The 114,969-nt window shown below is 71.5% G+C and carries 106 protein-coding genes (2 of these 106 only partly in view); 54 read left to right on the top strand and 52 right to left on the bottom strand.

From position 1 onward, the window contains the following. Positions 1–263 carry the beginning of a CorA family divalent cation transporter gene (locus ACZ43H_RS11665; protein WP_464590472.1) on the bottom strand. 718 nt of this gene lie to the left of the window's left edge, so the window shows 263 of its 981 coding nt (coding positions 1–263); it begins with the start codon at positions 261–263; its stop codon lies beyond the left edge, outside the window. Positions 264–371: 108 nt separating this feature from the next. Between ACZ43H_RS11665 and ACZ43H_RS11660 the strand changes: the two genes are divergently transcribed. Together ACZ43H_RS11660 and rlmN are read left to right on the top strand one after the other, a co-directional pair. Further along, positions 372–749: a hypothetical protein gene (locus tag ACZ43H_RS11660; protein WP_464590470.1), complete on the top strand. Its 378-nt coding sequence runs from the start codon at positions 372–374 to the stop codon at positions 747–749. A 27-nt stretch (positions 750–776) separates the two neighbouring features. Then, positions 777–1,931, top strand: coding sequence for a dual-specificity RNA methyltransferase RlmN (gene rlmN / locus ACZ43H_RS11655; RefSeq protein ID WP_464590468.1), 1,155 nt, complete (start codon positions 777–779; stop codon positions 1,929–1,931). A 35-nt stretch (positions 1,932–1,966) separates the two neighbouring features. On the opposite strand, the gene ACZ43H_RS11650 is transcribed toward rlmN, so the two are convergent. From ACZ43H_RS11650 to ACZ43H_RS11620, 7 genes are all read right to left on the bottom strand, one after another. Next, positions 1,967–3,589 carry a TIGR03767 family metallophosphoesterase gene (locus ACZ43H_RS11650; protein ID WP_464590466.1) on the bottom strand — a complete coding sequence of 541 codons (1,623 nt, stop codon included), beginning with the start codon at positions 3,587–3,589 and terminating at the stop codon, positions 1,967–1,969. 11 nt (positions 3,590–3,600) lie between these two features. Then, positions 3,601–4,707 (bottom strand): LOG family protein, encoded by a 1,107-nt coding sequence (locus ACZ43H_RS11645; RefSeq protein WP_464590464.1) that lies wholly within the window; start codon positions 4,705–4,707, stop codon positions 3,601–3,603. 26 nt (positions 4,708–4,733) lie between these two features. Further along, the gene (locus ACZ43H_RS11640; RefSeq protein ID WP_464590462.1) at positions 4,734–5,648 is read right to left on the bottom strand and encodes a serine protein kinase RIO; all 915 of its coding nucleotides are present in this window, start codon (positions 5,646–5,648) and stop codon (positions 4,734–4,736) included. Positions 5,649–5,823: 175 nt separating this feature from the next. Then, positions 5,824–7,104, bottom strand: a complete 1,281-nt coding sequence (locus tag ACZ43H_RS11635) for a YeeE/YedE family protein (protein WP_464590460.1) — start codon at positions 7,102–7,104, stop codon at positions 5,824–5,826. Between the two features lie 19 nt (positions 7,105–7,123). Beyond that, on the bottom strand, positions 7,124–8,368 hold the full coding sequence (locus ACZ43H_RS11630; protein WP_464590458.1) for a type 1 periplasmic-binding domain-containing protein: 1,245 nt from the start codon (positions 8,366–8,368) through the stop codon (positions 7,124–7,126). Then, a complete protein-coding gene (locus ACZ43H_RS11625; RefSeq protein WP_464590456.1) occupies positions 8,352–10,328 on the bottom strand; it encodes a hypothetical protein in 1,977 nt (658 codons plus the stop codon). The genes ACZ43H_RS11630 and ACZ43H_RS11625 overlap by 17 nt, the downstream gene beginning before the upstream one ends. Before the next feature lie 125 nt (positions 10,329–10,453). Further along, positions 10,454–11,800, bottom strand: a complete 1,347-nt coding sequence (locus tag ACZ43H_RS11620; protein WP_464590454.1) for a rhodanese-like domain-containing protein — start codon at positions 11,798–11,800, stop codon at positions 10,454–10,456. Between the two features lie 103 nt (positions 11,801–11,903). On the opposite strand from ACZ43H_RS11620, the gene ACZ43H_RS11615 reads away from it, so the two are divergent. Next, on the top strand, positions 11,904–13,340 hold the full coding sequence (locus ACZ43H_RS11615; RefSeq protein ID WP_464590452.1) for a M1 family metallopeptidase: 1,437 nt from the start codon (positions 11,904–11,906) through the stop codon (positions 13,338–13,340). 5 nt (positions 13,341–13,345) lie between these two features. On the opposite strand, the gene ddaH is transcribed toward ACZ43H_RS11615, so the two are convergent. The 3 genes from ddaH to ACZ43H_RS11600 form a co-directional block, all read right to left on the bottom strand. Next, positions 13,346–14,110, bottom strand: coding sequence for a dimethylargininase (ddaH, locus tag ACZ43H_RS11610; protein ID WP_464590450.1), 765 nt, complete (start codon positions 14,108–14,110; stop codon positions 13,346–13,348). A 4-nt stretch (positions 14,111–14,114) separates the two neighbouring features. After that, positions 14,115–15,398 carry an NAD(P)/FAD-dependent oxidoreductase gene (locus ACZ43H_RS11605; RefSeq protein WP_464590448.1) on the bottom strand — a complete coding sequence of 428 codons (1,284 nt, stop codon included), beginning with the start codon at positions 15,396–15,398 and terminating at the stop codon, positions 14,115–14,117. 98 nt (positions 15,399–15,496) lie between these two features. Further along, positions 15,497–15,970: an Lrp/AsnC family transcriptional regulator gene (locus tag ACZ43H_RS11600; RefSeq protein WP_464590446.1), complete on the bottom strand. Its 474-nt coding sequence runs from the start codon at positions 15,968–15,970 to the stop codon at positions 15,497–15,499. Between the two features lie 298 nt (positions 15,971–16,268). Between ACZ43H_RS11600 and ACZ43H_RS11595 the strand changes: the two genes are divergently transcribed. From ACZ43H_RS11595 to ACZ43H_RS11580, 4 genes are read left to right on the top strand one after another with little or no spacing between them, the layout of a single operon-like run. Next, positions 16,269–17,447, top strand: coding sequence for an ABC transporter substrate-binding protein (locus ACZ43H_RS11595; protein ID WP_464590444.1), 1,179 nt, complete (start codon positions 16,269–16,271; stop codon positions 17,445–17,447). Further along, a complete protein-coding gene (locus tag ACZ43H_RS11590) occupies positions 17,440–18,600 on the top strand; it encodes an ABC transporter ATP-binding protein (RefSeq protein WP_464590442.1) in 1,161 nt (386 codons plus the stop codon). Before ACZ43H_RS11595 ends, ACZ43H_RS11590 begins: the two co-directional genes overlap by 8 nt. Positions 18,601–18,603: 3 nt before the next feature. Continuing rightward, complete coding sequence (locus ACZ43H_RS11585; RefSeq protein ID WP_464590440.1) at positions 18,604–19,464, top strand: ABC transporter permease; 861 nt, start codon at positions 18,604–18,606, stop codon at positions 19,462–19,464. After that, entirely contained in the window at positions 19,461–20,309 is an 849-nt protein-coding gene (locus ACZ43H_RS11580; protein ID WP_464590438.1) for an ABC transporter permease, read from the top strand. The genes ACZ43H_RS11585 and ACZ43H_RS11580 overlap by 4 nt, the downstream gene beginning before the upstream one ends. Before the next feature lie 100 nt (positions 20,310–20,409). Here ACZ43H_RS11580 and ACZ43H_RS11575 read toward each other — a convergent pair whose 3' ends face one another. The 3 genes from ACZ43H_RS11575 to ACZ43H_RS11565 all read right to left on the bottom strand — a co-directional run bounded on the left by ACZ43H_RS11575 (position 20,410) and on the right by ACZ43H_RS11565 (position 22,967). After that, positions 20,410–21,018, bottom strand: coding sequence for a hypothetical protein (locus ACZ43H_RS11575; RefSeq protein WP_464590436.1), 609 nt, complete (start codon positions 21,016–21,018; stop codon positions 20,410–20,412). Continuing rightward, a complete protein-coding gene (locus ACZ43H_RS11570; protein ID WP_464590434.1) occupies positions 21,015–21,377 on the bottom strand; it encodes a hypothetical protein in 363 nt (120 codons plus the stop codon). The genes ACZ43H_RS11575 and ACZ43H_RS11570 overlap by 4 nt, the downstream gene beginning before the upstream one ends. Before the next feature lie 207 nt (positions 21,378–21,584). After that, the gene (locus tag ACZ43H_RS11565; protein ID WP_464590432.1) at positions 21,585–22,967 is read right to left on the bottom strand and encodes an aspartate aminotransferase family protein; all 1,383 of its coding nucleotides are present in this window, start codon (positions 22,965–22,967) and stop codon (positions 21,585–21,587) included. Between the two features lie 133 nt (positions 22,968–23,100). Between ACZ43H_RS11565 and ACZ43H_RS11560 the strand changes: the two genes are divergently transcribed. The 9 genes from ACZ43H_RS11560 (at position 23,101) to ACZ43H_RS11520 (ending at position 34,656) form a co-directional block, all read left to right on the top strand. Continuing rightward, positions 23,101–24,756 carry an amidohydrolase gene (locus ACZ43H_RS11560; RefSeq protein WP_464590430.1) on the top strand — a complete coding sequence of 552 codons (1,656 nt, stop codon included), beginning with the start codon at positions 23,101–23,103 and terminating at the stop codon, positions 24,754–24,756. Between the two features lie 110 nt (positions 24,757–24,866). Beyond that, positions 24,867–26,297 carry a gamma-aminobutyraldehyde dehydrogenase gene (locus ACZ43H_RS11555; protein ID WP_464590428.1) on the top strand — a complete coding sequence of 477 codons (1,431 nt, stop codon included), beginning with the start codon at positions 24,867–24,869 and terminating at the stop codon, positions 26,295–26,297. Positions 26,298–26,435: 138 nt separating this feature from the next. Then, on the top strand, positions 26,436–27,644 hold the full coding sequence (locus tag ACZ43H_RS11550) for a saccharopine dehydrogenase family protein (RefSeq protein ID WP_464590426.1): 1,209 nt from the start codon (positions 26,436–26,438) through the stop codon (positions 27,642–27,644). A gap of 107 nt (positions 27,645–27,751) precedes the next feature. Beyond that, positions 27,752–28,825: an ABC transporter ATP-binding protein gene (locus tag ACZ43H_RS11545; RefSeq protein ID WP_464590424.1), complete on the top strand. Its 1,074-nt coding sequence runs from the start codon at positions 27,752–27,754 to the stop codon at positions 28,823–28,825. After that, positions 28,822–30,033, top strand: a complete 1,212-nt coding sequence (locus ACZ43H_RS11540; protein WP_464590422.1) for an ABC transporter substrate-binding protein — start codon at positions 28,822–28,824, stop codon at positions 30,031–30,033. Before ACZ43H_RS11545 ends, ACZ43H_RS11540 begins: the two co-directional genes overlap by 4 nt. 13 nt (positions 30,034–30,046) lie before the next feature. Continuing rightward, on the top strand, positions 30,047–30,925 hold the full coding sequence (locus ACZ43H_RS11535; RefSeq protein ID WP_464590801.1) for an ABC transporter permease: 879 nt from the start codon (positions 30,047–30,049) through the stop codon (positions 30,923–30,925). A 10-nt stretch (positions 30,926–30,935) separates the two neighbouring features. After that, positions 30,936–31,760, top strand: coding sequence for an ABC transporter permease (locus tag ACZ43H_RS11530; RefSeq protein WP_464590420.1), 825 nt, complete (start codon positions 30,936–30,938; stop codon positions 31,758–31,760). 59 nt (positions 31,761–31,819) lie between these two features. Then, on the top strand, positions 31,820–33,235 hold the full coding sequence (locus ACZ43H_RS11525) for a calcium-binding protein (RefSeq protein ID WP_464590418.1): 1,416 nt from the start codon (positions 31,820–31,822) through the stop codon (positions 33,233–33,235). Next, complete coding sequence (locus ACZ43H_RS11520; protein WP_464590416.1) at positions 33,232–34,656, top strand: calcium-binding protein; 1,425 nt, start codon at positions 33,232–33,234, stop codon at positions 34,654–34,656. The genes ACZ43H_RS11525 and ACZ43H_RS11520 overlap by 4 nt, the downstream gene beginning before the upstream one ends. Positions 34,657–34,753: 97 nt before the next feature. Here the strand turns inward: ACZ43H_RS11520 and gabT are convergent, their stop codons facing one another. After that, complete coding sequence (gene gabT, locus ACZ43H_RS11515) at positions 34,754–36,109, bottom strand: 4-aminobutyrate--2-oxoglutarate transaminase (RefSeq protein WP_464590414.1); 1,356 nt, start codon at positions 36,107–36,109, stop codon at positions 34,754–34,756. A gap of 125 nt (positions 36,110–36,234) precedes the next feature. Between gabT and ACZ43H_RS11510 the strand changes: the two genes are divergently transcribed. From ACZ43H_RS11510 to ACZ43H_RS11495, 4 genes are all read left to right on the top strand, one after another. Then, positions 36,235–37,350, top strand: coding sequence for a 1-deoxy-D-xylulose-5-phosphate reductoisomerase (locus ACZ43H_RS11510; protein ID WP_464590412.1), 1,116 nt, complete (start codon positions 36,235–36,237; stop codon positions 37,348–37,350). Beyond that, positions 37,347–38,711 carry a M50 family metallopeptidase gene (locus ACZ43H_RS11505; protein WP_464590410.1) on the top strand — a complete coding sequence of 455 codons (1,365 nt, stop codon included), beginning with the start codon at positions 37,347–37,349 and terminating at the stop codon, positions 38,709–38,711. The genes ACZ43H_RS11510 and ACZ43H_RS11505 overlap by 4 nt, the downstream gene beginning before the upstream one ends. 30 nt (positions 38,712–38,741) lie before the next feature. Continuing rightward, positions 38,742–39,893: a flavodoxin-dependent (E)-4-hydroxy-3-methylbut-2-enyl-diphosphate synthase gene (gene ispG, locus ACZ43H_RS11500; protein ID WP_464590408.1), complete on the top strand. Its 1,152-nt coding sequence runs from the start codon at positions 38,742–38,744 to the stop codon at positions 39,891–39,893. Between the two features lie 91 nt (positions 39,894–39,984). Continuing rightward, positions 39,985–40,881: a universal stress protein gene (locus tag ACZ43H_RS11495; RefSeq protein WP_464590406.1), complete on the top strand. Its 897-nt coding sequence runs from the start codon at positions 39,985–39,987 to the stop codon at positions 40,879–40,881. Here ACZ43H_RS11495 and ACZ43H_RS11490 read toward each other — a convergent pair. Next, on the bottom strand, positions 40,870–42,501 hold the full coding sequence (locus ACZ43H_RS11490) for a sensor histidine kinase (protein WP_464590404.1): 1,632 nt from the start codon (positions 42,499–42,501) through the stop codon (positions 40,870–40,872). The genes ACZ43H_RS11495 and ACZ43H_RS11490 overlap by 12 nt on opposite strands. Before the next feature lie 107 nt (positions 42,502–42,608). On the opposite strand from ACZ43H_RS11490, the gene ACZ43H_RS11485 reads away from it, so the two are divergent. The 4 genes from ACZ43H_RS11485 to ACZ43H_RS11470 all read left to right on the top strand — a co-directional run bounded on the left by ACZ43H_RS11485 (position 42,609) and on the right by ACZ43H_RS11470 (position 47,428). Further along, the gene (locus ACZ43H_RS11485) at positions 42,609–43,889 is read left to right on the top strand and encodes an alkaline phosphatase family protein (protein WP_464590402.1); all 1,281 of its coding nucleotides are present in this window, start codon (positions 42,609–42,611) and stop codon (positions 43,887–43,889) included. Between the two features lie 9 nt (positions 43,890–43,898). Beyond that, on the top strand, positions 43,899–44,744 hold the full coding sequence (locus tag ACZ43H_RS11480) for a GNAT family N-acetyltransferase (RefSeq protein WP_464590400.1): 846 nt from the start codon (positions 43,899–43,901) through the stop codon (positions 44,742–44,744). Positions 44,745–44,934: 190 nt separating this feature from the next. Further along, on the top strand, positions 44,935–46,716 hold the full coding sequence (locus tag ACZ43H_RS11475) for a proline--tRNA ligase (protein ID WP_464590398.1): 1,782 nt from the start codon (positions 44,935–44,937) through the stop codon (positions 46,714–46,716). After that, entirely contained in the window at positions 46,709–47,428 is a 720-nt protein-coding gene (locus ACZ43H_RS11470; protein WP_464590396.1) for an HAD family hydrolase, read from the top strand. Before ACZ43H_RS11475 ends, ACZ43H_RS11470 begins: the two co-directional genes overlap by 8 nt. Positions 47,429–47,586: 158 nt before the next feature. Here the strand turns inward: ACZ43H_RS11470 and ACZ43H_RS11465 are convergent, their stop codons facing one another. Together ACZ43H_RS11465 and ACZ43H_RS11460 are read right to left on the bottom strand one after the other, a co-directional pair. Then, on the bottom strand, positions 47,587–48,021 hold the full coding sequence (locus ACZ43H_RS11465) for a ferritin-like domain-containing protein (protein ID WP_464590394.1): 435 nt from the start codon (positions 48,019–48,021) through the stop codon (positions 47,587–47,589). After that, the gene (locus ACZ43H_RS11460) at positions 48,018–48,587 is read right to left on the bottom strand and encodes a hypothetical protein (RefSeq protein ID WP_464590392.1); all 570 of its coding nucleotides are present in this window, start codon (positions 48,585–48,587) and stop codon (positions 48,018–48,020) included. The genes ACZ43H_RS11465 and ACZ43H_RS11460 overlap by 4 nt, the downstream gene beginning before the upstream one ends. A gap of 110 nt (positions 48,588–48,697) precedes the next feature. Between ACZ43H_RS11460 and rimP the strand changes: the two genes are divergently transcribed. The 8 genes from rimP (at position 48,698) to ACZ43H_RS11420 (ending at position 56,971) form a co-directional block, all read left to right on the top strand. Next, positions 48,698–49,204 carry a ribosome maturation factor RimP gene (gene rimP / locus ACZ43H_RS11455; protein WP_464590390.1) on the top strand — a complete coding sequence of 169 codons (507 nt, stop codon included), beginning with the start codon at positions 48,698–48,700 and terminating at the stop codon, positions 49,202–49,204. Further along, positions 49,204–50,178, top strand: a complete 975-nt coding sequence (gene nusA / locus ACZ43H_RS11450) for a transcription termination factor NusA (RefSeq protein WP_464590388.1) — start codon at positions 49,204–49,206, stop codon at positions 50,176–50,178. Before rimP ends, nusA begins: the two co-directional genes overlap by 1 nt. Before the next feature lie 206 nt (positions 50,179–50,384). Beyond that, positions 50,385–50,597, top strand: a complete 213-nt coding sequence (locus tag ACZ43H_RS11445) for a YlxR family protein (RefSeq protein WP_464590386.1) — start codon at positions 50,385–50,387, stop codon at positions 50,595–50,597. 133 nt (positions 50,598–50,730) lie between these two features. Continuing rightward, positions 50,731–53,580, top strand: a complete 2,850-nt coding sequence (infB, locus tag ACZ43H_RS11440) for a translation initiation factor IF-2 (RefSeq protein ID WP_464590384.1) — start codon at positions 50,731–50,733, stop codon at positions 53,578–53,580. 67 nt (positions 53,581–53,647) lie between these two features. After that, positions 53,648–54,109: a 30S ribosome-binding factor RbfA gene (gene rbfA, locus ACZ43H_RS11435; RefSeq protein ID WP_464590382.1), complete on the top strand. Its 462-nt coding sequence runs from the start codon at positions 53,648–53,650 to the stop codon at positions 54,107–54,109. After that, the gene (gene truB, locus ACZ43H_RS11430) at positions 54,106–55,008 is read left to right on the top strand and encodes a tRNA pseudouridine(55) synthase TruB (RefSeq protein WP_464590380.1); all 903 of its coding nucleotides are present in this window, start codon (positions 54,106–54,108) and stop codon (positions 55,006–55,008) included. The genes rbfA and truB overlap by 4 nt, the downstream gene beginning before the upstream one ends. Before the next feature lie 23 nt (positions 55,009–55,031). Beyond that, positions 55,032–55,973 carry a bifunctional riboflavin kinase/FAD synthetase gene (locus ACZ43H_RS11425; RefSeq protein WP_464590378.1) on the top strand — a complete coding sequence of 314 codons (942 nt, stop codon included), beginning with the start codon at positions 55,032–55,034 and terminating at the stop codon, positions 55,971–55,973. After that, the gene (locus tag ACZ43H_RS11420; protein WP_464590376.1) at positions 55,970–56,971 is read left to right on the top strand and encodes a hypothetical protein; all 1,002 of its coding nucleotides are present in this window, start codon (positions 55,970–55,972) and stop codon (positions 56,969–56,971) included. Before ACZ43H_RS11425 ends, ACZ43H_RS11420 begins: the two co-directional genes overlap by 4 nt. 86 nt (positions 56,972–57,057) lie before the next feature. Here ACZ43H_RS11420 and ACZ43H_RS11415 read toward each other — a convergent pair whose 3' ends face one another. From ACZ43H_RS11415 to ACZ43H_RS11400, 4 genes are read right to left on the bottom strand one after another with little or no spacing between them, the layout of a single operon-like run. Further along, complete coding sequence (locus ACZ43H_RS11415) at positions 57,058–57,315, bottom strand: HPr family phosphocarrier protein (RefSeq protein WP_379183917.1); 258 nt, start codon at positions 57,313–57,315, stop codon at positions 57,058–57,060. Between the two features lie 49 nt (positions 57,316–57,364). Then, complete coding sequence (locus ACZ43H_RS11410) at positions 57,365–59,467, bottom strand: PTS fructose transporter subunit IIABC (protein ID WP_464590374.1); 2,103 nt, start codon at positions 59,465–59,467, stop codon at positions 57,365–57,367. 2 nt (positions 59,468–59,469) lie between these two features. Further along, a complete protein-coding gene (locus ACZ43H_RS11405) occupies positions 59,470–60,429 on the bottom strand; it encodes a 1-phosphofructokinase family hexose kinase (protein ID WP_464590372.1) in 960 nt (319 codons plus the stop codon). Next, entirely contained in the window at positions 60,426–61,199 is a 774-nt protein-coding gene (locus tag ACZ43H_RS11400; protein ID WP_464590370.1) for a DeoR/GlpR family DNA-binding transcription regulator, read from the bottom strand. The genes ACZ43H_RS11405 and ACZ43H_RS11400 overlap by 4 nt, the downstream gene beginning before the upstream one ends. Positions 61,200–61,303: 104 nt before the next feature. On the opposite strand from ACZ43H_RS11400, the gene ptsP reads away from it, so the two are divergent. Next, positions 61,304–63,019 (top strand): phosphoenolpyruvate--protein phosphotransferase, encoded by a 1,716-nt coding sequence (gene ptsP, locus ACZ43H_RS11395; RefSeq protein ID WP_464590368.1) that lies wholly within the window; start codon positions 61,304–61,306, stop codon positions 63,017–63,019. A gap of 43 nt (positions 63,020–63,062) precedes the next feature. Here the strand turns inward: ptsP and ACZ43H_RS11390 are convergent, their stop codons facing one another. The 9 genes from ACZ43H_RS11390 to ACZ43H_RS11350 all read right to left on the bottom strand — a co-directional run bounded on the left by ACZ43H_RS11390 (position 63,063) and on the right by ACZ43H_RS11350 (position 74,785). Then, positions 63,063–63,470 carry a helix-turn-helix domain-containing protein gene (locus ACZ43H_RS11390; protein ID WP_464590366.1) on the bottom strand — a complete coding sequence of 136 codons (408 nt, stop codon included), beginning with the start codon at positions 63,468–63,470 and terminating at the stop codon, positions 63,063–63,065. 62 nt (positions 63,471–63,532) lie between these two features. Then, positions 63,533–64,960 carry a M20/M25/M40 family metallo-hydrolase gene (locus ACZ43H_RS11385; protein WP_464590364.1) on the bottom strand — a complete coding sequence of 476 codons (1,428 nt, stop codon included), beginning with the start codon at positions 64,958–64,960 and terminating at the stop codon, positions 63,533–63,535. Positions 64,961–64,966: 6 nt separating this feature from the next. Further along, on the bottom strand, positions 64,967–66,214 hold the full coding sequence (locus ACZ43H_RS11380) for a hypothetical protein (protein ID WP_464590362.1): 1,248 nt from the start codon (positions 66,212–66,214) through the stop codon (positions 64,967–64,969). Between the two features lies 1 nt (position 66,215). Continuing rightward, positions 66,216–68,408: a hypothetical protein gene (locus ACZ43H_RS11375; RefSeq protein WP_464590360.1), complete on the bottom strand. Its 2,193-nt coding sequence runs from the start codon at positions 68,406–68,408 to the stop codon at positions 66,216–66,218. After that, on the bottom strand, positions 68,405–68,953 hold the full coding sequence (locus ACZ43H_RS11370; RefSeq protein WP_464590358.1) for a hypothetical protein: 549 nt from the start codon (positions 68,951–68,953) through the stop codon (positions 68,405–68,407). The genes ACZ43H_RS11375 and ACZ43H_RS11370 overlap by 4 nt, the downstream gene beginning before the upstream one ends. A gap of 4 nt (positions 68,954–68,957) precedes the next feature. Next, entirely contained in the window at positions 68,958–70,262 is a 1,305-nt protein-coding gene (locus ACZ43H_RS11365) for a hypothetical protein (RefSeq protein ID WP_464590356.1), read from the bottom strand. Next, a complete protein-coding gene (locus tag ACZ43H_RS11360) occupies positions 70,246–71,130 on the bottom strand; it encodes a hypothetical protein (protein ID WP_464590354.1) in 885 nt (294 codons plus the stop codon). The genes ACZ43H_RS11365 and ACZ43H_RS11360 overlap by 17 nt, the downstream gene beginning before the upstream one ends. 39 nt (positions 71,131–71,169) lie before the next feature. Next, a complete protein-coding gene (locus ACZ43H_RS11355) occupies positions 71,170–72,399 on the bottom strand; it encodes a hypothetical protein (protein WP_464590352.1) in 1,230 nt (409 codons plus the stop codon). A 253-nt stretch (positions 72,400–72,652) separates the two neighbouring features. Next, positions 72,653–74,785, bottom strand: a complete 2,133-nt coding sequence (locus ACZ43H_RS11350) for a molybdopterin-dependent oxidoreductase (RefSeq protein WP_464590350.1) — start codon at positions 74,783–74,785, stop codon at positions 72,653–72,655. A gap of 91 nt (positions 74,786–74,876) precedes the next feature. Here ACZ43H_RS11350 and ACZ43H_RS11345 point away from each other — a divergent pair, with 91 nt between their 5' ends. The 4 genes from ACZ43H_RS11345 (at position 74,877) to ACZ43H_RS11330 (ending at position 79,646) form a co-directional block, all read left to right on the top strand. Then, positions 74,877–75,122, top strand: coding sequence for a DUF6458 family protein (locus ACZ43H_RS11345; RefSeq protein ID WP_464590348.1), 246 nt, complete (start codon positions 74,877–74,879; stop codon positions 75,120–75,122). Positions 75,123–75,350: 228 nt separating this feature from the next. Beyond that, on the top strand, positions 75,351–75,626 hold the full coding sequence (gene rpsO, locus ACZ43H_RS11340; protein WP_379183695.1) for a 30S ribosomal protein S15: 276 nt from the start codon (positions 75,351–75,353) through the stop codon (positions 75,624–75,626). A gap of 410 nt (positions 75,627–76,036) precedes the next feature. Then, positions 76,037–78,259, top strand: a complete 2,223-nt coding sequence (locus ACZ43H_RS11335) for a polyribonucleotide nucleotidyltransferase (protein WP_464590800.1) — start codon at positions 76,037–76,039, stop codon at positions 78,257–78,259. A gap of 7 nt (positions 78,260–78,266) precedes the next feature. Continuing rightward, a complete protein-coding gene (locus ACZ43H_RS11330) occupies positions 78,267–79,646 on the top strand; it encodes a M16 family metallopeptidase (protein ID WP_464590346.1) in 1,380 nt (459 codons plus the stop codon). 95 nt (positions 79,647–79,741) lie between these two features. On the opposite strand, the gene ACZ43H_RS11325 is transcribed toward ACZ43H_RS11330, so the two are convergent. The 5 genes from ACZ43H_RS11325 to ACZ43H_RS11305 form a co-directional block, all read right to left on the bottom strand. Continuing rightward, positions 79,742–80,455: a hypothetical protein gene (locus ACZ43H_RS11325; RefSeq protein WP_464590344.1), complete on the bottom strand. Its 714-nt coding sequence runs from the start codon at positions 80,453–80,455 to the stop codon at positions 79,742–79,744. Next, positions 80,452–80,916, bottom strand: a complete 465-nt coding sequence (locus ACZ43H_RS11320; protein WP_464590342.1) for an RNA polymerase sigma factor — start codon at positions 80,914–80,916, stop codon at positions 80,452–80,454. The genes ACZ43H_RS11325 and ACZ43H_RS11320 overlap by 4 nt, the downstream gene beginning before the upstream one ends. 71 nt (positions 80,917–80,987) lie before the next feature. Then, positions 80,988–81,539: a hypothetical protein gene (locus ACZ43H_RS11315; RefSeq protein WP_464590340.1), complete on the bottom strand. Its 552-nt coding sequence runs from the start codon at positions 81,537–81,539 to the stop codon at positions 80,988–80,990. Further along, positions 81,536–82,135 carry a sigma factor-like helix-turn-helix DNA-binding protein gene (locus ACZ43H_RS11310; RefSeq protein ID WP_464590338.1) on the bottom strand — a complete coding sequence of 200 codons (600 nt, stop codon included), beginning with the start codon at positions 82,133–82,135 and terminating at the stop codon, positions 81,536–81,538. The genes ACZ43H_RS11315 and ACZ43H_RS11310 overlap by 4 nt, the downstream gene beginning before the upstream one ends. Positions 82,136–82,215: 80 nt before the next feature. Beyond that, complete coding sequence (locus tag ACZ43H_RS11305; protein WP_464590336.1) at positions 82,216–82,731, bottom strand: class I SAM-dependent methyltransferase; 516 nt, start codon at positions 82,729–82,731, stop codon at positions 82,216–82,218. 93 nt (positions 82,732–82,824) lie between these two features. Here ACZ43H_RS11305 and dapB point away from each other — a divergent pair, with 93 nt between their 5' ends. Beyond that, the gene (gene dapB / locus ACZ43H_RS11300) at positions 82,825–83,571 is read left to right on the top strand and encodes a 4-hydroxy-tetrahydrodipicolinate reductase (RefSeq protein WP_464590798.1); all 747 of its coding nucleotides are present in this window, start codon (positions 82,825–82,827) and stop codon (positions 83,569–83,571) included. A gap of 148 nt (positions 83,572–83,719) precedes the next feature. Further along, a complete protein-coding gene (locus ACZ43H_RS11295; protein ID WP_464590334.1) occupies positions 83,720–85,321 on the top strand; it encodes a M4 family metallopeptidase in 1,602 nt (533 codons plus the stop codon). Between the two features lie 191 nt (positions 85,322–85,512). Here the strand turns inward: ACZ43H_RS11295 and ACZ43H_RS11290 are convergent, their stop codons facing one another. After that, complete coding sequence (locus tag ACZ43H_RS11290) at positions 85,513–86,571, bottom strand: zinc-dependent dehydrogenase (protein WP_464590332.1); 1,059 nt, start codon at positions 86,569–86,571, stop codon at positions 85,513–85,515. A 214-nt stretch (positions 86,572–86,785) separates the two neighbouring features. On the opposite strand from ACZ43H_RS11290, the gene ACZ43H_RS11285 reads away from it, so the two are divergent. Beyond that, complete coding sequence (locus tag ACZ43H_RS11285) at positions 86,786–88,750, top strand: PTS mannitol transporter subunit IICBA (protein WP_464590330.1); 1,965 nt, start codon at positions 86,786–86,788, stop codon at positions 88,748–88,750. Positions 88,751–88,811: 61 nt separating this feature from the next. Here the strand turns inward: ACZ43H_RS11285 and ACZ43H_RS11280 are convergent, their stop codons facing one another. From ACZ43H_RS11280 to ACZ43H_RS11265, 4 genes are all read right to left on the bottom strand, one after another. Next, on the bottom strand, positions 88,812–89,114 hold the full coding sequence (locus ACZ43H_RS11280; RefSeq protein WP_464590328.1) for an AzlD domain-containing protein: 303 nt from the start codon (positions 89,112–89,114) through the stop codon (positions 88,812–88,814). Next, positions 89,111–89,824, bottom strand: coding sequence for an AzlC family ABC transporter permease (locus ACZ43H_RS11275; RefSeq protein ID WP_464590326.1), 714 nt, complete (start codon positions 89,822–89,824; stop codon positions 89,111–89,113). Before ACZ43H_RS11275 ends, ACZ43H_RS11280 begins: the two co-directional genes overlap by 4 nt. Positions 89,825–89,890: 66 nt before the next feature. Then, entirely contained in the window at positions 89,891–90,109 is a 219-nt protein-coding gene (locus ACZ43H_RS11270; protein WP_464590324.1) for a hypothetical protein, read from the bottom strand. Positions 90,110–90,226: 117 nt separating this feature from the next. Beyond that, positions 90,227–90,772 (bottom strand): N-acetyltransferase family protein, encoded by a 546-nt coding sequence (locus ACZ43H_RS11265; RefSeq protein WP_464590322.1) that lies wholly within the window; start codon positions 90,770–90,772, stop codon positions 90,227–90,229. 73 nt (positions 90,773–90,845) lie between these two features. Between ACZ43H_RS11265 and ACZ43H_RS11260 the strand changes: the two genes are divergently transcribed. Next, complete coding sequence (locus ACZ43H_RS11260; RefSeq protein ID WP_464590320.1) at positions 90,846–91,850, top strand: aldo/keto reductase family protein; 1,005 nt, start codon at positions 90,846–90,848, stop codon at positions 91,848–91,850. A gap of 59 nt (positions 91,851–91,909) precedes the next feature. On the opposite strand, the gene ACZ43H_RS11255 is transcribed toward ACZ43H_RS11260, so the two are convergent. Further along, complete coding sequence (locus ACZ43H_RS11255; RefSeq protein WP_464590318.1) at positions 91,910–92,500, bottom strand: DUF3043 domain-containing protein; 591 nt, start codon at positions 92,498–92,500, stop codon at positions 91,910–91,912. A 125-nt stretch (positions 92,501–92,625) separates the two neighbouring features. Between ACZ43H_RS11255 and ACZ43H_RS11250 the strand changes: the two genes are divergently transcribed. From ACZ43H_RS11250 to ACZ43H_RS11230, 5 genes are read left to right on the top strand one after another with little or no spacing between them, the layout of a single operon-like run. After that, the gene (locus ACZ43H_RS11250; protein ID WP_464590316.1) at positions 92,626–93,408 is read left to right on the top strand and encodes a PspA/IM30 family protein; all 783 of its coding nucleotides are present in this window, start codon (positions 92,626–92,628) and stop codon (positions 93,406–93,408) included. Continuing rightward, positions 93,405–93,683 carry a PspA-associated protein PspAA gene (gene pspAA, locus ACZ43H_RS11245; RefSeq protein WP_464590314.1) on the top strand — a complete coding sequence of 93 codons (279 nt, stop codon included), beginning with the start codon at positions 93,405–93,407 and terminating at the stop codon, positions 93,681–93,683. The genes ACZ43H_RS11250 and pspAA overlap by 4 nt, the downstream gene beginning before the upstream one ends. A 36-nt stretch (positions 93,684–93,719) precedes the next feature. Beyond that, positions 93,720–94,640, top strand: a complete 921-nt coding sequence (htpX, locus tag ACZ43H_RS11240) for a zinc metalloprotease HtpX (protein WP_464590312.1) — start codon at positions 93,720–93,722, stop codon at positions 94,638–94,640. 10 nt (positions 94,641–94,650) lie between these two features. Further along, positions 94,651–95,223: a PspA-associated protein PspAB gene (gene pspAB, locus ACZ43H_RS11235; RefSeq protein ID WP_464590311.1), complete on the top strand. Its 573-nt coding sequence runs from the start codon at positions 94,651–94,653 to the stop codon at positions 95,221–95,223. A 58-nt stretch (positions 95,224–95,281) separates the two neighbouring features. Then, entirely contained in the window at positions 95,282–96,454 is a 1,173-nt protein-coding gene (locus ACZ43H_RS11230; protein WP_464590309.1) for a sensor histidine kinase, read from the top strand. A 14-nt stretch (positions 96,455–96,468) separates the two neighbouring features. Here the strand turns inward: ACZ43H_RS11230 and nadA are convergent, their stop codons facing one another. Both nadA and ACZ43H_RS11220 read right to left on the bottom strand, forming a co-directional pair. Further along, positions 96,469–97,653 (bottom strand): quinolinate synthase NadA, encoded by a 1,185-nt coding sequence (nadA, locus tag ACZ43H_RS11225; RefSeq protein ID WP_464590307.1) that lies wholly within the window; start codon positions 97,651–97,653, stop codon positions 96,469–96,471. A gap of 19 nt (positions 97,654–97,672) precedes the next feature. Continuing rightward, complete coding sequence (locus ACZ43H_RS11220; protein WP_464590305.1) at positions 97,673–98,554, bottom strand: GNAT family N-acetyltransferase; 882 nt, start codon at positions 98,552–98,554, stop codon at positions 97,673–97,675. A gap of 35 nt (positions 98,555–98,589) precedes the next feature. Here ACZ43H_RS11220 and ACZ43H_RS11215 point away from each other — a divergent pair, with 35 nt between their 5' ends. Beyond that, positions 98,590–99,687, top strand: coding sequence for a glycerate kinase family protein (locus tag ACZ43H_RS11215; RefSeq protein WP_464590304.1), 1,098 nt, complete (start codon positions 98,590–98,592; stop codon positions 99,685–99,687). A gap of 89 nt (positions 99,688–99,776) precedes the next feature. After that, positions 99,777–100,139, top strand: a complete 363-nt coding sequence (erpA, locus tag ACZ43H_RS11210) for an iron-sulfur cluster insertion protein ErpA (protein WP_180933723.1) — start codon at positions 99,777–99,779, stop codon at positions 100,137–100,139. A 182-nt stretch (positions 100,140–100,321) separates the two neighbouring features. Here the strand turns inward: erpA and ACZ43H_RS11205 are convergent, their stop codons facing one another. Then, complete coding sequence (locus tag ACZ43H_RS11205; RefSeq protein WP_464590302.1) at positions 100,322–100,576, bottom strand: hypothetical protein; 255 nt, start codon at positions 100,574–100,576, stop codon at positions 100,322–100,324. A gap of 64 nt (positions 100,577–100,640) precedes the next feature. Between ACZ43H_RS11205 and ACZ43H_RS11200 the strand changes: the two genes are divergently transcribed. Next, complete coding sequence (locus ACZ43H_RS11200; RefSeq protein ID WP_464590301.1) at positions 100,641–101,633, top strand: carbohydrate kinase family protein; 993 nt, start codon at positions 100,641–100,643, stop codon at positions 101,631–101,633. A 10-nt stretch (positions 101,634–101,643) separates the two neighbouring features. On the opposite strand, the gene ACZ43H_RS11195 is transcribed toward ACZ43H_RS11200, so the two are convergent. Continuing rightward, positions 101,644–101,877 carry a sulfurtransferase TusA family protein gene (locus ACZ43H_RS11195; RefSeq protein WP_464590299.1) on the bottom strand — a complete coding sequence of 78 codons (234 nt, stop codon included), beginning with the start codon at positions 101,875–101,877 and terminating at the stop codon, positions 101,644–101,646. After that, a complete protein-coding gene (locus ACZ43H_RS11190; protein ID WP_464590297.1) occupies positions 101,877–103,031 on the bottom strand; it encodes a cysteine desulfurase family protein in 1,155 nt (384 codons plus the stop codon). The genes ACZ43H_RS11195 and ACZ43H_RS11190 overlap by 1 nt, the downstream gene beginning before the upstream one ends. Before the next feature lie 116 nt (positions 103,032–103,147). On the opposite strand from ACZ43H_RS11190, the gene ctaC reads away from it, so the two are divergent. The 4 genes from ctaC to ACZ43H_RS11170 all read left to right on the top strand — a co-directional run bounded on the left by ctaC (position 103,148) and on the right by ACZ43H_RS11170 (position 107,588). Next, positions 103,148–104,071, top strand: a complete 924-nt coding sequence (ctaC, locus tag ACZ43H_RS11185) for an aa3-type cytochrome oxidase subunit II (protein ID WP_464590295.1) — start codon at positions 103,148–103,150, stop codon at positions 104,069–104,071. Further along, a complete protein-coding gene (ctaD, locus tag ACZ43H_RS11180; protein ID WP_464590293.1) occupies positions 104,068–105,831 on the top strand; it encodes an aa3-type cytochrome oxidase subunit I in 1,764 nt (587 codons plus the stop codon). Before ctaC ends, ctaD begins: the two co-directional genes overlap by 4 nt. Continuing rightward, positions 105,831–106,229 (top strand): cytochrome c oxidase subunit 4, encoded by a 399-nt coding sequence (locus tag ACZ43H_RS11175; protein ID WP_379183750.1) that lies wholly within the window; start codon positions 105,831–105,833, stop codon positions 106,227–106,229. Before ctaD ends, ACZ43H_RS11175 begins: the two co-directional genes overlap by 1 nt. Before the next feature lie 123 nt (positions 106,230–106,352). Continuing rightward, positions 106,353–107,588 (top strand): L,D-transpeptidase, encoded by a 1,236-nt coding sequence (locus ACZ43H_RS11170; RefSeq protein WP_464590290.1) that lies wholly within the window; start codon positions 106,353–106,355, stop codon positions 107,586–107,588. A 928-nt stretch (positions 107,589–108,516) separates the two neighbouring features. Here ACZ43H_RS11170 and istB read toward each other — a convergent pair. After that, positions 108,517–109,302: an IS21-like element helper ATPase IstB gene (istB, locus tag ACZ43H_RS11165; RefSeq protein ID WP_021473521.1), complete on the bottom strand. Its 786-nt coding sequence runs from the start codon at positions 109,300–109,302 to the stop codon at positions 108,517–108,519. Beyond that, positions 109,299–110,834 (bottom strand): IS21 family transposase, encoded by a 1,536-nt coding sequence (istA, locus tag ACZ43H_RS11160; RefSeq protein WP_021473522.1) that lies wholly within the window; start codon positions 110,832–110,834, stop codon positions 109,299–109,301. Before istA ends, istB begins: the two co-directional genes overlap by 4 nt. Positions 110,835–111,102: 268 nt before the next feature. Between istA and ACZ43H_RS11155 the strand changes: the two genes are divergently transcribed. Then, complete coding sequence (locus ACZ43H_RS11155; RefSeq protein WP_464590288.1) at positions 111,103–111,828, top strand: hypothetical protein; 726 nt, start codon at positions 111,103–111,105, stop codon at positions 111,826–111,828. 233 nt (positions 111,829–112,061) lie between these two features. Here ACZ43H_RS11155 and qcrB read toward each other — a convergent pair whose 3' ends face one another. The 3 genes in view from qcrB to qcrC are tightly spaced (each overlapping or abutting the next) and all read right to left on the bottom strand, a layout consistent with a single transcriptional unit that may run on beyond the window. After that, positions 112,062–113,807: a cytochrome bc1 complex cytochrome b subunit gene (gene qcrB, locus ACZ43H_RS11150; RefSeq protein ID WP_464590286.1), complete on the bottom strand. Its 1,746-nt coding sequence runs from the start codon at positions 113,805–113,807 to the stop codon at positions 112,062–112,064. After that, positions 113,804–114,856, bottom strand: a complete 1,053-nt coding sequence (gene qcrA, locus ACZ43H_RS11145) for a cytochrome bc1 complex Rieske iron-sulfur subunit (protein ID WP_464590284.1) — start codon at positions 114,854–114,856, stop codon at positions 113,804–113,806. Before qcrA ends, qcrB begins: the two co-directional genes overlap by 4 nt. Further along, on the bottom strand, positions 114,853–114,969 hold the 3' end of the coding sequence (gene qcrC / locus ACZ43H_RS11140; protein WP_464590282.1) for a cytochrome bc1 complex diheme cytochrome c subunit. 753 nt of this gene lie beyond the right edge of the window; 117 of the gene's 870 nt are visible here — the last part of the coding sequence; its start codon lies off the right edge, out of view; the stop codon is at positions 114,853–114,855. The genes qcrA and qcrC overlap by 4 nt, the downstream gene beginning before the upstream one ends.

The following is a 114,969-nucleotide window of genomic DNA, read 5'->3' as shown; positions in this document are numbered from 1 at the left end:
TGGCCGGCAGCCCCGAGGAACGGTGACTGGGTGGTGACGAACACGTGGTCGTCGTACCCGTGCACCGTCGGGACGTAGTTCCTCTGGCGGCACCCCTCGAGGACCATCGGGTGGCAGCCCAGGCCGCGCAGCAGCGAGTCGGCGTCGTCGTCCCACCGCGGCACGTCGATCCAGAAGAACCCGTCCTCGTGCGCGAAGAGCTCCACGACGTCGTCCGCGTCGCGCGGGTGGGCGCCGCCGGCGTCGAGGAACCACACCTCCATGAGGACAGCGTGACGGTGCGGGCGGGGTGCCACAAGACACAACCGCCGCGAGCCGTCGCACGGCGAGGCCCGCTGACTCCGGGCGCCGGGTCTGCAAGGATCGGTGTGATGACCAGCGAGCAGACCGAGCAGGACGCCGGTCCGGAGCGACAGCCGGACTGGTGGCACCGCGACCACCCGACGTTCACGGCGATCACCGGCTTCTTCACCGGGCTCGCCTACGTGATCGTCGTGCCCGGCCTGTACGCCGCCGTGCTGAGCTGGCTCTTCGACGACACGACCGCCGAGGACCTGTTCCCGTTCGTGCTGATCTCGCTGGCCGTCCCGCTGGGCCTGGTCATCGCGCCGCGCACCCGTCGGTTCGGCCTCTACATGCTGATCGGGGTGGTCGCGACGGCGCTGGTCGTCGTCGGGGTCGCGCTGCTCGTGCTGTGGGTGATGGTCGGGCGTGAGAACGATCTCGGGGTCGCGCTTTCGCAGCCGTAGCCCCCGGGATGCGATGATCGGGGTCTGATGTCCGACTCCGCCACCACGCCCGAGCCCGCCGACGCCACCCGCAGCCTGCCGCTGGTGTTCGACGAGCCGCGAGGACGCCGCAAGCCGCCGCGCCACCTCGCGGACCTGAGCGCCGACGAGCGCAAGCAGCTCCTCGAGGAGCAGGGGCTGCCCGGCTTCCGCGCCAAGCAGCTGAGCACGCACTACTTCGCCCGCCTCGTCGACGACCCGGCGCAGATGACCGACCTGCCCGCCGCCCAGCGCGACGACCTGGTCGCGGCGCTGCTGCCCGAGCTGATGACGCCGCTGCGCACCATGGAGGCCGACAAGGGCACCACGCGCAAGACGTTGTGGAAGCTCTTCGACGGCGCGCTCGTCGAGTCGGTGCTGATGCGCTACCCCGACCGCGCCACCATGTGCGTCTCCAGCCAGGCCGGCTGCGGCATGGCCTGCCCCTTCTGCGCGACCGGCCAGGGCGGCCTGCAGCGCAACATGTCGACCGCCGAGATCGTCGAGCAGGTCGTGGCCGGTGCCCGCGCGCTCGCCCGGGGCGAGGTCCCGGGTGGCCCGGGCCGGGTCTCCAACGTGGTCTTCATGGGCATGGGGGAGCCGCTGGCCAACTACAAGGCGGTCATCGGCGCCGTACGCCGCCTCACCGACCCCACCCCGGCCGGGCTCGGCATGTCGGCGCGCGGCGTGACCGTGTCCACGGTCGGGCTGGTGCCCCGGATCAACCAGCTGGCCGAGGAGGGCATCCCCGTCACGCTGGCCCTGAGCCTGCACGCCCCCGACGACGAGCTGCGCAACGAGCTGGTCCCGATCAACACCCGGTTCTCCGTCGCGGAGACCGTCGAGGCCGCCTGGAACTACGCGCGCACGACCAAGCGCCGCGTCTCGATCGAGTACGCCATGATGCGCGGCATCAACGACCAGGCCTGGCGCGCGGACCTTCTCGGCGACGTCCTGAACTCGTACGGCGACTGGGGCTGGGTGCACGTCAACCTGATCCCGCTGAACCCGACCCCCGGCTCCAAGTGGACGGCGAGCGACCCGGCCGACGAGCGCGAGTTCGTGCGCCGGCTCGAGGCGAAGGGCATCCCGACGACGGTCCGCGACACCCGCGGCCGCGAGATCGACGGGGCCTGCGGGCAGCTGGCGGCCACCGAGTCCTGACCGGGAGCGGTCTCGCGACCGCCCCCGGCCGGACCTCAGCGCAGGAACTTCGGCGCGCGCACCAGCAGCTCGGTGTTGCGGGAGCTGAGCTTCCCGCGCCGGTTGTTGTCTTGCTCCTGCCAGTCGTTGGCGGCGAGCTCACGCGCGAGGGCGGCCAGCTGGAGCGGGTTCTCGAGGTCACCCTGGAACGCCACCGGCGCGCCCTGGTCGATCATCGTGGTGAAGATCGACAGGGTGCCGTCCCTGTTGTCGGCGATCTCGACGAGCCGGGCCTGCTGGGGCCAGTCGACGTGGGAGGCGGTGTTGATCTCCCAGAAGCCACCGCCGCCGCGGCGCTTGTGCGCCCAGATGTGGTTGGTGTGCGTGTGGCCGTTGACCCAGGCGACGACGTTCTCGTGCTCGAGCAGCTCGGCCACGATCCGCTCGCCGAGGATGCGGCGGCCGGGGGCGAGGTCGGTCACGACGCTGTTGGTCATCGTCTCCACCGTGTGGTGGCTCGCGACCACCACGAGTCGCTTGCGGGAGTGCGCCAGCACGTCCTGCAGCCAGCGGAACTGCTCGAGGTCCAGCGAGCCGGTGTCGAAGCCGTTCTGGTTGATGCTGTCCAGCACCACGAAACGGACCACACCCCGGTCGAAGTGGTAGTACGCGGTGCCGTCGGTGCGGTTCTTCGCCTTCAGGCCGTGGCCCACCGGCAGGCCGGTGGTGGTGAAGTGCTCCTCGACCCACTCGGCCCGGGAGAGCAGGCGCCGGTCGGGGTCGGGGGTGACGTCGCGCTTGCCCTCGGCGTCGCCGCCGACCCGGACCTTCTTGCGGGAGCCGGTCGCGATCGACTTGTAGTTGTCGTCCGCGTGCCAGTTGCCCTGCACCAGCCCGTCGTGGTTGCCCATGGTGGTGTACCAGGGGATGGTCAGGCCCTCGGCCTGGAACGGCGCCCGCGCCGCGTCGAGCAGGCCCGGGACGGTGGGGAAGCCGAACTCGGCGCGCGGCCGGTCGTCCTCGAGGCCGTCGGGGGTCCCCTCGGGGTGCCAGTACTCGCGGTCGTAGAACTGCGCGACGCCGTCCATCACGCCCTCGTACCTCGTGAGGTCACCGGAGTCGGCGCGGATCTCCCCACCGTCGAGGACGTCGATGTTCCAGCGCACCTCGTTGTACTGGCTGTTGTCGGAGTTGTCGCCGGTCTGGATCGCGAGCGCCAGCGGCTTGCCGGTGACCGGTCCCCGGGCGATCAGGTTGATGCGGTGCACCATCGCGTTGGCGACGTGTGCGGTGAGGATCTCCTGCGGGCGGTAGGCCGAGCTGCTCGACCCCTCGCCGAACTCGAGGCGCATCGGGGACTGGGAGTCGCAGATGTGCACGTCGCTGAGCTGGGCGAAGGCGAGCAGCGGCTTGCGGCGCTTCCGGCGGCCCTTCTCCGGCTCGATGCCGAGGTTGCTGCGCACGACGTACGGCTCGCCCTGGGCCTTGACGACCGGCCGCCAGCCGTTCGCGTCGGCCGGCCCCTTGGCCAGCACCGTGCGCCGCGTGGTCCCTGCTGCGGTGACGGTCCCGGAGACCGCCTCGGCGGCCAGGCCGGCCGAGGAACCGAGCCCGGTGACGGCGGTGGCGCCGCCGAGGGCGGCGGCGGAGCGGAAGAGGTCGCGGCGAGTGAGGTTCACGAGCCGAAACCCTAGGCTCCGGCGCGGTCCCGCGTGGTCGATTCGATCAGGTTCGCCGCCTCCTCGACCGTGTCCACGAGGTGCACGTGGGACTCCATCACCCGGCCCCGGGCGAGGGCGGCCAGCAGGGGCCAGGCGGGGACGGCCTCGGTCCAGTAGCGACGGCCCACCAGCACCATCGGGGCGATGGAGGACTCGTCGGCGTAGAAGTTCTCGCAGCCGTCCTGGAAGACCTCCTGGACGGTGCCGCCGACGCCGGGCAGGAACACGATCCCGGCGTCGCAGACCTCGACCAGGATCGCCTCGCGGGTGGCGTTGCGGAAGTACTTCGCGATCGCGGTGGCGAAGGTGTTGGGCGGCTCGTGGCCGTAGTGCCACGTCGGGATGCCGAGCGACTCGGTGGTGCCGGGCCAGCGGTCGAGCACCTCGAACGCGGCCGCCGCCCACGCCCCCACCGAGGGCCGGAACCCCGGCACCGTGGCGAGGAGGGCCAGCGCCTGGTCGTGCTCCTCCTCGGACCGGTCCGCGAGCCGGGCCCCGAGGTTGGCGGCCTCCATCGCACCGGGGCCGCCGCCGGTGGTGACGGTGTGGGACCCGGCCAGCAGCCGGCCGAGGCGGGCGGCGTCGGCGTACGCCGGCTCGCCGCGCTGCAGGGCGTGACCGCCCATGACCCCCACCAGGGTGCGCGGCCGGACCCAGTCGACGAGCGCCTGGTCGATCGCATGGTCGTGCAGCGCACGGGCCAGCATCGCCTCCTGGTCCTGCGGGCCGCGCGACCAGGCGTACGCACGGGCGTCGAGGGTCGCGGGGTACTCGGGCGCGTCGTACAGCTCGGGGGCGGTGTACAGCGCCGAGCGGTAGGGGTCGACGGGGACGCCCGGGATGGGTGGGAAGACGGTCCCACCCCGGGCGTCGATCCGCTCGGCGTCGCCCTCGGCGAAGGTGCAGCCGAGGAACGACGCCCCGGCGACGTCGCAGCGGTCGAGCTCCGCGCTCCGCCCGGAGAGGTCGACGCCTTGCACCCACCAGCCGGACATGCTCGTGGCTCCCCGGGCCAGGCGGCGGTCGAGCTCCGCCAGCGACTCGACCTCGACGACGCGGCCCCGGCTGTGTCTCACAGCCGGAAACCTACGCGGTCCGGCCGTCAGAACGCGTGCGCCACCAGCTCCCCGAACAGCGCGTGCTCGTCGACCTCGAGACCCTTCGAGCGGAACCACGCACAGACGTTGGTGCAGTCCCGCAGCAGGAAGTCCATCCCCGCGGCGTTGCCGGCGAGGTCGACGATCTGGGGAAGGTCGATGATGACCAGGCGCTCACCGGCCGCGAGCATGTTGTACGCCGACAGGTCGCCGTGGACGACCCCGTGCTGCACCATCGTGGCCATCGCGTCGCGCAGCTGCTCGAAGTACGACGCGAGCAGCGCGGGCTCCGGCCGGGTCTGCGCCAGCCGGGGTGCGCTGTCCCCGTCGACGGTGATCCACTCCATGAGGATCTCGGTGCCGTCGATCTGCACGGGGTAGGGGACCGGGAGCCCGATCTCCCAGAACCGCTTGAGCGCGTCCCACTCCGAGACCGCCCACTCGCCGGCCGCGACGACCTTGCCCCAGGTGCTCTTGCGCTTGAGGGCGCGCTCGTCGCGGGAGCGCTTGGTGCTGCGGCCCTCGGTGTAGGACGCGGCGCGGTGGAAGTTGCGGTGGTCGGTGCTGCGGTAGCGCTTGGCGGCCATCACCACCCCGCCCCCCGGGTCGGCCGGGTCGGCGCGCTCGACCAGGAAGACGTCGGCCTCCTTGCCGGTCTTGAGGATGCCGAGCTCGGTGTCGATCGCGCCCTGCGAGGTCACGACCCAGTCGGGGCGGGGCTCCGGGCCGCGGGAGAGTGGCTCGACGCTGAGCCACGTGGACCAGCGCTGGGAGGAGTCGTCGATCTCGTCGTACGCGGTGAAGTCGAAGACGAAGGACGGGTCGATCCCGTCGAGCTCGTGCTCGTCGCGCTCCTGCTGCGGGAGGCGGACGAGGTTGTCAGAGAAGTACTGCTGGTGCTGCGTGAAGTCCTGGGACATCGCTGATGGTGCTCCATGAGGTGAGGGAAGAACGGTCTGCGGACAGGCCGGTGACAGTCGTGGTCATGTCACTGCTCCTCTCGGTCATGGGCACGGCTGCGGATGTCGCAGCGCCCGGGTCCGACCATGGTGGAGGCCGGTCCCCGGGCGCTGCAACCGAATTAACGCCGGGCGGTCAGCACACGGAGTCGGTCGGCCTGGGGTTGGTGAGCCCGAACAGCGGCCGCAGCGCCAGCCCCGCGAACGTGCCCACGATCGCCATCACGCCCCACAGCCAGCCGTGCAGGCTGAACGACGCGATGCCGCCGAAGTAGGCGCCGATGTTGCAGCCGAAGGCGATCCGGGCGCCGTACCCCATCAGGATCCCGCCGAGCACCGCGCCCAGCGCGAGCCGGCCCGGGACCCGGCGGTGCACGACGAACGCACCGGCGGCGGCGGAGGCCACGAGGGCCCCGACGATGATGCCGAGGTCCATCACCGACGTCTTCTCGGCCAGGAACCCGGCCTGGTACTTCGCCAGGTTGGCGGGGTCCTGCCAGAACCGCCAGGACAGGACGTCGACGCCGATCGCGTCGAGGATCTTCGAGCCCCACAGGGAGAACGCGAACGTCACGCCCCAGGCGCCTCCGGACACCAGGAGGGTCAGCACGTTGAGCCCCGCGAGCAGCAGCGCCCCGACCCACAGCGGCCACGAGCCGCGCACGACCCGGGCCGCCCCCTGCGCGACCGGGGCCGGCTCGACGGGGGGTACGTCGCGGCGCCGGCCGACCGCGTAGGTGAGCGCGACGACCACGCCCATCACGGCGAGCGAGATGAGCCAGGCGCCCAGGTAGCCCGCCCCGGTGTCCGCGAGCGACACCGGCGCGTGGCTGGGCAGGTCGTTGGTCCACCACGGGAAGTGCAGCGCCCCCACGACCGAGCCGACGATGAAGCCGGTCAGGGTGAGCAGGATCGCGGTCTGGCCGCTGCCGATCGCGAACAGCGTCCCGGAGGCGCAGGAGCCGCCGAGCTGCATGCCGACCCCGAACAGGAACGACCCCACGAAGAGGCCGAACCCGATGGGAGCCAGGCTCGGGGCGGCCGGCACGTCGCCCCACGACGTCTGCGTGGCAAGGATCGGCGCGAACAGCGTGCAGGCCACGGCCAGCATGAGCATGTGCGCGCGCAACGCCTTGCCCTGGCGGACCGCGACCAGCTGCCGCCAGGCGGAGGTGAAGCCGAAGCGGCTGTGGAAGAGCACGAAGCCCAGCGCCAGGCCGATGGCGAACAGCACCGCCGGGACCTGGCCGGAGCGGCTCAGGATGATGCCGCCGAGCACGAGGGCGGCGACCAGACCGGTCACGACGACCCCGGCCTGGGCGGGCGGCGCCTGCTCCGGTGTGTGGACCCGGGCGGGGCTGTCGGCGGCGGTGCCGTCGCGGCGTCGTCTCGCGCCGGTTCTCTCGGTGAGGGACATGCTGGTTCCTTTCTGGACGCTAGCTCGCCGGGGCGAGCGAGCCGACGGGGGTGACGGTGCCGCCCGGGAACCACGCCACGACCGTCTCGTGGTGGTCGTGGTTCCCGGAGGCCGGCATGTAGGCCGCTCGCGAGGCCGCGAACAGCTGCAGGGAGTCGGGGGCGGTGCCCCGCTCGGCACGCCAGGCCAGGTAGCCCGACGCGGTGGGGGACTGGTCGGGGAGGTACCTCGCCAGGGTCTGGCTGTACTCCTGCGCGGCGTCGTCGCGGATGTCGAAGTCGAGCGGGAGGATCGCCCCCGGCGTCGAGTCGACCACGGCGGGCGTGAGCAGCCACGGCGCGAGCCAGGTGCCGTCGGACCGGACGGGCTGCTCGCGCAGCGGCATCGCGGTCACCCGGCGAAGGCTGCGCGAGGCGTCCGACCAGCCGCTCACGACGAGCAGCGCGCTCCGTGTTGCCGGCGTCTCGGCGGGGTCGACGACCCGCACTCCGGCACCGGTCGCCACGCGCCGCACGACGTCGTACGCCGCCCGGCCGCGCGCCGACCCGTCGTGCTGCACGGCCAGCTGCTCCACCCCGCGCGTGGCGAGCGTGTCGACGACGGACCGCAGCGCGGTCTCGTCCGCGGGGGAGAGCGAGCCGGCCGGGCAGCCGACGGGTGCGTCGCCGCCGGCGAGGATCGCGCCGGTGGCCGACGCGAGGCACTCGGGCCCGTCCGGGCCCGTCCAGCCGCCGGTGTCCGGGGTGTCGGACCCGGTGTCCACCGCGAACGGCACCCGGTGCTCGCGCCCGTGCGTGACGAGCACCGTGCCGGTGCCCGCGGGCAGGTCGACGACCGCCCAGAGCCCGTCGGTGCCGGGCCGGGGCCGGGCCCGGACCAGGTCCTCCTCGGAGGTCCCGACCAGGACCGGCAGGGTCTGGTGCCCGTGGCCGCGCCCGACGTGGGTGCTGTCGACGCGGACCAGGTTGCGACCGGGCCGCGCCGGCGCGACGGTCACCGTGAACTCGACGTCGTCGTGGCGCAGCCGCTGGACGCTGGGGACGCCCGGCGTACGGGAACCGCCCAGCACCTGCTGGCCGCCGCTGCGCGCCGACCAGTCCTGCACGAGGGCGTTGCCCTCGCGGGACTCGCCGGAGGTGCCGACGCCGGCGTGCACCGCCCCGCCCACGACCAGCGCCGCTGTGAGCGCCGCCGGCAGCAGCACGGCCGCCCGCGGGCGGGACCAGAGGTCCCGCCCGCGGTTGCCACTACTCGATGTCGTCATCGGCGGTGACGAAGAGCATCGAGTGCGGCTTCGCCGGACCCCAGTCGCCGTGCGGCCACGAGGCGCGGTCGAAGTCGATGCACGCCTCACCCGTGCGCTCGTCGCGGAACTTCTCGTCGAGCGCGAGGGTCTGGTCCGGCTGCACGTCGGCCAGGCAGACCCGGTGGTCGCCGTTGAGGCCGGTGCGGGCGACGAAGTAGTTGGCATAAGCCAGCCGCTTCACGTCCGTGGTCTCGTGGTACTTCCCGTCCTCGCCGAGCTCGAGGTTGTCGAACGAGCCCCAGTGCGGGCCGCCGGGAGCGGGCAGCGTGTCGACGATCGCCGGGCAGTCGGCCTCCGCGCCACCGGCGGTGACCTCGTCCAGCGAGTCGATGTCGCACTGCGGGCTGGTGCCCGAGGCGAGCAGCTCCTGGATGTCCAGCTTGAGGATGTACGGCGGGGAGCCTTTGTCGTCACCGGAGGCCGGCCGGCCCACGATCGCGACGTAGAGGTACTTGTCGTCCAGGCTGGTCTGTGTCCAGCCGGCGTTGCTGCCGCCGCCGTAGTAGGTGCTGGCGGGATCGGTGTACTTGTTCGACGTGGTCAGGTCGAACACCTCGCGCCACTGCGGCTGCTCGGCGGTGATGTCGGGCGTGTAGTAGATCGCACCGCCCTGCATCGTGCTCGCGAAGGCGCCCTTGTGGCCGGGCAGGTTGGTGACGGTGGTCTCCATCGCCGCCCGCGGCTCCTCCTGGTGCGGCACCTTGCCGACGCGCGGCCCGTCCGGCAGGAAGGACACCGCCTTCAGCTTCGGGTGGTCGCGGTCGGAGATGTCCCAGGTGCGCACCGTCGGACGGCGCAGGTACGACGACGGGGCCTGGACCGGGTTGAGGATGATGTTGCGCGGCTCGTTGTAGTCGCTGGTCACCAGGGTGTCGAGGTCCTCGCGAGCCTGCACGCCGTGCGGGTTGGCGCAGGTCGGCTGCGGCAGCGCCGGGATGTTGTCACAGCGCTGCTCGGTCTCGGCGGTCTCCGGGGTTGCCGGGGCCTCCGCCACGGTGCGGCCCTCGCTGTCGAGCCGGACCAGCTCGCCCGGTGAGCCGGCGAAGCCGTTGCCGATCCGGACCGAGCCGTCGCTGTAGGTGCAGGGGCCGGGCACGTCCGGTCCGCCCATGTAGGTGCCGTAGGCGTTGCCGTCCTTGGTCACCCAGTAGGCGTCCGGCACGGATCCGCACAGCGTGTCGGTCGGCAGGTTGACCGCCTTGAGCTCCAGCTTCGGCAGCTGGGAGGTGTCCACGACGTAGGTCACGTCGGTGAACAGCCCGCCGGCGAAGATGTTGTTGCCCTTGTGCCAGATGTACTGCATGTGGTGCGGCTCGTTCTCCACGAGCGGACCCACCGTGGCGGTGTTGACGACCTTGCCGTAGGACGGCGACCCCTTCGTCGCGTCGACGACGGCGAGGAAGTCGGGTCCGACGAGGTCCTTCTGGCCGATCAGGTCGGTCCCGACGGACTTGGGGAGCGTGGTGAGCTCGGCTCCGCTCTTGTCGAGGACGTTGTTGTCGCCGGCCCAGACGACGAGGTACTCGCGGGGGGTGCCGTCGTCCTCGACGCTCCCGCCGGAGTCGCTGCCGCCGAGGCCCAGGTCGATGAGGGCGTCGTCGAGGCCGAGGCCCTGGAGGACGTCGGTCGGCAGCAGCGAGGTGTCGACGTGGTTCTCCAACCAGTAGGCCTTGCCGTCGCGGCCCTGGATGGCCGACTTGTCCTTGACGATGCCGGTTGCGGCGCTGAGCAGTGTCTGGACCAGGGAGCTGGCTCCCGTGTCGGTCGTGACCGGGCCGTCGCTGTCGGCGCCCCCCTCGTGCGCCGCAGCGACGTCCGGCGCCTGGAGCGACCCCGCCAGTCCGAGGACGACGGCGGCGGTGCCGAGGAGACGGCGCCTCCCGCGCGCGGAGCGGGGGCGTGGAGATGGTGTGTGCAAGATGTTTTCCTCCGAGATCGGGGCACCGGGGTGCCCTTGAAAACAAGCAGTACAAACACGATCAACTAACTACAGTTAGAAAGGTGACGGCCCTCTCGTCGTCTTTTTTTCCTCCTCCTGACCTGCTACGCCGCCAGTCCCGGGGTGGTCGGGATGGCGAGCTCGGCGACGCGGTCCCATGCGTCGTCGACATGCACCACCTGGCGACCCATCCGGTGCAGGAGGCTGGCCGCGATCCCCGCCCGGTATCCCGAGCGGCAGTGCACCCAGAGCTCGCCGCTCGGCAGCGTCGCGCCACGCTCCTCCACGTCCTGGACGGGCAGGTGCAGGGCGCCCGGGAGGTGGCCGGCCTCGTACTCGTCGCGCTGTCGGACGTCCACGACCACGCGGGGGCCCGGCGCGGCGCGGAAGCCCGCCCAGTCGGTGCGGCGGTACGACGCGGTGAGCTGGTCGGCCCCGTCCAGGACGTGCGTGTCGACGCCGTCGATGCCGATCGCCGCCAGGTCCCGCAGGGCCGGAGCGAGCAGGGTGGGGGAGTCGGTCAGCAGGACGATGTCGTCCTGCCACGGCACCAGCCAGCCGACGTACGTCGCGAACTGGGTGCCGTACTCCACCGACACGGTGCCCGAGACGTGCCCGTCGGCGTACGCCGCCCGTCCGCGCAGGTCGACCACCCAGCTGCCGCGCAGGATGGCGTCGGTGACGTCGTCGGCCGTCACCGCCCGTGCGGCACGGGGGAGGGCGCGGCCGGCGCCGGCGCGGTTCAGTGGCGCCATGTGCCGGTAGTACGACGGGATCGGACCGAGGCCGGCGACCAGCTGGTCCACGAACTCCTCGCGGTCCAGGACCAGCGCGGGGTTCGTGCCGCGCTCGTCGCCGAGCGTCGCGTCGCCGCCCGTGCGGCACGGCGTGGATCCGGCGCAGAAGCTGCCGAATCCGTGGGTCGGCCGCAGCAGCGTCGCGTCGTCCAGCGCGGCGAGCGTGCGGGCGCTGGCCCACTGCGCCCGCGCCAGGTCGTGGGTCAGCCGCGGGTCGACCAGGTCGGTGCGTCCGACGGTGCCGAGCAGCAGGCTGCCGCCGCTCAGCAGCACGCCGGGCTCGCCGGCCGCGCCGCTGGCCAGGAAGGACTGGTGGTGCCGGGTGTGCCCGGGGGTGTCGATGACGTGGACCTGCAGGCCGCCCACGGCCAGGACGTCGCCACCGCGCACGCCCACCCGCTCGAACTCGACGTGCTCGTCGGCCGAGAGCAGGTAGTCGGCGCCGTGCCGGCGGGCCAGCGCCAGGGCTCCCGAGACGTAGTCGTTGTGCACGTGGGTGTCCGCCACGGCGGCGATCTCCACGCCCACGGTCGCGGCGGCACGCTCGACGACGGCGACGTCCCGGGGCGGGTCGACGACGAGGGCGGAGGATCCGTCGTGGACGAGGTGGCAGCGGTTGCCGAGCTCGGGCACCTCCAGCGTGACCAGATCCATGCTGCGCTCCTTCTGCGGTTCAAAGTCGAGTGAATTACTACAGTTATATATCACTCGGCCGTGTCCTGTCCTCGCAGCGCCGCGACTCGGCTAGGTTCTGGTCGTGAAGCCACCACGCCCGGGCCGTGCGGCCCGGACAGCAGTCCTCGGCCTCGTGGCCGCGCTCGTCGCCCCGGTCCTCGGGTCGCTGCCGGCGCAAGCCGGGACGGCACTGGTCCCGGGCAGCCCCGGGATCGGTGATCCCTACTTCCCGCTCGACGGCAACGGCGGGATCGACGTCCTGCGCTACGAGGTGCACGACTCCTACCGCTTCGCGAGCGGTCGCCTCTCGGGTCGCACGGTGGTCACTCTCCAGGCGACCCGTGACCTGAGCCGCTTCCAGCTCGACTTCCTGCTCCCGGTGCGCGGGGTGCGGGTCGACGGCACACAGGTCGAGTGGTCCCGTCCCGACCGGCACGAGCTGCGCATCGACGCACCGCTGGCCGACGGGTCGACGCACGACGTCGTGGTCCGCTACGCCGGGCGGCCAGCCAGGCGCTCCTGGGAGGGCGAGCACAGCTGGCTCGCCGACGACACCGAGGTCGTGGCGATGAACGAGCCGCACATGGCCGCGTGGTGGTTCCCCGCCAACGACCACCCGCGCGACAAGGCGCTCATGGACATCTCGATCACCGTGTCGCGGGACCGGGACGTGATCGCCAACGGCCGCCGGGTCTCGCGCACGGTCCACGGGCGGCGCGCCACCACCCGCTGGCGCGCTGCCGAGCCGATGGCGCCCTACCTGGCCTTCTTCGCCGCCGGTCACTTCGCGGTCCGCAAGGGGCGCTCCCACGGGCTGCCCTGGCTGGTCGCGGTGTCGAAGGAGGTCCCGAAGCCGACCCGGGCCCGGTCGCTGCGGCTGATGCGGCGCACCCCCGCGCTCGTGCACTGGCTCCGGGGCGAGCTGGGCCGCTACCCGTTCTCGACCACCGGCGGGCTCACGACCAGCCTGAGCCCCGGCTTCGCGCTGGAGAACCAGACCCGTCCCACCTACCCGGTGCTCTCCTCGGGCTCGGTCAGCACCGTCGTCCACGAGCTGGCCCACCAGTGGTTCGGCGACTCGGTCGCGGTCGAGAGCTGGCGCGACATCTGGCTCAACGAGGGGGCAGCCACGTTCATGGAGGCCCGCTACGCCGAGGCCCACGGAGGGGAGCGAGCCCAGCAGTGGCTCGAGGACTCGTACGACTCCCTGGGAGGCCAGTCGTCCTTCTGGTCGCTCGAGGTGGCCGACCCGGGGCCTGACCACCTCTTCGACTGGCCGGTCTACCAGCGCGGCGGCATGGCCCTGCAGGCGCTGCGCCACCGCATCGGAAACGACGACTTCTGGCGCCTGCTGCGGACCTGGCTGCGCGCCGGCTCCGGCGGCAACGGCTCCACCGAGCAGTTCACCGCGCTGGCCGAGCAGGTGAGCGGCGAGGACCTCGACGGCTTCTTCCAGGCCTGGCTGCGCGACTCCGGCCGCCCGGCCCGGACCGCCGCGAACGGCTTCGACGTGCCCTGAGGCCGTCAGCCGCGCAGCCGCACCGACAGGCAGGTGACACAGCCCTCGAGCTTCTCGAACTCGCTGATGTCCACCGCCACCACCCGCAGCCCGCGCGACTCGAAGAGCGTCCGTGAGAGCGGCGCACTGGTTGACATGAGCACCGTGCCGGCGTCGAGGACCACGACGTGGCTGCCGGCCTCCTCGGGCACGGGCAGGAACTCGCTCCACACGCCGGGGTCGTCGACGAGGGGCTCGTGACCGATGACGGTGCCGTCGGGCAGCGCGGTGACCGCAGACTTCAGGTGCAGCACGCGGCTCACCGGCACGCCGACCACCGTCACGCCCAGCGGCTCGAGCAGCGACGCGAGCTGCTCGAGCCCCTCGGCGTTCGTCCGTCCGCCGAGACCGACCCAGACGGTGCCCGCGTGCTTGAGCACGTCTCCGCCGTCGAGCGTGGCGGGGGCCTCGATCCGGGCGATCCGGTAGCCGAGCCGGGTGAGTGTCTCCTCGGTCCCGGCGGTCTCCGGCTTGCGCTCGTCGGCCCCGGGGCGGCTGATGACCGCGAGGTCGCCGTGGACCACGACGGTGTCCTCGACGAACACCGCGTCGGGGCAGTCGTCGGTTGCAGGGACCTCGATGGTCTCCCAGCCCTCGGCGTGCAGCGCCGCGACGTACCCCTCCCACTGCCGGTGTGCCAGCTCGAGGTCGACCGGGGTGCGTTCGATGTGGGTGAGCAGGCCCTCGGCCAGCCGGGGCCCGGGGCGCCGGACCAGCGCGCGTCGCGTCACCGGGTCACCCGCCGACCAGTGGCGCCACGGCCCGGGCGAGCAGGCTGGGCCGTCGGGTCAGCCGCTCCTCGGCATCGGCGAGGGTCATCGCGTGCAGCCCGGCGTTGATGCCGAGCCACCGCCACGGCTCGGTCTCCCACGGGCGCGACCGGTGGTCCACCCACGGCAGCGACGTCAGCTGGGTGTCACGACCCAGGACGAGGTCGCGCAGCGTGCGCCCGGCCAGGTTGGTGGTGCTGACGCCGTCGCCGACGTACCCACCCGCCCAGGCCAGGCCGGTGCTCCGGTCCAGCCCGACCGAGGCGCACCAGTCCCGGGGGATGCCGAGCGCGCCGCCCCACGCGTGCGTCACCCGGGTGCCGGCCAGCACCGGGAGCAGCTCGAGGAGCGCGGCGTAGAGCTTGATGAAGACCTTCTCGTCGCGGTCGTACTCCGGCCGCACGCGCGAGCCGAGGTGGTACGGCGCGCCGCGGCCGCCGAAGACGATGCGGTCGTCGGCGGTGCGCTGGCCGTAGACGATCAGGTGGCGGTGGTCGCTGAAGGTCTCGCGGCGCGCCAGCCCGATCTGGCGCCAGGTGTCGGCCGGCAGCGGCTCGGTCGCGATGACGAGCGAGTAGACCGGCACCACGGCACGGGACTGGCCGGGGAGCGCGGGGGTGTAGCCCTCGGTGGCCCGCACCACGGTCTCGGCCCGGACCACGCCGTGCTCGGTGTGCGCGCGCCCCGGCTCGATCCGGGTCACCCGCGTCCCCTCGAAGATCCGGACGCCGCGACGCTCCGCCGCGCGGGCCAGCCCGCGCACCAGGCGGCCGGGGTGCAGGGCGGCGCAGTCGGGGGTGTACGTCGCCCCGCGGGTCCCCGCGCCGGCGAGCACGGCGGTGGCCTCGCGCCGGTCCAGCAGCCGGAGGTCGTCCTCGCCCCGGCCCCACGAACGGGCGGAGGAGACCTCGGCGCGGGCCCGCTGCCACTGGGCGCGGTTGCGCGCCAGCACGATCGTGCCGCCCTTGGCCAGGTGGGCGTCGAGACCCTCGGCGTCCGCGACCCGGGACACCTCGTCGACCGTGTCGCGCATCGCGCGGTGCTGGGCCAGGGCGCCGGCCCGGTCCGACATCGCGGCCAGCGCCGGGAGCGAGGTCGGGAACAGCGCCGAGCACCAGCCGCCGTTGCGCCCGGAGGCGCCGTACCCCGCAACCTCCGACTCGAGCACTGCGATCCGCAGCGAGGGATCGGCCTCGGCGAGGTAGTAGGCGGTCCACAGCCCGGTGTAGCCGGCGCCGACCACGGCCACGTCGACGTCGAGGTCGCCCGGCAGGGTAGCACGCGGCGTCCACGCGTCGTCGGCGGTCTCGTGCCAGAACGAGAGCCGCGCGGCGTCGGTGGTGGAGGTCAGCGCACACCCCAGGAGTAGGTCTGCTTGCGCAGCCGGAGGTACATGAAGGTCTCGGTCGCGGCCACCCCGTCGATCGCGCGGATCTTGCCGGAGATGAGCTCGAGCAGGTGCTCGTCGCTCTCGCACACGACCTCGACGAGGAGGTCGTAGGCGCCGGCGGTGACGACGACGTAGTCGACCTCGTCGAGCGCCGCGATCCGGTCGCTCACCGGCTCCAGCGGCCCGGTCACCCGCACCCCGACCATGGCCTGGCGGGCGAAGCCGAGCTCGAGCGGGTCGGTGACCGCCACGATCTGCATGACGCCGCTGTCGATGAGCCGCTGCACCCGCTGCCGCACCGCGGCCTCGGACAGCCCGACGACCTTCCCGATAGCGGCGTAGGACCGGCGGCCATCCTGCTGGAGCTGCTCGATGATCGCCTTGGAGACCTCGTCGAGCTGGGTGGCCGGGCGCTCGGGCTTGCGGTTCATGCCCCGAATGCTGGCAGGGGCGGGGCGACGGGTCAAAGAAATCCGGCCTTCCGACGAGGGATTTCGTTGTCTGGGACACCACGATCGACGGGATCGCTCGTGCTCGGGGCGCTCCTGCTCGCCGAGCGCGGCAGCATCGGAGCCTGCGGGCATCACGAGCGGATGAACGGCGTCCCCGAAAACGAGGGATTTCGTTGCGTGAACGTTTCAGATCGACTGGATCGCTTGTCGGAGGGGGGCTGGCGTGGCACGATCCGAGCATCGGGACCGCCTCGAAGGGAGTTCGATGACGCCGGACATGCCGAACAATCGGGGGCTCACCCGACGTGGGCTGCTCCAGGGAGCCGGGGGCGTGGCCTTCGTGGGCGCCAGTCTCGCGGCCCTGAAGCTTCCGTTCTTCGCGACCGAGGGAGCCCAGCAGGACCCGGCGCAGTGCCGCGCCACCGATGTCTCGGCGTCGGAGAAGCAGCTGATCATCTCCAACTGGCCGGCGTACATCGACCCGAAGAAGAAGTCGACCTCGACGCTGCAGGTCTTCCAGGACCGCACCGGCATCACCGTGGACTACACCGACGACGTCAACGACAACGCCGAGTTCTACGCCAAGGTGAAGAACCAGCTCGCCTCGTGCCAGCCGGTGGGGCGCGACATGATCATCCTGACCGACTGGATGGCCGCCCGGATGATCGGCCTCGGCTGGATCCAGCCGCTCGACCCGGCCAAGGTGCCGAACCTGCACAAAAACCTCATCGAGCCGCTGCGGAACCGGCAGTGGGACCCCAAGCTGAAGTACCACGCCCCGTGGCAGAGCGGCCTGACCGGCATCGCCTACAACGCGGCGAAGACCAAGGAGGTCGGCAGCTTCGAGGAGCTGATCACACGGTCGGACCTCAAGGGACGGATCACGCTCCTCAGCGAGATGCGCGACACGATGGGCTTCATGCTCAAGGTGGTGGGCGCCAACCCCAGCAAGTTCACCTCCGCCCAGTGGGGCAACGCGATCGACAAGCTGCAGAGCGTGGTGGACGCCGGACAGGTGCGGGCCTTCACCGGCAACGAGTACATCCAGGACCTCGCGGCCGGCAACATCGTCGCCTGCGAGGCCTGGTCGGGCGACGTGATCCAGGCCCAGTTCGACAATCCCGACATCAAGTTCGTGACGCCCGAGGAAGGCCTGTCGCTCTGGAGCGACAACATGCTGGTGCCCAACCTCGCGCAGCACCAGTCGAACGCCGAGGCGTGGATCAACTACTACTACGAGCCCGAGGTCGCGGCGAAGCTCGCGGCGTGGGTCAACTACATCTGCCCTGTCGAGGGCGCCCAGCAGGAGATGGAGAAGATCGACCCCTCCCTGGTGGACAACCCACTCATCTTCCCCGACTCGAAGACGCTCTCGGTGACCTTCGACTTCATGCCGCTCGACGACCGCCAGACGGTCGAGTACGAAAGGGACTGGTCCGATGTCACAGGTGGCTGAGCAGGACATGACCGCGGCGTCCGGAGGTGAGGACTTCGACGGGCTCCGGTTGCGGCAGGTGACCAAGTCGTTCGGGGCCTTCACCGCCGTGGACGACCTCGACCTCGACATCCCGAGCGGTTCGTTCTTCGCGCTGCTCGGGCCCTCGGGGTGCGGCAAGACCACGACCCTGAGGATGGTGGCCGGGCTGGAGATCCCGACGTCCGGCACCATCACGCTGGGCGGTGACGACATCACGTTCGCCAAGCCCTACCGGCGCCCGGTCAACACCGTGTTCCAGAGCTATGCGCTCTTCCCGCACCTCGACATCTTCGAGAACGTCGCGTTCGGGCTGCGGCGGCGCAAGAAGTCCGATGTCGAGGCGCAGGTGAACCAGATGCTCGAGCTCGTGGAGCTGACCAGCCAGGCGCGCAAGAAGCCGGCCCAGCTCTCCGGCGGCCAGCAGCAGCGCGTCGCGCTGGCCAGGGCGCTGATCAACGAGCCCCAGGTGCTCCTCCTCGACGAGCCGCTCGGCGCCCTCGACCTCAAGCTGCGCCGCTCGATGCAGATCGAGATCAAGCGGATCCAGAACGAGGTCGGCCAGACCTTCGTCCACGTCACCCACGACCAGGAGGAGGCCATGACCATGGCCGACACGGTCGCGGTCATGAACCGCGGGGTGATCGAGCAGATGGGCTCGCCGTCCGACCTCTACGAGAACCCCCGCTCGACGTTCGTGGCCAACTTCCTCGGCCAGTCGAACCTCATCGAGGGTGCGGTGACGCACCGCACCGCCGACCTGGTCACCGTCGACATGCACGGCATCGGGGTGTCGATCCCGGTGGAGCGCGCCCACGCCGACGGTGACAAGGGGTGGATCGGGATCAGGCCGGAGAAGGTGCTGATCGGCGAGCTCGGTGAGGAGCTCGACGCCCCGGGCAACAGCGTCCCGGGCGGCGTGGTGACCGACGTCAGCTTCGTCGGCGTCAGCACCCAGTACCTCGTCCGGATGCCGTGGGGCCAGGAGCTGCAGGTGTTCCAGCAGAACACCGGGCACCGCCGGCTGTTCCGGACGGGGGAGCAGGTGGAGCTCTCCTGGCGTCCGGAGTACGCCTTCCTGCTCGACTACAGCCAGGACGCTGCCGCCGGTGCCCAGCGGAGCAACGAGGACTGAGCGATGAGCGACTTCCAGCGCCGGCGCGGGGCCGTCGGCTACCTCCTGCTCATCCCGGCCGCGCTCTGGCTGGTGCTGTTCTTCGTCGTGCCGTTCTACTCCCTGCTCGCGACCAGCCTCTACGACCCGTCCGGGTCGGACTTCCGCGGCTACGAGATGACCTACGAGTGGAGCAACTACTGGCACGCGCTGCAGGACTACTGGCAGCCGTTGGTCCGGTCGCTGGTCTACGGCGCGGTGGCCACGTTGCTGTGCCTGCTGCTCGGCTACGTCCTCGCCTACGCGATCGCGTTCAAGGCGGGTCGCTGGAAGAACCTCATGCTGGTGCTGGTGATCGCACCGTTCTTCACCAGCTTCCTGGTCCGGACGCTGTCGTGGAAGCTGATCCTGGCCGACGACGGATTCGTCGTGAACGCCCTGCAGGCCGTGCACCTGCTCGGTCCCGACGGGCGCCTGCTCGCCACCCCGGTGGCCGTCATCGCCGGCCTGACCTACAACTTCCTGCCGTTCATGGTGCTCCCGCTCTTCGCGAGCATCGACAAGATCGACCACCGGCTGATCGAGGCGTCCGGCGACCTCTACGCCAACCCGGTGGTGGGCTTCTTCAAGGTGACCTGGCCGCTGTCGCTGCCGGGCGTCGTCTCCGGGACCCTGCTCACGTTCATCCCGGCCGTCGGTGACTTCATCAACGCCCAGCTGCTCGGCAGCCCCAACCAGCGGATGGTCGGCAGCGTGATCCAGAGCCTGTTCACCGATGCGAACGACTATCCGGCCGCGGCCGCGCTCTCGATGATCCTGATGGTGCTGATCGTCGGCATGGTGCTGGTCTACGTCCGCCGGGCGGGAACGGAGGAGCTGCTGTGACCGGACGCTGGATCCGCGACCACCTGGTCCTGATGCTGGGCCTGCTGGTCCTCGCCTACACGTTCATCCCGATCGCGGTCGTGATCCTGATGAGCTTCAACGACCCCCAGAGCCGGCTGATCTACCGTTTCGACGGGTTCACGCTGCACAACTGGCTCAACCCGTGCGAGGACCCGAGCATGTGCCACGCGGTCGGTCGCAGCATCGAGATCGGGCTGGTCGCCACCCTCGTCGCGACGATCCTGGGCACGCTCGCCGCCTTCGCCCTGGTCCGCTACGACTTCGCCGGCCGGTCGTCGTCGAACCTGCTCATCTTCCTGCCGATGGCCTCGCCCGAGATCGTCATGGGCTCCTCGCTCCTGGCGCTGTTCGTCGCGTCGGGCTTCGCCGGCCAGCTCGGGTTCTGGACGATCCTGATCGCCCACATCATGTTCTGCCTGTCGTTCGTGGTGGTCACCGTGCGAGCCCGGCTCGCGGGCCTCGACGACAATCTCGAACAGGCGGCCATGGACCTGTACGCCACCCCGTCCCAGACGTTCTGGCGGGTGACCTTCCCGCTGGTGTTCCCTGGCATCCTCGGCGCAGCGCTGCTGAGCTTCTCGCTCTCGTTCGACGACTTCATCATCACGAACCTCAACGCCGGCAACACCACCACCTTCCCGATGTACGTCTGGGGTGTGGCGCAGCGCGGGGTGCCGATGCAGGTCAACGTCGTGGGCACCGTGATGTTCCTGATCTCGATCGCGATCGTGCTCGCGGGGGAGGCCCGCAACCGGCAACGCCAACGCAGCCTCACCGCCGGCCCCGTCGGGGCAGAGCTGGCGAGCGCCGCGCGCAAGTCCTGACGCAGGCGCGTACGCCGAGTCGGCGCTGCTTGACGCAGCGGGGCACGCCGAGTCGGCGCTGCTTGACGCAGCCGCGTACGCCGAGTCGGCGCTGGTTGACTCACACGATGATCGTGCGGGACCCCAGCGTCCGCTTCGCCTCCTCGTACGCCCGGCGCAGCCGCACGTCGGCATCCTGGTCGTGGCCGTGGACGTTGTCGTTCCGGAAGACCTCGATCAGCCAGTGCCGCTGCTCGGTCAGCCAGTGGCGCCGGCCGGTGTCAGCGGCGACGTCCTCGTCGGAGGAGTGCCACCGCTGGCCGTCGTACTCGGCGGCGAAGAGCAGCTCCTCGAGGCCCATGTCGAGACGGAAGACCTCGCGTCCGTCGACGACCACCGAGATCTGGAGCTGCGGCGTGGGCAACCCGGCGTCGTACCAACGGAGCCGGAGGACGGACTCGCCGTACGACTCGGAGCGCCCGTCGGCGAGCGGTGCCAGCCATCGCAGCTGCCGGACGCCGCGCTGCTTGGCGAACCGCTCGATGGCGGCCAGCAGCTCCTCGTGGGTGAAGACGCCGAGACGGAGCAGTGCGTCCAACGCGGCGAGGGCCTGATCGCGGCGGCGGAGCCGGCCGAGGTCCAGGGCGGTGCGCAGCGGCGTGGTGGTGACGACCCCGCCGACCACCATCAGGTCGTCCTCGATGACGGTGCGCTCGCCGCTGGCCGTCAACCGGTTGCGAAGCCGACCCTCGTCGGCGGGGCGGAAGAAGCTATGACCTTGGGGACGACCAGGTGTGAGTTCGGAGCGAGGGCCATCGTCGCACCATGCAGCCAGGCCGCGGTCTCGTCGCACGCGAAGGTGCCCGGCGGGGCCACCAGCGAGATGACCTGCGCACGCACGTCCTGGATGTCGGGAAGCTGAGCCGGCACGTAGACGCCGACGACCTCGCGTCTCAGTCTGCGCTCGTCCACGAGCTTGCGCAGGCGTCGGTCGGTCAGGCCGACCGCCAGCGCCTGCTGACGGGTGAAGGGGTGGTCGACGGGGAGCGGGAAGTCGTCGTCGAGGGGCGGGGCGTTGTCATGATCCATGCCCAGACGTCTTCCCGTCAGGGCCGCCCGATCTCGGGCGAAATCAGATCTGTGGACAACGCCGACTCGGCGGGTCAAGCAACGCCGACTCGGCGGGTCAAGCAACGCCGACTCGGCGGGTCAATCAGCGCCGACTCGGCGGGTCAAGCAGCGCCGACTCGGCGTCCTTGATGCGTCAAGGAGCGCCGAGTCGGCGTGCGGAGGAGGTCAGAGGAGCGAGTAGGCCTTGTCCAGGACCACGCGCAGGATATGCTCCATCTCGTCGAAGTGCTGCTGGTCGCAGATCAGCGGGGGAGCCAGCTGGACGACCGGGTCGCCGCGGTCGTCGGCCCGGCAGTACAGGCCCTCGTCGAAGAGCGCCTTGGAGAGGAAGCCGCGCAGCAGCTTCTCCGACTCCTCCTCGTTGAAGGTCTCCTTGGTGGCCTTGTCCTTGACCAGCTCGATGCCGTAGAAGTACCCGTCGCCGCGGACGTCACCGACGATCGGCAGGTCCTTGAGCTTCTCGAGCGTGGCCCGGAAGGCCCCCTCGGTGTCGCGCACGTGCTCGTTGACCTTCTCGTTCTCGAAGATGTCGAGGTTGGCCATGGCCACCGCGGTGGAGACCGGGTGTCCGCCGAAGGTGTAGCCGTGGGCGAACGACTCGTGCCCGCGCAGGAACGGCTCCATCAGGCGGTCGCTGGCGATCATCGCGCCGAGCGGCGAGTAGCCCGAGGTCAGGCCCTTGGCGCAGGTGATGATGTCGGGCTGGTAGCCGTAGCGCTCCGCGCCGAACATGTGGCCGAGCCGGCCGAACGCGCAGATCACCTCGTCGGAGACCAGCAGCACGTCGTACTCGTCGCAGATCTCGCGGACCCGCTCGAAGTAGCCGGGCGGCGGCGGGAAGCAGCCGCCGGAGTTCTGCACCGGCTCGAGGAACACCGCGGCCACCGTGTCGGGGCCCTCGAACTCGATCGCCTCGGCGATCCGGTTCGCCGCCCACTGGCCGAACGCGTGCTCGTCGTGGGGCCCGAGGTAGGAGGTCTCGGCGGCCCGGTAGAAGTTGGTGTTCGGCACCCGGAAGGTCGACGGCACGAGGGGCTCGAACGGTGCCTTCATCCCCGGCAGGCCGGTGATCGAGAGCGCGCCCTGCGGGGTGCCGTGGTAGGCGATCGCGCGGCTGATCACCTTGTGCTTGGTGGGCTTGCCGGTCATCTTGAAGAACTGCTTGGCCAGCTTCCAGGCGCTCTCGACCGCCTCGCCTCCACCGGTGGTGAAGAAGACGCGGTTGAGGTCGCCGGGCGCGTAGCCGGCGACCCGCTCGGCGAGCTCGATCGCGGTCGGGTGCGCGTAGGACCACAGCGGCATGAACGCCAGCTCGCGCGCCTGCTTCGAGGCGGCGTCGGCGAGCTCGGTCCGGCCGTGGCCGAGCTGGGAGACGAACAGGCCGGCGAGCCCGTCGAGGTAGCGCTTGCCCTGGGCGTCCCAGATGTAGGCGCCCTCGCCCCGGACGATGACGGGGACGTCCGAGCTCTCATAGGTGGAGTGCCGCGTGAAGTGCATCCACAGGTGGTCCTTGGCAGCCTGCTGCAGATGGTCGTAGTCCGGGTGCATGCCGTCCATCGTCGCCGGTGATCGTGCTTTGAGCAAGTGAATCCGTGGCGAACGGCGACCAGAAGCGCGGAATCCGTCGATCATCCCCCAGATTTCGGGTGACCTGACGACCTTTGGCTGTTTGAATGCGGCCATGGCGACGGTGGTGCTGCGCGGTGGCGCGCTCTTCGACGGGCACCGGTACGCCGGGCCGGGCGCGGTGGTCGTGCGCAACGACCGGATCGTCGACGTGGTCCGGGGGCCGGACCTCGACATCCTGGACCGGCGGCTCGCGCTCGTCGACGACCCGGACGGTCCTGCGCGGCAGGTCGACGTGACCGGTGGCCTGGTCGCCCCGGGGTTCGTCGACGCCCACGTCCACGCGGTCCAGGGCGGGCTGGAGCGGACCCGCTGCGACCTCTCGGGGGCGACGACCCGGGCCGACTACCTCGCCCTGGTCGGGGAGTACGCCGCCGCCCACCCCCAGCTGCCCTGGATCCTCGGGGGCGGCTGGGCGATGTCGGCGTTCCCGGGCGGCACCCCGACCGCGGCCGACCTCGACGCGGTGGTGCCCGACCGACCGGTCTTCCTGCCCAACCGCGACCACCACGGGGCGTGGGTCAACAGTCGCGCCCTCGAGGTCGCCGGGGTCGACGCGACCACCCCCGACCCGCCGGACGGACGCTTCGAGCGGGATGCCGCCGGACGCCCCACGGGCACCCTGCACGAGGGGGCCATGCTCGCGGTGGCCCGTCACCTGCCGGGCACCAGCGAGGAGGAGTACTACGCCGCCCTGCTCGCCGGTCAGGCGCACCTGCACGGCCTCGGCGTCACGGGATGGCAGGACGCGATCGTCGGCGCGTACGCCGGCATGGACGACCCCGGCCCGACGTACCTGCGCGCGGCCCGGGCCGGCGACCTGACGGCGCACGTCGTGGGCGCGCTGTGGTGGGACCGCGACCGCGGCCTCGAGCAGGTGCAGGACCTCGTCGCCCGCCGCGCGGACTACACCCACGGCCGCTTCCGTGCCACCAGCGTCAAGATCATGCAGGACGGTGTCGCGGAGAACGGCACGGCGGCGATGACCACGCCGTACCTCGACCGGTGCGGCCACGCCACCGCCAACGCGGGCCACTCGTTCGTGGACCCCGAGGCGCTGGGGACGTACGTCGTTGCACTGGCCGCCGAGGGGTTCCAGGTGCACGTGCACGCCATCGGCGACCGGGGCGTGCGTGAGGCGCTGGACGCGTTCGAGCGGGCCGGGAACGCCGGCGACCTGCGCCACCACGTCGCCCACCTGCAGGTCGTGCACCCCGCCGACGCACGCCGCTTCGCCGAGCTCGGCGTGGCCGCGAACATGCAGGCGCTGTGGGCCTGCCTCGACGAGCAGATGGTCGACCTCACCCTGCCGTTCCTCGGCCCGGAGCGGGCCCGGTGGCAGTACCCCTTCGGCGACCTGCACCGCGCGGGCGCCCGGCTGGTCGCCGGCAGCGACTGGCCGGTCAGCACCCCCGACCCGCTCGCCGCGATCCACGTCGCGGTCAACCGCACCGCCCACGGCGAGGAGGGGCCGGCCGGCCGCGAGCCCTTCCTGCCCGAGCAGGCGCTCGACCTCGAGACCGCGTTCGCGGCGTACACCTCGGGGTCCGCGTGGGTGGACCACCGCGACGACGCAGGCGTCCTGGCGCCCGGGGCGGTCGCCGACCTCGTGGTCCTCGACCGGGACCCGTTCGCCGGTCCGGCGGACGAGGTCGGAGCGACCCGGGTCCTCTCGACCTGGGTCGATGGAGTGCCGGTCTTCGAAGCCTGACCAGTCCACGAAGACGAAATCCGTCCTGAGAGTGCGGCTGCCCCTACAGATTCCGTTGTCGGGTGGTTAGGCTCACTGCCACCGCTGACAAGACCCGGAGGGCCGGAGACATGGCTGACAAGACGTTCCGCAACGTCATCAACGGAGAGCTCGTCGACAGTGCGTCGGGGGAGACCTACGACGTCATCGACCCGACCACGGGCGAGGTGTACGCCCAGGCCCCGAAGTCGGGCGACGAGGACATCGACCGGGCGTACGCCGCAGCCGACGCCGCCTTCGAGGGCTGGGGCTACGCGACCCCCCAGGAGCGCTCGAACGCGCTGCTCAAGATCGCGACCGCCATCGAGGAGCGCGTCGAGGAGATCAACGCCGTCGAGTGCAAGGACACCGGCAAGCCGGTCCAGCTCACGATGGACGAGGAGATGCCCTACGCCTCGGACCACTTCAAGTTCTTCGCGGGCGCGGCCCGCCTGCTCGAGGGCAAGGCGGCCGGGGAGTACATGGCCGACCACACCTCCTGGGTGCGCCGGGAGCCGATCGGCGTGGTCGGCCAGGTGACGCCGTGGAACTACCCGCTCCTGATGATGATCTGGAAGATCACGCCCGCCCTCGCTGCCGGCAACACCGTGGTCCTCAAGCCGAGCGACACCACCCCCGCGAGCTCGACGCTGCTGGCGGAGATCGCCCAGGAGTTCCTCCCGCCGGGCGTCCTCAACGTGGTCTGCGGCGACCGCGACACCGGCCGCGCGCTGGTCTCCCACAAGACCCCGCAGATGGTCGCGATCACCGGCTCGGTCCGCGCGGGCATGCAGGTCGCCGAGGCGGCGTCGCACGACCTCAAGCGGGTGCACCTCGAGCTCGGCGGCAAGGCGCCGGTCGTGGTCTTCGACGACGCCGACATCGCCGCCGCCGCGGAGGGGATCGCGGGCGCGGGCCTGTTCAATGCCGGCCAGGACTGCACCGCGGCCACCCGGGTCCTCGTGCAGCAGGGCATCCACGACGAGTTCGTCGCCGCCCTGGCTGAGGCGGCCAGGGGCATGCCGACCGGCCTGCCCGACGACGAGTCCACCTACTACGGGCCCCTGAACAACGCCAACCAGCTCGCCCACGTGTCCGGCATGGTCGACCGGCTGCCCGACCACGCCGCCATCCAGACCGGCGGCTCGCGCAAGGGCGAGCGGGGCTACTTCTACGAGCCCACGGTGCTCTCCGGCCTGCAGCAGACCGACGAGCAGATCCAGACCGAGATCTTCGGGCCGGTGATGACCGTCCAGAAGTTCACCGACGAGGCGCAGGCACTGAGCTGGGCGAACGACGTCCAGTACGGCCTGGCCTCCAGCGTCTGGACCCGGGACCACGCCCGGGCGCTCCGGATGTCGCGCCGTCTCGACTTCGGCGCGGTGTGGATCAACACGCACATCCCGTTCGTCTCCGAGATGCCGCACGGCGGGTTCAAGCACTCCGGCTACGGCAAGGACCTCTCCGGTTACGGCTTCGAGGACTACACCCGGATCAAGCACGTCATGTCCTACATCGGCTGAGCGCCGCGACAGCGGCGCGGTGCCTGCGTGTCGGCGCTCGACGGCCCGCTCCGCTCCAAGGCCGCCTTCGCGCCTCCGCCTCGGCATCACACCACTCTCGCGACGCTCAACCCGATGAGACGAAAGGCAACCTGAACCATGAGGATCCTTCTGGTCGGCGCCGGCGGCGTCGGCGCCGCCTTCGCCGCGATCGCGGCGCGCCGCGACTTCTTCGAGGCGATCGTGGTCGCCGACTACGACCCCGCACGCGCCGAGACGGCTGCGGCCCAGGACGACCGGTACGTCGCCGCGCAGGTCGACGCCTCGTCGGCCGACGCGGTCGCCGCCCTGTGTCGCGAGCACGGCATCACCCACGTGATGAACGCCGTCGACCCGGTCTTCAACATGTCGATCTTCAACGGCGCGTTCGCGGCCGGCGCCGACTACCTCGACATGGCGATGTCCTTGTCGAGGCCGCACCCGGAGTCGCCGTACGAGAAGACCGGGGTGAAGCTGGGCGACGAACAGTTCGAGCTCGCCGGCGACTGGGAGTCGGCCGGCCGCCTGGCGCTGGTCGGCATCGGGGTGGAGCCGGGACTGTCCGACGTGTTCGCGCGGTACGCCGCGGACCACCTGTTCAGCGAGATCGACGAGCTCGGCACCCGCGACGGCGCCAACCTCGTGGTCACCGACGACGACGGCAACGAGATCTTCGCGCCGTCCTTCTCGATGTGGACCACGATCGAGGAGTGCCTGAACCCGCCGGTCATCTGGCAGGACGGCGAGTGGCACACGACGCCGCCGTTCTCCGAGCCCGAGGTCTTCGACTTCCCCGAGGGCATCGGGCCGGTCGAGTGCGTCAACGTCGAGCACGAGGAGGTGCTCCTCATGCCGCGCTGGGTGGACTGCAGGCGGGCGACCTTCAAGTACGGCCTCGGCGACGAGTTCATCAACATCCTCAAGGTGCTGCACACGCTCGGCCTCGACGCGACCGAGAAGGTGCGGGTCAAAGGCGTCGAGGTCTCACCGCGCGACGTGGTCGCCGCGGTGCTGCCGGACCCGGCGACGGTCGGGCCCAGGATGAAGGGCAAGACCTGCGCCGGGCTGTGGGTGACCGGGAAGGGCAAGGACGGCGCCGACCGGTCGACGTACCTCTACCACGTGGTCGACAACGAGTGGACCATGCGGGAGTACGGCCACCAGTGCGTGGTCTGGCAGACCGCGATCAACCCCGTGGTGGCGCTGGAGCTGCTCGCGCGCGGGATCTGGAAGGGGGCCGGCGTCCTGGGGCCGGAGGCCTTCGACGCCGTGCCGTTCCTGGACCTGCTGACCGAGTACGGCAGCCCCTGGGGTCAGCAGGAGCTCTGAGCGGCGCCGTGCAAAACATCGTCACGACGGGGTAACAACTGCGAAAACCGTTGTGCTCATGCCGTTTGACGATGGAAGTCGCAAGTTGCGGACGCTACCGTTCATTCATGTCGACGGCGATCACCCTCCGCGGGCTCAGCAAGCACTTCGGTGAGGTGCGCGCGGTGGACGACCTGGACCTCGAGATCGCCGACGGCGAGTTCTTCTCGATGCTCGGCCCGTCCGGATCCGGCAAGACCACCGTGCTGCGGCTGATCGCCGGGTTCGAGCAGCCCACCGGAGGCCGGATCCTGCTCGCGGGCGACGACGTGACCGACCGGCAGCCCTTCGCGCGCGACGTGAACACCGTCTTCCAGGACTACGCGATCTTCCCGCACATGAGCGTGCGGCAGAACGTCGAGTACGGCCTGCGCGTGAAGAAGGTGCCGCGCGGCGAACGGCGTACCCGCGCGGAGGAGGCGCTCGCCACCGTCCGGCTCGAGGGGTACGGCGACCGCCGGCCGCACCAGCTCTCGGGCGGCCAGCGGCAGCGGGTCGCCCTGGCCCGGGCCCTGGTCAACCGGCCCAAGGTGCTGCTGCTCGACGAGCCCCTGGGCGCGCTCGACCTCAAGCTGCGCCGGGAGATGCAGATCGAGCTCAAGGCCATCCAGCGCGAGGTCGGCATCACCTTCGTGTTCGTGACCCACGACCAGGAGGAGGCGCTCACGATGAGCGACCGCATCGCGGTCTTCAACGAGGGGCGCATCGAGCAGCTCGCCACGCCCGTCGAGCTCTACGAGCAGCCGGCGAGCGCGTTCGTGGCCGGCTTCGTCGGCACCTCCAACCTGCTGACCGGCGACGTGGCCCGGCGGCTGGTGGGGAGCGAGGGCACCTTCGTGGTGCGCCCCGAGAAGGTGGCGATGGTGGCCCCCGAGAGCGCCCCGAGACCCGACGCGTCCACGTGCGTGGCGCGCGGCGTGGTCCGCGAGGTCGTCTACCTCGGCGCCAGCACCCACTCGGTGGTCGACCTGGATGCGGGCGTGACCCTCACGGTCTCGCACCAGAACACCGACCGCAGCATCGACGCCGCCCTCGAGCGGCGTGACCGACCGGTCGTGCTCACCTGGCAGCGCGACAACCTGGTGTCCCTGGGCGGGTCCCGTCCCGACCCGGTGGCGTCCCCTGAGGAGGAGACAGCATGAAGAAGATCAGCTCCAGACGGTTCACGGCGCTGGCGGGCGTCGTCCTGCTGGCCGCGGTCTCGGGATGTGGCACCAGCTCCGACACCAGCTCGGACTCGAGCAGCGGGGGCGGCTTCACGCCCCCCGACGTCGCCATGAAGGAGTCCCTCGGCGACATGGAGGGCCAGGTCAACATCCTGGCCTGGCCCGGGTACGCCGAGGACGGCAGCAACGACCCGAAGGTGGACTGGGTCTCCCCGTTCGAGAAGGACACCGGCTGCCAGGCCAACGTGAAGTACTTCGGCACCTCCGACGAGGCCGTCAAGCTGATGGGGACGGGGGAGTACGACGTGGTCTCGGCCTCGGGCGATGCCTCGCTGCGCCTGATCGCCTCGGGGGACGCAGCGCCGGTCAACACCGACCTGCTGCAGAACTACGGCGACATCGAGTCCTTCCTCAAGGACCGCGACTGGAACTCCGTCGACGGCCAGATGTACGGCGTCCCGCACGGCTGGGGCGCGAACCTGCTGATGTACAACACCGAGGACGTGAAGCCGGCGCCCACGAGCTGGAGCGCGGTCTTCGACGATGCCTCGAAGTACGCCGGCAAGGTGACGGCGTACGACTCGCCGATCTACATCGCCGACGCGGCGCTCTACCTCATGAAGCACCAGCCCGAGCTGGGCATCGAGAACCCCTACGCCCTCGACCAGGACCAGCTCCAGGCCGCGGTCGACCTGCTGAAGAAGCAGAAGGAGAACGTCTCGGAGTACTGGTCGGACTACCTGCGCGAGGTGCAGGCCTTCTCGACCGGCAACTCGGTGATCGGCACGACGTGGGAGGTCATCGCCCAGGTCGCCCAGGGGGAGAAGGTCCCGGTCGACGCCGTCCTGCCCGAGGAGGGCTCGACCGGCTGGTCGGACACCTGGATGATCAGCGCCGACTCCAAGAACTCCAACTGCGCCTACGCGTGGATGGACTACATCACCAGCCCGGCGGCCCAGGCCCAGGTGGCGGAGTACTTCGGTGAGGCCCCGGCCAACACCAAGGCCTGCGACCTGACCAGCGACAAGAAGTTCTGCGACGCCTACCACGCCACGGACGCCGACTACTCCGACCAGATCTGGTACTGGACGACGCCGATCTCCGACTGCCTCGACGGCCGCACGAACGTGAAGTGCACCGACTACGGGGACTGGACGCAGGCCTGGACCGAGGTCAAGGGCTGATCCGTTGAGGTTCGTGCACGCGCTGGGGCGCGGGGTCTCGGCGATCCCGCGCCTCGGCCGGCGGCCGGGGTTCCGGGTGGGGCTGCTGCTCACGCCGCCGATGCTGTGGCTCGGAGTCGCCTACCTCGGGGCGCTCGCGGCGTTGTTCATCACCTCGCTGTGGACCCAGAACGACTTCACCGGGCAGATCGAGCGGGTCTGGACGCTCGACAACTTCCGTGACCTGTTCACGATCGAGGTCTACCGCACGATCACGGTCCGGACCCTGCTGATCGCGGCGCTGGTGACCGTCGTGGATGCGGTCCTGGCCTTCCCGATCGCGCTCTACATGGCCAAGGTCGCCTCGCCTCGGGCCCAGCGGCTGCTGGTGATCTCGGTGCTGATGCCGCTGTGGGCGTCGTACCTCGTCAAGGCCTACGCGTGGCGCGGGATGTTCTCGGAGGGTGGGCTGATCTCGTGGCTGGCCGCGCCGTTCGGCCTCGACAGCCCGGGCTACGGGCTGCCGGCGACCACGATCGTGCTGGCCTACCTCTGGCTGCCCTACATGATCCTGCCGGTCTTCGCCGGGCTGGAGCGTCTCCCGGACTCGCTGCTCGAGGCGTCCTCGGACCTGGGGGCGCACTCGTGGACGACGCTGCGGCGGGTGGTGCTGCCGATGGCGTTCCCGGCCGTGGTGGCGGGCTCGATCTTCACCTTCTCGCTGTCCATGGGCGACTACATCGCGGTGCGGATCGTCGGCGGGACCGGGCAGCTGCTCGGCAACGTCGTCTACGACAACGTGGGTGCCGCCAACAACCTGCCGTTCGCGGCCGCCGTGGCCACGGTGCCGGTCGTCGTGATGCTGGTCTACCTCGCCGTCGTACGCCGCACCGGCGCGCTGGAGAACCTGTGAGGACCGCGCGATGAGCAGCTCGATGACCATGTCCCGCGGCCTGCGGGCCACGCTCCTCGGATTCACCGGACTGGTGCTCGTGGTGGTCTACACGCCGCTGGTGCTGGTGATGATCAACTCCTTCAACGCCGACCGCACGTTCACCTGGCCGCCGAAGGACTTCACGCTGCACTGGTGGCACCTCGCGTGGCAGAGCCAGGGAGCGCGGTCGGCGCTGTGGACCAGCGTCGAGGTGGCGCTGGCCGCGACTGCTGTCTCGTTGCTCCTCGGGACGCTCGCCGGCCTGGCCCTGCGGCGCACCCGCTTCTTCGGGCGCAACGTGGTCTCGCTGGTGATCATCCTGCCGATCGCGCTGCCGGGCATCGTCACCGGCATCGCGCTGAACAACATGTTCACGACCGTGCTGGGTGTGAGCCTGAGCCTCTTCACGATCGTGGTCGCCCACGCGACCTTCTGCATCGTGACCGTCTTCAACAACGTCCAGGCCCGGCTGCAGCGTCTCGGGGGCAACCTCGAGCAGGCCTCGATGGACCTGGGGGCGGGCCCGTTCACGACGTTCCGTCTGGTGACCTTCCCGATGCTGCGCTCGGCACTGCTCGCCGGGGCGCTGCTGTCCTTCGGGCTCTCCTTCGACGAGATCGTGGTGACGACCTTCACCGCGAGCAGCACCACCCAGACGCTGCCGATCTGGATCTTCCAGAATCTCTTCCGCCCCAACCAGGCGCCGGTGGTGAACGTGGTCGCGGCAGTCCTCGTGATCCTGTCCGCGATCCCGATCTACCTCGCGCAGCGGCTCTCCGGCAGTCATTCGGAGGGGCTGACCGGCGCCCGCTGAGATAGCCTCGGCCGAGCGCTGCAGCTGACTCGGGCGGGCGGGGAGCACAGGGGGAAGTCTTGCGCGCGAGGAACATCCATCTCGTCGGCTTCGTGGCCGTCGCCGCGGTCGGGCTCATGGGGCCGGCGCCGGTCCAGGCGGCAGACACGCCGACCTGCATGGGCCGGACCGCCACCATCGTCGGGACGCCGTACGGCGACAGGCTCTACGGCACGCCCGGCGACGACGTCGTGTGGCTGGGCGGCACGGCCCTCGAGGGTCGGGGCTACGACCACTACGACCGGTTCGTCGGCGGTGACGGGGACGATCTCGTGTGCCAGGGCGGGCTCGGCCCGGTCTCCATCGACGCCGGGAACGGCGCCGACGAGGTCCACCTCGACGGGGCGCTCCCGGGTGATCAGATCCTCGGTCTCGACGTCAGCGGTGGTCCCGGCTCCGACAGGCTCGTCGCACCGCCGCAGGACACCGCCTTCCTGGGTGGGGACGCCGGTGACGACGTGCTGGTCGGAGGAGGGGGCTCCGACTTCCTGACCGGTGGTGAGGGCGACGACCAGATCCGGGCCGGCGGTGGCGACGACCGGGTCTACGAGGGACCCGGCAGCGACGACGTCGATGCCGGTGCCGGGCACGACCGGCTGGTCTACAGCGAGAACTCCAACGCACAGGCCAGCGAGGAGTTCGACGACTTCGTGCCCGGCCCGGTGACGGTCGACGTCACGGCCGGGACGGTGCTGTCGGGGCCCGACGTGGACACGGTCACGGAGAACGAGTGCTGGGTCGGCACCAGCATGGCCGACACCATGACCGGGTCCGACCGGGCCGACTGCCTCGACGGCGCCTTCGGTGCGGGTGAGGACACGATCGTCGCGGGCGACGGCGCCGACCTGGTGGCGATCGCCGCGGGCAGCGTGGACGCAGGGCCCGGCGACGACGTGGTGACGGCGGAGTACCCGTACGTCGAGCCCTACGACACGAGACAGGACCCGATTCGGACCTCGATCACCGTCGACGCCGGCGAGGGCGCGGACCACGTCTTCGCGAACGGCTACCGGATGACGGCCGACGGCGGCCCGGGGCCGGACCTGCTCGACCTCTCCGAGCTCTCCCGGCACGACGGTCGTCGCGAGGGGTGGCTCATCGATCTCGGCGCCGGCTCGGTGTCCGGCTCACCCCGCACCTTCGAGACCACGGTGGAGCTCACCTCGTTCGAAGGTCTCGTCGGCTCGGACTACGACGACGTGCTCCGCGGCTCGGACGGCCCCGACGACTTCCAGGGAGGCGACGGGGACGACCGGGCCAGGAGCGGCAGGGGACGCGACCTGCTCCAGGGCGGCCCCGGCCGCGACGTCCTCGAGGGCGGGCAGGGCGACGACGTGATCCGCGGCCAGGGCGGCAGACCCGACCTCGCCGACGGTGGCAGGGGACACGACCGGTGCTCTGCCGAGCGCCGCGAGGAATGCGAGGCGGCGGCATGAGCAGGAGCGTGGCGACGGGCGCTCGGACGGTGGCAGCCGGGGCGCTGGTCCTCGGCACGCTCGGTCTCGCCCCGGGTGCGGGCGCCGCCGAGGCACCCACCTGCGAGGGCCGCACGGCCACCATCGTGGGGACCGCGCAGGCGGACCGGCTCTACGGCACCCCCGGGCCCGACGTGGTCTGGCTCGGCGGCACCGAGTCCGGCGCGATCGACGTCTTCGTCGACAACGGCGGCGACGACCTCATCTGCCAGGGTGGCAGGGGCGGAGCGTCGGTCCAGGCCGGCCCGGGCGACGACGTCATCTGGCTTGCGACGAACTGGAGCGTGAGCAGCGATCATTCCCAGGTCGCCTACGGCGGGGACGGCAACGACACCCTCCACGCCGGAGGTGCGGTCGCGGGCTTGTTCGGAGGCCCCGGGAACGACGTGCTCATCGGCACGTCCGAGGTGGCCGACGAGCTGTTCGGCGGGCCCGGCGACGACGAGCTCACCGGCCTGGGCAAGGACGACTGGCTGGACGGCGGGGACGGGGATGACCGGATCGACGCCGGGGGCGGAGCCGACCGGGTCATCGGCACCCCGGGCAGCGACCAGCTCGAGGGAGGGCCGGGGGACGACGAGCTGGCCTACAGCGTCTGGAACCTGCACGACGTGACCCAGATGGACGCGGGCGTCGCGATCGACGTCTCCGCCGGCGAGGTGGTGAGCAACAGCGGCAGCACCCGTGCGAGCGGGATCGAGTGCTGGACCGGCACGCCGTACGCCGACACGATCCAGGGAGGCCCTGCCGCGGACTGCCTCGACGGAGGTGACGGCGACGGCCGCGACACGATCCGCTCCCGCGGCGGTGACGACCGGGTCGCGATCTACTCCGGCCGCGTCGAGGGCGGTACGGGCGACGACACCCTCGAGGCCGCGCAGTCGCGCGAGACCACAGGCCCCAACCCGGACTTCGTGGCGGAGGTCCACGCCGGTCCGGGGGACGACGAGATCAGGCTGGTCAGCCAGACCGCGCACGCCTTCGGCGACGCCGGTGACGACGTCGTCGACTTCGGCTTCTCGTTCGACGCCACTGCCAGTGGCGGCCGCGGGTCCGACACGCTGCGGCTCGACGACCCGGCCGACCTGGACGCGCGCGCCGGCACCACGACGTTCGACTGGTCCGCGTTCACCCACCGGCTGCGCTTCGACGCCTTCGAGGTCTTCGTGGGCTCCCCGGGTGACGACCGGCTGCGCGGGTCCTCCGGCAGCGAGGTCTTCCGCGGCGCGGGCGGCGACGACACGATCCTCGGTCGGGGCGGCGCCGACAGCCTGCTGGGCAAGAAGGGCGACGACGTCCTGCGCGGAGGCGCGGGCAAGGACGTCGCGGACGGCGGGCCCGGTGACGACACCTGCTCGGCCGAGACCGAGACGAGCTGCTGACCGCGGCCTCGTCGACACGACGCCGAGTCGGCGCAGGTTGACGCTTCGGGCGTCAACGAGCGCCGACTCGGCGTGCTCTCGGGGCCTGGTCCTGGGGTCAGGCCGTGGCGGCGAAGGCCTCGCTGACCACGTCGAACGCCTCGTGCAGCAGCGCGTCGGAGATCGCCAGGGGTGGCAGGAACCGGAAGACGTTGCCCCAGGTGCCGCAGGTCAGGGTGACGACGCCCTGGGTGTGGCAGTGCGCCGACACCGCGGCCGTGCGCACGGGATCCGGGAGCAGGGTGCCGGGCTCGCACAGCTCGATCGCCATCATCGCGCCGCGGCCGCGCAGGTCGCCGATGATCGGGTGGGCCTCCTTCAGCGCGGTCAGCCGCTCGTGCATGATCGAGCCGATCTGCCGGGCCCGACCCGCGAGGTCGTGGCTGCGCATCTCCTCGATCGCCCCGAGCGCCGCCGCGCAGGCGACCGGGTTGCCGCCGTACGTCCCGCCGAGCCCGCCGACGTGCACGGAGTCCATCAGGTCGGCCCGGCCGGTCACGCCGGCCAGCGGCAGGCCGCCGGCGATGCCCTTCGCGGTGGTGACCAGGTCGGGGACGACGCCCTCGTCGTCGCAGGCGAACCAGTCGCCGGTGCGGCAGAAGCCGGACTGGATCTCGTCGGCGATGAACACCACGTCGTTGGCGGTGCACCAGGCCGACAGCGCGGGCAGGAAGCCCGCCGCGGGCACCACGAAGCCGCCCTCACCCTGGATCGGCTCGATCACGATGCAGGCCAGGTTGCCGGCCCCGATCTGCTTCTCGATCACGTCGATGGCGCGGGCCGCGGCCTCCTCGCCGGACAGCCCGTCGCGAAACGGGTACGACATGGGAGCGCGGTAGACCTCGCCCGCGAACGGCCCGAACCCGTGCTTGTACGGCATGTTCTTCGCCGTCATCGCCATCGTCAGGTTGGTGCGGCCGTGGTAGGCGTGTTCGAAGACCGCGACGGCGTCACGCCCGGTGGCCACGCGCGCGATCTTCACGGCGTTCTCGACCGCCTCGGCGCCGGAGTTGAACAGCGCGGACTTCTTGGCGTGGTCGCCCGGGGTGAGCTCGGCCAGCTCCGCGCAGACGTCGACGTAGCCGTCGTACGGCGTGACCATGAAGCAGGTGTGGGTGAAGGCCGCCACCTGCTGCTGCACCCGGCTGACGACCTCGGGTGCGGCGTTGCCCACGCTGGTGACCGCGATCCCCGAGCCCAGGTCGATCAGCGAGTTGCCGTCGACGTCGACGAGGACGCCGCCTCCCGCCGCGGTCACGAAGACCGGCAGCGTGGTGCCGACCCCGTCCGCGACGTGGTGCTTCTTGCGGTCCAGCCGCTCCCGCGAGGCGGGGCCGGGGATCTCGGTGACGAGGCGACGCTCCTGGGGGAGGGTGGGCCCACCGGTGCTGGTGACGACGGAGGATTCGGTCATGTGCAGAGCCTAGGTGCTGCGGTTCCGGTTGTGCAGGGGCCGGACGGCGACGATTCCCGGCATGCGGCTGCGGTGTCGCGCCCCGGCCGGACGGGGACCGTGGCGGATGCGGGAGACTGGCCCGCGTGAGCACGCCCCGCGATGTCGTCGTCCTCGGCTCCACCGGCTCGATCGGCACCCAGGCCCTCGACCTGGTCCGAGCCAACCCCGACCGGTTCCGCGTGGTGGCGCTGACCGCCGGCGGCGGCAACCCCGAGCTGTTCGAGCAGCAGGTGGCCGAGTTCTCGCCGGCCTTCCACGGGCTGGGCGAGGACGCGAGCGTCGAGGCGGCCGGACACGCCTGCGACGTCGTCCTCAACGGCATCACCGGCGCCGTGGGCCTGCGGCCGACGCTGGCCGCGCTCGATGCCGGCAACACCCTCGCGCTGGCCAACAAGGAATCGCTCATCATGGGCGGTCCGCTGGTGCTCGACCGCGCGAAGCCCGGGCAGATCGTGCCGGTCGACTCCGAGCACTCCGCGCTCGCGCAGTGCCTGCGCGCCGGCAGCCCCGAGGAGGTACGCCGGCTGGTGCTGACCGCGAGCGGCGGGCCGTTCCGCGGCCGGTCCCGTGAGGAGCTCGCCGGTGTCACCCCCGAGCAGGCGATGAACCACCCCACGTGGGACATGGGGCCGGTCATCACCATCAACTCCGCCACCCTGGTCAACAAGGGGCTCGAGGTGATCGAGGCGCACCTGCTCTTCGACATCCCCTTCGACCGGATCGAGGTCGTCGTGCACCCCACGAGCGTGGTGCACTCCATGGTCGAGTTCGTGGACGGCTCCACGCTGGTGCAGGCCAGCCCGCCGACGATGATGATCCCGATCGCGCTCGGGCTGAGCTGGCCGCACCGGGTGCCCGACGCAGCCCCACCCGTGGACTGGACCAGGCCCGAGACGTGGGAGTTCTTCCCCCTCGACGACGCGGCGTTCCCGGCCGTGTCCCTGGCCCGACGGGCGGGGGAGACCGGTGCGACCGCGCCCGCGGTCTACAACGCGGCCAACGAGGTCTGCGTGGAGGCGTTCCGGGCCGGTCGGCTCGCCTTCAACGACATCGTTCCCACAGTGGCAGCGGTCCTGGCCCGGCACGACGTACCCTCGAAGCAGCGGCTGGCCGTCAACGACGTGCTCGCCGCCGACGAGTGGGCTCGCGCGGAGGCCACCCGGACCATTGACGGCACGGCTTGTGAAGGTGGGGAATGACCGCCCTGTACTACCTGCTCGGCGTGGTGATCTTCGCGGTCGCCATCCTGGCCTCCATCGGCCTGCACGAGCTCGGACACATGATCCCGGCGAAGAAGTTCGGCGGGAAGGTCACGCAGTACTTCATCGGCTTCGGCCCCACGGTCTGGAGCAAGCAGGTCGGTGAGACGGAGTACGGCGTCAAGGCGATCCCCCTAGGCGGCTACGTCAAGATCGTCGGGATGCTCCCGCCGGGCGCCGAACACTCTGCTGGATCCGCGGGGCACGACGAGGTGACCGAGGACGCCCAGGGCAACCAGGTCGTCCGGGTCCGCAAGTCCAACACCGGCATGTTCACCCAGCTGATCTCGGACGCCCGGGCCGCGGAGTGGGAGACCATCCGCCCCGAGGACTCCGACCGGCTCTTCTACAAGATGCCGTGGTGGAAGAAGGTCATCGTCATGGCCGGTGGGCCGACGGTGAACATCCTGATCGCGTTCGGCATCTTCCTCGCGGTCTTCTCCACCTACGGCAACCCCAGCGACGTGCGGATCTCCCCGGTCGTGGACCGGGTGGAGGCCTGCGTGGTCCCGGCCTCCGAGGACGGTCGGGTCTGCACGGCGGCCGACCCGGTGAGCCCGGCGGTCAAGGCCGGGCTGAAGGAGGGCGACCGCATCGTCGCCTTCAACGGGACCGAGATCACCGAGTGGACCCAGCTGCAGGCGGCCATCCGGGCCAACAACGACGGCGCCGCGAAGATCACCGTCGAGCGGGCCGGCCGCACGATCGTGCTCACCACCAACACCATGGTCACCCCGCGGCCCACCTCCGCGACGGACACGACCCTCAAGCCGGTCGGCTTCCTCGGCTTCGTCCCGCAGTCCTCGCTCGGCTCCGGCGGTGCCGTCTACACCCTCGACCAGATGGGCACCATGACCGTCGACACGGTCAAGGCGCTGGGCACGCTCCCGGTCAAGGTCTGGGGCGTCGCCGAGGCGATCGCGGGCGTGAAGGAGCGGTCGATCGACAGTCCGGTCAGCATCGTCGGCGGCGGCCGGCTGGCGGGGGAGACCGTCTCCGAGCAGGGGTTCCCGCTCGTGGACAAGGCGGTGTTCCTGCTGATGCTCATCGCCGGCTTCAACTTCTTCATCGGCATGTTCAACTTCCTGCCGCTGCTCCCGCTCGACGGCGGCCACATCGCGGGAGCGTTGTGGGAGGCCGTCCGGCGCGCCTTCGCCCGGCTCCGGGGGCGCCCGGACCCCGGCTACGTCGACGTGGCGAAGCTGCTTCCGATCGCGTATGGCGTGGCTGCGTGCCTGCTCGTGATGGGCGTGGTGCTGATCGTCGGCGACCTCGTGGTCCCGCTGCACCTCGACTCCTGACGGGTGCGGGTGGGCCAGTAACCTGATCTCATGACCGAGATCAGCCTGGGCATGCCCGCCGCTCCGCCGCCGGTGCTCGCCCCCCGCCGCAAGACCCGCCAGATCAAGGTCGGCAAGGTCGGTGTCGGCAGCGAGTCGCCCATCTCGGTCCAGTCGATGACGACGACGCTGACCTCGGACGTGAACTCCACGCTCCAGCAGATCGCGGAGCTGACCGCATCGGGCTGCGACATCGTGCGTGTGGCCTGCCCGAGCCAGGACGACGCCGAGGCGCTGCCCGAGATCGCCCAGCACTCGCAGATCCCGGTGATCGCCGACATCCACTTCCAGCCGAAGTACGTCTTCGCCGCGATCGACGCCGGGTGCGCGGCGGTCCGGGTGAATCCGGGCAACATCCGCCAGTTCGACGACCAGGTCAAGGAGATCGCGGCGGCGGCGAAGGACCGGGGCACCTCGATCCGGATCGGCGTCAACGCCGGCTCGCTCGACAAGCGGCTGCTGGAGAAGTACGGCAAGGCCACCCCCGAGGCCCTCGTCGAGTCGGCCGTCTGGGAGGCGAGCCTCTTCGAGGAGCACGACTTCCACGACTTCAAGATCTCGGTCAAGCACAACGACCCCGTCGTCATGGTGCGCGCCTACGAGATGCTCGCCGAGCGGGGCGACTGGCCGCTGCACCTCGGCGTCACCGAGGCCGGGCCGGCGTTCCAGGGCACCATCAAGTCCGCGACCGCCTTCGGCGCGCTGCTCAGCAAGGGCATCGGCGACACCATCCGCGTCTCGCTGTCGGCGCCCCCGGTCGAGGAGGTCAAGGTGGGCCTCCAGATCCTGGAGTCGCTCAACCTGCGGCCGCGCCGACTCGAGATCGTGTCGTGCCCGTCCTGCGGCCGCGCCCAGGTCGACGTCTACAAGCTCGCCGACGAGGTGACCGCCGGTCTCGACGGCCTCGAGGTGCCGCTCCGCGTCGCGGTCATGGGCTGCGTCGTCAACGGCCCGGGCGAGGCCCGCGAGGCCGACCTCGGCGTCGCCTCCGGCAACGGCAAGGGCCAGATCTTCGTCAAGGGCGAGGTCATCAAGACGGTGCCGGAGTCCAAGATCGTGGAGACGCTGATCGAGGAGGCCATGCGCATCGCCGAGGGCATGGAGTCGGTCGACGGCGCCGGCGCCCAGGTCACCGTCTCCTAGCACCTGCCCACGCCCGGCAGGGCCATTGGTCCCGGTCGCGAGGTGTCGTACGCCGCTGCCCGCGGCGCGCGGTGCCCCCGACGCTGGACCCATGACAGATGAGGTCCCCTCCGACGCGATCACGGTCGGCATCGATGACTCCGACGAGAGCCTCCACGCGCTGCACTGGGCGGTCCGTCAAGCCGAGCTCGAGGACCGCCCGCTGTGCGTGCTGCACTCCTACGACCCGCGGCCGGTGGTCTACTCCGCCGTGGGAGCCACGTTTCCCGGCGTGGACCTGCCCGACGCCCTCGACAAGGAGGCCGAGCAGGTGCTGCACCGTGCCAAGCACCTGGCCAGCGAGCAGTCCCCGGACGTGCCGGTCACCCTGGTGTGGAGCACCCTCGATCCACGTGAGGCCCTCGCTGAGGCCTCGAAGTCGGCCTCGCTGCTGGTCGTCGCCTCGCGGGGCCGTGGGGCGATGAAGCACCTGCTCCTCGGCTCGACCGGCAGCTGGATCTCCCACCATGCCCCCTGCCCGGTGGTGGTGGTCCGCGGCGAGGCCGAGGCCGAGGACCGGCGCTGGGTCGTGGTGGGCTCGGAAGGCACCTCCGACAGCGACGCGGCGATCGAGTTCGGGTTCACGCAGGCGGAGCTGCACGGTGCCCGGCTCACGGTGGTGCGGTGCCTGTCCCTGGAGGTGGGTGGTCTGCACCGGCCCCACGAGGGGCTGGTCGAGGAGGACCTGCCCGAGCGCCGTGCGCTCGAGGAGTCCGTGGCCAAGGCCTCCGCACGCCACCCCGACGTGCGGGTCGAGTGCGAGCTGCGGCGGGGGTCGGCGTCCGGCCACCTCACCCGGGTGTCCGAGGGCGCCAGCATGGTGGTGCTCGGCAGCCACCCACGCCACGGCGTGGGGGCCTTCGGCCTCGGAGGGGTACGCCGCGCCGTGACCGAGCACGCCGCCTGCAGCGTCGCGGTGGTGCCGGGGGAGCCGACCTCAGGAGACTGACGCGGTCCAGACGAGCCGGGTTCCGGGGGCGCGGTCCTCGATCGTGAGCGACCCGGACCGTCGCTCGGCCCGGCGCCGGAGGTTCGCCAGACCGCTGCGGCGTTCGGTGTCGCTGAGCCCGACGCCGTCGTCGGTCACCGTGACGGTCATCTCGTCGGTCGTGCCGACCACCGAGACCTGGACCCTGCTCGCCCTCGCGTGCCTGGCCACGTTGGTCAGCGCCTCACGGACGACGGCCGACACGTCGCCGGTGAGCTCGGGGTCGCTGAGGATGTCGACCGGGCCGTTGAAGCTCACCTCGGGTGAGAACCCCAGGACCGGGGTCACCTCGGTGGCGACGTCCATGACGGCGTTGCGCAGGTGGCCGCCGAAGCGGTGCGGCGTCAGCTGGAAGATCGACGACCGGATCTGCCGGATCGCCTCGTCGACGCGGGTCACGACCTCCTCGAGCTGCGCCGCGCGGCGCTCGTCGAGGCCGGCCGCGACCCCCTGGATGCCCATCCCCGCCGCGAACAGCTGCTGGATCACGTGGTCGTGCAGGTCGCGCGCGATCCGGGCCCGGTCCTCGAGCAGCAGCATCCGCTGCTGGTCCCGGCGTGCCTCGACCAGCTCGAGGGCGATGGAGGCGTGGTTGGCGAAGGCCGACGCGAGGTGCACCTCGTCCTCGGTGAAGCGCAGACCGCCGCGCATCCGGCCGATCACCAGCGCCCCGCGCGTGGAGGTGGCACCGATCAGGGGCAGGACCATGACCGGGCCGACGGGCACCACCTGGGTCAGGTAGACGCTTCCCGGCATCGGCAAGGTGTCGCGGCTGGCGTCGACCACCACGGCGCGGCCGGTGTCCAGCACGTGCTTGCTGAGCGTGTGCTCGATCGGGTAGTTCGAGGCCTTGACCTTCTCGGCGCCCTCCCCGATGGCGACCTCGACGACCAGGCTCTCGCCGTCGGGAGTGGGCTGCACGACGGTCACGATGTCGGCGCCGGCCATCTCCTTGACGCTCTCGCCGATCATCTGGAAGACCTCGTCGGGGGAGCCGGTCAGCATCTGGAACGTCGTGTCGGTCGATGCCTGCAGCCAGGTCTGGCGGCGCTTGAGGATGCCCACGAGCCGGGCGTTCTCGATCGCCGCGCCGGCCATCGCCGCCAGGGAGGTCACGACCTCCTCGTCGGCGGGGCTGAAGCCGCCCACCTCGAGCGTGGCGAGGTACAGGTTGCCGAACACCTCGTCCCGGACCCGGACGGGCACCCCGAGGAAGCCGCGCATCGGCGGGTGCCCGTCGGGGAACCCCGCGGAGCGCGGGTCGAGGCCGAGGTCCGCGAGGCGGATCGGTCGCGGGTCCTCGATCAGCGCGCCGAGCAGGCCCTTGCCCTGGGGCAGCGACCCGATGTGCTCGACGACCGCGGGGTCCATGCCGACGTGGATGAACTGGTCGAGCCCGGTGCCGTCCGGGGAGATGACGCCGAGGGCGCCGTACGGCGCGTGCACGAGCTCGCACGCGGCCTCGACGATGCGCCGCAGGACGCTCTGCAGGTCGAGCACCCCGATGATGTCGGCCTGGGCGCGGAGCAGGCCGCGCAACCGCGTGACCGCGTCGTCGTCACCGTCCCGGGCGTCCTTCACGCGTCGAGGGTACCGGGCGAGCAGCTCCCGTCACCTGCTCACGACAGGTGATCCCGGGTGGGCCTTCGGCCCTGTCGCGGCGGTGCGCTCCCGGGCACCATGCGGGGGTGGGCTTCACCCGGCGCCAGCTGCTCGGTGCCGCCGGCGCGTCCGGGATGCTCGCCTCCTCGGGCGCCTCCCGCTGGTGGCCGGAGGAGTCGGCGGCCGCCCCCGACCTGCCGCACCCGGGGCGTTCGGGCATCAGGCACATCGTGGTCGTGATGATGGAGAACCGGTCCTTCGACCACTTCCTCGGCTGGCTGCCGGGTGCGGACGGCAGGCAGGCGGGGCTCTCCTTCCGGGACCGGTCCGGCGTCGCGCACCCGACCCACCACCTCCGCGACTTCGCAGGTTGCGGCTTCCACGACCCCGACCACAGCTTCGACGGTGGCCGGATCCAGCTCGACCACGGCCGTTGCGACGGCTGGCTGCGCTCCGGGGGCAGCGACCTGCTTGCCATCGGTTACTACGGCCGGGACGACCTGGGTTTCCTCGGACGCGCGGCGCAGGACTGGACGACCTTCGACCGGTACTTCTCCTCGGTGATGGCCCCGACCTACCCGAACCGGCTGTACCTGCACGCCGGTCGGACCGACCGGCTGCACAACGGGACCGCACGGTGCACCCTGCCGACGATCTGGGACCGGTTGAGGTCCCAGGGCGTCAGCGGGGCGTACTACTACGGCGACGTGCCGTTCACAGCCCTCTGGCACCGCCGTCACCTCGACATCTCCCACCACTTCGCCGAGTTCGTCGCCGACGCGGCGGCGGGAACCCTGCCTGCGGTGTCGTTCGTCGACCCCCGGTTCGCCGACGAGCTCTCGGGCAGGTCCGACGACGACCACCCTCATGCCGACATCAGGGCGGGGGAGGCGTTCCTCGACCGGGTCTACGACGCCGTCCGCAACGGCCCCGGCTGGAGGAGGACCGTGCTGGTCATCACCTACGACGAGTGGGGCGGCTTCTTCGACCACGTGCCGCCCGGACGCGCGGCCGACCTCTCCCGCAGGACCTCGCTGCGCGGCTTCCGGGTGCCTGCCGTGCTGATCTCGCCGCTGGCCCGACGCGGGCACGTCGCCCACCACACCTACGACCACGCCTCGGTCCTGCGCATGATCGAGTGGCGCTGGCGACTCCGGCCACTGGCCCCGCGCGACCGGCACGCGCGCAACCTCGCGGAGGTCCTCGACTTCCGCAGTCCTCCCGACCTCTCCTCACCGACCTACGGCGTGCCGCCGTTCGTCCCGACGGGCTGCGGGCCCGCGCGGCAGGCGCCCGGGGAGGAGGGCGCCGAGTGGTCGGCCCTCCGGCGCCTCGCGTTGCGGCTGGGGTGGCGCCTCCCGCAGTAGGCTCACGTCGTGCTCACGACCCGTCACGGGGTGCGCCCCCTGGGGCCGCCCGACCTCGACGCCTTCCTGGCGCTGGCCGAGCGCGACCCGGTCGTGAACGTCTTCGTCGACTACCGGGCCCGGACCACCACGCTGGAGCCGCGCTGGCTGGGCGGCGAGATGTGGGGCCGGTTCGACGACGGCGAGCTGGTGTCGGCCTGCCACGTCGGCGCCAACCTGGTGCCGGTGCAGGCCAGCACCGACGACGCCCGTGCGTTCGCCGAGCGCGCCCTCACCCGGGGACGGACGGTCTCGACGATCGTCGGCCCGCAGGAGGCGGTCAGGGTGCTGTGGGACGGCGTGGCCCGCGGGTGGGGCACGCCCCGGGAGATCCGGTGGAACCAGCCGCACCTGCAGATCGCGGAGGCGCCGGCCATCGCCCCCGACCCGTTCGTGCGGCGCACCACCCGTGCGGACATGGACGAGCTCTACCCGGCGTGCGTGGCGATGTACACCGAGGAGGTCGGCATCTCGCCCGAGTACGGCGGGGGAGCCGAGCTCTACCGGGCGAGGGTCGCCCAGCTGGTCAACCGGGGATGGTCCTTCGCCCGGTTCGACGGCGACCGGCTGGTGTTCAAGGCCGAGGTCGCCTGCGCGTCGCCGTACGCCGCCCAGGTCCAGGGGGTCTGGGTGCCGCGCGACCGGCGCGGGGAGGGGCTGGCCGCGGCCGGGATGGCTGCGGTCGTCGAGCTGGTCCGCCGTGAGATCGCGCCGGTGGTGTCGCTCTACGTCAACGAGTGGAACACCTCCGCCCGGCGCGCCTACGAGAAGGTCGGCTTCGGCGAGACGGCCCGCTTCGCGACGGTCATGTTCTGACGGCCGCCGCGGTCACCGCAGCCTCTCCACCCCGGGTTCTCAGCCAGTTCCTGACGTTCTCAGGCGTTGCAACGGCTGAGAACGTCAGGAGTCACCGGTGCACCGGTGACTCCGCCACGCGCTAGCCGCACCCACCCGTGGGCGGTAACTGGTTCGCAGCCCGCCCGGGCCCACAAGTAGCCTTCCTCCCATGATCTCCCGGATGTCGAGCCTGTTCGTGCGGACCCTGCGAGAGGACCCCGCGGACGCGGAGGTTCCCAGCCACCGGCTGCTCGTCCGCGCGGGCTACATCCGCCGGGCCGCCCCGGGCATCTACACCTGGCTGCCGCTCGGCCTGCGGGTGCTGCGCAAGATCGAGAACATCATCCGCGAGGAGATGGACGGGATCGGCGCCCAGGAGCTCTCCTTCCCGGCCCTCCTGCCCAGGGAGCCCTACGAGGCCACCGGCCGATGGACGGAGTACGGCGACGGCATCTTCCGGCTCAAGGACCGCAAGGGCAACGACTACCTGCTCGGGCCCACGCACGAGGAGATGTTCACCCTCGTGGTGAAGGACCTGTACTCGTCGTACAAGGACCTGCCGCTGTCGATCTACCAGATCCAGACCAAGTACCGCGACGAGGCGCGTCCGCGCGCGGGCCTGCTGCGCGGCCGCGAGTTCGTGATGAAGGACTCCTACTCCTTCGACGTCGACGACGCGGGGCTGGAGCGCAGCTACCAGGCCCACCGGGACGCCTACATCCGGATCTTCGACCGGCTCGGCTTCGAGTACGTCATCGTCAAGGCGATGAGTGGCGCCATGGGTGGCTCCAAGTCGGAGGAGTTCCTGGCCAAGGCCGCCGTCGGCGAGGACACCTACGTCCGGTGCACGGTCTGCGACTACGCCGCCAACGTCGAGGCGGTCGAGGTGGTTCCGCCCACGGCCGTCGCGTACGACGGCGCCCCGGCCGCGCACGCCGAGACGACGCCGGACACCCCCACGATCGACACGCTGGTCGACCACCTCAACGAGAAGTTCCCCCGCGACGACCGGCCCTGGTCGGCGGCGGACACCCTGAAGAACGTCGTGTTCTCGGTGCGGCACCCCGACGGGACCACCGAGGCGCTGGCGGTCGGCCTGCCCGGTGACCGGGAGGTCGACGCCAAGCGGCTCGAGGCGCAGCTCGGTGAGGGCGTGGTCTTCGAGCCCTTCGGTGAGGACGACTTCGCAGCACGGCCGACGCTGGCCAAGGGCTACATCGGCCCGGGCGCGCTCGGCGAGAAGAAGGCCGCCGGCGTCCGCTACCTGCTGGACCCCCGCGTCGTCGAGGGCACCCGCTGGGTCACCGGCGCCGACGTCCCCGGCAGCCACGTGCTCGACCTCGTGGCCGGCCGCGACTTCTCCGCCGACGGCGTCATCGAGGTCTCCGAGGTCCGCGACGGCGACGCGTGCCCGGCGTGCGCGGTCGCCGGTCGCGACGGGACGCTCGAGTCGGCTCGCGGCATCGAGATGGGCCACATCTTCCAGCTCGGCCGCAAGTACGCCGACGCGCTCGACCTGAAGGTGCTCGACGAGAACGGCAAGCTGGTCACGGTCACCATGGGCTCCTACGGCATCGGCCCCTCGCGTGCCGTCGCCGCCATCGCCGAGGGCACGCACGACGAGCTCGGCCTGTCCTGGCCGCGCGAGGTCGCGCCGGCCGACGTCCACCTGGTGGCCACCGGCAAGGACGAGCACGTCTTCGCCGCGGCGGAGCGGATCGCCCACGAGCTGTCCGCGCAGGGCATCGAGGTGCTCTACGACGACCGGCCCAAGGTCAGCCCCGGCGTGAAGTTCAAGGACGCCGAGCTGATCGGCGTGCCGACGATCGTCGTGGTCGGCAAGGGCCTGGCCGCCGGCACCATCGAGGTCAAGGACCGGGCGACCGGCGAGCGCACCGACGTTCCGGCCGACCACGTCGTCGACCACGTCGTCCGCCTGGTCCGTGCCTGAGTCGCGCGGCGGCGGCGTCGAGGCCGTCATCTTCGACTGGGGCGGCACGCTCACCCGCTGGCACGACGTGGACTTCCACGCCGAGTCGCTGGCGCTCGCGCAGGCGGTGGTGAACTCCCACCACGACCCCCATGTGCACGCCCAGCGGTTGCACGCCGCCGGTGACGCCATCTGGGGTCGCAGCCGTGACCACCAGCAGAGCTCGACCATCGCGGACCTGTTCGCGGAGGCCGGTCTCGACCACGACCCCGAGCTGCTGCACGCCTACTACGAGTTCTGGGAGCCGCACACCCCGACCGACCCCGAGGTGGGCCCGCTCCTCGAGGCGCTCCGCGCGGACGGGATCAAGGTCGGCGTCCTGTCCAACACGATCTGGCCGCGGGCCTGGCACCGCGGCTTCTTCGAGCGCGACGGGGTGCTCCACCTCATCGACGGAGACGTCTACACCAGTGAGATCCCGTGGACGAAGCCGTCACCGAAGGCGTTCGGTGCCGCGATGGCGGCCGTCGGCGCCGACGACCCGGCCCGCTGCGTGTACGTCGGGGACCGGCTCTTCGACGACGTGTGGGGCGCCCACAACGCCGGGATGCGGGCGATCCACGTCCCCCACAGCACCATCCCGGCCGGCCAGGTCGGCCACACCGAGGGGGAGCCGGACGCCGTCGCGCACCGGCTCTCCGACATCCACGGGATCGTGGCCGGCTGGTCCTGACGGGGGGCTGCGGATGCAGGTTCCTGCATTGCAGGATTGTGAGGATCGATCCCCATCGCATACCGCTCGGCGGTGTTGCATGATTTTGCACAGCAGAGGAGCCCGTCGGTCCCCCCCACATCGGGCGGGCTCCTCCAACGGCCTCGATTCCCAGGCCCTCAGCGGTCCGTGTACTCGTCAGCTCCGGGGAGCATCTCGGGAGTTCCCCGGAAGGCGAGCACACGGACCGCTGCGTCGTTCAGGGCCCCGATCGCCCAGCGTCGGCGGTCTCCTTCGGTGCTCGCCACCAGCGCGGCGTACGTCGCGGCGCACCGCTCCTCGACCTCGCGGGCGGTCCGGGTGACCACCGCCGACCGGTCCAGACGGGCAGGCAGTTCGTACGCCGGCGCCGCGGCGGCCGGGTCCTCGCCGGCATCGGTGATCGCGCGGGCCAGCACGTCACGCCGGGCCCGGTGCTCGGTGTACGCCGCCGAGATCGCGGCGTAGAGCTCCGGGGTGCGCGACCGGGAGGTCTGGGCGCCCAGCACGCCGTACACGTAGACCGCCGCGTGCTCGGCCGCGATCGTGGTCTGGAGCGCACCCACCGTGGTCATCCCGCGACCTCCCCGGCCGTCGCCGACGTGACCGCCGGGATCGAGGCGCCGGGCAGCACCGCGAGGTGCTGGGCGGCGCCGGCGGACATGCAGGCCACCAGCCTGGCGAGCGCGCCGCTGCGGGCGGCCGCCGCGGCATCGACGAGCCGGCGCTGGGCGCGCTCCTCGCGGGCTCGCACCTCGCGCAACGCGGCCTCGGGACCGGAGAACCGGCCGCCGTGGGCGAACGAGTCCGGAGGCTCCTCGCCCAGGGCCCGCAGGTGGGCGGCGTGCAGCTCGCGGAACGGTCGCACGGTCGGGGCCAGTCGGGGATAGGTCGCCTCGACGTGTCCGGTGAGCGAGGTCAGCGAGCCCAGTTCCTCCACGAGGTCGGAGACGAGAGCGGCGTCCGGGTCCGCGGTGGCGGCGGCCCCGGTCGACACGCCCGGCCGGGCTGTCGCCGGGTCGCGATCCGCGTCACACCCGGCCAGCGCGCCGAGGCCGACGAGGGCGCCTCCCACGGTGGCGCCCAGGGCCGCGCGCCGGGTCGCCACGGGGCGCGGGGACGGGAGGGGAGCGGCGGGCACGGCGACGACCCTATCGCCGCGACCCGGGGGCGCCTCGCGGCCGGGTGAAGTGTGCGGGCTCCAGCCGGTATCGTGGATGTTCGACAACAGCACAAGGAGGTCGCGCACCCGTGAGCAGTGCCAGGCAGGACGCCACCCGGGACCGGATCGAGACAGAGCTCGTCGACCCCTTGAGTGCCTTGGGCCTCGATGTCGAGGCCGTCGAGATCTCGCCGGCCGGCAAGCGACGGATCCTCCGGGTCGCCGTCGACAAGGACGGTGGCGTGACGCTGGACGACGTCGCCGACGCGACGCGCGAGGTCTCCCGGGTGCTCGACGAGTCCGACGTGATGGGTGAGCAGCCCTACACCCTCGAGGTGACCTCCCGGGGCGTGGACCGGCCGCTCACGCTGCCGCGGCACTGGCGACGCAACGCCGACCGGCTGGTGAAGGTCACCCTGGCCGACGGCTCCGCGGTCACTGGCCGGATCACGGCCAGCGACGACGAGAGGGCCACGCTCGACGTGGCGGGCACGTCGCGCGACGTGGCCTACGCCGACGTCACCAAGGCCCTCGTGCAGGTCGAGTTCAACCGCAAGCCGGGCGCCGGCGACGACGAAGAAGAAGAGGACGCCTGATGGACATCGACCTGAGCATCCTGAGGATGCTGGAGCGGGAGAAGGAGATCTCCTTCGACGTCCTCGTGGAGGCCATCGAGCAGGCCCTGCTCACGGCGTACCACAAGACGCCGGGCGCGCAGGAGCAGGCGCGCGTCGAGCTGGACCGCAAGACCGGTCACGTGAGCGTGCTCGCCTCGGAGGTCGACGACGAGGGCAACGTCGTCGGGGAGTACGACGACACGCCGGCCGGTTTCGGCCGGATCGCCGCGACGACCGCGAAGCAGATCATGCTGCAGCGCCTGCGTGACGCCGAGGACGACATCAAGTTCGGTGAGTTCTCCGGCAAGGAGGGCGACATCATCTCCGGTGTCATCCAGCAGGGGCGCAACCCCGACGACGTGATGGTCGACCTGGGCAAGATCGAGGGCCTGCTGCCGGTCGGTGAGCGGGTGCCGGGTGAGAACTACGCCCACGGGACGCGGATCAAGTGCCTGGTCGTCTCGGTGCGCAAGGGCATGCGTGGTCCGCAGATCACCCTGTCCCGGACCCACCCGAACCTGGTCAAGAAGCTCTTCGCGCTCGAGGTCCCCGAGATCGCCGACGGCACCGTCGAGATCGCCGCGATCGCACGCGAGGCCGGCCACCGCACCAAGATCGCCGTCATCTCGCGCACGCCCGGCGTCAACGCCAAGGGCGCCTGCATCGGCCCGATGGGTCAGCGGGTGCGCAACGTGATGTCGGAGCTGCACGGCGAGAAGATCGACATCGTCGACTGGTCCGAGGACCCGGCCGAGCTGGTGGCGCACGCGCTGTCCCCGGCCCGGGTCACCTCGGTCGAGATCATCGACGCGGCCGCGAAGTCGGCCCGGGTCGTGGTGCCGGACTTCCAGCTGTCGCTGGCGATCGGCAAGGAGGGGCAGAACGCCCGCCTGGCCGCCCGCCTGACCGGGTGGCGGATCGACATCAGGAGCGACGAGGCCGCCGAGGGCTGAGGCGTCGCCCCCGGCGCTCCGTCGAGGGTCGTGGTGAGTGAGCCGAACCACCTCGGTTCGATAACAGGTGGCCGCGCACGGTAGAGTTGTCACCAGTGGTCCGCCAACACGTCTCTGCTCCCTGCCCGGATCCTGACATCTCGTCGGGGCCGGTCAGGACCTGCATCGGTTGTCGACAGCGGGCCACGAAACGCGAGTTGTTGCGGGTGACCGCCGGCTCGGACGCGAGCGGCCACCCGGCCGTCGTGCCCGATCCCGACGGCACCGCACCCGGTCGGGGAGCGCACCTGCACCCCACCTCCGGGTGCTACGACCTCGCGGTGCGTCGCAAAGCCTTCACCCGTGCCCTCCGGGCCGGGGTCGGGCTGTCCAGCGCACCGGTGGGGGACCACCTCGGCTCGCGCGCAGTCCAACCGTGATCGACCGACAGAAACTGGAGCAGCAGCTCATGAGCACTCGATGAGTACTTCGCGATGAGTTTGCACAACCACTAACGGTCTCAGGTTTCCCCCCAGCGTCGCTGGACCCGGGTCTGAGGCCAGAAGGAGAAGCGTGGCTAAGACCCGAGTTCACGAGCTCGCCAAGCAGTACGGCGTCGAGAGCAAGTTCGTTCTCGAGAAGCTCAAGGAGATGGGGGAGTTCGTCAAGTCGGCATCGTCGACCGTCGAGCCCCCTGTCGAGATGCGATTCAAGAAGGAGTTCGGCGAGCAGCTGAAGGCTGCTGGCGCGTCCGCCCCTGCCGAGGCTCCCGCCGAGAAGGCGCCCGAGAAGCCCGCCGCCGCCAAGGCGCCGGCTGCTCCCAGGCCGCCGGCTCCGGCCCCCCAGGCACCCGCCGCCGAGGCCCCGGCCCAGCCGGCCGCCCCGGCGCCCGCGCAGCCGGCAGCCCCGGCCGCGCCCGCCGCCAAGGCCCCGGCAGCTCCCAAGCCGGGTCCGCGCCAGGCCCCGGCCGAGAAGCCGGCACCCCCGGCCGAGCCCGCGGCTCCGGCCGCGTCGGCGACGCCGAGCCCGGCCGCCCCGGCCCCCAAGGCCCCGGCGCCCCGCCCTGTCGGCAAGCCCGGCGGCACGCCGCGCCCCGGCAACAACCCGTTCTCGTCCAGCCAGGGCATGGGCCGTCGCCCCGCTCCGGGCGGCGACCGCGGTCCTGCTGCCGGTGGCGGCGCCCCCGGTGGCGGCGACCAGCAGCAGCGTCCGCCGCGTCCGCCGGCCGGTCGTGACGGCGGCGGCGCACCGGGTCGTCCCGGCATGCCGCGCCCCAACCCGGCGATGATGCCCAAGTCCCCGGCCGCGTTCGGCCAGGGCCCCGGCGGTCGTGCTCCCGGTCGTCCGGGCGCTCCCGGCCGCGGCGGTGCTCCCGGTCGTGGCGGTGCCCCCGGTCGCGGTGGCGCGGGTGCTCCCGGTGCCGGCGGTCGTCCCGGTGGCTTCGGCCCCGCAGGTGGCGGTCGTCCCGGTGGCGGGCGTCCCGGCCAGCGTGGTCAGACCCAGGGTGCCTTCGGTCGCCCGGGTGGCCCCTCGCGCCGTGGTCGCAAGTCGAAGCGGGCCCGTCGTCAGGAGTTCGAGGCCATGCAGGCCCCGACGATCGGTGGCGTGCGCGTCCGCAAGGGCGACGGCGAGATCGTCCGTCTGCCGCGTGGCGCGTCCCTGACCGACTTCGCCGAGAAGATCGGCGTCGACGCGGCGGCGCTCGTGCAGATGCTGTTCAGCCTCGGCGAGATGGTGACCGCGACCGAGTCGGTCAACGACGAGACGTTCGAGCTGCTCGGCGAGGAGCTCAACTACGTCGTGCAGGTCGTCTCGCCCGAGGACGAGGACCGCGAGCTGCTGGAGTCCTTCGACCTCGAGTTCGGTGAGGACGAGGGCGACGAGTCCGACCTGGTCGTGCGGCCGCCGGTCGTCACGGTCATGGGTCACGTCGACCACGGAAAGACCAAGCTCCTCGACGCGCTGCGCAACGCCAACGTCGTCGACAAGGAGGCCGGTGGCATCACCCAGCACATCGGTGCCTACCAGGTCATGACCGACGTGGACGGCGAGGAGCGCCGGATCACCTTCATCGACACCCCGGGTCACGAGGCGTTCACCGCCATGCGTGCCCGTGGTGCCCAGGCCACCGACATCGCCATCCTGGTGGTCGCGGCGGACGACGGCGTGATGCCGCAGACGGTCGAGGCGCTCAACCACGCCAAGGCCGCCGGCGTGCCGATCGTGGTCGCGGTCAACAAGATCGACAAGCCGGAGGCGGACCCGACCAAGGTCCGTGGCCAGCTGACCGAGTACGGCCTGGTGCCCGAGGAGTACGGCGGCGACGCCATGTTCGTCGACGTCTCGGCCAAGTCCGAGCTCAACCTCGACAAGCTGCTCGAGGCCGTCGTGCTGACCGCCGACGCGTCCCTGGACCTGCGGGCCAACCCGGGCCAGGACGCCCAGGGTCTCGTGGTCGAGGCGCACCTCGACCGTGGTCGTGGTCCGGTGGCGACCGTGCTGGTCCAGCGCGGCACGCTGCGGGTCGGTGACTCGATCGTGGCCGGTCCGGCCCACGGCCGCGTCCGCGCCATGCTCGACGAGCACGGCAACGAGCTGGCCCAGGCCGACCCGTCGCGTCCGGCGATGGTCCTCGGTCTGAGCGCGGTGCCCGGTGCGGGTCAGAACTTCATCGTGGTCGACGACGACCGGATGGCCCGTCAGATCGCCGAGAAGCGCGAGGCGCGAGAGCGTGCGGCCATGCAGGCCAAGCGTCGGGTGCGTCGTACGCTCGAGGACTTCATGGCCTCCATGGAGAAGGGCGAGAGCCAGGAGCTCAACCTGATCCTCAAGGGCGACGTGTCCGGTTCGGTCGAGGCCCTCGAGGACGCCCTCGCGAAGATCGACGTCGGCGACGAGGTCGGCATCCGGGTCATCGACCGCGGTGTCGGTGCCATCACCGAGACCAACGTCGACCTGGCCGCGGCCTCCGACGCCATCATCATCGGCTTCAACGTCCGGCCCCAGGGCAAGGCGACGGAGATGGCCGACAAGGAAGGCGTCGAGATCCGGTACTACTCGGTCATCTACCAGGCGATCGAGGAGATCGAGGCGGCCCTCAAGGGCATGCTCAAGCCGGAGTTCGAGGAGTCGACCCTGGGTCAGGCGGAGATCCGCGCGATCTTCCGCTCGTCCAAGATCGGCAACATCGCCGGCTGCATGGTCACCTCCGGTGTCATCCGCCGCAACGCCAAGGTGCGCGTCATCCGCGACGGTGCCGTGGTCGCGGACAACCTCGACCTGGCCTCGCTCAAGCGGGAGAAGGACGACGCCTCGGAGGTCCGCGAGGGCTTCGAGTGCGGTCTGGTGCTGCGGAACTTCCAGGACATCAAGGAAGGCGATGTCGTGGAGGCGTTCGAGATGCGCGAGATCCCGCGCAGCTGATCCATCACCGAGTCGGCGCCAGTTCCCCGGAACTGGCGCCGACTCGGGCATTTGAGAGAGTAGGAACATGAGCAACCCACGGGTGCGCAAGATCGCGGACCGGATCCAGGTGATCGTCGCGGAGATGCTGGAACGTCGCGTCAAGGACCCTCGGCTCGGGTTCGTGACCGTGACCGACGTCCGGGTCACCGGTGACACCCAGCAGGCGACGATCTTCTACACGGTGCTCGGGCAGGAGGGCGCCGAGGAGGAGGCCCTCGCGGGCACGGCCGCGGCGCTGGAGTCGGCCAAGGGCCTGCTCCGCTCGGAGGTCGGCAAGCAGCTCGGCATGCGCCACGTCCCGTCGCTCACCTTCGTCGCCGACGCCCTGCCCGAGAACGCGCGGCACCTCGACGAGGTGCTGGCCCGGGCCAAGGCGCTCGACGAGGAGGCGGCGGCGCGGCGCGGGTCGACGTACGCCGGTGAGAGTGACCCGTACAAGAAGCCGCGCGAGGCCGACGACGACACGGACGACGACGGGGAGCTGTGACCGGCCCGGACACCTCGGTCCGGGTCCCGGCTCCGGCCCCCGCGTCGGGCCTCGTCGTCGTCGACAAGCCGGCCGGCATCACCTCGCACGACGTGGTCTCGCGGGTCCGCCGGCTGGCCGGCACCCGCAAGGTGGGGCACGCGGGGACGCTGGACCCGATGGCGACCGGGGTGCTCGTGCTCGGCGTCAACCGGGCCACCCGCCTGCTGGGCCACCTGATGCTGACCGAGAAGGCGTACGACGCCACCGTGCGCCTCGGCGTCGCCACCACGACCGACGACGCCGAGGGGGAGGTCACCGCCACCGCCTCCACCCGCGGGATCGACGAGGTGGCCGTGCGGGCCGCCCTCGCGGACTTCGTGGGCGACATCGAGCAGGTGCCGACCGCGGTCTCCGCGATCAAGGTGGACGGCAAGCGCGCCTACCAGCGCGTTCGCGAGGGGGAGGACGTCCAGCTCCAGGCGCGCCCGGTCACCGTGCACGAGCTCGTCGTGCACGACGTGCGGGCGGTCGACGACCACCTCGACGTCGACCTCTCGCTGCGCTGCTCCAGCGGCACCTACGTCCGGGCGATCGCGCGTGACCTCGGGGCACGGCTCGGCGTCGGCGGCCACCTGACGGCGCTGCGGCGTACCGCCGTCGGACCCTACGACCTCGCGGCCGCGCGGACCCTGGACCAGCTCGCGGAGGACTTCGCCGCGATGCCGATCGCCGAGGCGGCCCGCCGGGCCTTCCCGGGCCGTGACCTGGACCGGGCCCACGCCGATGACGTACGCGTGGGGCGGGCTCTCGACCTCGACCTCGACGGCCTCACCGCGGTGTTCGACCCGGACGGCGAGTTCCTGGCCCTCTACGAGCCGCGCGCGGGCGTTGCCCGGGCCGTCGCGGTGTTCGTCTGAGCCGCGCAAGTAGTCTTCTGGCCGTGCGCATCTGGCGATCCCTCGACGAGGTCCCTGCCGACCTGGGCCCGACTGCCGTGGTCATCGGCAACTTCGACGGCGTGCACCTCGGGCACCGGCACGTGCTCGCTCGCGCCCGCGAGGTGGCCGACGAGCGCGGCCTCACCCTGGTGGCGGTCACGTTCGACCCGCACCCGATGGCGGTGCTGCGGCCCGAGCACGCGCCCTCCTCGCTGACCTCGGTCGAGACGCGGGCGGGGCTGCTGGCCGACAGCGGGGCGGACGCCGTGCTGGTGCTGCCCTTCGACCGCGACATGGCCGCGTGGACGCCCGAGGAGTTCATCCAGCGGGTGCTGGTGTCGAGCCTGCGGGCCGCCGCGGTGGTCGTGGGTGCCAACTTCCGGTTCGGCCACCGCGCGGCCGGCGACGTGGCGAGCCTGGTGGAGGCCGGCGCGGTGCACGGGTTCGAGGCGGAGGGGATCCCCCTCGACGGTGGCCCCCAGGTCTGGTCCTCGACCTACGTCCGCACCTGCCTGGCCACCGGTGACGTCGCCGGCGCCGCCGAGGCGCTGGGCCGTCCGTACGTCGTCCGCGGCACCGTCGTCCGCGGTGACCAGCGGGGCCGCGAGCTCGGGTACCCGACCGCGAACGTGCCCACCAGCACCCTCACCGCCGCGCCCGCCGACGGCGTGTACGCCGGGTGGCTGCGCCGCCTCGACTCCGGGGAGCGCTTCCCGGCGGCGATCAGCGTCGGCACCAACCCCACCTTCGACGGGCAGCGGGAGCGGCGCGTGGAGAGCTACGTGCTCGACCGCGACGACCTCGAGCTGTACGGCGTCGAGGTCGAGGTGTCGTTCGTGGAGCGGCTGCGCGGGATGGTCGCGTTCGAGTCGGTCGAGAAGCTCGTGGTCCAGATGGACGACGACGTCAGCCGGGCGCGAGAGCTGTTGGGCGAGGCCTCGTGAGGACCGCTCCCACCGACCGGGTGCAGGCCGCCGAGGACTGGTTCCTGCACCACGGACTGACCTACTTCGTCCCGGAGCAGCGGGCGCACGTGCGCCAGGCCCTGCAGCTGCGGCGGATCGTGCCGCTGGTGCTGCTGGTCGTCCTGGTCGCGACCGGGGCCGGCGGACTGCTGGCCTGGTTCGCCGACCAGCTGACGCTCGGCCCGGCCACCCTCGCGTTCCTCCTGCTGGCCGGCGCCACGTGGTACGCCCTGACGGCCCTGCACGCGGCACCGATCGTGCGGTGGGCGCTGACCCGGACCTTCGGCAGCCTGCGCACGCTGCTGCCCATGACCACCCGGGCGCTGCCGCTGCTGCTGCTCTTCATCACGTTCCTGTTCATCAACACCGAGGTGTGGCAGGTCGCCTCGAACCTCACGGCCGGTGCGCTGGTCATGGCCGTGCTGCTCTTCGTCGTGCTCGCCGTCGGCTTCCTGCTGGTGCGGCTGCCCGAGGAGGTCGACCGGGTCGACGACGACGTCACCGACCGGATGCTGCTCGACGCCTGCCGCGGCACCCCCCTGGAGGCCGCCAGCCGGGAGCTGGTCGAGGACCCGGAGGCCGACCCGGCCGCGCACGCCGAGGTGGGCGGCTACGAGCGCTGGAACCTCGTGATCGTGCTGGCGGTCGTCCAGCTCGTGCAGGTCCTGCTGGTCACGCTGTCGGTGTTCGTGTTCCTGGTGGTCTTCGGGTCGATGATCATGACCGGGCCCGTCATGGACGCCTGGCTGACCTCGCCCACGCACAGCATCCCCGGGGCGAAGAGCGTCTCCGTGGCGCTGCTGCAGGTCTCGATCTTCCTCTCGGCGTTCTCCGGGCTCTACCTGACCGTGTCGACGGTCACCGACGAGACCTACCGCGAGCAGTTCTTCGGGGGAGTGATGGAGGAGATGGAGCGGGCCGTGGGTGTTCGCGCCGTCTACCTCGAGCTGCGCAACCGCGCCACCCCCGTCAGTTGAGCTGGGCCTCGTTCGGCGTTGAGATGGGCCTCGTTCCGGCCGGAACGAGGCCCATCTCATGTGTGAATGAGGCCCAGCTCAACGAGTCAGGCGTCGAGGTCCTTCTCGACGAGGGCCGCGATCGCGTCGACCGCTGCCTGGTCGTCTCCCGAGATCTCGACCGTGGCGCCCTTGCCGGCGCCGAGGGTCATGATCAGCAGCGCCGAGCTGGCGTCCACCGGCTCGTCGCCGGGGATCCCGATGAGCACCTCGTGGTCGAGGTCGGCTGCCGCCTCGGAGATGATCGCGGCGGGGCGGGCGTGCAGGCCGACGGCGGAACCGACGACGACGGACTTGGTGGGCATGGCTCTCCTTCAGTGGTGGGGAGTTCGATCCTTGCAGGACAGGTGGGGCTCAGACGGGCTCGAGCTCGGCGTCGCTCTCACCGAGGGACTTCAGGGCGACCACGCTGAAGGCCGCGACGAGCGTCCCGGCGACGAGGGCGATCAGGAAGCCCAGGACGTGGCCGACGGCGAACAGGACGAAGATGCCGCCGTGCGGCGCACGCAGGGTGACGTCCATGGCCATCGCCAGCCCGCCGGCCACCGCGCTGCCGGCCATGATCGACGGGATGACGCGCAGCGGGTCGGCCGCCGCGAACGGGATCGCACCCTCGGTGATGAAGGACGCGCCGAGCGCCCAGGCCGCCTTGCCGTTCTCGCGCTCCGGCAGGCTGAACAGGCCGGGACGGATGACGGTGGCCAGGGCGAGACCCAGCGGCGGCACCATGCCCGCGATCATGACGGCCGCCATGACCTTCAGCTCCGGGGCGTCGCCCGAGGCGGTCGCCGCGGCACCGAGCCCGGCGGTGGCGAAGGCGTAGGCGACCTTGTTGAGCGGGCCGCCCATGTCGAACGCCATCATCAGGCCGAGGATCACGCCCAGCAGGATGGACAGGCTGGAGTTGTCGCTCATGTTGTTCAGGCCCTTGGTGAGCTGGTCCATCAGGTTGCCCAGCGGCTTGCTGAGGACCACGATCATCAGGATCCCGGCGATCAGCGTCGTCAGCAGCGGGATGACCAGGACCGGCATCAGGCCGCGCGCCCACGGGGAGACCTTCCAGCGGGTGATCCACAGGGCGATGAAGCCGGCGAGGACACCACCGATGATGCCGCCGAGGAAGCCGCTCTGGGGGAGGCCGAAGCCACCCAGGTCGACCGCCAGGGCGCCCATGACGAAGCCGGGGGCGATGCCGGGCCGGTCCGCGATCGCGAAGGCGCAGTAGCCGGCCAGCGCCGGCACCAGGAACTTGAAGGCCGTGGCGCCCAGGACGAAGAACACCGCGCCGATGTAGGCGAAGAAGCCGTTGTCGAACAGGGCGTGGTCCAGCCCGAGCGCGGAGGTGTCGGGCAGGTTGAACAGGTTGTTCTTGACCACGATGTCACCGGCGGGGCCGACGATCTCGTAGCCGCCGAACAGGAAGCCGAGGGCGATCAGCAGACCCCCGGCTGCGACGAAGGGGATCATGTACGACACGCCGGTCATCAGCACGCGGCGCACGTGGTGGGTCCAGCTCTCGCCGCCGTGTGACTCCTCCGCAGCGGAGACGGCGCCCTCGACACGCGGGGCGTTCGGGTCGTCGGCGTACCGCAGCGCCTCGGCGATCATCGCGTCGGCGTCGTCGATGGGCCGCTTCACGCCCGAGGAGACGACCGGCTTGCCGGCGAACCGGTGCCGGTCGCGCACGCCCACGTCGACCGCGAAGATCACCGCCGACGCCGCGGCGATCGTGTCGTAGTGCAGCGGCGTCGAGCCGGCGGAGCCCTGGGTCTCCACCGTGATGTCGACGCCGGCGCGGCCCGCCGCCGCCTCCAGGGCCTCGGCAGCCATGTAGGTGTGCGCGATGCCGGTGGGGCACGCGGTCACCGCGACCAGGCTGCGCCCGGTCGTGGCCGTGGCCGTGGTGGCACCCCCGCCGGACGTCGTGGTGCCGGAGCCGGCGGCCGCCGCGGCCGTGGTGGTGGCGGCCGTCGCGCCGGCAGTGGCGGCTGCGGTGGTGGCGGGCGCGATCCCCAGCTCGTGCTCGATCAGGCCGACCACGTCCTCGCGCGTCTCGGCGGCGCGGAGCGCGTCGGTGAAGGCCGGCTTGACCAGGGCTCGCGCGAGCTTGGTGAGCAGCTGGAGGTGGGTGTTGTCGCCACCGGCCGGCGCCGCGATGAGGAAGGCCAGGTCGGCGGGGCCGTCCTTGGCGCCGAAGTCGACGGTGGGGCTCAGCCGGGCGAAGACCAGGGTGGGGTCCTCGACTCCAGTGGTGCGGCAGTGCGGAATCGCGATGCCTCCGGGCAGCCCGGTGGACGAGGTGGCCTCGCGGGCCAGGGCGTCCTCGGCCAGCTGCCCTGTGTCGACGGCGCGGCCCGCGCCCCCGACGACGTCGGCGAGGGCCCGGATGACACCGAGCTTGTCGGAGCCCAGGTCTACATCGAGGCGAACCAGATCTGTGGTGATCAGGTCGGACATCGTCACCCTCCTTGGGTGAGGTCGAGGTCCCGGACCGAGACGAGCTCGGGCGTGACCTGCGAGGGGAGCGGGATGGTGGTGCCGGGAAGTCCGGCTGCCGCACTGCCGTAGGCCACGGCCAGTGCGAGTCGTTGGGCCGGGGTCCGTCGCCGGATGTCCCCGAGCAGGTAGCCGAAGAGGCTGGAGTCGCCCGCACCGACGGTGCTGACGACGGTGGTGGGCGGGGGCGCGGCGTGCCAGGCACCCTCGGCGTTGACCAGGACCGCGCCGTTGCTGCCGAGCGTGGCCAGCACGGTCTCGACACCTCGCTCGACCAGCGTCCGGGCCGCCTTGGCCGCGGCCGCCGGGTCGGACTCGAGCAGCTCGGCGTCGCCACCGGTGAAGGAGGCGAGCTCCTCCCCGTTGGGCTTCATCAGGTGGGGTGCACTGCCGGGGAGGCCGTCGACGAGGGCGGCCAGCGGTCCCTCGCTGGTGTCGACGGCGATCCGGGCGCCGTGCTCGCGCAGCACGCCCACGAGCTCGGCGTACCACCCGACGGGGGCGCCGGGCGGCAGCGAGCCGGCCAGCACCAGCCAGTCGGCGGAGATGGCCCTGCGCAGCAGCGCGTCGGTCAGCCCGCTGAGGACCTCGGGCGTCACGGTGGGGCCGGGGCTGTTGAGCTTGGTCGTGGTGCCGTCGGGCTCGCTCACGGTGATGTTGACACGCAGCGCACCGGTCGTGTGCACCGGCCGGCAGTCGATGCCGGCGGCGAGCAGCTCGAGGACGAACGGGTCCTCGGCGGGTGCGGGGAGCACCGCGATCGAGGGGATGCCGGCGGAGACGGAGGCCCGCGAGATGTTGACGCCCTTGCCGCCGGCCTGCGAGGTCACGGAGTCGGCGCGCTGCACGGCGCCGCGCGCGAGCGTGTGGGGCAGGGCGACGGTCTGGTCGTGGCTGGGGTTGGGGGTGAGCGTGACGATCATGCGACGACGACCTCCAGGCCGGCACGGGTGAGCTCACGACGGTCGGCCGGGGTGATCCCGTTGTCGGTCACGAGCACGTCGACGTCCTCGAGCGAGGCGAAGCGCTGGGGCGACTCGGTGCCGATCTTGCTCGCGTCGGCCAGCACGATGCTGCGTCGGGCGCTCGCCACCATCGCCCGCTTGGTCGCGGCCTCGTCCCAGTCCGGCGTGGTGAGGCCGTGGTCGGCGGTGATGCCGTTGGTGCCGAGGAAGACCAGGTCGACGCGCAGGTTGGCCAGCGCGGTGACGGTCTCGGGGCCGACGGCCGCCTGCGTGGTCGACCGGACCCGGCCCGGGAGCAGGTGCAGCTCGATCTGCGGGTTGCCCGCGAGCCTCGCCGCGACCGGGACGGCGTGGGTGACGACGGTGAGCCGCAGGTCGCGGGGGAGGAGGCTGGCCAGCCGGCTCGTGGTCGAGCCGGCGTCGATGAGCACGGTCGATCCGGCCGGCGGCAGCAGCTCGAGGCTGGCCTTGGCGATCTGGTCCTTCTCGCTGGTGTTCGCCGCGTCGCGCTCGACGAGGCCCGACTCGATGACCGCCAGGCTGTGCGCGGGGACGGCGCCACCGTGGACACGACGGACCAGGCCCATGCGCTCGAGCGTGGACAGGTCGCGGCGTACTGTCTCGGTCGTGACGTCGTACTCCTCGGCCAGCACCGCGACCGCCAGCCGGCCGCGCTCGGCCACGAGCTGGGCCATCGCCTGCTGACGCTCCTCGGCGTACATGCTCATCAGCGTCCTCCTCTCGAGCGAAGCTGTGGGGTGAATCTGCGTATCTGTTGTTTTACGCCCGAACGTGTTGACTGTCAAGGGGTTCGAGGGGTTAACTTGTGACCATGGTCACCAGCACCGACACCCCGCCCGGCTCCGCCTCCGAGGCCCACGAGCCCGTCCTCCTGCACGGCACCCCGGTGGTGCCCGGCGTCGCGCACGGCCCCGCCCTGGTCGCCCGGACCGAGGTGTCCCCGGCCGCGGTCTCGGCCTTCGACGGCGCATCCCTCGACGAGGAGGCCGCGCTCGCGGCCTTCGACGGCGCAGTCGGCACGGTGGCCGACGGCTTCCAGCGCAAGGCCGACGCCGCGTCGGGCGCCGCCGCCGAGGTGCTCACCGCGAGTGCAGGCCTGGCGCGGGACAAGGGGCTGCGCAGCGCGGTGCGCAAGCACCTGCGCAGCGGCGACGACCTGCTGTCCGCCCTGCACGCAGGGGTCGAGCAGTTCGTGTCGGTCTTCACGGGCATGGGCGGCCTGATGGCCGAGCGGGTCACCGACCTGCGCGACATCGAGCGACGCGTCCTCGCCCACCTCGTCGGCGAGCCCGAGCCGGGCGTGCCCACGCCCGAGCGCCCCTCGGTGCTCGTCGCGGAGGACCTCGCTCCCTCCGACACAGCCGGCCTCGACCCCACGGTGGTCGTGGCCCTGGTCACCGAGCGGGGCGGGCCCACCAGCCACACCGCGATCATCGCCCGCCAGCTCGGCATCCCGTGCGTGGTGGGCACGGCGGGCGCCCTCGGCATCGCCTCCGGCACCCCGCTGCTGGTCGACGGCACGGCGGGGACGGTCGAGACGCACCCCGACCCTGCCGTCGCCGAGCAGCGCGTCGCCGCCGACCAGGAGGCCCGCAAGGCGCTCGCGACCTGGGCCGGCCCCGGTGCGACCGCGGACGGCGTGGCGGTGAAGATCCTGGCGAACGTCGCGGACGGCGAGTCCGCCCGTTCCGCGGCGCAGGCGCCGGTGGAGGGGGTCGGTCTGTTCCGGACCGAGCTGTGCTTCCTCAACCGCAAGGAGGAGCCGTCGGTGGAGGAGCAGACCGACATCTACGCGCAGGTGCTGGGCGCCTTCGACGACGACAGGTACGTCGTGGTGCGTACCCTGGACGCCGGCTCCGACAAGCCGGTCGCCTTCGCGACCCTCGAGGGCGAGGAGAACCCCGCCCTGGGCGTGCGCGGGCTGCGCCTGTCCTTCGGCAACCCCGGCCTGATGGAGCGGCAGCTCGACGCGATCGCGGCGGCGGCCCGGCAGACCGGCACGGAGGCCTGGGTGATGGCCCCGATGGTGGCCACCGTCGCCGAGGCGGCCGAGTTCGCCGAGAGCGTGCGCGCCCGTGGTCTCAAGGCCGGCGTCATGGTCGAGGTGCCGAGCGCGGCGCTGCTGGCCCACCGGATGCTGGAGGTCGTCGACTTCCTCTCGATCGGCACCAACGACCTGACCCAGTACACGATGGCCGCGGACCGCATGGCCACCGACCTCGCCCACCTCACCGACCCCTGGCAGCCGGCCGTGCTGCAGCTGATCGCGATCACGGCCGAGGCGGGCCGGCAGGCCGGCAAGCCGGTCGGCGTGTGCGGCGAGGCGGCGGCGGACCCGCTGCTGGCGTGCGCGCTGGTCGGCATGGGCATCACGTCGCTGTCGATGGCCGCCGCGGCCGTCCGCCCGGTCGGGGCGCGGCTGTCGACGGTGGCCATGGACACCTGCGAGGACGCCGCCGAGGCCGCGCTGGCCGCGTCGGACCCGCGCGCGGCCCGCGAGGCCGTGCTCGCGCTGGTCGAGGGCTGAGGCACTCCACCGCGCGAGCCCGCGCGGCGGGAGCGGGTCGTCCTCAGGGCGGGTCGTCCGGCGCGACGAGCGGCGCGTAGTCGTGGTCCGAGACGAGCCTCGCCACCATCTCCGCGCGGCTGGAGACCGCGAGCTTGGCGAAGATCCGGCGCAGGTGTGTGGACACGGTCCAGACGCTGATGTCGAGGGACGTCGCGATCGACTGGTTCGTGCGGCCGTGCGCCACCATGAGCGCGACCTGGCGCTCGCGCGGTGACAGCGTCACGCGCAGCGCCGGCTCCTGCTCGATCAGCAGGCACCGCACGCGCCCGATGGTGACGTCGAGGAGCACGCCCTCGCGTTCGTCGGTGTGGTAGCCGCCGGCCCGCACCGCCTCCGCGAGGTCCTCGCACAGGTCCGCGAGCCGCGCCGCGTCGGCGTCCGCCAGGCGCGGCGGGGGTGGGGCGATCACGGGATCGGCGAGGCGTGGCGCCGTGGTCCCGCTGCGATGTGTCATTGGGTCGCTGGGCGTTGTCATGTGACTCCCGAGCTCGTCGCTCTACGCGGTCCCCATGCTCCGAGTCTGGACTCGACCGTAGCCGAGGCTACCGGTGCGGGAGCCGTGTGTGCGTAGGGCTTTCGGCCTCTTGACGCCAGCTCGGCCAGGAGGACGACGTGCGTGTCGACGGCCGCCGCCCAGTCCCGCAGGTCGAGGTGCTCGTCGGGGCCGTGCGCGCCGTCGTCCGCAGGACCGAGCCCCAGCAGCACCGGCGGCGTGCCGAGCGCCCGCGCGAGCACGTCCACTGCGCGGATCGACCCGCCCGACGCGACGTCCACCGGTGCGCGCCCGTAACCGGCCAGGCACGCCGCGCGCACGGCCGCGCGCACCCGGTCGGGCGGCTCGAGGCAGGTGCCGTGCGTCGCGCGCCCGGCCGTCACGTGCAGGCGCACGCCCGGCGGCAGGCCGCGGCGCAGGGCGCGACCGACCACGCGGAGCGCGTGCACCGGGTCCGCCGCGGGCGGCAGGCGTACGTCGACGTCCGCGGCGGCGCGCGAGGCCACCGCGCCGGCGGCGGCGCTCGCACGCAGCCTGCTCACGGTCAGCGCACCGCGGCGCGTGACCCGCGCGGCCAGGTCCCGCTCGTGCACGGCGCGTGCGCCGGCGGCCGCACGGACGTCGGCGTCACGTGGCAGAGGTGCGCGCGACTGGCACGGCGAGCCCAGCGCAGCGAGCGCGGCCGACGCGCGCGTGAGCGCGCCGGCGAGGACGAGGGAGGGGTCGACCACCGCACCGCCCAGCCGGCCGGCGTGCACGGGCGACCCGCCCACGTCGACGGTCACCCGCAGCGGGACCGCCCCGCGCTGCGAGACCGTGACGGTGGGCCGTCCCGGCCCCGCCGCGCGGGTGTCCGTCACCACGACCGCGGCCACCGGGCCGGCCAGGGGACCCCGCCGCCAGGACCCGAGCACGGCCTCGAGGTCCGGGCTCCCGACCTCCTCCGTGCCGTCGACCACCGTCACCACCTCACCCGGCGGACCCCCCGCCGCCGACCAGGCCGCGAGCGCGACGAGGTGTGCCATCACCTGGCCCTTGTCGTCGCTGGCGCCGCGCGCCTGCAGGCGGTGCCCGATCCGGGTGGGCTCGAAGGGCGGTGTGGACCAGCCGGGGCCGGGCGGCTTCACGTCGAGGTGCCCGTAGACCACCGTGACGGGGGTCCGACGGCCGTGCCGCGCGGGCGTGCGCGCGACCACGACCGGTCCCGCGGGGGTACGCCGCGTGCTCACCGCGGGCGTGCCCCGCCGCAGCCAGCCGGCGACCCACGCAGCCGCGCGGTCCACGTCACCCGCGTGCGCGGGGGAGCCGCTCACCGACGGGATGCGGAGCCAGTCCTCGAGCCGGGGCAGCGCCGCCACCGCCGCGCGCGCCCCGGAGGCACGGACCGCCCCGAGACGGGCGTCCACGTGCGGTCAGCGCGGCGCGGGGCGGCGTACCCCGGCGCGCCCGCCGCGGTAGGTGCCGCGGCCCCCGCGGCGCGGGTAGACCGGAGGCACCGTCCGTCGCGGCTGCACCAGCCCCGGCGGCACCGTGAGCGGACTGCGCTCGGCCACCGGGGCAGCGATGCCGGACTGACCGAGCTGCTCCCACGGCAGCACCCGGTCGCTGCCGGTGCGCCGCGCGAGGCTCATCGCCTGGGCGGAGGTGAGCCACTCCTCGGCGGGCTCCGCGATGTTCATCAGCATCGCCTCGAACTCGCCGCGCGAGGTCTCCAGGATGTGTGGGCCGGCCAGCCAGCGCAACACGTCGCGGCCGGTGACGGCCATCCGCTGGCGCGGCGAGCTCTGCAGCCGCTCGTCGAAGTAGCGGATCAGGACCTCGTCGACCACGTCCCAGGCGTTGTCCGCCCCGAACAGGTCCTTGACGTCCTCGGACCCCAGGATCCGGAAGCACTCCTCGAGCACCTGCATGACCTCGATGCGCATCACGTTGAGGTGGCCGAAGGACGTGAACTTCAGGTTGTTGCGCAGGTCGAGACCGGCGCGCCTGACCACCGCGATCGAGCCGAAGCTCGGGTCGATCGCGCGTTCCCTGATGACGTCGGAGATCCGCTTGTCGCGCCAGAACAGCGTGACCTGGTTGACGAAGTGTCCGAAGAGCATGTGGAAGTCGGTGTTCGGCCTGCTCTGCGCCGAGCCCAGCCCGCGGCCGTAGCCGAGCACCCGGCGGTAGGCGTCGTGCCGGTCCTTGCGGGTGTAGCGCAGCACGTCGCGCCGGTCGAACTGGTAGAGCCGGTAGGCGCCGGGCCCCGCCGAGAGCCGGACGGCGCCGCTCTCGAAGAGCTCCTTGAGCTTCTGCACGACCTTGAAGACGCCGATCTGCTCGTGCTGGTAGAGGTAGTAGAGGTCGCCGACCGCGACGATGCGCTCGGAGTTGACGGTCTCGTCGTACGGCGTGACGCCGTGCGTGGTGAGGGTGTCGCCGAAGTCCTGGGCGGCCTCCGGCCCGATCCCGACGAGGGCGGCGAGCCCGCGGTCCGGTGGCGCCGCCGCGTCGCCGTCCGCCTGGACCGCCGCGGCCTCCAGGTCGTCGATCTGCTGGTTCAGCTCCTCGGCCAGCGCTGGGTTGGACACCAGGCTGCCGGACAGCTGGTCCGCGACCTGCTGGCGGAGCGCCTGGATCCGGTCGAGCCGTTCCTGGTACTGCTTCTCGGTCAGCATCTCAGTGGCCTTCCTCGTTCGTGTCCGCCTCGCTCAACCGCTCCAGGTGGCCCTGGAGGTAGCCGTGCACCGATTCGCCCGCTCCGCGGGCCTCGTCCAGGAGCGACCGCATCTGACCCGCCACCGCGAGCTCCTCCTGGCGGGCGGTGGCGGTCGCGGCCAGGGCCTGCAGCCGTGCCTCCACTTCCCGGGCGTCGTCCTCCAGAGCCGTGAGCTTGCGGGTCAGGGCGCTCTTGGGGCTGCCCGTCCGCTGCTCGCGCTCGAGACGCACCTCCTCGATCTCGGCGCGGATCGCCTCGAACCGCTGGCGGGCCTCCTCGAACTCGCCGGCCGCGACGACGTACGCCGCCTCCGCCCGGTCGTGCTCCTCGGTCACGCGGTCGACCATCTCGGCCAGGGTCTGGCGCACGAAGTCGGCGTTGCCGACCGCGGCCCCGGCCTCCTGGGGCGGCGACGGCGGGTTGGCCCGACGCCAGCGGGCCATGTTCTCGCCGAGCCGGCCGGCCGGCGGAGCGGTCGACGTGCGCCCGCCGCCCGGTGTGGGTCCGACCCTGCTCAGCAGCTTCTTCTGCGAGCGCTTGCCGGGCCGGTCGGCGCGCACGAGGCGCGGCCAGGTGGTCGGCACCGGCGCGTGCACCGCGCGCCCGGTCTCGGTGTCGATGATCGCGACCGGGGCGTCGGCAGCGGGGAAGACCGCGCCGTCCGAGGCGATCCAGATCTTGGCCTCCTCGAGGATCGGGGCCACCTCGTCGTAGCGGAACAGTGCGGAGATGCTCTCGTCGTCGGCGGTGACCGTGCCCGGGATGGGCCGGACCAGCTTCCGGACGTTCAGCGTCTCCACCCGGCAGCCGTCGCGGTCGCGACGCAGCTTCCTCGGCACGAAGGCCGGCTCGTAGGTCGACCGGAGGTTCAGGCCGCGGAACTCCACGTTGACCGCCTCCGTGCCCGGCTTGTCCGGCACCCGGTGCCCCAGGGAGGACACGCTGATGTCGACCAGCACCACGCCGGCCCAGCGGCCGATGCGCTGCGCCCGGCGGGCCAGCTCGAAGAGCAGCCGGCACAGGCTGGCGACCGCGATCTGCACCCGCGCGGCGTACATCCCCGGCGGCCAGTCGTGGCAGCAGGAGGCCGGCAGGTAGCGCACGGGCGGCTCGTCGTCGTCGCTCGTGGTGGGCAGCAGCGGGTCGGCCAGGAACCGCTTGAAGGTGTCGGCGAGGGCCACCGCGGTCGGCGCCAGCGCGGCGACGATGCCGTCGCGCCCGGCGTCCTGGGCGAGCCGACGGCCCTCGTCGTGGAGGAAGGCCGACAACCAGGTGAGCAGGCCGTCGAGGGTGAGGTTCGTCCGGTTGTCCAGCGGGATGGTCTGCCGCTCCGCGGGCCCGATCAGCACCGAGTCGAGCACCGTCTCGAGCTCCTCGACCTGGTCGGCCGCGGCGTCCATGAGCCGCGAGACGTGGATCAGCTCGGTGCCGAGGAAGCCGTTGCCGGCGGTGCCGGAGAAGCGGCTGCGCTGGGCGCCCCAGGCGGTGCGCAGGTCACGCACCAGGTCGACGAGCGTCCAGAACGCCGTACGACGCCCCTCCTCCTCGATCGTGTTCACGTTGTCGTCGACGAGGCCGAAGCGCTCACGCAGCGCTCCGAGCTGGCCACCGACCCGGTCGGCGTCGTCGTCGCCCCGGCCGACCAGGCCGTCGAAGTAGCTGTCCACCATGGCCACGCGCGGCCCGCCGGGCAGGCCCATCTCGTCGACGAGGCTCTGCACGCTGTTGCGCACGATCACCCGGTAGGCCTCCATGTCGTCGAGGTCGCCGTCGGTGCGCAGCGGGGTCAGCCCGTCGAGGATGCGCAGGATCTCGGCGCGCGCGATGGTGGCCCGCCGGTACAACGAGGCCTGCCCGCCGCTGACCGCGCCGAGGTCGGCCTGGATGGCGTAGCCGCGGGGCACGAACTGGGACTCGACGTGGCCCTCGACCCGCACCAGCCGGAACGCCGCGGTGAGGGCGTCCACGAACGCCTTGGGGTCCTGCTCACGGCTGCGTACGCCGAGGACGTTGCGGATCGCGGTCCGGACCGCCGGGCCCTGGTCGAGGGCCGACACGGCCACCGACCGGGCGGGGGTCTCGACCATCGCGGGGAACGCCTGGTCGACGTCGACCACGGGGATCGTGGGGGGCTGGGCTTGGTTCGTGGTCACGATGTCCTCCAGTTGCTCGACGAGGGAGGGGCGGTCGTTGCCCTGCCTCCGGGTTCGGTGTTCTCGACTGCCGGTTCGGGGTGCCGCAACCAGAGCGTCACCAGGTCGGCGACCTCCAGCCAGACCCCGCGGGCCGCGGCCGCGGTCTCGGCCAGCGGCTGCTCGCAACGCTGCTGGGACTGCTCGATGCTGCCCTGCCAGGCCTGCCAGTCCCGACCGCCGCGGCGGGCGACCTGGCGCATCGCGGCGGTCGCGGCGTAGGAGCGGAGGTCGCGCCAGTAGCACAGGCTCGCGGCGGCGAGCGCCTCGTCGATCAGGGGCATGCGTCGGGAGACCGGCACCGGCCCGTCCAGGGCGGCGAGCTCCTGGCTGACGGCGACGACCGAGGACTGCAGCTCGGAGACCTGCTCGGCGAAGTGGTCGACGGCGGCCATCTCGCAGCCGTCGGGGCGGTCCTCGTGGGCGATCATCACCAGCTCGGTGACCGCCTCGGACAGGCGGGCGGTGGCGGCTCGCAGGTCACGCAGGGCGAGGGAGATGGTCATGTGCTCACGTCCCGGAGAGTGCGGAGTAGAAGTTGCGCATCAGCACGTCGGGGGTGGCCAACCGCCGGTCGACGGCGATGCGGACCGCCCCGATCAGGAAGCGCTCGGGGACCACGCCCGGGTCGACGCCGCGGGCCAGACGGCCGGCGGCCTCCTCGATCATCGCCTGCTGGCGCGGGGTGAACGTGATCACCTGGCGCAGCGACTTGTCGCCGAGCGAGGGGAACGTGGTGTAGCAGATCGCGTCCACCACCACCCGCACCGCCTCCGGCAGCGACTCGAGCATGGGGCGCGGGATCGTCGTACCCGCCGTGGAGGGGTAGAGCCGCCGCCAGATCCGCTCGTAGTCCGAGGCGATGGTGTCGAAGCCCATCCGGCGCAGCAGGTGGGTGGACAGGAACGTGCGCAGGTACGGCGTCGGGTGGACGCCGCGCGGGGAGAAGGCGAGCACCTGCCCCGGGGACCGGCCGATGACGTCCATCAGCGAGGCCACGAACGCCTCCCCGCCCAGCATGCAGCCCACGAGGTCGGCGAACACCTCGCGATCCCACCTCGCCCAGGTGCGCGCGACCGAGGGGGGCAGCCCGGCCGAGAGCAGCGCCCGGTGCACGGTCCGCGGGATCTCCTTCTCGAGGCCGAGCTCGTTCTGCAGGTTGTGGCAGACCTCGTGCAGCACCGCGCCCATGGTCCAGGGGTTGACGAGCCGGTGGTAGGGCAGCTGCACCAGGGGGAACGGGTTGAGCTGGCGGCCCAGCTTCCGCAGCGGGATGTTGCGGCGGTAGGTCGCGGGGGAGAAGCCGGTGCGCATGTAGGCGAACGGGCCGGGGCTCGGGATCGATCGCGGCTTGCCCAGGTGCATGTGGACGTGCTGGTAGCAGTCGAGGGCGATCTTGTCGCAGGCGTAGAGCCAGTCACCGAAGGCGCCCTGCCGCTGGCCGAACAGCTCGAAGTAGAAGTCCCAGACCCGCTCGGTGGCGCGGACCCAGTCGTGGGCCCGGCTCTTGAGGTCCAGCAGCGCCCCCAGGTCGTCGCCGGAGCCGGCGGCCTCCACCTCGAGGACCGCGGTCTCCAGGGGGCGACGCAGGCGGGCGAGCAGGTCGTTGACCGCCTGCACGTGGCCCTCGGAGGGCCGGGCGACCCCGGTGCCGAACTCGGACCGCCGGAAGTCGCGCAGCGCCTCGAGGTGGCGCCGGACGTTGACGCCCTGGCTCACCGCGAACGCGGCGGCCGGGTCGGGTGCGGAGCCGGCCCTCCGCACCCCGACGCGAGCGGGGCGGGCCGGGCCGACCCGCTCAGCGACGGCGGACACGGCGGGCCACCCGCCGGTTCACCGGACGCGCCGCCGGGCGCGCCACGGGACGCCGGTAGCCGCGGCCGGGTCGCCCGCTGTAGACGCGGTACGGGCGGTTGCCGCGGCGGCGCGCGTTCCAGGCGGCGCGTCGCTGCCAGCGCCGGTCGAACGTCGTGACCGCGCGCACGGGTGAGGCAGGCTGCCGCAGCACCCGCCCGGTCATGGTGCCGAGGGTGCGGACGACGGTCGTGGCGTCGATCGGGACGCCGTTGGCGGCCTGGTCGGCCAGGCTCTGGGCGGTCCGCTGCAGCACGACGGGCAGCGCCCGGACCATGCGCCGGGTCTGCGGGCTGCGCCGCAGCCGCCGGGCGATCCGCGTGGCACCGCGGATCAGGGCCGGGGCGTTGCGGGCGAGCACGGACGCGGCACGGGGGATCAGCCGTGCGGCGATCGGGACGAGCGCCCCGACGAACGCCTCGGCCTCGGCCTCGCTCTGCGCGCGCTCGGCCCGGACGGCGAGGTGGGCCATCGTCTCGGCGTCGCGGTAGATCCGGCGCACCGGGTTGACGAACCCCTCCGCCTCCTCCTCGGCCTCGTCCTCGAACTCCTCCTCGAGCTCGGCCTCGGCCTCCATCTCCATCTCCGCCTCGGCCTCGAACTCGAACTCGTACTCCTCCTCGAGCTCGGTCTCGTACTCCGACTCCAGCTCGTACTCGGACTCGTACTCCTCCTCGCCGAGCAGGGAGCCGGCGATCGAGGCGAGCGGGCCGAGGAACGACTCGTCCTCGAGCTCCTCCTCGAGCTCGTACTCACCCTCGAGCTCCGACTCGTACTCGTCCTCGTACTCGCCCTGGATGGCGGGGTAGCGGTGGTTCAGCGTGGTCATGACGACTCCTCCTGGTGCGCGGGCTGTGGGGCGGGGCGGTCAGCGCCGCCGGCCGGCGGCCACGCCTACGGGGCGTCCGGACGGCACCGCTCCGCGCGGGACCTTCACGTCGCTGACGACCCGGACCGTGCGTGCGGGGGCGCCGCCACGGGCGGGGACCCGCACCGGGGTGACGACCCGGACGAAGCCGGGGCGGGGACGGGCGACCCGGGTCCCGGCCCGCACCGTGCGCACGGTGGTGGGGCGGCGACGGATCGTCGTGGGGCCGCGGCGCGCGCCGGCGTACGTCGGGCGCCGGTAGCCGGGCCGCGGGCGACGGCGGTTGACCTGGGCGAGCCCGCGGGCGTGGCGGCGGGACACCGCACGCTGCCAGCGACCGTCGGCCAGCACCCGCTGGGCGCTGCCGGCCATCACGGCGCCGACGTCCTCGGGCCGCAGCCGGCGACCACCGGCCTGCAGCTGGGCCAGCGTGCGGGCGCTGGAGCCCACGATGCCGGGCACCAGGCGGACGCCCGGACGGCTGGCCGGGTTGCGGTGCAGCACCCGGGTCAGGACGGCGGCGCCGCGCAGCAGGTGGGGGAGCAGACGCTCGAGCTCGCGGCGTTCGCGGGCGCTGATGGTCATCGCGACCGCGGAGCCGACGAAGCTCTCGGCCTCCGCCTCGGACTCCGTCGCCGAGGCACGGGCGGCGAGGTACTCCGCCTGGGCCTGGCTCGAGGTGACGGGTGCGGTGGCCATCTCCTCCAGCTCCGACTCGAGCTCGTCCTCGAACTCGCCCTCGAGCTGGGAGGTCACGGCCTTGGCGAGCATGCCGGCGGCGGGGCCGCCGACCGCGGTGGCCAGCAGCGGCGCGGCGGTCTTCGCGATCCGCTTGAGCATCGGGGCCGCCCGGCGCAGCGCCTTGCCGATCCGCTTGAAGAACAGCTCGGCCTCCGCTTCCGCCTCGTCCTCGTACTCGCCCTCGAGCTCGTACTCCTCCTCGCCGAGGAGGGAGCCGGCGATCTTCGCGAGCCCGCCGAGGAACGCCTCGTCCTCGTACTCGTCCTCGAGCTCACCCTCGAACTCGGACTCGAGCTCCATCTCGAACTCGTCCTCGTACTCGCCCTCGAGCTCCTCCTCCATCTCGAGCTCGTACTCGTCCTCGTACTCCTCCTCGCCGAGAAGGGAGCCGGCGATCCTGGCGATGCCCCCGAGGAAGGCCTCGTCCTCCGCTTCGTACTCCTCCTCCATCTCGAGCTCGTCCTCGAACTCGGTGTGCGCCTGCGTCATGGGCCTTGTCCTCTCAGCGCTTTCGAGCCGGCGGGCGGACCCGGGGTTCCGGGAGCGCCGGTGTGGTGGCCACCAGTGAACGGCGGCGCGCGCGGACGCAGTAGTCCCACGAGCGGGGTCCCCGGACCGGGGTCGGGCAGGTGTGGTCACCGGGTCCGGGTCACTGCTCCGGGGTCGCCCGGAGATGTGTCACCGGGACCGGTGGCCACGAGCGTGCGACCCCGGGTGGGCCAGGGGCGCTGGCCCGGGCGGGTCAGGCGGTGACGGTGACGGGTAGCCCGGTCAGCGCCGCGTTGCCGGACACGTCCAGCAGGGCGGGGTCGGTGAGGTCGTTGATCGAGACGCCGGGGACCGCGGCCGCCCCTGCCATCCGGGTGCCCGCGAGCCCGTGCCCGTAGCCGTGGGGGAGGGACACGACGCCGCGCATCAGCTCCTCGGTGGCGCTGACCTCCACCCGCACCTTCCCGACGGCGGAGGCGACGGTGACGACGGAGCCGTCTGCAAGCCCGCGGGCGCTCAGGTCCGCCGGGTGCATGCGCAGCTGGTGTCGGGGCCGCCCGCGGGTCAGCCGCTCGGCGTTGTGGAGCCAGGAGTTGCAGTCGCGCTGGTGGCGGCGCCCGACGAGCAGCAGTGCTTCGGGGTCCGGCAGCGGCACCGCGCGCAGCCGCTCGAGGTCGTCGAGCACCAGTGCGGGCGCGGCCTGGACCCGCCGGCTCGGGTGCGGCAACCGCTCGGGGAGCTGCCCGCCGCGCAGGGGGCCGAGGTCGATGCCGCTGGGCTGGGACCGCAGCCGGCGCAGGGTGACCCCCGAGCGACCGCGACGCAGCAGCAGACCGACCAGCACCGTGGGGCTGACCGAGAGGCGTGCCCGCTGGACCAGCCGCTTGCGCAGCGGTGGCTTGACGCGCAGGCGCGCCGTCGTGCGTCGGGCCAGCTCGCGGTAGATCTGCCAGTCGTGCAGGGCGCCCTCCTCGGGCTGCAGCACGGCCGGGGTGAACCGCGCCGTGTCACGCACCGCGAGCAGGTGGAACACGAGGTCGTAGTGGTCGCGCTCGAGCGCGGTGGTGGGCGGCAGGATCACGTCGGCGTGCCGCGTCGTCTCGTTGACGTAGATGTCGACGGCGACCATGAAGTCCAGCCCGGCGACCGCCCGGTCCAGCGCCGCACCGTCGGGGGTCGACAGCACGGGATTGCCGGCCAGCGTCAGCAGGGCGCGCACCTGGCCGTCGCCGGGGGTCTCGATCTCCTCGCGCAGCGCAGCCACGGGCAGCTCGCCGGCGAACTCCGGCAGCCCGCGCACCCGGCTGCGCCACAGGTCGTGGTGTCCCCGCCCGATCAGGCCGGTGCCGACCGCGTCGATCGCGGGGTGGGTGAGCATCGCGCCGCCGACGCGGTCGAGGTTGCCGGTCAGCAGGTTGAGCAGCTGGACCGCCCACTGGCACACGGTCCCGAAGGCGTGCGTGGACACCCCGATGCGCCCGTAGGCGACCGCGCCGTCGGCGGCCGCGAGCTCCCGGGTGATCCGGCGGATCTCGTCGGCCGCCAAGCCGCTGAAGGCCTCGGCCCGCTCCGGTGAGAAGTCGGAGACCGCCGCGACGGCCTCGTCCAGACCGTCGACGTACGACGGCGGGCGGGTCAGCCCCTCCTCGACGAGCACGTTGACCATCGCGAGCAGCACGAACGCGTCCGTGCCGGGACGCACGAAGTGGTGCTCGTCGGCGGCCCGGGCGGTCTCCGTGCGCCGCGGGTCGAGCACGACCATCCGGCCCCCGCGCGCCTTGAGCTCACGGAGCCGGCCCGGGAAGTCCGGCGCCGTCATCAGCGAACCGTTGGACGCCATCGGGTTGGCACCGAGCACGAGGAAGTACGACGTGCGGTCGAGGTCAGGGACGGGCAGGAACAGCTGGTGGCCGTACATCAGGTGGGCCACCAGCTGGTGGGGGAGCTGGTCGACCGAGGTGGCGCTGAACTTGTTCCGGGTGCGGAAGCCCTTCACCAGGGCCGTGCCGTGGGTCATCGAGCCCAGGCTGTGCACGTTGGGGTTGCCGAGGTAGATCGCGAGGGCGTCGCGGCCGTGGTCGTTGATCGCGGCGGCCAGCCCCTCGGCCGCGAGGTCGAGGGCCTCGTCCCAGCCGATCTCCTCCCACCGGACCTCTGGGTCGCCACCACCCGGGCTCGTCGAGACCACGCGGCGGACGGGGCGGCGCAGCCGGTCGGGGTCGGCGTGCACGTCGGCCAGGGCCACCCCCTTGGGGCAGATGTGGCCGCGCGAGAGCGGGTCCTCGGGGTTGCCGCGGATCCCGGTGACGACGCCGTCCTCCAGGGTGACGCGGAGGCCGCAGATCGCCTCGCAGAGGTTGCACACGCCGATCCTGGTGGTCTGCATCACCGCATCCTCGCACCCCGAACTGGGTATGGATCGCTGGCACGCTCAAGACCGCCCCGCGGGGGGCGGCACGATCGAAGGGACGCAACCGATGGGATACGGACTCGGAGTCTTCCTGCTGGCGCTGGGGCTGATCCTCGCGCTCGCGGTCACGGACTCGCTGAGCGGTGTCGACCTGACGATGGTCGGGTGGATCCTCACGCTCGCCGGCGTGCTGGTCATCGCGCTCACTGCCGTGCAGGCCAACCGCAGCCGCCGCTCGGCCGCCGTGACGACCCACGCGGACGGCTCGCGCACCGTCACCGAGCGTCGCGACGACGTGCCGCCGGCCGTCTGACCCGCTCGCGCCCGCCCCGGTCCGACCTCGTCGGGCCGGGGCGGTGTCGTGCCGGGCCGGCAACGCCCGCTCGGATTGGGTGGAGCAGGCCCGGATTGATAGTCTTCACCGGTTGCCCCGACGTGGGCGACGTCCACGCACCACTGCCGTCCAACGGCCGCGGATCCAGAGTGCCCGGGTGAACAGGCCCCGGCGCGCCGCGCAACCAAGCACCGGAAGGAGCCCCGCATGTCGATCGGTACCGACGCGGAGACCAAGAAGAAGATCATCGCCGAGTACGCCACGACCGAGGGCGACACCGGTTCGCCCGAGGTGCAGATCGCGCTGCTGAGCCACCGCATCAGCCACCTCACCGAGCACCTCAAGACGCACAAGCACGACCACCACAGCCGTCGTGGCCTGCTGCTGCTCGTCGGTCAGCGCCGTCGCCTGCTGAACTACCTGCAGAAGACGGAGATCGACCGCTACCGCTCGATCGTCGAGCGTCTCGGCCTGCGTCGATGACCTTCGGAGCGGCTGCCCTTCCCGGGCAGCCGCTCCCGTCACATTTCGGTCCTTTCCCGCTAGGGTCGGACCCGCAGCACAACTGAAACGCACCACGCACGACCCACCAGGAGCGACCCGCCCGTTTCGGCCCGGTCCTCGGTAGTGGCTCTCAGGATCTCGACAGGCTCGACAACCGGGCACGAAGCCCGGTCGCCGGGCGGAGGCCCGGTCACCGGATTCCGGTGCGGGCACGGATCTGCGGGCCTCGATCGAAGACCGGCCCCCTCCCGAGGACGTCAGCCGACGTCGCGGAGAGGGACCCGGCGGGGACCTCGTCCCGAGAACCCGCCGCCCGAGCGGGACGCCGCGGATCGCTCCGCGAACAAGAAGGATGAACCCCTTTGACTGACACCAACGCCGGGGGTCCCGTGATCTCCGCCGTCGAGACCGTCCTCGACAACGGCAAGTTCGGCACCCGCACGGTCAAGTTCGAGACCGGGCTCCTCGCCCGCCAGGCCGCCGGTTCGGTGACCGCCTACCTCGACGACGACACCATGCTGCTGTCGGCGACCACCGCCGGCAAGCACCCCAAGGACCACTTCGACTTCTTCCCCCTGACGATCGACGTCGAGGAGCGGATGTACGCCGCGGGCCAGATCCCCGGCTCGTTCTTCCGGTCCGAGGGTCGTCCGGGCGAGGACGCGATCCTCACCTGCCGCCTGATCGACCGCCCGCTGCGCCCGACCTTCAAGAAGGGCCTGCGCAACGAGGTCCAGGTCGTCATCACCGTCATGGCGCTCAACCCCGACACGCCGTACGACGTGCTCGCGATCAACGCCGCGTCGATGTCGACCCAGCTCTCCGGCCTGCCGTTCTCCGGCCCGGTCGGCGGCGTCCGCGTCGCCCTGATCGAGGGCCAGTGGGTCGCGTTCCCGACGCACAGCCAGCTCGAGGACGCCGTCTTCGACATGGTCGTGGCCGGTCGGGTCACCGAGACCGGTGACGTCGCGATCATGATGGTCGAGGCCGAGGCCACCGAGCAGACGTGGACCCTGGTCCGCAGCGGCGTCCAGGCGCCGACCGAGGAGATCGTCGCCGGCGGTCTCGACGCCGCGAAGCCGTTCATCAAGCAGCTGTGCGACGCCCAGGTCGAGCTGGCCAAGGAGGCCGCCAAGCCGGTCCAGGAGTTCCCGATCTTCCTCGACTACGAGGACGACGTGTACGCCGCCGTCGAGGCCGCCGCCAAGGACGACACCGCCACCGCGATGACGATCGGTGACAAGCAGGAGCGCGAGGCCAGGGTCGACGAGATCAAGGCCGGCCTGCTCGAGAAGCTCGCCGACCAGTTCGAGGGTCGCGAGAAGGAGATCGGCGCGGCGTTCCGCTCGCTGAACAAGCAGCTCGTCCGCGAGCGCGTCCTGCGCGACAAGGTCCGCATCGACGGCCGCGGCCTGGCCGACATCCGGCCGCTGCACGCCGAGGTCGCGGTGGTCCCGCGCGTCCACGGCTCCTCCCTCTTCGAGCGCGGCGAGACCCAGATCCTGGGTGTCACCACGCTGGACATGCTGAAGATGGAGCAGCAGCTCGACACCCTCTCCCCGGAGAAGTCGCGCCGCTACATGCACAAGTACGTCTTCCCGCCGTTCTCCACCGGCGAGACCGGTCGCGTGGGCTCGCCCAAGCGCCGCGAGGTCGGCCACGGTGCGCTCGCGCGCCGCGCGCTGCTGCCCGTGCTGCCGACGCGTGAGGAGTTCCCCTACGCGATCCGCCAGCTCTCCGAGGCCATGGGCTCCAACGGCTCCACCTCGATGGGCTCGGTCTGCGCCTCGACGATGTCGCTGCTCCAGGCCGGCGTCCCGCTGCGTGCCTCCGTCGCCGGCATCGCGATGGGCCTGATCTCGGGCGAGCTCGACGGCCAGACGCAGTACGTCGCCCTCACCGACATCCTCGGTGCCGAGGACGCGTTCGGCGACATGGACTTCAAGGTCGCCGGCACCCGCGAGTTCGTGACCGCGCTGCAGCTCGACACCAAGCTCGACGGCATCCCGGCCGAGGTGCTCGCCCAGGCGCTGACCCAGGCCAAGGACGCCCGTCTCGCGATCCTCGACGTCATGGCCGAGGCCATCGACGAGCCCGAGGAGATGTCGGTCCACGCGCCGCGCATCATCAGCCTGAAGGTGCCGGTCGACAAGATCGGCGAGGTCATCGGCCCCAAGGGCAAGGTGATCAACCAGATCCAGGACGACACCGGCGCCACGCTGTCCATCGAGGACGACGGGACCGTCTACATCGGTGCCACCAACGGTGAGGCCGCCGAGGCCGCCCGCGCCGCCGTCAACGCGATCGCCAACCCGACGATGCCCGAGGTCGGCGAGCGCTACCTCGGCACCGTCGTGAAGACGACGAACTTCGGTGCGTTCGTCTCGCTGCTGCCCGGCAAGGACGGCCTGCTGCACATCAGCAAGCTGCGCCCGCTCGCCGGCGGCAAGCGCGTCGACGCGGTCGAGGACGTCGTCTCGGTCGGCCAGAAGATCCAGGTCCAGATCGCCGAGATCGACGACCGCGGCAAGCTCTCCCTGATCCCCGTGGTCGAGGAGGGCGAGGGCTCCGAGGAGCCCGCCGACGAGGCTGCCGCCGAGTCTGTGGAGTGATCACTGCGTGAGCAAGCACGACGCTCCGACGACCGGCCAGCAGGCTTCTGCTGGCCGGTCGTCCGGTTCCACCCCGAAGGCCGCCCGCAAGAGCGGGACCACCAGGACCCTGCAGACGGTCACCGACGCCGAGGGCCAGGTGACCTCGCGGGTGCGGCGCACCGTCCTCCCCGGCGGCCTGCGCGTCATCTCCGAGAACATGGCGGGCGTCCGCTCCGCCAGCATCGGTGTCTGGGTCGGGGTGGGCTCGCGCGACGAGACCCCGGCGCTGCACGGGTGCTCGCACTTCCTCGAGCACCTGCTGTTCAAGGGGACCGCCGAGCGCTCCGCGCTCGACATCTCCATCGCGCTGGACGCGGTGGGCGGTGAGTTCAACGCGTTCACCGCCAAGGAGTACACCTGCTTCCACGCGCGGGTCCTCGACGAGGACCTGCCGCTGGCGGTGGACGTGCTCGGCGACATGATCACCAGCTCGCGGCTCGACCCCGAGGACGTCGAGGCCGAGCGTGACGTGATCCTCGACGAGATCGCGATGCACGACGACGACCCCGACGACGTGGTGCACAACCTGTTCGCCGCGCAGGCGTGGGGCGACACCCCGCTGGGCCGGCCGATCGCCGGCACCGAGGAGTCGATCCGGGCGCTGACCCGTGACCAGATCGCCCGCTTCCACCGACGCCACTACCGGCCCGCCACCATGGTGGTCGCCGCTGCCGGCAACGTCGACCACCAGGCGCTGGTGCGCCAGGTGCGCAAGGCCTTCGGGCGCAACGGCTGGCTGGACCGCGAGGAGGCCCCGGTGCCGCCGCGGCACGCGGCCCGCACCCGCCGCGTCTCTCCCGGCACGATCGGCGCGACCCGGCCCTTCGAGCAGGTCAACGTCGTGCTGGGGATGGAGGGGCTCACCCGCCAGGACGACCGGCGCTTCGCGCTGGGAGTGCTCAACACCGCACTGGGCGGCGGCACCTCCTCACGGCTCTTCCAGGAGGTGCGTGAGCGTCGCGGGCTGGCCTACTCGGTCTTCTCCTTCGCCAGCCACCACGCCGACTCGGGCCTGGTCGGGGTCTCGGTCGGCTGCCTGCCGAGCAAGCTCGACGACGTGCTGGCCGTGGTCCGCGCCGAGCTCGCGAAGGTCGCCGCCGACGGGATCACCGCCGAGGAGCTGTCCCGCGGCAAGGGCATGCTGCGCGGGGGACTGGTGCTCGGGCTGGAGGACTCCGGTTCGCGGATGTCGCGGATCGGCAAGGCCGAGCTCGTCTACGACGAGCTGCTGAGCATCGACGAGGTGATCGCCCGCATCGACGGGGTGACCCTCGAGGAGGTGCGCGAGGTGGCCGCCGAGATGTTCTCCCGGCCGGAGATCCTGGCGGTCGTCGGCCCGTCCTGAGGTCTCACCCGGGGTGGCATCCGGGTCAGGCTCCCGTCGCCGGCCTGCTGATCAGCCGACGGTCCCGAGCACGCACCGGAGATGCTGTCGGGTGCTCACGGCCACCTGACGTGGTGCGTGTCCTCGGAGCCGGGGACCACCTGTCCGTCGATGAGGAGCTCGGAGGTGTACTCGTCCATGTCGCTGGGCATCTCGAAGGCGGCGTACCCGGCGCCGTCGACCTCGTGGACCAACACGTCCTCGGTGTAGCCGCCCGAGGTGATGTGCACGGTGTCGACGTCGGGGTGGACGGCGAAGACCCAGACGAACGAGTCGCCCACCTCGGTGCCTCCTACGTTGTAGAGCGCCGGGTTCTTGAGGTAGGGGGCTCGGTCGTAGCCGCAGTCGGTGGGTGTCCGGGGCTCCTGCCCGTACTCGTAGCCGCTGGTGTTCCACTCGTCCCCCGGCTGGTTGTCCCGGTCCTCGACCAGCTCGACGCCGGTGACGGGGTCGCCGCACTCGTCGGTTCGGTCGGTCTCGACGAGCGAGTAGTGGCTGCCGTCGACGCTGCCCTCCGTGACGATGCGCTCGGGGGGGATCGGGGCGACGTACTCGTGTCCCTGGTGGACGACCGCTGCGGCAGCGCACCCTGCCGGGATGAGGGTGATGGCACCGACGCCGAGTGCGATGCGCCTCTTTCGATGTGGCTGACGGGGCGCGGTGGGTCGGGTGTCGGTCGCGACGGCGTCCTCGGTGACTGTCGCGGCCACGCTGTGGAGCGTGTGTCGCAGGCGCTGCTCGACGGTGTGCGGGTGCTGGGTGTCGCTCATGCGAGTGCCTTTCGGAGCTTGTCGAGGGCGCGGCGGTGGTCGGAGCGGACGGTTGCTGCTGGTCGGTCGAGGAGCGCAGCCACCTCGGTCAGGGGGAGGTCCTCGTAGTAGTGCAGGACGACGACGGCGCGCTGGACCCAGGGCAGGCGCCCGATGTGCGTCCACGTCTCGTCGACCTCCGGAGGCAGGACCACCGGTGGCGCCTCGGGAGTTCTCGCCAGGAGGCGGAACCGGCGACGTTGCCCGTCCTTGACGACGTTGACCACGGCCCGCTTGAGATAGGGCAGCGGGTTCTCGATCTGGTGCCACCGCTCATGTGCCGAGGTGAACACGGACTGGACAGCGTCCTCGCTCACGTCGTGGGACCCCGACATCAGGTACGCCAACCGCAGGAGCGCGAGCCGGTGGTCGCGGTACGCCTCCTCGAAACCCAGCTCGGGCACCTGCCCCTCAGTCGTCATCACACCCCCTCAGTCGTCGCAGCCACCCAGGACGTTGCACCTCGCACCGGACTTTCGTGACGATCTCCGGGTCACACGACCAGGACGACCACCCCTGCGCAGGCCGCGGCGAACAGCACGCTGGTGAACGTGCCGATGATGAAGCGCTCGGCCGCGCCGGTCCGGACGCCGTCCTCCGCCGCGCGGAGCTCGGGGTAGCGCCCGAGCCCCTTCAGGGCCAGCACCACCGCCAGGCCCTCGGGCCAGCCGGCGACGAGGGAGGCGAAGATCGCGCCCCGCTCCAGGGCCCCGATCCAGGCGCCGCCCCGCAGCACCTGGCCGGCCCGGTCCATGGACCGGGCCTCGGTCTCGCCGCGGTCGACCAGCGCGAAGACGCGGGAGGTGACGGGGCCGCCGCCGACCACGGCCAGGGCGCCGGCGAGGGCGACCAGCGCGACCCGGCCCCCGCGCCCGTCGAGGGTGACGTCGGCGGGCACCGCGGCGACGAGCGCGGCCGCCGCGAGCAGCACGAGGCTGGCCGGCGCCCAGATGCGCAGCCCGAGCCGGGACCAGCCCCAGGCGCCGGCCACGACGCCGCAGGCCAGCAGGGTGGTCACCAGCTGGCCGTAGTTCTCCGGGCTCACGCACCCACCTCCGTGCCGAGCAGGTCGCCCGCCAGGTGCGTGACCAGCTCGCGGGCGCGCCGGCCCTCGACGATGCCGGCCGCCTGGGCCCGCTGGCTGACCGCGGACTGGCTGATGCCCAGCCGCTGCGCCGCCTCCTCGTAGGAGAGCCCCTCGTCGACGAGGTCGGCGACCTCCCACCCCCGGGCGGTGCGTCGGGCGAGCACGGCGGCCCAGAGCCACAGCGTCGTCTCCAGGGCCCGCGCCGCGGGGGAGTCGCCGGCGACCCGCAGGTGCCAGGGGCTGTTCTTGGCGGCCGTCACCGCCTGGCGCGCGTGGAGGTACGCCGGCCCGCGGCCGGCGTTCGCGTGCTCCGGCAGCGGCAGCTCGACCTCGCCGATGCCGAGGCCGATGTTCCAGGCGGCCTCGCGCAGCAGCGCCTCCACGGCGGGGGCGAGGGCCGCGGGGTCGTCGAGCACGCCCTGGAACTCGTCGCCGGCGGTGCGCTCGAACGGGCGGAGCAGCGCGACCCCCGCCAGTGCCTCGAGCGTCGCAGGGATCCGGTCGTCGCTGGTGCGACTGCCTCGCTGGTCCACGGTCAGGACGGCAACGGCCACGGCTGCCTCCTCGGTCTCGGCCTGATGGCCACCGTACTTAAGGAAATTGCCTAATGCAAGACGTGCATCAGGAAATAAACTTATCGACGGCCGATGATGCCCACGACGGCCGGAGCCTTCTGCTCCACGACCGAGACCCGGAAACCGCTGCCGGCCAGGGCCGCGGAGGTCTTCTGCACGATCGTCGGGACCAGCTCGGCCCGGTTGGCCTCGTAGAACAGGAAGACGGCACCGCCGGGCAGGACCCGCTCGTGCAGGAGGGCCACCTCGTCGGCGCAGTCGCGCACCCAGAAGAGGTTGACGTTGAAGGCGAACACCTTGTGCAGCCGCTTCACCGGGACCCGCAGGGTGGCCAGGTCGATCTGCCGCACGGTGAGGCGGCCGGCCTCGACGTACTTCGCGTTGCGCCGCTTGGTGCGGTCCACGCCGGACTCGGAGCGGTCGATCGCGAAGAGCTTGCCGGTCTGCAGCTTGCTGCAGATGAGCTCGGCACCAGCACCCGGACCACACCCGATCTCGAGCACGTGGTCGGCCGGCTGGACGTCCATGAGGTCCACTGCCCACCGGATGCGCGCCGGAATCGTCTGCACCACCATGGGTCACAGCCTGCCAGAAGGTCACGGAGGGCGTCACCGGACCTCGCCGTGTCACGAATGGCCTAGGTTGTGGCGGTGAGCACGAAGCGGAACGTGGCGAAGGTGGGCGTGCTGGGGGCACGCGGCAAGGTGGGGTCCGAGGTCTGCCGGGCGGTGGACGCGGTCGACGACCTGGAGCTGGCGGCACGGGTCGACGCCGGCGACCCGATCGAGGAGCTGACCTCGGCGGGGGTCGACGCCGTCGTCGACTTCACCCACCCCGACGTGGTCATGGACAACCTCGAGTTCTGCATCCGGCACGGCATCCACGCGGTGGTCGGCACGACCGGGTTCGACGACGAGCGGCTCGACACCCTGCGGGGCTGGCTGGCGGGCTCCCCGGGGACGGGCGTCCTGATCGCCCCCAACTTCTCGATCGGCGCGATCCTGATGATGCGCTTCGCCGCCGTCGCCGCCCCGTTCTACGAGTCCGTCGAGGTGGTCGAGCTGCACCACCCCGACAAGGCCGACGCGCCCTCCGGCACCGCACGGCGTACGGCGGAGCTGATCGCCGCCGCCCGGGCCGAGGCCGGCTGCGGGCCGGTGCCCGACGCGACCAGCACCGCCCTCGAGGGCGCCCGCGGCGCCGATGTCGCCGGGATCCGGGTGCACGGCCTGCGGATCCGCGGGCTGGTCGCCCACCAGGAGGTCATCCTCGGCGGCGTGGGGGAGACCCTCACCATCCGGCACGACTCGATGGACCGCGCGTCCTTCACCCCCGGGGTGCTGACCGGGCTGCGCGCGATCGCGGACCACCCGGGCCTCACCGTCGGACTGGAAGGCTTCCTCGACCTCGGTTGACCGCCCGCACGTCCTGCAGGTTCGTGCGCTGCACGAAACTGCAGGTGACCCTCCGTTCCCTCCCTCGTTGAGCCTTGCAACGCTCTGCGGGCCGCGGCTCCTCCGGGTGGCGGCCAGTCAACTTCGGGCACGACGAGAGGGATTGTTCATGCGCAGGACTTTGGGGCTCGCCACCGTCGCGGTGCTGGCCGCCGGCACCATCGGCACCCAGGCCGGATCCGCCAACGGCCAGGCCGCCCAGGCGCCGAACGCGGCGACCGCGGCCGTCGCGGCACTCCAGCAGCACCCCGGGGCGGCTCGCGACGCCGCGGGCCAGGCCTTCCGGGCGACCGACACCGTGATCGACCGGGACGGCAGCACGCATGTGCGCATGGAGCGGACCTTCCACGGGGTCCCGGTGCTCGGTGGCGACCTCGTCGTCCACCAGGGCCCCCGGGCGGGCTGGCAGGGCGTGAGCCAGACGCTCCCGGCCCCGCTGCACCTCTCGACGACGCCCACCGTCACGGCCGCGGCCGCCTCCGCGCGGGCGCTGGCCCCGGCGAGGGCGACGCGCGCCATCTCCGGCATGGAGGCCAGCGGTGAGCCGCGCCTGGTCGTGGACGCGACCTCGGGCACCCCACGGCTGGCCTGGGAGGTCGTCACCGGTGGCGTGCAGGAGGACGGCACGCCCAGCCGGCTCGCGTCGTACGTCGACGCCCGCACCGGCACCGTCCTGCGCCGCGAGGAGCAGATCCAGACGGTCGACGGCTCCGGCCAGTCGCTCTACGGCGGCACGGTGCCGCTGCAGCTGACCCTGTCGGGCTCGACGTACCAGCTCAAGGACCCGACCCGCGGGAACACCTACACGACCGACATGAACAACAAGTCGGACTCCTACCTGTGCCAGCTGTTCGGCAGCGGCTGCGCCACCGGGACGCTGTTCACCAGCCCGGACAACCTGTTCGGCAACGGCTCCACGAGCAGCCGCGAGTCCGCCGCGGTCGACGCGCAGTACGGCACCAACATGACGTGGGACTTCTACAAGTCCACCTACGGCCGCAACGGCATCTTCGGCAACGGCACCGGCTCCTACAACCGGGTCCACTACGGCAGCGGCTACGTCAACGCCTTCTGGGACGGCACCAAGATGACCTACGGCGACGGTGACGGGACCAGCTACGGCCCGCTCACCTCCCTCGACGTCGCGGGCCACGAGATGTCGCACGGCGTCACCGAGAACACCGCGGGCCTGACCTACTCCGGTGAGTCCGGCGGCCTGAACGAGGCGACCTCGGACATCTTCGGCACGATGGTGGAGTTCTACGCCGCGAACAGCAACGACCCGGGCGACTACCTGATCGGCGAGGAGTTCGACCTCAAGCAGCACCTCGGCTTCCGCCGCATGGACAACCCCGCCTCGGACGGGTCCTCGCTCAACTGCTGGAGCGCGACCGCGGGCAACTCCGACGTCCACTACTCCTCGGGCATCGGGAACCACTTCTTCTACCTGCTCTCGGAGGGCTCGGGCGCCAAGACCCTGAACGGCGTCTCCTACAACAGCCCGACCTGCAACGGCTCCTCCGTGACCGGCATCGGCCGCGACGCCGCCGCGAAGATCTGGTACCGCGCGCTGACGGTCTACATGACCTCCAGCACCAACTACAAGGGCGCCCGCACCGCCACGCTCAACGCCGCCAAGGACCTCTACGGCGCCACGAGCACGCAGTACAACGCCGTGGCTGCGGCCTGGAGCGCGGTCAGCGTCAGCTGATCGCGTCCTGAACGGGGGAGAGGGCCCGCACCGAGCTCGGTGCGGGCCCTCTGTCCGTCTCCACGTCACCCGAGGGAGACCTGTCGCCTACGGCTGGACGGTGGGTCTCGACTCGCCGTCACGGCCTCGCAGGCTCGGCCGTGGGCTCGCTCAACCTCCCCGTTCCCGAGCCGGAGGCCCTCCTCCGTCGGTCACGGCTCGACGGTGACCTTGATGGCTTCGCCCTTCTCGACGATCGAGAACGCGTCGAGGACCCGCGCGAGGGGGATGTGCTCGGTGATCAGGTCCTTGACCGGGACCTGGCCGGTGGCGATGTACTCAAGCGCCCGCTTGTTGTGCTCGGGCGCCGACCCGTTGGCGCCGTGGATGTGCAGCTGGCGGTAGTGCACGAGGTTGGAGTCGCAGGTGATGGTGGGGTTGGTCTTGGGGAGACCGCCGAAGAACGAGATCCGGCCGTTGCGGGCGGCCATCGAGATGGCCTGCTCCTGGGTGACGTTCGCGGCGGTGGCGGTGATGATGACGTCCGCGCCGCGGCCGCCGGTGAGCTCCATGACCCGCTCGACCACGTCGACCTCGGCCCCGTTGATCACCTCGTCGGGCTGGACCGCGTCCGCCGACATCTTCAGCCGCTCGGCGTTGACGTCGACGAGGAAGACCTTGCCGACCTTGTGCACGCCGCGGGCGATGCGGATGTGCATGCAGCCGATCGGGCCGGCGCCGAAGACGACGACGGTGTCGCCCTCCTCGATGCCGAGCAGCTCCTGGGCGTTGATCGCGCAGGCGAACGGCTCGGCGGCCGAGGCCTCGTCGTACCCCACGTTGTCGGGGATCCGGTTGAGCCCGTCGACCTTGAGCACCTGCTGGGGCACGATCATGTACTCGGCGAAGCCGCCGTCGTACTGGTAGCCGACCGAGGTCTGGTTCTGGCACACGGCCATCCAGCCCTTGTCGCACTCGTAGCAGTCGCCGCAGGGGACGGCCGCGATGACCTGGGCCCGGTCGCCGACCTGCCACTGCGAGCCGTAGGTCGCGTTGACGTCCGCGCCGACCTCCACGACCTCACCCGCGATCTCGTGGCCGATGGTGCGCGGGGGAGTGAGGTTCTGGTGGCCGTTGTGCAGGATCTTCACGTCGGTGCCGCAGGTCGAGCAGTTGCGGACGCGCAGCTTGATCTCGCCCGGCCCGCACTCGGGTTCCGGCACGTCCTCGAGGCGCAGGTCCTCGGGGGCGTAGAAGCGCAGTGCCTTCATGGTTCCTCCTGGTCGCTACACGGGTGTGGGCCGACACTACCACCCGTATATCTGTGTTTATCTGTGAATCTGTTGCCCCAAGTCCTTGACGCGGACATTTTCGGCGGGATATACAGACAATCACAGATCCGCATGACGTGCGTCACACAGCGGCCCGCGCTCGCGGATGAGGAGCGGCCAGCATCCCGCTGGCTTTCCTGAGGAGGAAATGAGCATGGCGACTGCCACGCAGAACCCGGTCGCACGCCGCTCGGCGCGCGTCCACGTGCAGAAGTTCGGGACGTTCCTGTCCAACATGATCATGCCGAACATCGGCGCGATCATCGCCTGGGGGTTGATCACCGCCTTCTTCATCCCCGACGGATGGACCCCGAACGAGAAGATCGCCACGATGGTCGGTCCGGCCATCTTCTACCTGCTGCCGATCCTGATCGCCTACACCGGCGGCAAGATCGTCTACGACGTCCGCGGTGGCGTCGTCGGTGCGTTCTCGGTCATGGGCGTCATCATGGCCACCAGCGACCCGATCTTCATCGGCGACAAGGGCGGGTCGCCGATGTTCCTCGGCGCCATGATCATGGGCCCGCTCACCGCGTGGGGGATGAAGCGGCTCGACGCGGTGTGGAGCCACAAGATCCGGCCCGGCTTCGAGATGCTGGTCAACAACTTCTCCGCCGGCATCTTCGCCGCCGTCATGGCCATCCTCGGGATGTTCGCGCTCGCGCCGGTCCTGCGTCAGTTCACCGAGTGGCTCGGCAACGCGGTCAACACCCTGGTCGACCACGACCTGCTCCCGCTGACCTCGATCTTCATCGAGCCGGCGAAGGTGCTGTTCCTCAACAACGCGATCAACCACGGCGTGCTGACGCCCCTCGGCATCTCGCAGGCGGCCGACAAGGGCCAGTCGGTCCTGTTCCTGCTCGAGGCCAACCCCGGCCCGGGGGCCGGCCTGCTGCTGGCCTACACGTTCTTCGGCAAGGGCCTGGCCAAGGCCTCGGCACCGGGCGCGCTGATCATCCAGTTCTTCGGCGGGATCCACGAGATCTACTTCCCGTACATCCTGATGAAGCCCAAGATGATCCTGGCCACGCTCGCGGGGGGCATGACGGGGGTCTTCCTGCTCGTGCTCTTCGGCGTCGGGCTGCGCGCGCCGGCCGCCCCGGGCTCGATCATCGCGGTCTACGCCCAGACGCCGGGCGGTGACTTCCTCGGGATCACGGTCGGCGTGTTCGGCGCGGCCGCCGTCTCCTTCGCCGTGGGGTCGGTGCTGCTCAAGCTCGACCGCGCCGAGGACGGGGACCTGATGGACGCCACCGCGACCATGGAGGCGATGAAGGGCAAGAAGTCGCTGGCCTCCGAGGTGCTCGCCGTCGACGCCCTCGGTGAGCACCACCAGGGCCCGATCCACGACATCGTCTTCGCCTGCGACGCGGGCATGGGGTCCTCCGCCATGGGTGCGTCGGTCCTGCGCCGCAAGATCCAGGCGGCCGGCTTCGGCGACGTCACGGTCATCAACAAGGCCATCGCCAACCTCGCCGACGAGCACGACCTGGTGGTCACCCACCAGGACCTCACCGAGCGCGCGCAGCAGCGCACGCCCTCGGCGCTGCACGTGTCGGTCGACAACTTCATGGGCAGCCCGCGCTACGACGAGATCGTCGAGCTGCTGCACGCGACCAACAGCGAAGGGGCCGGAACGCCTGCCGTGCAGCCGCCTCCGGAGGACGAGGAGGTCACGCACGTCCTCGCCGAGGAGTCCATCGTCCTCGAGGGCCGGGCCCGGACCCGCGACGAGGCGATCACCGAGGCCGGACGCCTGCTGGTGGCCTGCGGCGCGGTCGACGAGGCGTACGTCGACGCGATGCACGAGCGCGAGCGGTCGGTGTCCACCCACATGGGCAACCTGCTGGCGATCCCGCACGGCACCAACGAGGCGAAGCCGTCGATCCGGCGTACGGCGATCTCCTTCGTGCGCTACTCCGACGGGATCGACTGGAAGGGCAAGGAGGCGAAGTTCGTGATCGGGATCGCTGGCGCGGGCAAGGACCACCTCGCCCTCCTCGGCCAGATCGCCCAGGTGTTCGTCGACCCGGCCCGGGTGGCCGAGCTCGAGACGGCGCAGTCGCCGGCCGACGTGCTCCGTCTGCTCGGCGGCGTGAGCGCCGGCGCCGGGGCCTGACCTGCCGCACCGGGCACCGTCGGGAGGCCCCGCACCCTCGGGTGCGGGGCCTCCTGGCGTCTCAGGTCCAGACCCGCAGGAGCGCTGCGGTGAGGGCCGCGGCGAAGACCACCACGAGGAACGGGGCGCGGAGCACCAGCAGGCCCACCGCCACGGCCAGCCCGGCGACCCGGGCGTCCAGCACCAGCTCCTGCCCGCTCGCGAGCACCTGCACCGCCACCAGTGCCGCGAGCAGGGCCACGGGGACCAGGTCGGCCACCCGCTCCACGACCGGGTGGTCGAGCACCCTCGCGGGCACCGAGAGCCCGGCCAGCTTGAGCAGGTAGCAGCCCACGCCGCCGAGCATGATTGCGGCCCACGTCATCGGCGTCGCTCCGGCAGCTCCGTGGGGTCGGGCCGGTGGGTGAGGACGCCGGCGAGCAGCGCCACCCCGGCCGCGGCCAGCACGGGCACGCCGGCCGGCGCGTGCGGCACGGTGCCCAGGGCCACGACGGCCGCCGCGAGCGCCACCAGCCGGTTGCGGCGGTCCCTCAGCCGCGGCCACAGCAGGGCGAGGAACGCCGCTCCGACCGCGGCGTCGAGCCCGTAGGTGCGCGGGTCGCCGATGGCGGTGCCGGCCACCGCGCCCACCAGCGTCGCGAGGTTCCAGAGCACGAAGATCGTCACTCCGGTCGTGAGGAACCCGAGCCGGGCGGCGGCCGTGCTCGGTCGCGTCATCGACATCGCGGTCGACTCGTCGATGAGCACGTGCGCCGCCAGGAGGCGGCGGCCGCCCGACCAGCGCAGCAGGGGCGCAAGGCGCAGTCCGTACAACGTGTTGCGGGTGCCGAGCAGCAGGGCGGTCAGGGCGCCCGGGAGCGGGGCGCCGCCGGCGGCGAGCACGCCGGCGAACGCGAACTGCGAGGCGCCCGTGAACATGACCAGGGAGAGCGCGCAGGTCTGCGCGACGGTCAGCCCGGAAGCGACCGAGACGGCGCCGAAGGACACGCCGTACGCGCCCGTGGCGATGCCGACACCGAGGCTGTCACGGACGATCGCGCTGCGGTCGGCAGCCGGCAGGGTCTCGTCGGGCACGCGGCGACCGTAACAACGGCCGCGCCGGACGGCGTCCCCGTCCCCCTGCTGATCCCCCTGCCGGCGTCAGTGCCGGCGGATTCGGGCCGGTCGGGACTGCGGGTGGAAGTCGTGGACGAGCGCGTAGGCCAGCAGCAGCCCGGCCACCGCGCCCATCACGGCACCCGCCGAGACGGCGACCGGAAGAGCGGTGAAGTGGGCGAGCCAGGCGCCGGACGCGACGCCGATGACGAGCGCGGCCGCCACGAGGACCAGCCGGTGGAGCCGAGGAAGAGGACCGAACACGTGAGACACCCCGTTCTGCGTCGACGGCACCCGGAGCTGGGTGTCGTGCCGACGACCTCCATGGTCACCCTCCGGGCCGGAAAATCAAGGGCCTTCCGGTCCCGGATGCGGTCCGGCTCAGACCAGCGCGGTGTGCAGGCGCACCTCGCGGACCCGGGTGGTGCCCTGCCCGTCGAGGTCGAGCTCGCGGTGCGCGCCGTCGGCGGCCCAGCCGGCCCCCGTCAGGAAGCCACGCAGCGCGTCGTCGGTGGAGACCGCCCACAGCACCGACCGGGTGAAGCGGTCGGCACGCATGGTGTCCACGGCCGCCTGCAGCAGGCGCGACCCGTGGCCCCGCCCCAGCTCGCCCGGGTCGACGGTGAGCTCTCGCAGCTCGGCGTCGGCGACGGGGTCGCAGTCCGGGTCGGACGCCGGGGACGTGACAGCGAGACCCACGACCCGGTTCCGCTCCAGGGCGACCAGCACCCGGTTCCGGGCGTCCCCCGGGGACGTCAGCGACGACCGCCAGGCCGCCGCCGCGGCCTCCACGTCCGAGGGCAGCGCCTCGGCGGGGACCAGGCCGGCGTACTTCTCCCGCCAGGCGCGCAGCTGCAGCTCCGCGACGGCCGGGGCGTCGTCCGCCCAGGCCACGCGCACGGACACGTCGGCGGTCGGGCTGGTCATGCCGCCATCCTGACAGTGCGGTCCCCGAGCGGCCGCCGGGGGCGCCTTGGCAGCCGGCCCTAAGGTCGAAGCCATGGAGATTCGCAACCTCGGAGCGAGCGGCCTGAAGATCTCGGCCATCGCCTACGGAAACTGGCTCACCCACGGTTCCCAGGTCGAGGAGGACGCCGCCACCGCCTGCGTGCGTCAGGCCCTCGACGAGGGCATCACGACCTTCGACACCGCCGACGTGTACGCGAACACGAAGGCGGAGACCGTCCTCGGCAAGGCCCTCAAGGGGGAGCGGCGCGAGGGCCTGGAGATCTTCACCAAGGTCTACTGGCCCACCGGCCCCGGCAAGCACAACGACCACGGGCTGTCGCGCAAGCACATCATGGAGTCGATCGACGGGTCCCTCTCGCGGCTCGGCACCGACTACGTCGACCTCTACCAGGCCCACCGCTACGACTACGAGACCCCGCTCGAGGAGACGATGGAGGCCTTCGCCGACGTCGTCCGGCAGGGCAAGGCGCTCTACATCGGCGTCTCGGAGTGGCGCGCCGAGGAGATCCGGGCCGCGCACGCCCTCGCCCGCGAGCTGCGGATCCCGCTGGTGTCGAACCAGCCGCAGTACAACATGCTCTGGCGGGTGATCGAGGCCGAGGTGGTCCCCACCTGCGAGGAGCTCGGCATCGGCCAGATCGTCTGGTCCCCGATCGCGCAGGGCGCCCTGACCGGCAAGTACAAGCCGGGCCAGCCGCACCCCGAGGGGTCGCGCGCCACCGACAGCAAGGGTGGCGCGGACATGATCTCCCGCTGGCTCGACGACGACGTGCTCGGTCGGGTCCAGGACCTGCAGCCCGTCGCCGACGAGGTCGGCCTGTCGCTGGCCCAGCTCGCGGTGGCGTGGGTGCTGCAGAACAGCAACGTCTCGGCTGCGATCATCGGCGCCTCCAGGCCCGAGCAGGTCACCGAGAACGTGCGGGCCGCGGGCGTCAAGCTCGAGGACACGCAGCTGAAGCGGATCGACGAGGTCCTCGGCGAGGTGGTCGAGCGCGACCCCGCCAAGACGCAGTCGCCGCGGCGCCGCGACTTCTGAGGCACGGGTACGACGAAGGGGCCACCCCAGCCGGGGTGGCCCCTTCGTCGTCGTGGGCGTCAGCGGTAGTGCTCGGGCAGCTTCTGGCCGATCTTCACCTTGGCCTTGGGGAGCCGCATGAACTTCATCTGCAGCGCCCGCGTCACCGCGTAGTAGGTGGTGCCCTTGAGGGGCTCGCCCGGGAACCGTCGGGTCAGCTCGCGGCGCAGGCGGAAGCGCAGGAAGAGCATGTCGGCGACGACCAGGAGGATCGTGCCCATCAGAACCGTGTTGCCGATCCCGGCCAGCCGGGCGTTGCCCGAGTAGCCCAGGATCATGGTGACCACCAGCAGCGGCACCATCAGCTCGATGAACGAGAACCGGCTGTCGACGAAGTCGCGAACGAAGCGGCGCACCGGCCCCTGGTCGCGGGCCGGGTAGTAGCGCTCGTCACCGGCCTTCATGGCCGCCCGCATGCTCTGGCTGGACTCGGCGCGCGAGGCACGCTGCGCGGCCGCCATCTCCTTGCGGGTGCGGGGGGTCTTGGCGCGGGCCTTCGCCGCGGCCTCGGCCTCGCGGCGCGACGGCGTCGGCCGCCCCTTGCCGCCGGGCTTGGCCGGGGTCTGCTCGGACGTGGGAGCGGGGGAGTCGGTCTTGCTGCGACGGAACAACGCGGGGCCTTCTCGAATGCTGCGAAACGGGTCGGGGCAACCCTACCGGCGTCCTCGCACGGCCTTGCTTTTGCGCCTAGGGTTGAGGCACACCGAGAATCACGTTGCGAGAGGGACCGCACCCCATGAGCCTCATGAAGCGCATCAGCCTGATCTTCCGCTCGAAGGCCAACAAGGCCCTCGACCGGGCCGAGGACCCGCGCGAGACCCTCGACTACAGCTACCAGCGCCAGCTCGACCTGCTCTCGAAGGTGCGCCGCGGCGTCGCCGACGTCGCGACCAGCCGCAAGCGGGTGGAGCTGCAGGTCAACCAGCTCGAGCAGCAGTCGGCCAAGCTGAGCGACCAGGCGCAGAAGGCCATCAGCATGGGGCGCGAGGACCTCGCCCGCGAGGCGCTGACCCGCAAGTCGGGGCTCACCAGCCAGATCAACGACCTCAAGGCCCAGCACGCCCAGCTCCAGGGCGAGGAGGAGAAGCTGACGCTCGCCCAGCAGCGGCTGCAGGCCAAGGTCGAGTCCTTCCGCACGCGCAAGGAGACGATCAAGGCGACGTACACCGCTGCCGAGGCCCAGACCCGGATCAACGAGGCGATGTCCGGCATCGGCGAGGAGATGGGCGACGTCGGCATGGCCATCCAGCGCGCCGAGGACAAGACCGCGCAGATGCAGGCGCGTGCCGGTGCCATCGACGAGCTCATCGCGTCGGGTGCCCTGGAGGACGTCAGCGCCACCAACGGCGGTGACGACATCGCACGCGAGCTGGACTCGATGAGCTCGCAGGCCGACGTCGAGGCCGAGCTGGCCCGCCTCAAGGCGGGGGCGCAGCCGCAGGCGATCGAGCCGGGCCAGGACGGCGGCGCCATCCTCGAGGCCGAGCCGGAGACTCGTACGACCGGGGACCAGTCGTGATCGTCCGGATCCTCGGCGAGGGCCAGTACGACGTCTCCGAGGACGCGCTGCCCCGGCTCAACGAGCTCGACTCGGCGGTCGAGTCGGCCGTCGAGCGCGGCGACGAGGCTGCGTTCGCCGCGGCACTCGCCGAGCTTCTCGAGGGAGTCCGCACGGTCGGCGTGGCCCACCCGGCGGACGCGTTGGACGAGTCCGACCTCATCCTCCCGCCCTCCGACGCCACCCTCGAGGAGGTCCGTGAGCTGCTCTCGGACGAGGGGTTGATCCCCGGGTGAGGCGTCCGGTTTCGGGCGCCTGCTTGAATTTCTGACATGGCGCACTCCCGGTTCATCAAGGACACGGGCCTCACCGCGCGGATGACGCTGGTGATGTTCCTGCTCGGCGCGCTGTTCGTGGGGCTGGTCGTCGGGCTGATGCTCGCCGTCCGGTCGCCGGGCCTCTCGTTGCTCATCGGCGTCGCCGGTCTCGGCGTGGCCTGGTGGCAGTGGTACTCCTCGGACAAGCTGGCCATGAAGGCGATGCGCGCCCGCGAGGTGACGCCCGAGCAGGCGCCCGAGCTGCACGGCATGATCGACCGGCTCTGCGCCCTGGCCGACATGCCGAAGCCGCGCGTGGGCATCGCCGACATGGCGATCCCGAACGCCTTCGCGACCGGCCGGTCCCCGGACCGCTCGGTGGTGTGCGTGACCACGGGGATCCTCAACACCCTGGACGCCGAGGAGATGGAGGCGGTGCTCGCGCACGAGCTCTCCCACGTCGCCCACCGCGACGTCCTCGTGATGACCGTCGCCTCGTCCGCCGGCATCGCGGCAGGCATGCTGACCCGCGGTGCGCAGTACGGCGGCCTCGGGCTCTTCGGGGGCCGTCGGGACAACAACAACGGCGTCCCGGTGTGGCTGGTCGTGCTCGTCGTGAGCCTGGTCGTCTACGCGATCAGCTTCCTCCTGCTCAAGCTGCTCTCGCGCTACCGCGAGCTGGCCGCCGACCGGGCGGGCGCCTACCTCACGATGAAGCCGGCCGCGTTGGCGTCGGCGCTGCAGAAGATCACCGGGGAGATGAACACCATCCCCCAGCGCGACCTGCGTGCCTCCAACGCGATGAACGCGTTCTTCATCGCGCCGGCCATCCGCGGCGTCTCCCTGAGCACCCTCACCTCCACCCATCCCTCGCTCGAGCAGCGGCTGGAGCAGCTGGCCCGGATCCAGGCCGAGCTCGGCCGCCCGGGGCAGTGAGCCCTCGCTGATGGGTTTCTGGGACGCCGTGACCGGGAGGTCGCGCCCGAAGGCCGCGAACCTCGACTCGCTCTTCCTGGTGCCGAGCGCCGCGATCACGCTGCAGACCTCGTTGGGGTTGACGCCCACGGGGGAGGGCGCGGTCTGCTACCGCGCGGCGGCCGGCGTGGCCTTCCAGCAGACCCAGGACGACGTGGTCACCCTGCTCAACGACGACCCGACGGCGCCCGACGTGTCCGTCTCGCGCGACGACTTCGGCTTCACCTGGCTGGTGGCGCACCGGGACGCGGCCGACACCGGCGGCCTGTGCACCGACCTGCACGCGGTCAACACCGCGCTCGAGGACCAGGGCTTCGGTGCCGGTCTGCTCTGCTCGGTGGTGCCGTTCGCCGACGCCACCGGGCGCCGGGTGGGCCTGGTGTACCTCTACAAGCAGGGCACCTTCTACCCGTTCGCGCCCACCGGGCCGCAGACCCGCGACAACCTCTTGGAGATCCAGGTCCGCGACCAGCTGGCGGCCGAGCTGCCGATGGAGCGGGACCTCACCCGGTGGCTGGCCCTCTGGGGTGCGCCCGGTCTGTGACACCGGCCCACTATCCTCACGGTGCGGATCAGCGACGTGGGGACAGGGGAGCAGCAGCGTGACGAACGCGGTCGACGAGCAGAGGGTCGCCGAGATCGACCACTACCGGGTGCTGACCCGCCCGCCCCGCCAGGACCTGCTCGCGCTCGTCGAAGTCGCTGCGCAGGTCGCGCAGGTGCCGATGGCCACGATCAACCTCATCACCGCGACCGAGCAGCACCAGATCGCGACGACCGGCTTCGACGCGTCGGTGTGCCTCCGCGAGGACTCCATGTGCGCCTCCGTCCTCCACCTCGACCACCCGGTGATCGTGGCCGACGCCAGCCGCGACGAGCGGTTCCGGGACAATCCCTTCGTCACCGGCGAGATCGGGAACGTCCGCTTCTACGCCAGCCACCAGCTCGTCACCCCCCAGGGCGCCGTCATCGGCAGCCTCTGCGTCTTCGACGAGAAGCCGCGCACGCTGACCCTGGAGCAGGAGCACGCGCTGGCCTCGCTCGCGGACCGGGTCGTCGACCTCCTCGAGCTGGACCTGCGGACCCGGGAGCTCGAGGAGCTGCACGACGAGCTGGCGAGGTCCAACGAGCAGCTCGCAGCCTTCGCCGGCCAGGTCAGCCACGACCTGCGCAACCCGCTGGCGGCGGTGTCCCTGTCCCTGCACCTGATCGCGGAGGCGACGCGGGGCGCCGACGACCGGATGTCGCGCCTGGTGCAGCGGGCTCTCGGCGGTGCCGGACGCATGGAGTCGCTCATCGACGACCTCCTCGCCTTCGCCCGGGTCGGCGGCGAGCTGCAGCGGGTGCCGGTCGACCTCGGCGTGGTCCTCGCCGAGGTCCGCCAGGACCTGGCCGGGGCCCTCGAGGGAGCCACCCTCGTCGAGGGGGACCTGCCGACGGTCGTCGGCGACCCGGTCCAGCTCCGTGCCGTGCTGCAGAACCTGGTCGCCAACGCGGCGAAGTTCGTCCGGCCGGGCACCCAGGCGCACATCGAGGTCGACGGGACCCGGATCGGCGACCGGTGGCGGATCGAGGTCTGCGACCGCGGCCCGGGCATCCCCCGGGACCAGCAGGACCGGGTGTTCGAGCCGCTGGCGCGCGTCGACCAGTCGGTCGAGGGGTCGGGCATCGGACTGAGCACGTGCCGTCGGATCGTGGCCGCGCACGGCGGCCGGATCGGCCTGACCGACACGGCGTACGGCGGCACCTGCGCCTGGTTCGACCTGCCCGTGTGAGGGGCGGCCGCCGGTCAGTCCTTGTGGGACCTGCCCGGCAGGTCCAGCATCCGCTGCAGCGCGACCTGGGCCCACCGCTCGGTCTCCGGGTCCACCTCGATCCGGTTCACGACGGTGCCGGCCACCAGCGACTCCAGCGCCCAGACCAGGTGCGGCAGGTCGATCCGGTTCATCGTGGAGCAGTAGCACACGGTCTTGTCGAGGAAGACGATCTGCTTGTCGGGGTGTGCGGCCGCGAGGCGCTTGACGAGGTTCAGCTCGGTCCCGATCGCCCAGCTCGACCCGGCGGGGGCGGCCTCGATCGTCTTGATGATGAACTCCGTGGAGCCCACCAGGTCGGCCTTGAGCACCACCTCGTGCTGGCACTCGGGGTGGACCAGGATCTGCACGCCGGGGATCGTCGCGCGCAGCTCGTCGACGACGTCGGGGGAGAAGCGGCCGTGCACGGAGCAGTGGCCCTTCCACAGGATCATCCGGGCGTCGCGGAGCTGCTCGACCGACAGCCCGCCGTTCGGCTGGTGCGGGTCCCACACGACGCAGTCGTCGAGGGTGAGGCCCATCTGCAGGACCGCGGTGTTGCGGCCCAGGTGCTGGTCGGGCAGGAAGAGGACCTTGGCGCCCCCGTCGACGTGGGCCTTCTGCTCGAAGGCCCACTCGAGTGCGACCTCGGCGTTGGAGGAGGTGCAGACGGCACCTCCGTTGCGGCCGCAGAACGCCTTGATGTCGGCGGAGGAGTTCATGTAGGTCACGGGCACCACGGAGTCGGCGATGCCGGCCTCGGTGAGCGCGTCCCACGCCGCCTCGACCTGGGCCAGGCGCGCCATGTCGGCCATGGAGCAGCCGGCCGCGAGGTCGGGCAGCACGACCTGCTGCTCGGGTCCGGTGAGAATGTCGGCCGACTCGGCCATGAAGTGCACGCCGCAGAACACGATGTACTCGGCCTCGGGCCGCGCCGCCGCGTCCCGGGCGAGCTTGAAGGAGTCGCCGGTGACGTCGGCGAACTGGATGACCTCGTCGCGCTGGTAGTGGTGACCGAGGACGAACACCTTCTCACCGAGGGCCTCCTTCGCGGCGCGTGCCCGCGCCACCAGGTCGGGGTCGGAGGCGGGCGGCAGGTCGCCCGGGCACTCGACGCCACGCTCGGAGGAGAGGTCGCGGCCGAGACCGAGCGGCAGCAGCGGGAGGTCCACAGTGGTCATGGCTGAAGTCTAGTGACCGTCACAGCAGCGCCCCGTTGTGGAGGTACGGCGTGGGCGGCGCCATGTTCCGCAGGCCCAGGTAGCCCTCCTGGTGCAGCTCGAGGCGGGCCGCCATCCCCACGTCGACCGCCCACTCGTTGGCAGCCGTGACGTGGCCGATCGTCACCTCGCCCGTGGCGTCGGCGAGGGCGGCCCACAGCAGCCGCGACGCCGTACGCCGGTTGGTGGCCCCGAGCAGCGCGACGTTCCCCGTCTCGTCGACGTACGCGTAGCCCGCCCCGGTGGTGGTGTCCGACACCAGCAGCCGCCAGAAGCCCAGCATGACCTCGTGGTCCGGGCCGTGCGCCGCCCCGCGGGTCTGCCGGTCGATCGAGTCCATCAGGTCGATGTCCCCGGCCGAGCCCTCGCGGACCTTCTCGACCACGGGGATCGCGGACCGGTCGACCGTGCCGCTGAGGAACATCTGCGGGTGCAGCGAGAAGCCGGCGAGGCGGTAGCGGCGCGCCGCCTTGGGGTCGGCCGACGCGGACAGCATCCCCCGCAGCGACCCGCGACCGTGGTGGAGAGCCGCCGCCAGCAGCGTCTTGCCGATGCCGCGGCCCTGCAGCCCGGGGCGCACGGCGTACGTCGCCAGGCACCACAGCTTCTCCCGGTTGAAGGAGGTGGCCATGCCCACCATCGTCGTGCCGTCCTCGGCGACCCAGCACCCGCCCGGGTCCGTCTCCAGGAAGTGGAGGGTGCGGGTCACCCAGGCGGCGCCGCGGGCGGCAGGACGCAGCTCCGGCTCGGGCCAGGCGCGTCGGTGCATCCGGGTGTCCAGCTCGTGGAACCCCTCCGCGCTCAGCCGCTCCGCCGCCGGCACGTCCGCGGGGCGCATCGGGCGGATCGTCACGTCGTTCACGGAGAGGACCCTAGGTCTCTGCGACGATGCCACGCATGCGGATTCTCGTGGCCCCCGACAAGTTCGCCGGCACCCTCACCGCCGTCGAGGCGGCCGAGGCCGTCGCGGTGGGCTGGCGGCGGCACGCCCCCGACGACGAGCTCGACCCGGCGCCGATGTCCGACGGGGGACCGGGCTTCGTGGACGTGCTGCACGCCGCCCTCGGTGGTGAGCTGCTCGCGGTGACCGTCCGCGGACCGGGCGGCGACGGGGTTCCGGCCACGCTGCTGCTGCACGCCGACACGGCGTACGTCGAGAGCGCCCAGGCGTGCGGGCTGCACCTGACCGGCGGCGAGGGCGCCGAGGACGCGACGACGTACGGCGTCGGCGAGCTGGTCGCCGAGGCCGTCGACGCCGGAGCCACCACCGTGGTGGTGGGGCTGGGCGGCAGCGGCACCAACGACGGCGGTGCCGGCCTGCTGGCGGCGCTCGGGGCCGAGGCGGACCGCCCGCTGGACGCCGGGGGCCGGGCCCTGGCGGGCGTCACGCGCGTCGACCTCGCCGCGGCCCGTCAGCGCGTCGCGGGGGTCCGGCTGGTCGCCGCGTCCGACGTGGAGAACCCGCTCACCGGGCTGTTCGGTGCGACCAAGGTGTTCGGGCCGCAGAAAGGCATCGCCGAGGACCGGCTGCCCGCGCTCGACGGCCACCTCGAGGAGCTCGCGGTCGCGGTCGACCGGCGGACCGCGCTGGAGAAGGGCGCCGGCGCGGCGGGTGGGCTGGGTTTCGCGCTGCTCGCGCTCGGGGCCACCCGGGAGCCCGGGATCGGGCTGGTGGCCGAGGCCGTCGGGCTCGCGGACCGGGCCCGGGCGGCCGACCTGGTGGTCACCGGGGAGGGCGCGTTCGACTACTCCAGCCGCGCCGGCAAGGTGCCGTACGGCGTGGCCACCCTGGCCGGTGAGGCGGTCCGCCCGTGCGTCGTGCTCGCCGGACGGGTGCTCGTGGGAGCCCGCGAGATGCGCGCCCTGGGTGTGGAGTCGGCGTACGCGCTCGTCGACATCGTGGGGGAGGAGCGGGCCCTGGGCGACCCGGCCGGCGCGCTGGCCGACGTGGCCGAGCGGGTCGCGCGGACCTGGTCGCCCCAGGCCGGCCGCTGAGGGATGGTCGGTGACGCAGGTGGAATATCCGGGGGTGTGCGACCATTGAAGCCAGTACCAACCCCTCAGCCAACTTGGGAGCACGCGACATGACCGAGCAGGTCGAGACCACCACCGAGCGCCGCACCGACCAGATCAACCTGAGCCCGGTCGCCGCCGCCAAGGTGAAGAGCCTCCTCGAGCAGGAGGGCCGCGACGACCTTTCCCTGCGGATCTCCGTGCAGCCGGGTGGCTGCTCGGGTCTGCGCTACCAGCTCTTCTTCGACGAGCGCAGCCTCGACGGTGACGTGGTCACCGACTTCGACGGCGTCGCCGTGGTCGTCGACCGGATGAGCGTCCCCTACCTCAACGGGGCGATGATCGACTTCGTCGACTCGATCGAGAAGCAGGGCTTCACCATCGACAACCCGAACGCCACGGGCTCCTGCGCCTGCGGCGACAGCTTCCACTGATCGGGGCGGCGGAGCCGACCCGATCGATGGTGGTTGAGCAGCGACCGCGGCTGAGGAACGAAGCCGCGACGGAGCGTGTCGGAACCCGGTGAGCCGAGAGGCGACGACAACCACCGACGAAGCATCAAGCAGAAAGACCCCCGGCCTGAAGGCCGGGGGTCTTTCTCGTACGACTGAGTCGTTCAGGCGTCGCCGTCGAGCTGCAGGTTCATCGCCGCCGCGATCCGCGCGGCCGCCTCGGAGATCTCGATCTCCCCACGCTTGGTGACCTCGCGCGGGTAGTCCTCGAAGTGGATGCTGGGTGCGGGGCGCACGGCCGCGGCGGCAGCGCGCTGCAGGCGCAGGTTCGTGCCGGCGGCGCGGCAGTCGGCCGACATCTCGGCCGGGGTCGAGGCGTCGTCGTAGGCGAGGCGGGCGGAGGGCTTCGCAGCGGTCATGTCCTCGACGCTATTGGCTACCGCCGGGTACCCGAAGCGGTACCCACCGGTAGTGTCCCGTGTCATGTCGTTGCTCATTGCTGGATCGATCGCCACCGACCACCTGATGACCTTCGGAGGCCGGTTCGCCGACTCCCTCGTCGTCGAGCAGTTGGACAAGCTGTCGGTCTCGTTCCTGGTCGAGGACCTGGAGATCCGGCGCGGAGGGGTCGCCCCGAACATGTGCTTCGGCCTCGGCCGGCTGGGGCTGCGCCCGGTGCTGGTCGGCGCCGCGGGGGAGGACTTCGCCGACTACCGCTCCTGGCTGGAGCGGCACGGCGTCGACTGCGAGTCGGTGCACATCTCCGAGAGCCGCCACACCGCGCGCTTCGTGTGCACGAGCGACTCGACGATGGCACAGTTCGCGTCGTTCTACCCCGGTGCGATGAGCGAGGCCCGGCTGATCGAGCTCGCCCCGATCGTGGCCCGTGTCGGTGCGCCGGAGTACGTCCTGATCGGCGCCGACGACCCCGACGGGATGCTGCGCCACACCGAGGAGTGCCTGCAGCGGGGCTACCCGTTCATCGCCGACCCGAGCCAGCAGCTCGCGTTCGGCGAGGGCGACATGATCCGCAAGCTGATCGACGGCGCGGCGATCCTGTTCTCCAACGAGTACGAGTCGCACATGATCGAGTCCAAGACGGGCTGGAGCCAGGACGACATCCTCGCCCGGGTGGGGATCCAGGTCACGACCCTCGGCGCCGACGGAGTCCGCATCCTGCGCAAGGGCCAGGACACCATCGAGCTGTCCGCCGCCAAGAACGTCACGGCCCTGGAGCCGACCGGTGTCGGGGACGCGTTCCGGGCCGGGTTCCTGGGCGCGATGACCTGGGGCGTGGGCCTGGAGCGCTCGGCCCAGGTCGGGTGCGTGCTCGCGGCGTACGTCGTCGAGACGGTCGGCACGCAGGAGTACTCCTTCACCGCCGAGCAGTTCCTCGGCCGTGTCGAGGAGTCCTACGGGACCGACGCGGCCGCGGACGTCGAGCCGCACCTCGCGGGCATCCCGCACTCCCACTGACCCGGCCGGGTCAGGACAGGCGGCGCACGACGTAGCGCGGGGTGCCGTCGGCGGCGAGGTCGGCCCCGACGTACTCCTGTCCGCGCATCCGGCACCAGGCCGGCACGTCGGCCCCGGCCGCCACGTCGGTGGCGACGACCGCGATCGTGCCGCCGACCGGCACGTCGGTGAGGTGACGGCCCAGCTCGATGACGGGCAGGGGGCAGAGCTTCCCGCGACAGTCGAGCTCGAGGTCGGCGTCCACTAGAGCCCGACCTCGGCGCGGATGTCCCGCACGACCTCCGGCAGCACGCGCAGGAAGCCGTCCACGTCCTCGTCTGTCGTGTCGCGGGCGAGTGACACGCGGACGTTGCCGTGGGTCAGCACCCCCATGGCGGTGAGGACGTGGCTGGGCTCGAGGGTGGACGCGGTGCACGCCGAGCCGCTCGCGACGCCGAAGCCTCGCCGGTCGAGCTCGGTCACCAGTGCCTCGCCGTCGACGTAGAGGCAGGAGAACGTGACCAGGTGGGGGAGCCGGTCGACGGGGTCACCGACGACCTCGACGTCGGGGATCGAGGAGGCCGCCGCCCGGATCCTGTCGATCATCGCGGTGTGACGGGCGTTGACGTCGTCGCGCTCGGCCACGACGGCCTGCAGGGCCGCGGCGGCCGCGAGCGCCGCGGGGACGTTCTCGAAGCCGGTCGACCGCTCGTCGACCCGGTCGTCGCCGGGGAACGGGTTGACCCAGCGGGCGCCCTTGCGCACGAGAAGCACGCCGACTCCGGCCGGACCGCCCCACTTGTGGGCAGAACCGGCGAGCGCGGACCATCCGCCGGGCAGCGGGAGACGTCCCATCGAGGCGCAGGCGTCCACGAACAGCGGGACCTCGTTCGGCAGGGTGAACTCGCCGACGGGCTGGAGGGTCCCGACCTCGTGGTTCGCCGACTGGAGGGCGACGACGGCGACGTCGGGCCCGGTCGCGTGCTCGACGAGGTCACCGTCGTACACCCGGCCGTCGCCCATCACCCCGACGACGTCGGACTCCAGCCCCCACGCAGCGGCGTGCAGCACCGCAGAGTGCTCGACGGCGGAGTGCACGACGACCGCGCCGCGTCGCGCCCGTGCCCGGGCCAGGCCCAGCAGGCCGCGGTGGACCGCGTCGGTGCCGGAGGACGTGAAGGTGACCTCGTCCCGACGCACGCCGAGGCACTGCGCGACGACCTCGCGGGCGTTGTCGAGCAGCAACCGCGCCGAGCGGCCGGCCCCGTGCAGGCGCCGCGGATCGGCGTACCCCTGGTCGAGGGCAGCGAGGAGAACCTCGCGCGCGGCCGGGTGCAGCGGCTCGGACGATGCGGAGTCGAGGTAGGCGCCGTGGCGTCGGCCGGCGGCCGGCCCGGGCGCCCCCGCGGCATTTGTCACAGGTCGAACCTAGACCACGCGCAGGCGGGGGAGGCGCGGGTGCCCCGGCGGACCACCCCGGGTGCGATTCCGATAGTCTTCTGCGTATCCGTGATCGTTGAGAGAGAGGCTCGTTCGTGGGTCTGCAACTCCCCAAGCGTGCGGCCGGGAACCTGCGCCGAGTGGCTCTGCCGGTCGCGCTGGGCACCAGCCTGTTGCTGTTGAGCAGCTGCTCGTCCGAGACCAAGGCCGAGTGGAAGCGCGGCGCCATGCCCGACCCCGGGTCGGAGCAGGGTGAGCACATCCTGAGCCTGTGGCAGGGTGCGTGGATCGCGGCCCTCATCACCGGTGTCGTGGTCTGGGGCCTGATCTTCTACGCCGTGTTCCGCTACCGGCGGCGCAGCGACGACGAGGTCCCGATCCAGACGCGGTACAACCTCCCGCTCGAGATCTTCTACACGATCGCCCCGATCATCATGGTGATCGTCTTCTTCCAGCACACGGTGAACGTCCAGAACGCCGTGCTCGACGACGACCTCCCGGTCGACAACACGATCGAGGTCACCGGCCAGCAGTGGTCGTGGACGTTCAACTACGGCGTCGGCCAGATGGACGCCGCGGCGAACGACGACGCCGCCGACCAGGAGTACCCGTACTCCTCCTACGTCTACGAGGCCGGCACCGGCTCGCACATCCCGACGCTGGTGCTCCCGGTCAAGCAGACCACGCGGTTCAACCTGCACTCGCCCGACGTGATCCACGACTTCGGCGTCCCCGGCTTCCTGATGAAGATGGACGTCATCCCGGGCCGCGTGAACCACTACGAGATCACGCCCACCCGGACCGGTACCTACAAGGGCAAGTGCTACGAGCTCTGCGGTGTCTACCACTCGCGGATGCTCTTCAACGTCGAGGTCGTCAGCCAGGCCGACTACGAGCAGTACGTCTCCGACCTCCAGGCCGCCGGCAAGGAGTCCGCGACCCCGCTCATCGGCGCATCTGACGCCTACACCCAGGCCGGGCTCGAGTCCGGCGCAGAGTCAGACGGAGGCGCGGAGTGACCGCCACAGCTGCACAGCCGACGACCGTCACCGGTCGCAAGACCCTCGGCCAGCAGGTCGTCCGGGTCCTCACCACCACCGACCACAAGCTGATCGGCAAGCTCTACCTCGGGACCTCGTTCGCGTGGTTCCTCATCGGCGGCGTGATGGCGCTGCTGATCCGGTCCGAGCTGGCCTACCCCGGCATGCAGATCGTGAACGACGAGCTCTACAACCAGCTCTTCACCATGCACGGCACGATCATGCTGCTGCTCTTCGCGACGCCGCTGTTCTTCGGCTTCGGCAACGTGATCATGCCGCTGCAGATCGGCTCTCCCGACGTGGCGTTCCCGCGCCTGAACATGTTCAGCTACTGGCTGTTCCTGTTCGGCGGCATCATCGCCGGCTCGGGCTTCCTCACCCCGCAGGGTGCGGCGGACTTCGGCTGGTTCGCCTACACGCCGCTCTCCGACGCCGTCCGCTCACCGGGCGTCGGCGGTGACCTGTGGATCATGGGCCTGTGGATGGCCGGTCTGGGCACCATCCTGGGTGCGGTCAACTTCATCACCACGATCATCTGCATGCGCGCTCCCGGCATGACCATGTTCCGGATGCCGATCTTCGTCTGGAACACGCTTGTCACCAGCCTGCTCGTGCTGATCGCGTTCCCGGTCCTCGCCGGCGCGCTGCTCTCGCTCGAGGCCGACCGCCAGCTCGGCGCGCACGTCTTCGACGCGGCCCACGGCGGCGCGATCCTGTGGCAGCACCTGTTCTGGTTCTTCGGCCACCCGGAGGTCTACATCATCGCGCTGCCGTTCTTCGGCATCGTGACCGAGATCCTGCCGGTCTTCAGCCGCAAGCCGATCTTCGGCTACGTCGGCCTGGTCGGCGCCACGCTCGGCATCGCGATCCTCTCGGTCGCCGTGTGGGCCCACCACATGTTCGTGACCGGCGCGGTCGACCTGCCGTTCTTCTCCGGCATGACGTTCCTGATCGCGGTGCCGACGGGAGTGAAGTTCTTCAACTGGATCGGCACGATGTGGGGCGGGTCCCTGTCGTTCGACACCCCGATGCTGTGGTCGGTCGGCTTCCTGACGACGTTCCTCTTCGGTGGTCTGACCGGCATCATCCTGGCCAGCCCGCCGCTGGACTTCCACGTGTCCGACTCCTACTTCGTGGTCGCCCACTTCCACTACGTGGTCTTCGGCACCGTCGTGTTCGCGATGTTCGCCGGCTTCTACTACTGGTGGCCGAAGATGACCGGCCGGATGCTCGACGAGCGCCTCGGCAAGGTGCACTTCTGGCTGCTGTTCGTCGGCTTCCACCTGACCTTCCTGGTGCAGCACTGGCTCGGCGTCGAGGGCATGCCCCGTCGCTACGCCGACTACCTGCCCGAGGACGGCTTCACCACCCTCAACCAGGTCTCCACGGTCGGTGCGTTCCTGCTGGCCAGCTCGACGCTGCCCTTCCTGTACAACGTGTACATCTCGCGGAAGTCGCCGCTGGTCGAGACCGACGACCCGTGGGGCTGGGGCCGCTCGCTGGAGTGGGCCACCTCGTGCCCGCCGCCCCGCCACAACTTCGTGACCATCCCGCGGATCCGCTCCGAGTCGCCCGCGTTCGACCTGCACCACCCCGAGGTCGCCGCGATCGAGCTGGAGCAGAACGAGGCCGCCCGCGACGGTGACTTGGCCGACGCGCCCGACATGGAGGGCCGCCAGGAGCACGTCACCGGTCGGACCGACACCGATCCCCGCAACCCGGGGGAGGAGAACGCCTGATGAAGTCCGAGGCCTGGATCTTCGGGATCTGCACCGTCTTCTTCGTCCTGGTCAGCCCCGCCTACTGGCTGATCACCGGCGACTGGACGGGCACCTCAGCCCTCACCATGACCACGCTGCTCTCGGCGATGGTCACGATGTACCTCGGCTTCCACGCCAACAAGATGGACCCGCGTCCGGAGGACCGCAAGGACGCCGAGATCGCGGACGGCGCGGGGGAGCTGGGCTTCTTCCCGCCGTACTCCTGGTGGCCGCTGTGGTGCGGCGCGACGCTGGGCGTGGTCGTGTTCGGCACGGCCGCGGGTGCCTGGTGGCTGCTGATCATCGGGGTCGCGCTGGGCGCGCTGGCGCTGTCCGGCTGGATCTTCGAGTACTACCGAGGCGAGCACGCCCACTGAGGTCCGCTCGCTGCATCCCTCGGCCCCGCGTGAGCGTTCACACGCCGCGCGGGGCCGAGGCATGTCCACACCACCGGTTACGCTGGTACAGAGTCCGCTGACGTCTGCACGGGGAGTTTCCGCATGTCCGAGAGTCGTGTTCGCGCCCAGACCCGGGGGCGGCGCCTGCGCCGTGGCCTGGCCGGCGTGGCGACCCTTGCCCTGGCGAGCGTCCCCCTGACCGCCTGCCAGTCCGACGAGTCCGGCCCCGTGCGGGCCGACGGTTCCGAGCCGAGCAGCAGTGCCTCCTCGACGGTCGACCCGGTCAAGGTCACCACCGAGGTCGGCAAGAACAGCCGCGCCGTCCCTGTCGACCAGACCGTGAAGGTCTCCGCGACCGGCGGGCGGCTGGACTCGGTGACCGTGAAGTCCCCGGCCGGCCCCCTGCCCGGCGACCTCTCGGGCGACGGCAGCACCTGGACGGCCAGCGGTCGGCTCGAGCCCGGCACGACGTACGTCGTGCGCTCGGTGGCCGAGCGCAGCGACGGCACCCAGGTCAACCGCAGCTCCCGGTTCCAGACCGAGGACCTGACCCTGGACCAGCAGACGTTCGCCTCGGTGGCGCCGCTGCAGGACGAGACGGTGGGCGTCGGGATGCCGGTCATCGTGACCTTCGACGTGCCGGTGACCGACAAGGCGTCGATCGAGAAGCACCTCTCGGTGACCTCGTCGCCCCGGCAGCCGGGTGCCTGGCACTGGATCAGCGACAACGAGGTCCACTGGCGTCCCCGGACGTACTGGAAGGCCGGCACCGACGTCTCCGTGGACGTCGACATCAACTCCGTCCCCGCCGGCGCGGGCATCTACGGCCAGGAGAGCCGGCACGTCGACTTCCACGTCGGCGACGCGCACGTCTACAAGGTGAACGCCCAGACGCACCAGATGCAGGTCTTCTCCAACGGCAAGCTGCTGCGGACCATCCCGATCACCACCGGCAAGGCCGGGTTCACGACCCGCTCGGGCACCAAGGTCATCATCGAGAAGTTCGAGACCAAGCGGATGAACTCCGAGACCGTGGGCATCGGCAAGAACAACCCGGACTACTACGACATCGACGACGTCAAGTACGCCATGCGGCTGACCTACTCCGGTGAGTTCATCCACGCCGCCCCGTGGTCGGTCGGCTCCCAGGGGTACGCCAACGTCTCCCACGGCTGCACGGGCATGAGCACCGACAACGCCAAGTGGCTCTATGACATGACCATCCGTGGTGACGTCGTCCAGTACACCGGCACCGACCGCCCGATGACCCTCACCAACGGCTACGGCGACTGGAACGAGTCCTTCGCCGACTACCGCAGCGGCTCCGCCCTCTCCTGACGCCGACCCGTCGCAACTTGACGGTGGGGAGCGTCGACCTGTCGCGGCTTGACGGTGGGGAGCGTCGACCTGTCGCGGCTTGACGGGCAGGTGCGTCGACCTGTCGCAGCTTGACGAGCAGGTGCGTCGACCTGTCGCGGCTTGACGGGCAGGTGTGTCGACCTGTCGCGGCTTGACGGTGGGGAGCGTCGACCTGTCGCGGCTTGACGGGCAGGTGCGTCGACCTGTCGCAGCTTGACGAGCAGGTGCGTCGACCTGTCGCGGCTTGACGGGCAGGTGTGTCGACCTGTCGCGGCTTGACGGTGGGGAGCGTCGACCTGTCGCGGCTTGACGGTGGGGAGCGTCGACCTGTCGCGGCTTGACGGTGGGGAGCGTCGACCTGTCGCGGCTTGACGGGCAGGTGTGTCGACCTGTCGCGGCTTGACGGTGGGGAGCGTCGACCTGTCGCGGCTTGACGGTGGGGAGCGTCGACCTGTCGCGGCTTGGCGGGTCGAGACGTCCTCCGAGAGCTCACAACCCGGGTTCGGGACCATGTAGTCCACAGGCGACGACCCGCCCGGTGTGGGTCGCCGACCGTGCGGGAATCGCCGCCGGTATGGAACAAGACCACACCCCCGGGACCCTCGGCGGTCCCGACGCCCACGTCCCTCTCGACCAGCCGTTCACCCGGGCGGAGGTGAGGCGGGACGGAGTGACGGACCGCCAGCTCGCCGCCTGGTGCTCGAGCGGCGATCTCGCCAACCCCGTCCAGGGTGTCTACCACTCCACCAGGCTCCCCGACGGCATCGATCTGCGCATCGCCTGTCAAGGGACAGTAGGAACTGCCCAGGGGCGGACATGAAACCTGCCCGCTGACGGCCACGAGAACTGCCCGGTGGTGGCCACGGGATCTGCCCAAGGGGGCGGTGGCCACCACCGACCGGGGTGCTCAGCTCAACGGGCTCACCCCCTGGCCGGCGAGTGCCTGGGTCAGGCGCACGCTGTCGCCGCTGGTCTGGCAGACGTGGGCGTGGTGGAGCAGCCGGTCGACTGTGGCGGTGGCCAGCGTCTTGGGCATGAGCTCGTCGAACCCGGACGGGTGCAGGTTCGAGCTGATCGCGACCGAGCGCTTCTCATAGGCGGCGTCGACGAGGCGGTAGAGGCCTTCGGCGGCGTCGGCGGCGACGGCCAGGAGCCCGATGTCATCGACGATGACCAGGTCGGCCCGCAGGATTCGGGCGATGGCCTTGGTGACGGTGTCGTCCGCACGGTGCCGGCGCAGCAGGACGCCGAGGTCTTCCAGGGTGAACCAGGCGACCTTGAGTCCCTGCTCGACGGCTTGTTGTCCGAGCGCTTCGAGCAGGAACGTCTTCCCGGTCCCGGATGGCCCGCAGACCACGAGGTTCTCTCGCCGGTGGACCCACTCCAAGGTCCGCAGCGCCTGCTGGGTCGGGGCCGGGATCGAGGAGATCTCGGGCTGCCACGCATCGAACGTCTTGCCGGTCGGGAACCCTGCGGCCGCCCGCCTCGTGGCCAAGGCGGAGCGTTCCCGGCCGGCGACCTCCTCAGCGAACAGGGCCTTGAGGACCTCGGCGGGCTCCCAGCGTTGGGCCTTCGCGGTCGCGACCACCTCGGGCGCGTGGCGACGGATGTGCGGCAGCCGCAGCTTGCGCAGCAGCTCCTCCAACTCGACCGGCAACGGCGGCGCGGTGCTGATGGGGCTCCTCGTCGTCATCGGGTCACCTCGCCGTCGCCGTCCGCGGTGGACCGCTGGCCGAGCCGTGCCCACGCGGCGGTGCCCTGGGTCAGCGAGGAGTCCTCGCTGGCACGATGCTCACCTGTGCCGGGCTGCCGGGCGTGGTGGTCCAGGATCGAAGAGAGGTCGGCCTCGGCGAACCGGCCATGGACCGCGGCGTGGCCCAGTGCCCAGTCGACCTCGACGGGGTCGAACAACTTGGCCAACGCGAGCGCCTCGGTCATCTTGACCCGCATCCGCGGCGTGCCCGCGGCAGCCGCCTCGACCAACCACAGCCGGGCCCCCTCACCCAGGTCGAGGAACTCCGACTCCGCGGCGTTCTTCGCTCGGGGCTGGCGGTCCAGCGGGCCGGACGGCTGGGGCGGGAAGTGCCCGTCATCGATCTTCGGCGTTCCCGGCGTGGCGCGACGGTGGCGGGCGACCTCGATCGGACCGTCGTCGCCGACATGAACGATGACGACCCACTCGTCCTCACCGACCCCGTGGGTGCGGACCCACACTGTTGCACCGAGCAGGGTGTGTGGGACCGAGTACTGGCCGGACTCGAACATCACCATCGGGGTGTTCGCCGGCACCATGCGGGTGGTGCCGAACGCGACCGTGTGCGCTCGCGCCGGAACGGGGTGCAGCCGAGCTCGTTCCTCGGCGAGCATCTCGATCGGCGGCCGCTTCGTCGTCCGGTGGGCACGGGTGTTGACCTTCTCGCAGAACGCCTCGCAGGCCGCCTCGAGCTCAGCGAAACTCGCGTACTCCTCCCGCAGGTTGGTGTCCTTGGGGACGAGGTCGGCCTTGCTGATCTTCACCGACGCCTCGGTGCCGCCCTTGGACGCCGGATCCGCGGGCACACAGGTGTGCACCACGACCGAGTAGTGCTCGGCGAAGGTGACCAACTGCTGGTTCCTGACCGGGATCCCGGCGATGTGCTCGACCGTGACGGTCTTCTCGTTGTCGGTCAGCACGTAGGTCGGCACTCCACCGAGTCGGCGGAACGTGACGTCCAGCGCGGCGAACACGGACGGCATCGTCTTGTCACGCAACGGCAGCACGACCCGGAACCGCGACCACGCCAGCCACGCCACGAACAGCACCGTCTTGACGCCGTCGACGACCGGGCCGTCGCCGTAGTCGTACTGCAGCCACATCCCCGGCTCGGTGACCCAGGGCCGGTGCACCCGCACCCGACCAGAGCGATAGGACGCCTTGACTTTAGCGACCGCGCGGCGTGTGGTGCGTTCCGAACCCTTGTAGCCCAACGCCACGAGCTTCTCGTGGGCGACATCGGCACGGACCTTCCCGAACGACCGCTCGACCCACTCCTCGACCTTGGGCAGGTACTCATCGATCAACTGCAGCCGGGCTGCGGTCTGGTCCAGCTCCCCGCCGGCAGCGCGGCGGTCCACGTAGTGCTTCACCGTGTGGTGCGAACAGCCGGCCAACTCACCGGCATCACGAAACGACCCAGTCAGGTCGTAGGCATCCAAGATTTCCATGATCTCCTCGGCAGACTTCACATGTCCCTCCTCAGGGGCGAACGGCGCATCAGCACGCCAACCGCACCTGAGGAGGGGCCTCAACCGTGGGAACCGGTGAGGCAGACGACGTCGTGTCGGGCAGATCCCATGACCGTCAGTGGGCAGTTCTCATGTCCGCCACCGGGCAGCTTCGTGGCCGTCTCCGGGCAGTTTCTCGTGGCCGCCGACAATCGCCTGCCTCAAGAAGGTCGTCCCCGACGACTGCGTGATCACAGACAGGACCGCCGGCTGGCTCCACGGTGCGTCCATGATCCTGGCCCCGAACGACCACCTGAGGGTCCCGCCCGTGTCCATGTTCCGACCGCCCGGGTACCGGCTTCGCAACGAGCTGGCCGCGAGCGGGGAGCGCACGTTCGCGGCGGGTGAGGTGGTCGATCTGGACGGCCTGCGGGTCACCTCGAAGCTGCGCACCACGTGCGACCTCGGGATGGGCCGAGTGCGGGACCAGGCGTTCGCAGCCATGGGCGCGATGATGGCCGTGGCCGGTGACGAGTTCGGGATCGCCGAGCTCGTTGACCAGGGACAACGCTTTCGCGGCTATCGCCGCGTCCGGCAGTTCCGTCAGCTCGCGCCGATGGTCGACCCGCGGCCGCAGTCACCGCCCGAGCACGTCCTCCTCCTGCGGTGGCGCGACTGCGCGACTCTCCCGATCCCGACCCCGCAGCTGCGGGTGGCCGGTCCGAAGGGCTTTTTCTACCTCGACTTCGGGGTCGAGGGGCTCTGGTACGGCGCGGAGTACGACGGGCCCCGATGGCACGGCCCCGAGCAACAGGCCCACGATCGTGCCCGCCGCGAGTGGTTGGCCCAGACGGGGGACTGGCTGATCGACGTCTTCGTGGATCACCACCTCTTCGGCGCCGCGCAGAACGTCGAGCGACGCCTGTATGACGGAGTTGCCGAGGCGAAGCGACGGCTCGGCCGCCGCGCGTGGCGCGGGCAGGATCGCGGCCCCGAGCGTTCTCCCTACTGGTGAAACTGCGACGGGTCGACGTGCTCCTGCGTGAAGGTGCGACTGGTCGACGTTCTCCCGCGTGAAGGTGCGACGGGTCGACGTGCTCCCGCGTGAAAGTGCGACAGGTCGACGTGCTCCTGCGTGAAAGTGCGACGGGTCGACGTGCTCCTGCGCGAAAGTGCGACAGGTCGGGAAATGACGAGGACCCGCCCGGAACGAGTCCGGACGGGCCTCCGTGGTGATCACGGTCGCGCTCAGTGGGAGCGGAGGTGCTCCTCGTCGACGAGGTGGTGCCCGTCGAACTGGTGGCCGTCCGCCGGGTGGTCGAGACCCGCTTGGAGGGCGTTCTCGTGCTCGGCGTGGTGGTGGGCCTCCTCGAGCTCCTCGGCGGTCGGCTTCTGCACGTTGTCGGCGTACATCAGCGTCGAGAGCTTCGACTTCAGCCGCTGCGAGCGCGACCCGGGGGCCGGCACGCCGTTGGCGTCGCTGTCGGTGGTCTCGATCGCGTGCACGTCGTCGCGCTCGCGGGCCGTCATGGCGTAGGCCCGGGCCGGGTCGATCGGCAGGTGCCGCTCGCTGTACCCGCCCTCGGGGGAGCGCATGATGATGCCCGTCTCGTAGCCGTGCAGCAGCGTCTCGTTGTCGTGGCGCTGCAGCGAGATGCACCAGCGGCGCGTGATGAAGAACGCGATCGCCGGGCCGATGAAGACGGCCGCCCGCATGAAGTAGGTGATCTGGTTGATGCTGGCATGCAGCTTGATCGCGATGATGTCGTTGCCGCCCGCGGCCCACATCAGGCCGTAGAAGGTCATCAGCGAGACCATCACCGCCGTGCGCGTCGGCGCGTTGCGCGGGCGCTCCAGGAGGTGGTGGTCGCGCTTGTCACCCGTGACCCAGGACTCCACGAACGGCAGCAGCAGCAGGATCGTGAACATCAGGCCGGGCAGCACGATGATCGGCAGGAAGACGTTGAAGGGGAACGTGTGGCCCCAGAACGCGAACTCCCAGCCCGGCATGATGCGCAGCGCACCGTCGGGCCAGCCCATGTACCAGTCGGGCTGCGAACCCGCCGTGACCTTGGTCGGGTCGTAGGGGCCGAACTTCCACACCGGGTTGATCGACAGCAGACCGCCCATGATGGCGCTGACGCCGAAGACGATGAAGAAGAACCCGCCGGCCTTGGCGGCGTACACGGGCAGCATCGGGAAGCCGACGACGTTCTGCTCGGTGCGGCCGGGGCCGGGCCACTGCGTGTGCTTGTGGTAGACGAGCAGCAGCATGTGGGCGGCGATCAGCGCGAGCAGGATGCCCGGGATGAGCAGCACGTGCACGGTGTAGAGGCGCGGGATGATCGCGTCACCCGGGAACTCGCCACCGAACAGGAAGAACGACAGGTAGCTGCCGACCAGCGGGATCGACTTCATGAAGCCGTCCGCCGCGCGGATGCCGGTGCCGGAGAGCAGGTCGTCGGGCAGGGAGTAGCCGGTGAAGCCCTCCAGGGTGCCGAGGAGCAGCAGCAGGCAGCCGATCACCCAGTTCAACTCGCGCGGCTTGCGGAACGCGCCGGTGAAGTAGACGCGGAGCAGGTGGATCATCATCGCCGCGATGAAGAGCATGGCGGCCCAGTGGTGCATCTGCCTCATCAGCAGGCCGCCACGGACGTCGAAGGAGAGCTTCAGGCTCGAGGCGTAGGCCTCCGACATGGTGACGCCGCGCAGCGGGTCGTAGGAGCCTTCGTACTGGACCTCGCCCATGCTGGGCGTGAACCACAGGGTGAGGAAGACGCCGGAGAGGAGCAGCACGACGAAGCTCCACAGCGCGATCTCACCGAGCATGAAGGACCAGTGGTCGGGGAAGACCTTGCGCAGGTTCTTCTTCATCACCGTGGCCAGACCGAGGCGGTCGTCGGCCCAGGTGGCGGCGGCGCCGATCTTGCTCGGCTTCTTCGCGGTGGCGGCGCTGGTGTTGCTCGTGGCCACCTTGCTGGTGTCGATGCTCACGACGGGTCACGCTCCCAGAAACTCGGTCCCACGGGTTCGGTGAAGTCACTCTGGGCAACCAGGTAGCCCTCATCATCCACTGCCAGGGGCAGCTGGGGAAGGGCATGGCCGGCGGGCCCGAAGATCACCCTGCCGGAGTCGGTCAGGTCGAAGGTCGACTGGTGGCAGGGGCAGAGGAGGTGGTGGGTGGTCCGCTCGTTCAGCGAGATGGGGCAGCCCACGTGCGTGCAGATCTTGGAGTAGCAGACGATCCCGTCGACCGACCAGTTCAGGGTCTGCTCGGAGACGATCTCCTCGGGCAGCATGCGGTTCAGGATCACGGCCGCCTTGACCTTCTCCTGCTGCAGGCGCACGCCCTCGATCTCGGGGTAGCCGTTCTCCTCGGTGGGGAACAGCGCCTCCGGCTCGGCGTTGACCAGGTCGCCGATCTCGAGGTCGGAGACCTTGATCGGCGTGCCGACCACGTCGCGGACGACGCGCATGCCCTTGGACCAGATCGTGTGGTTCAGCTTGTCGCCGGGCAGCGGACCGAGGTCGCGCAGCAGGACGATCGCCGGGAGGCCGAGGATGCCGACGGCACCCAGCAGGCTGTTGCGGACCAGGGGACGACGGCCGATGCCGGACTCCTCGAGGCCGGCGCCGAGCGCGGCCAGCGTGGCCTCGCGGTCCTCGTCGGAGGACTTGGCGGGGTGGCGGTACTCGACGATCTCGTGGTCACCCATGAGCTTGCGGGCCCACTGGATGATGCCGACGCCGATGAAGAGCAGCGCGCCGCCGAGGAAGCAGCCCAGCGCCACGTTGGAGGCGCCGAGGCCGCCGACGGTGTCCCAGTCCGCCCCGACGTGGAAGGCGAAGTACGACACGAGGAACAGCACCGCGCAGAGCATCGACAGGCCGAACAGTGCAGCGACCTGGCGCTCGGCGCGCTTCTCGGCCTTGGCGTCGACGTCGGTCGGGCGCCACTGGTGGGCCGGCAGGCCCGGGTTCGCGATCGGCTCGTCCTCGAACGTGGCCGGGACGAGGTCGTGCGAGTCGTGGGAGTCGCTCACGCTTCCACCTTCTTCTTGTTCGAGCGCGTCGTGTGGGCGGCGATCCAGATGGCGAAGCCGACCAGCGAGCCGAGGCCGACCAGCCAGGCGAAGAGACCCTCGCTCACGGGACC

It is taken from the genome of Nocardioides sp. DN36, from assembly GCF_055380375.1.
Note: the sequence above shows the minus strand (reverse complement) of the source record. Positions and strands in the feature narration are given on the sequence as shown.

Coding starts and splice junctions, on each gene's coding strand:
- ACZ43H_RS11155 (WP_464590288.1), top strand. CDS start 111,103: ATGATCCTGGCCCCGAACGACCACCTGAGGGTCCCGCCCGTGTCCATG.
- ACZ43H_RS11660 (WP_464590470.1), top strand. CDS start 372: ATGACCAGCGAGCAGACCGAGCAGGACGCCGGTCCGGAGCGACAGCCG.
- ACZ43H_RS11475 (WP_464590398.1), top strand. CDS start 44,935: ATGATCTCCCGGATGTCGAGCCTGTTCGTGCGGACCCTGCGAGAGGAC.
- ACZ43H_RS11400 (WP_464590370.1), bottom strand. CDS start 61,199: ATGAGCATGTACGCCGAGGAGCGTCAGCAGGCGATGGCCCAGCTCGTG.
- ACZ43H_RS11290 (WP_464590332.1), bottom strand. CDS start 86,571: ATGAAGGCACTGCGCTTCTACGCCCCCGAGGACCTGCGCCTCGAGGAC.
- ACZ43H_RS11415 (WP_379183917.1), bottom strand. CDS start 57,315: ATGCCCACCAAGTCCGTCGTCGTCGGTTCCGCCGTCGGCCTGCACGCC.
- ACZ43H_RS11595 (WP_464590444.1), top strand. CDS start 16,269: ATGCCGAACAATCGGGGGCTCACCCGACGTGGGCTGCTCCAGGGAGCC.
- ACZ43H_RS11565 (WP_464590432.1), bottom strand. CDS start 22,967: ATGCACCCGGACTACGACCATCTGCAGCAGGCTGCCAAGGACCACCTG.
- ACZ43H_RS11265 (WP_464590322.1), bottom strand. CDS start 90,772: ATGACCAGCCCGACCGCCGACGTGTCCGTGCGCGTGGCCTGGGCGGAC.
- rbfA (WP_464590382.1), top strand. CDS start 53,648: ATGAGCAACCCACGGGTGCGCAAGATCGCGGACCGGATCCAGGTGATC.
- ACZ43H_RS11295 (WP_464590334.1), top strand. CDS start 83,720: ATGCGCAGGACTTTGGGGCTCGCCACCGTCGCGGTGCTGGCCGCCGGC.
- ACZ43H_RS11640 (WP_464590462.1), bottom strand. CDS start 5,648: ATGTCCCAGGACTTCACGCAGCACCAGCAGTACTTCTCTGACAACCTC.
- ACZ43H_RS11585 (WP_464590440.1), top strand. CDS start 18,604: ATGAGCGACTTCCAGCGCCGGCGCGGGGCCGTCGGCTACCTCCTGCTC.
- ispG (WP_464590408.1), top strand. CDS start 38,742: ATGACCGAGATCAGCCTGGGCATGCCCGCCGCTCCGCCGCCGGTGCTC.
- nusA (WP_464590388.1), top strand. CDS start 49,204: ATGGACATCGACCTGAGCATCCTGAGGATGCTGGAGCGGGAGAAGGAG.
- ACZ43H_RS11465 (WP_464590394.1), bottom strand. CDS start 48,021: ATGACCACGGTGGGTGCGCTCCAGACCACGATCGCGGCCGAGCACGCG.
- ACZ43H_RS11560 (WP_464590430.1), top strand. CDS start 23,101: ATGGCGACGGTGGTGCTGCGCGGTGGCGCGCTCTTCGACGGGCACCGG.
- ACZ43H_RS11530 (WP_464590420.1), top strand. CDS start 30,936: ATGAGCAGCTCGATGACCATGTCCCGCGGCCTGCGGGCCACGCTCCTC.
- nadA (WP_464590307.1), bottom strand. CDS start 97,653: ATGACCACTGTGGACCTCCCGCTGCTGCCGCTCGGTCTCGGCCGCGAC.
- ACZ43H_RS11635 (WP_464590460.1), bottom strand. CDS start 7,104: ATGTCCCTCACCGAGAGAACCGGCGCGAGACGACGCCGCGACGGCACC.
- gabT (WP_464590414.1), bottom strand. CDS start 36,109: ATGACCGAATCCTCCGTCGTCACCAGCACCGGTGGGCCCACCCTCCCC.
- ACZ43H_RS11570 (WP_464590434.1), bottom strand. CDS start 21,377: ATGGATCATGACAACGCCCCGCCCCTCGACGACGACTTCCCGCTCCCC.
- ACZ43H_RS11360 (WP_464590354.1), bottom strand. CDS start 71,130: ATGACCACGCTGAACCACCGCTACCCCGCCATCCAGGGCGAGTACGAG.
- ACZ43H_RS11345 (WP_464590348.1), top strand. CDS start 74,877: ATGGGATACGGACTCGGAGTCTTCCTGCTGGCGCTGGGGCTGATCCTC.
- ACZ43H_RS11305 (WP_464590336.1), bottom strand. CDS start 82,731: ATGGTGGTGCAGACGATTCCGGCGCGCATCCGGTGGGCAGTGGACCTC.
- ACZ43H_RS11250 (WP_464590316.1), top strand. CDS start 92,626: ATGAGCCTCATGAAGCGCATCAGCCTGATCTTCCGCTCGAAGGCCAAC.
- ACZ43H_RS11325 (WP_464590344.1), bottom strand. CDS start 80,455: ATGAGCGACACCCAGCACCCGCACACCGTCGAGCAGCGCCTGCGACAC.
- rlmN (WP_464590468.1), top strand. CDS start 777: ATGTCCGACTCCGCCACCACGCCCGAGCCCGCCGACGCCACCCGCAGC.
- ACZ43H_RS11620 (WP_464590454.1), bottom strand. CDS start 11,800: ATGGATCTGGTCACGCTGGAGGTGCCCGAGCTCGGCAACCGCTGCCAC.
- ptsP (WP_464590368.1), top strand. CDS start 61,304: ATGGTCACCAGCACCGACACCCCGCCCGGCTCCGCCTCCGAGGCCCAC.
- ACZ43H_RS11355 (WP_464590352.1), bottom strand. CDS start 72,399: ATGACGCAGGCGCACACCGAGTTCGAGGACGAGCTCGAGATGGAGGAG.
- ACZ43H_RS11350 (WP_464590350.1), bottom strand. CDS start 74,785: ATGCAGACCACCAGGATCGGCGTGTGCAACCTCTGCGAGGCGATCTGC.
- rpsO (WP_379183695.1), top strand. CDS start 75,351: ATGTCGATCGGTACCGACGCGGAGACCAAGAAGAAGATCATCGCCGAG.
- pspAB (WP_464590311.1), top strand. CDS start 94,651: ATGGGTTTCTGGGACGCCGTGACCGGGAGGTCGCGCCCGAAGGCCGCG.
- erpA (WP_180933723.1), top strand. CDS start 99,777: ATGACCGAGCAGGTCGAGACCACCACCGAGCGCCGCACCGACCAGATC.
- ACZ43H_RS11520 (WP_464590416.1), top strand. CDS start 33,232: ATGAGCAGGAGCGTGGCGACGGGCGCTCGGACGGTGGCAGCCGGGGCG.
- ACZ43H_RS11380 (WP_464590362.1), bottom strand. CDS start 66,214: ATGCTGACCGAGAAGCAGTACCAGGAACGGCTCGACCGGATCCAGGCG.
- ACZ43H_RS11170 (WP_464590290.1), top strand. CDS start 106,353: ATGTCCGAGAGTCGTGTTCGCGCCCAGACCCGGGGGCGGCGCCTGCGC.
- ACZ43H_RS11410 (WP_464590374.1), bottom strand. CDS start 59,467: ATGTCCGACCTGATCACCACAGATCTGGTTCGCCTCGATGTAGACCTG.
- ACZ43H_RS11540 (WP_464590422.1), top strand. CDS start 28,822: ATGAAGAAGATCAGCTCCAGACGGTTCACGGCGCTGGCGGGCGTCGTC.
- ACZ43H_RS11205 (WP_464590302.1), bottom strand. CDS start 100,576: ATGACCGCTGCGAAGCCCTCCGCCCGCCTCGCCTACGACGACGCCTCG.
- ACZ43H_RS11405 (WP_464590372.1), bottom strand. CDS start 60,429: ATGATCGTCACGCTCACCCCCAACCCCAGCCACGACCAGACCGTCGCC.
- htpX (WP_464590312.1), top strand. CDS start 93,720: ATGGCGCACTCCCGGTTCATCAAGGACACGGGCCTCACCGCGCGGATG.
- ACZ43H_RS11175 (WP_379183750.1), top strand. CDS start 105,831: ATGAAGTCCGAGGCCTGGATCTTCGGGATCTGCACCGTCTTCTTCGTC.
- ACZ43H_RS11200 (WP_464590301.1), top strand. CDS start 100,641: ATGTCGTTGCTCATTGCTGGATCGATCGCCACCGACCACCTGATGACC.
- ACZ43H_RS11630 (WP_464590458.1), bottom strand. CDS start 8,368: ATGACGACATCGAGTAGTGGCAACCGCGGGCGGGACCTCTGGTCCCGC.
- ACZ43H_RS11555 (WP_464590428.1), top strand. CDS start 24,867: ATGGCTGACAAGACGTTCCGCAACGTCATCAACGGAGAGCTCGTCGAC.
- ACZ43H_RS11505 (WP_464590410.1), top strand. CDS start 37,347: ATGACCGCCCTGTACTACCTGCTCGGCGTGGTGATCTTCGCGGTCGCC.
- ACZ43H_RS11215 (WP_464590304.1), top strand. CDS start 98,590: ATGCGGATTCTCGTGGCCCCCGACAAGTTCGCCGGCACCCTCACCGCC.
- istB (WP_021473521.1), bottom strand. CDS start 109,302: ATGACGACGAGGAGCCCCATCAGCACCGCGCCGCCGTTGCCGGTCGAG.
- ACZ43H_RS11280 (WP_464590328.1), bottom strand. CDS start 89,114: ATGACGTGGGCCGCAATCATGCTCGGCGGCGTGGGCTGCTACCTGCTC.
- ACZ43H_RS11550 (WP_464590426.1), top strand. CDS start 26,436: ATGAGGATCCTTCTGGTCGGCGCCGGCGGCGTCGGCGCCGCCTTCGCC.
- ACZ43H_RS11495 (WP_464590406.1), top strand. CDS start 39,985: ATGACAGATGAGGTCCCCTCCGACGCGATCACGGTCGGCATCGATGAC.
- ACZ43H_RS11600 (WP_464590446.1), bottom strand. CDS start 15,970: ATGAACCGCAAGCCCGAGCGCCCGGCCACCCAGCTCGACGAGGTCTCC.
- ACZ43H_RS11370 (WP_464590358.1), bottom strand. CDS start 68,953: ATGACCATCTCCCTCGCCCTGCGTGACCTGCGAGCCGCCACCGCCCGC.
- ACZ43H_RS11320 (WP_464590342.1), bottom strand. CDS start 80,916: ATGACGACTGAGGGGCAGGTGCCCGAGCTGGGTTTCGAGGAGGCGTAC.
- ACZ43H_RS11285 (WP_464590330.1), top strand. CDS start 86,786: ATGGCGACTGCCACGCAGAACCCGGTCGCACGCCGCTCGGCGCGCGTC.
- ACZ43H_RS11260 (WP_464590320.1), top strand. CDS start 90,846: ATGGAGATTCGCAACCTCGGAGCGAGCGGCCTGAAGATCTCGGCCATC.
- ACZ43H_RS11545 (WP_464590424.1), top strand. CDS start 27,752: ATGTCGACGGCGATCACCCTCCGCGGGCTCAGCAAGCACTTCGGTGAG.